Annotated in this window: 110 protein-coding genes, 1 tRNA gene and 7 pseudogenes (1 of these 118 only partly in view); 58 read left to right on the plus strand and 60 right to left on the minus strand. The window is 60.7% G+C overall.

Features of this window, described 5'->3' with window-relative positions:
* The 3 genes and pseudogenes from ACR3E4_RS00005 to prfA all read right to left on the minus strand — a co-directional run.
* Positions 1–109 (minus strand): annotated as a pseudogene (locus tag ACR3E4_RS00005) (DUF4167 domain-containing protein); the annotation flags it as partial.
* 243 nt (positions 110–352) lie between these two features.
* Positions 353–1,198: a peptide chain release factor N(5)-glutamine methyltransferase gene (gene prmC, locus ACR3E4_RS00010; RefSeq protein WP_480532012.1), complete on the minus strand. Its 846-nt coding sequence runs from the start codon at positions 1,196–1,198 to the stop codon at positions 353–355.
* A pseudogene (prfA, locus tag ACR3E4_RS00015) lies at positions 1,195–2,248 on the minus strand (peptide chain release factor 1). The gene prmC and the pseudogene prfA overlap by 4 nt, the downstream one beginning before the upstream one ends.
* 62 nt (positions 2,249–2,310) lie before the next feature.
* On the opposite strand from prfA, the gene ACR3E4_RS00020 reads away from it, so the two are divergent.
* Positions 2,311–2,613, plus strand: coding sequence for a hypothetical protein (locus ACR3E4_RS00020; protein ID WP_480532010.1), 303 nt, complete (start codon positions 2,311–2,313; stop codon positions 2,611–2,613).
* On the opposite strand, the gene ACR3E4_RS00025 is transcribed toward ACR3E4_RS00020, so the two are convergent.
* From ACR3E4_RS00025 to ACR3E4_RS00040, 4 genes and pseudogenes are all read right to left on the minus strand, one after another.
* The gene (locus ACR3E4_RS00025; RefSeq protein ID WP_480532008.1) at positions 2,539–2,940 is read right to left on the minus strand and encodes a DUF1499 domain-containing protein; all 402 of its coding nucleotides are present in this window, start codon (positions 2,938–2,940) and stop codon (positions 2,539–2,541) included. The genes ACR3E4_RS00020 and ACR3E4_RS00025 overlap by 75 nt on opposite strands.
* A gap of 55 nt (positions 2,941–2,995) precedes the next feature.
* Positions 2,996–3,943 (minus strand): agmatinase, encoded by a 948-nt coding sequence (gene speB, locus ACR3E4_RS00030; protein ID WP_480532006.1) that lies wholly within the window; start codon positions 3,941–3,943, stop codon positions 2,996–2,998.
* 59 nt (positions 3,944–4,002) lie between these two features.
* A pseudogene (speB, locus tag ACR3E4_RS00035) lies at positions 4,003–4,970 on the minus strand (agmatinase).
* Positions 4,971–4,982: 12 nt separating this feature from the next.
* On the minus strand, positions 4,983–6,146 hold the full coding sequence (locus ACR3E4_RS00040) for a M20 aminoacylase family protein (protein WP_480532002.1): 1,164 nt from the start codon (positions 6,144–6,146) through the stop codon (positions 4,983–4,985).
* Between the two features lie 65 nt (positions 6,147–6,211).
* Between ACR3E4_RS00040 and mazG the strand changes: the two genes are divergently transcribed.
* The 3 genes from mazG (at position 6,212) to ACR3E4_RS00055 (ending at position 8,517) form a co-directional block, all read left to right on the plus strand.
* A complete protein-coding gene (gene mazG, locus ACR3E4_RS00045; protein WP_480532352.1) occupies positions 6,212–7,069 on the plus strand; it encodes a nucleoside triphosphate pyrophosphohydrolase in 858 nt (285 codons plus the stop codon).
* A 63-nt stretch (positions 7,070–7,132) separates the two neighbouring features.
* Positions 7,133–8,071: a nucleoside hydrolase gene (locus tag ACR3E4_RS00050; protein WP_480532000.1), complete on the plus strand. Its 939-nt coding sequence runs from the start codon at positions 7,133–7,135 to the stop codon at positions 8,069–8,071.
* Complete coding sequence (locus ACR3E4_RS00055; protein WP_480531998.1) at positions 8,068–8,517, plus strand: GNAT family N-acetyltransferase; 450 nt, start codon at positions 8,068–8,070, stop codon at positions 8,515–8,517. Before ACR3E4_RS00050 ends, ACR3E4_RS00055 begins: the two co-directional genes overlap by 4 nt.
* On the opposite strand, the gene ACR3E4_RS00060 is transcribed toward ACR3E4_RS00055, so the two are convergent.
* Positions 8,514–8,684, minus strand: a complete 171-nt coding sequence (locus ACR3E4_RS00060; RefSeq protein ID WP_480567035.1) for a hypothetical protein — start codon at positions 8,682–8,684, stop codon at positions 8,514–8,516. The two genes, ACR3E4_RS00055 and ACR3E4_RS00060, sit on opposite strands and share 4 nt — an antisense overlap.
* A 98-nt stretch (positions 8,685–8,782) precedes the next feature.
* A complete protein-coding gene (locus ACR3E4_RS00065) occupies positions 8,783–9,100 on the minus strand; it encodes a hypothetical protein (RefSeq protein WP_480531994.1) in 318 nt (105 codons plus the stop codon).
* 190 nt (positions 9,101–9,290) lie between these two features.
* Here ACR3E4_RS00065 and ACR3E4_RS00070 point away from each other — a divergent pair, with 190 nt between their 5' ends.
* A complete protein-coding gene (locus ACR3E4_RS00070) occupies positions 9,291–9,569 on the plus strand; it encodes a hypothetical protein (protein ID WP_480531992.1) in 279 nt (92 codons plus the stop codon).
* Positions 9,570–9,619: 50 nt separating this feature from the next.
* Here ACR3E4_RS00070 and eno read toward each other — a convergent pair.
* The 4 genes and pseudogenes from eno to ACR3E4_RS00090 all read right to left on the minus strand — a co-directional run bounded on the left by eno (position 9,620) and on the right by ACR3E4_RS00090 (position 13,227).
* A pseudogene (eno, locus tag ACR3E4_RS00075) lies at positions 9,620–10,893 on the minus strand (phosphopyruvate hydratase).
* A 137-nt stretch (positions 10,894–11,030) separates the two neighbouring features.
* Positions 11,031–11,909 carry a DMT family transporter gene (locus tag ACR3E4_RS00080; RefSeq protein ID WP_480531988.1) on the minus strand — a complete coding sequence of 293 codons (879 nt, stop codon included), beginning with the start codon at positions 11,907–11,909 and terminating at the stop codon, positions 11,031–11,033.
* Between the two features lie 134 nt (positions 11,910–12,043).
* The gene (locus tag ACR3E4_RS00085) at positions 12,044–12,457 is read right to left on the minus strand and encodes a Fur family transcriptional regulator (RefSeq protein WP_480531986.1); all 414 of its coding nucleotides are present in this window, start codon (positions 12,455–12,457) and stop codon (positions 12,044–12,046) included.
* Positions 12,458–12,528: 71 nt separating this feature from the next.
* A complete protein-coding gene (locus ACR3E4_RS00090; RefSeq protein ID WP_480531984.1) occupies positions 12,529–13,227 on the minus strand; it encodes an endonuclease/exonuclease/phosphatase family protein in 699 nt (232 codons plus the stop codon).
* 188 nt (positions 13,228–13,415) lie between these two features.
* On the opposite strand from ACR3E4_RS00090, the gene ACR3E4_RS00095 reads away from it, so the two are divergent.
* Entirely contained in the window at positions 13,416–14,303 is an 888-nt protein-coding gene (locus tag ACR3E4_RS00095; protein ID WP_480531982.1) for a DMT family transporter, read from the plus strand.
* A gap of 9 nt (positions 14,304–14,312) precedes the next feature.
* Here ACR3E4_RS00095 and ACR3E4_RS00100 read toward each other — a convergent pair whose 3' ends face one another.
* Positions 14,313–15,731, minus strand: a complete 1,419-nt coding sequence (locus ACR3E4_RS00100) for a protein adenylyltransferase SelO (protein WP_480531980.1) — start codon at positions 15,729–15,731, stop codon at positions 14,313–14,315.
* 87 nt (positions 15,732–15,818) lie between these two features.
* On the opposite strand from ACR3E4_RS00100, the gene ACR3E4_RS00105 reads away from it, so the two are divergent.
* Positions 15,819–16,238 (plus strand): cupin domain-containing protein, encoded by a 420-nt coding sequence (locus tag ACR3E4_RS00105; RefSeq protein WP_480531978.1) that lies wholly within the window; start codon positions 15,819–15,821, stop codon positions 16,236–16,238.
* Positions 16,239–16,242: 4 nt separating this feature from the next.
* Complete coding sequence (locus ACR3E4_RS00110) at positions 16,243–17,133, plus strand: fatty acid desaturase (protein WP_480531976.1); 891 nt, start codon at positions 16,243–16,245, stop codon at positions 17,131–17,133.
* A gap of 63 nt (positions 17,134–17,196) precedes the next feature.
* On the opposite strand, the pseudogene ACR3E4_RS00115 reads toward ACR3E4_RS00110, so the two are convergent.
* Positions 17,197–18,274 (minus strand): annotated as a pseudogene (locus ACR3E4_RS00115) (anhydro-N-acetylmuramic acid kinase).
* 295 nt (positions 18,275–18,569) lie between these two features.
* On the opposite strand from ACR3E4_RS00115, the gene tyrS reads away from it, so the two are divergent.
* A complete protein-coding gene (gene tyrS, locus ACR3E4_RS00120; RefSeq protein WP_480531972.1) occupies positions 18,570–19,814 on the plus strand; it encodes a tyrosine--tRNA ligase in 1,245 nt (414 codons plus the stop codon).
* Positions 19,815–19,909: 95 nt separating this feature from the next.
* Here tyrS and ACR3E4_RS00125 read toward each other — a convergent pair whose 3' ends face one another.
* Complete coding sequence (locus ACR3E4_RS00125; protein ID WP_480531970.1) at positions 19,910–20,767, minus strand: hypothetical protein; 858 nt, start codon at positions 20,765–20,767, stop codon at positions 19,910–19,912.
* Positions 20,768–20,936: 169 nt separating this feature from the next.
* On the opposite strand from ACR3E4_RS00125, the gene ACR3E4_RS00130 reads away from it, so the two are divergent.
* Together ACR3E4_RS00130 and ACR3E4_RS00135 are read left to right on the plus strand one after the other, a co-directional pair.
* The gene (locus ACR3E4_RS00130) at positions 20,937–21,692 is read left to right on the plus strand and encodes a 3-hydroxyacyl-CoA dehydrogenase (protein ID WP_480531968.1); all 756 of its coding nucleotides are present in this window, start codon (positions 20,937–20,939) and stop codon (positions 21,690–21,692) included.
* Positions 21,693–21,702: 10 nt separating this feature from the next.
* Positions 21,703–22,260: a sugar O-acetyltransferase gene (locus ACR3E4_RS00135; RefSeq protein ID WP_480567036.1), complete on the plus strand. Its 558-nt coding sequence runs from the start codon at positions 21,703–21,705 to the stop codon at positions 22,258–22,260.
* A gap of 66 nt (positions 22,261–22,326) precedes the next feature.
* Here the strand turns inward: ACR3E4_RS00135 and ACR3E4_RS00140 are convergent, their stop codons facing one another.
* The 3 genes from ACR3E4_RS00140 to ACR3E4_RS00150 form a co-directional block, all read right to left on the minus strand.
* Positions 22,327–24,135 carry an ABC-F family ATP-binding cassette domain-containing protein gene (locus ACR3E4_RS00140; protein ID WP_480531964.1) on the minus strand — a complete coding sequence of 603 codons (1,809 nt, stop codon included), beginning with the start codon at positions 24,133–24,135 and terminating at the stop codon, positions 22,327–22,329.
* Between the two features lie 68 nt (positions 24,136–24,203).
* Positions 24,204–24,938, minus strand: a complete 735-nt coding sequence (locus ACR3E4_RS00145; RefSeq protein WP_480531962.1) for a GNAT family N-acetyltransferase — start codon at positions 24,936–24,938, stop codon at positions 24,204–24,206.
* 98 nt (positions 24,939–25,036) lie between these two features.
* Entirely contained in the window at positions 25,037–25,513 is a 477-nt protein-coding gene (locus ACR3E4_RS00150) for an outer membrane protein assembly factor BamE (protein WP_480531960.1), read from the minus strand.
* Positions 25,514–25,598: 85 nt separating this feature from the next.
* On the opposite strand from ACR3E4_RS00150, the gene ACR3E4_RS00155 reads away from it, so the two are divergent.
* The 8 genes and pseudogenes from ACR3E4_RS00155 (at position 25,599) to ACR3E4_RS00190 (ending at position 30,921) form a co-directional block, all read left to right on the plus strand.
* Positions 25,599–26,135, plus strand: a complete 537-nt coding sequence (locus ACR3E4_RS00155; RefSeq protein WP_480531958.1) for a YceD family protein — start codon at positions 25,599–25,601, stop codon at positions 26,133–26,135.
* 205 nt (positions 26,136–26,340) lie between these two features.
* Positions 26,341–26,547: a 50S ribosomal protein L32 gene (gene rpmF / locus ACR3E4_RS00160; protein WP_008756996.1), complete on the plus strand. Its 207-nt coding sequence runs from the start codon at positions 26,341–26,343 to the stop codon at positions 26,545–26,547.
* A gap of 24 nt (positions 26,548–26,571) precedes the next feature.
* A complete protein-coding gene (plsX, locus tag ACR3E4_RS00165; RefSeq protein ID WP_480531956.1) occupies positions 26,572–27,657 on the plus strand; it encodes a phosphate acyltransferase PlsX in 1,086 nt (361 codons plus the stop codon).
* A gap of 24 nt (positions 27,658–27,681) precedes the next feature.
* Positions 27,682–28,653: a beta-ketoacyl-ACP synthase III gene (locus ACR3E4_RS00170; protein WP_480531954.1), complete on the plus strand. Its 972-nt coding sequence runs from the start codon at positions 27,682–27,684 to the stop codon at positions 28,651–28,653.
* 96 nt (positions 28,654–28,749) lie between these two features.
* Positions 28,750–29,052 carry an integration host factor subunit alpha gene (ihfA, locus tag ACR3E4_RS00175; protein WP_008755922.1) on the plus strand — a complete coding sequence of 101 codons (303 nt, stop codon included), beginning with the start codon at positions 28,750–28,752 and terminating at the stop codon, positions 29,050–29,052.
* An 18-nt stretch (positions 29,053–29,070) separates the two neighbouring features.
* Positions 29,071–29,643: a MerR family transcriptional regulator gene (locus ACR3E4_RS00180; protein ID WP_480531952.1), complete on the plus strand. Its 573-nt coding sequence runs from the start codon at positions 29,071–29,073 to the stop codon at positions 29,641–29,643.
* Positions 29,644–29,704: 61 nt separating this feature from the next.
* Positions 29,705–29,781, plus strand: a tRNA-Pro gene (locus ACR3E4_RS00185).
* Positions 29,782–29,842: 61 nt separating this feature from the next.
* Positions 29,843–30,921, plus strand: a pseudogene (locus ACR3E4_RS00190) (2'-deoxycytidine 5'-triphosphate deaminase).
* A 3-nt stretch (positions 30,922–30,924) separates the two neighbouring features.
* Here the strand turns inward: ACR3E4_RS00190 and ACR3E4_RS00195 are convergent.
* The 6 genes and pseudogenes from ACR3E4_RS00195 to argS all read right to left on the minus strand — a co-directional run bounded on the left by ACR3E4_RS00195 (position 30,925) and on the right by argS (position 36,537).
* On the minus strand, positions 30,925–31,164 hold the full coding sequence (locus ACR3E4_RS00195; protein WP_480531948.1) for a hypothetical protein: 240 nt from the start codon (positions 31,162–31,164) through the stop codon (positions 30,925–30,927).
* 65 nt (positions 31,165–31,229) lie between these two features.
* Positions 31,230–31,879 (minus strand): annotated as a pseudogene (gene scpB / locus ACR3E4_RS00200) (SMC-Scp complex subunit ScpB).
* A complete protein-coding gene (locus tag ACR3E4_RS00205; RefSeq protein WP_480531944.1) occupies positions 31,872–32,666 on the minus strand; it encodes a segregation and condensation protein A in 795 nt (264 codons plus the stop codon). Before ACR3E4_RS00205 ends, scpB begins: the two are co-directional and overlap by 8 nt.
* Positions 32,656–33,663 carry a beta-N-acetylhexosaminidase gene (gene nagZ / locus ACR3E4_RS00210; protein WP_480531942.1) on the minus strand — a complete coding sequence of 336 codons (1,008 nt, stop codon included), beginning with the start codon at positions 33,661–33,663 and terminating at the stop codon, positions 32,656–32,658. The genes ACR3E4_RS00205 and nagZ overlap by 11 nt, the downstream gene beginning before the upstream one ends.
* Positions 33,660–34,703: an SPOR domain-containing protein gene (locus ACR3E4_RS00215; RefSeq protein WP_480531940.1), complete on the minus strand. Its 1,044-nt coding sequence runs from the start codon at positions 34,701–34,703 to the stop codon at positions 33,660–33,662. Before ACR3E4_RS00215 ends, nagZ begins: the two co-directional genes overlap by 4 nt.
* A gap of 88 nt (positions 34,704–34,791) precedes the next feature.
* The gene (gene argS / locus ACR3E4_RS00220) at positions 34,792–36,537 is read right to left on the minus strand and encodes an arginine--tRNA ligase (RefSeq protein WP_480531938.1); all 1,746 of its coding nucleotides are present in this window, start codon (positions 36,535–36,537) and stop codon (positions 34,792–34,794) included.
* 88 nt (positions 36,538–36,625) lie between these two features.
* Here argS and ACR3E4_RS00225 point away from each other — a divergent pair, with 88 nt between their 5' ends.
* Positions 36,626–37,222, plus strand: a complete 597-nt coding sequence (locus tag ACR3E4_RS00225) for a putative pterin-binding protein (RefSeq protein ID WP_480567037.1) — start codon at positions 36,626–36,628, stop codon at positions 37,220–37,222.
* Here the strand turns inward: ACR3E4_RS00225 and ACR3E4_RS00230 are convergent.
* Positions 37,204–38,361, minus strand: coding sequence for a deoxyguanosinetriphosphate triphosphohydrolase (locus ACR3E4_RS00230; protein ID WP_480531934.1), 1,158 nt, complete (start codon positions 38,359–38,361; stop codon positions 37,204–37,206). The genes ACR3E4_RS00225 and ACR3E4_RS00230 overlap by 19 nt on opposite strands.
* Positions 38,362–38,437: 76 nt before the next feature.
* Between ACR3E4_RS00230 and ACR3E4_RS00235 the strand changes: the two genes are divergently transcribed.
* Entirely contained in the window at positions 38,438–38,761 is a 324-nt protein-coding gene (locus ACR3E4_RS00235; RefSeq protein WP_480531932.1) for a HesB/IscA family protein, read from the plus strand.
* Positions 38,762–39,041: 280 nt separating this feature from the next.
* Complete coding sequence (gene xth / locus ACR3E4_RS00240; protein ID WP_480531930.1) at positions 39,042–39,821, plus strand: exodeoxyribonuclease III; 780 nt, start codon at positions 39,042–39,044, stop codon at positions 39,819–39,821.
* 4 nt (positions 39,822–39,825) lie between these two features.
* Here the strand turns inward: xth and ACR3E4_RS00245 are convergent, their stop codons facing one another.
* Together ACR3E4_RS00245 and dksA are read right to left on the minus strand one after the other, a co-directional pair.
* Positions 39,826–40,977, minus strand: coding sequence for an FAD-dependent oxidoreductase (locus ACR3E4_RS00245; protein ID WP_480531928.1), 1,152 nt, complete (start codon positions 40,975–40,977; stop codon positions 39,826–39,828).
* A 71-nt stretch (positions 40,978–41,048) separates the two neighbouring features.
* A complete protein-coding gene (gene dksA / locus ACR3E4_RS00250; RefSeq protein WP_170354457.1) occupies positions 41,049–41,471 on the minus strand; it encodes an RNA polymerase-binding protein DksA in 423 nt (140 codons plus the stop codon).
* Between the two features lie 366 nt (positions 41,472–41,837).
* Between dksA and ACR3E4_RS00255 the strand changes: the two genes are divergently transcribed.
* From ACR3E4_RS00255 to ACR3E4_RS00275, 5 genes are all read left to right on the plus strand, one after another.
* The gene (locus tag ACR3E4_RS00255) at positions 41,838–42,683 is read left to right on the plus strand and encodes an AAA family ATPase (protein WP_480531926.1); all 846 of its coding nucleotides are present in this window, start codon (positions 41,838–41,840) and stop codon (positions 42,681–42,683) included.
* A gap of 110 nt (positions 42,684–42,793) precedes the next feature.
* On the plus strand, positions 42,794–43,243 hold the full coding sequence (locus ACR3E4_RS00260; RefSeq protein ID WP_480531924.1) for an N-acetyltransferase family protein: 450 nt from the start codon (positions 42,794–42,796) through the stop codon (positions 43,241–43,243).
* Positions 43,240–44,604: a DUF2927 domain-containing protein gene (locus ACR3E4_RS00265; protein WP_480531922.1), complete on the plus strand. Its 1,365-nt coding sequence runs from the start codon at positions 43,240–43,242 to the stop codon at positions 44,602–44,604. Before ACR3E4_RS00260 ends, ACR3E4_RS00265 begins: the two co-directional genes overlap by 4 nt.
* Positions 44,605–44,610: 6 nt before the next feature.
* Positions 44,611–44,778 carry a hypothetical protein gene (locus ACR3E4_RS00270; RefSeq protein ID WP_480531920.1) on the plus strand — a complete coding sequence of 56 codons (168 nt, stop codon included), beginning with the start codon at positions 44,611–44,613 and terminating at the stop codon, positions 44,776–44,778.
* A gap of 4 nt (positions 44,779–44,782) precedes the next feature.
* Complete coding sequence (locus tag ACR3E4_RS00275; RefSeq protein WP_480531918.1) at positions 44,783–45,967, plus strand: vWA domain-containing protein; 1,185 nt, start codon at positions 44,783–44,785, stop codon at positions 45,965–45,967.
* A gap of 14 nt (positions 45,968–45,981) precedes the next feature.
* Here ACR3E4_RS00275 and ACR3E4_RS00280 read toward each other — a convergent pair whose 3' ends face one another.
* The gene (locus ACR3E4_RS00280) at positions 45,982–46,785 is read right to left on the minus strand and encodes a methyltransferase domain-containing protein (protein ID WP_480531916.1); all 804 of its coding nucleotides are present in this window, start codon (positions 46,783–46,785) and stop codon (positions 45,982–45,984) included.
* A gap of 150 nt (positions 46,786–46,935) precedes the next feature.
* On the opposite strand from ACR3E4_RS00280, the gene ACR3E4_RS00285 reads away from it, so the two are divergent.
* Complete coding sequence (locus ACR3E4_RS00285) at positions 46,936–47,625, plus strand: M48 family metallopeptidase (RefSeq protein ID WP_480531914.1); 690 nt, start codon at positions 46,936–46,938, stop codon at positions 47,623–47,625.
* 70 nt (positions 47,626–47,695) lie between these two features.
* Here ACR3E4_RS00285 and ACR3E4_RS00290 read toward each other — a convergent pair whose 3' ends face one another.
* Genes ACR3E4_RS00290 through ACR3E4_RS00310 form a run of 5 tightly spaced genes read right to left on the minus strand, consistent with a single transcriptional unit; the run spans position 47,696 to position 52,950 of the window.
* Positions 47,696–48,238 carry an RSP_2648 family PIN domain-containing protein gene (locus ACR3E4_RS00290; protein ID WP_480531912.1) on the minus strand — a complete coding sequence of 181 codons (543 nt, stop codon included), beginning with the start codon at positions 48,236–48,238 and terminating at the stop codon, positions 47,696–47,698.
* Positions 48,235–49,437 (minus strand): RSP_2647 family RNA methyltransferase, encoded by a 1,203-nt coding sequence (locus ACR3E4_RS00295; RefSeq protein WP_480531910.1) that lies wholly within the window; start codon positions 49,435–49,437, stop codon positions 48,235–48,237. The genes ACR3E4_RS00290 and ACR3E4_RS00295 overlap by 4 nt, the downstream gene beginning before the upstream one ends.
* A gap of 41 nt (positions 49,438–49,478) precedes the next feature.
* Positions 49,479–49,751 carry a hypothetical protein gene (locus ACR3E4_RS00300; RefSeq protein WP_480531908.1) on the minus strand — a complete coding sequence of 91 codons (273 nt, stop codon included), beginning with the start codon at positions 49,749–49,751 and terminating at the stop codon, positions 49,479–49,481.
* A gap of 2 nt (positions 49,752–49,753) precedes the next feature.
* Positions 49,754–52,525, minus strand: coding sequence for a [protein-PII] uridylyltransferase family protein (locus tag ACR3E4_RS00305; RefSeq protein ID WP_480531906.1), 2,772 nt, complete (start codon positions 52,523–52,525; stop codon positions 49,754–49,756).
* On the minus strand, positions 52,522–52,950 hold the full coding sequence (locus tag ACR3E4_RS00310; RefSeq protein ID WP_480531904.1) for a DUF4440 domain-containing protein: 429 nt from the start codon (positions 52,948–52,950) through the stop codon (positions 52,522–52,524). The genes ACR3E4_RS00305 and ACR3E4_RS00310 overlap by 4 nt, the downstream gene beginning before the upstream one ends.
* Positions 52,951–53,057: 107 nt before the next feature.
* Between ACR3E4_RS00310 and ACR3E4_RS00315 the strand changes: the two genes are divergently transcribed.
* The 4 genes from ACR3E4_RS00315 to ACR3E4_RS00330 all read left to right on the plus strand — a co-directional run bounded on the left by ACR3E4_RS00315 (position 53,058) and on the right by ACR3E4_RS00330 (position 55,273).
* On the plus strand, positions 53,058–53,483 hold the full coding sequence (locus tag ACR3E4_RS00315; protein WP_480531902.1) for a DUF2852 domain-containing protein: 426 nt from the start codon (positions 53,058–53,060) through the stop codon (positions 53,481–53,483).
* Between the two features lie 63 nt (positions 53,484–53,546).
* Positions 53,547–53,978: an RDD family protein gene (locus tag ACR3E4_RS00320; RefSeq protein ID WP_480531900.1), complete on the plus strand. Its 432-nt coding sequence runs from the start codon at positions 53,547–53,549 to the stop codon at positions 53,976–53,978.
* Positions 53,979–54,052: 74 nt separating this feature from the next.
* Positions 54,053–54,877, plus strand: coding sequence for an arginyltransferase (locus ACR3E4_RS00325; protein ID WP_480531898.1), 825 nt, complete (start codon positions 54,053–54,055; stop codon positions 54,875–54,877).
* 6 nt (positions 54,878–54,883) lie between these two features.
* Positions 54,884–55,273, plus strand: coding sequence for a VOC family protein (locus ACR3E4_RS00330; RefSeq protein ID WP_480531896.1), 390 nt, complete (start codon positions 54,884–54,886; stop codon positions 55,271–55,273).
* A 131-nt stretch (positions 55,274–55,404) separates the two neighbouring features.
* Here ACR3E4_RS00330 and ACR3E4_RS00335 read toward each other — a convergent pair whose 3' ends face one another.
* The 3 genes from ACR3E4_RS00335 to ACR3E4_RS00345 all read right to left on the minus strand — a co-directional run bounded on the left by ACR3E4_RS00335 (position 55,405) and on the right by ACR3E4_RS00345 (position 59,903).
* Positions 55,405–57,759 carry a TRAP transporter large permease gene (locus ACR3E4_RS00335; RefSeq protein ID WP_480531894.1) on the minus strand — a complete coding sequence of 785 codons (2,355 nt, stop codon included), beginning with the start codon at positions 57,757–57,759 and terminating at the stop codon, positions 55,405–55,407.
* 17 nt (positions 57,760–57,776) lie between these two features.
* Positions 57,777–58,703: a TRAP transporter small permease subunit gene (locus ACR3E4_RS00340; RefSeq protein WP_480531892.1), complete on the minus strand. Its 927-nt coding sequence runs from the start codon at positions 58,701–58,703 to the stop codon at positions 57,777–57,779.
* 117 nt (positions 58,704–58,820) lie between these two features.
* Positions 58,821–59,903 carry a TRAP transporter substrate-binding protein gene (locus ACR3E4_RS00345; protein ID WP_480531890.1) on the minus strand — a complete coding sequence of 361 codons (1,083 nt, stop codon included), beginning with the start codon at positions 59,901–59,903 and terminating at the stop codon, positions 58,821–58,823.
* 246 nt (positions 59,904–60,149) lie between these two features.
* Here ACR3E4_RS00345 and ACR3E4_RS00350 point away from each other — a divergent pair, with 246 nt between their 5' ends.
* Together ACR3E4_RS00350 and ACR3E4_RS00355 are read left to right on the plus strand one after the other, a co-directional pair.
* A complete protein-coding gene (locus ACR3E4_RS00350; RefSeq protein WP_480531888.1) occupies positions 60,150–61,583 on the plus strand; it encodes a cache domain-containing protein in 1,434 nt (477 codons plus the stop codon).
* Positions 61,583–62,230: a response regulator transcription factor gene (locus ACR3E4_RS00355; protein ID WP_480531886.1), complete on the plus strand. Its 648-nt coding sequence runs from the start codon at positions 61,583–61,585 to the stop codon at positions 62,228–62,230. The genes ACR3E4_RS00350 and ACR3E4_RS00355 overlap by 1 nt, the downstream gene beginning before the upstream one ends.
* 74 nt (positions 62,231–62,304) lie before the next feature.
* Here ACR3E4_RS00355 and ACR3E4_RS00360 read toward each other — a convergent pair whose 3' ends face one another.
* Together ACR3E4_RS00360 and ACR3E4_RS00365 are read right to left on the minus strand one after the other, a co-directional pair.
* Positions 62,305–62,691 carry a bleomycin resistance protein gene (locus ACR3E4_RS00360; RefSeq protein ID WP_480531884.1) on the minus strand — a complete coding sequence of 129 codons (387 nt, stop codon included), beginning with the start codon at positions 62,689–62,691 and terminating at the stop codon, positions 62,305–62,307.
* Positions 62,692–62,733: 42 nt separating this feature from the next.
* Positions 62,734–63,579: a HalD/BesD family halogenase gene (locus ACR3E4_RS00365; protein WP_480531882.1), complete on the minus strand. Its 846-nt coding sequence runs from the start codon at positions 63,577–63,579 to the stop codon at positions 62,734–62,736.
* A gap of 425 nt (positions 63,580–64,004) precedes the next feature.
* Here ACR3E4_RS00365 and ACR3E4_RS00370 point away from each other — a divergent pair, with 425 nt between their 5' ends.
* The 3 genes from ACR3E4_RS00370 (at position 64,005) to ACR3E4_RS00380 (ending at position 67,406) form a co-directional block, all read left to right on the plus strand.
* Complete coding sequence (locus ACR3E4_RS00370) at positions 64,005–65,756, plus strand: acetolactate synthase 3 large subunit (protein WP_480531880.1); 1,752 nt, start codon at positions 64,005–64,007, stop codon at positions 65,754–65,756.
* 67 nt (positions 65,757–65,823) lie between these two features.
* Positions 65,824–66,384, plus strand: coding sequence for an acetolactate synthase small subunit (ilvN, locus tag ACR3E4_RS00375; protein ID WP_480531878.1), 561 nt, complete (start codon positions 65,824–65,826; stop codon positions 66,382–66,384).
* Positions 66,385–66,719: 335 nt separating this feature from the next.
* A complete protein-coding gene (locus tag ACR3E4_RS00380; RefSeq protein WP_480532350.1) occupies positions 66,720–67,406 on the plus strand; it encodes a helix-turn-helix domain-containing protein in 687 nt (228 codons plus the stop codon).
* Between the two features lie 8 nt (positions 67,407–67,414).
* On the opposite strand, the gene ACR3E4_RS00385 is transcribed toward ACR3E4_RS00380, so the two are convergent.
* The 3 genes from ACR3E4_RS00385 to prfB all read right to left on the minus strand — a co-directional run bounded on the left by ACR3E4_RS00385 (position 67,415) and on the right by prfB (position 70,931).
* Entirely contained in the window at positions 67,415–68,200 is a 786-nt protein-coding gene (locus tag ACR3E4_RS00385) for a DUF2189 domain-containing protein (RefSeq protein WP_480531876.1), read from the minus strand.
* A gap of 27 nt (positions 68,201–68,227) precedes the next feature.
* A complete protein-coding gene (locus tag ACR3E4_RS00390; RefSeq protein ID WP_480531874.1) occupies positions 68,228–69,625 on the minus strand; it encodes an amidase in 1,398 nt (465 codons plus the stop codon).
* A 181-nt stretch (positions 69,626–69,806) separates the two neighbouring features.
* Positions 69,807–70,931, minus strand: a complete 1,125-nt coding sequence (prfB, locus tag ACR3E4_RS00395; protein ID WP_480531872.1) for a peptide chain release factor 2 — start codon at positions 70,929–70,931, stop codon at positions 69,807–69,809.
* 77 nt (positions 70,932–71,008) lie between these two features.
* Here prfB and ACR3E4_RS00400 point away from each other — a divergent pair, with 77 nt between their 5' ends.
* Positions 71,009–71,839, plus strand: a complete 831-nt coding sequence (locus tag ACR3E4_RS00400; protein WP_480531870.1) for an aminoglycoside phosphotransferase family protein — start codon at positions 71,009–71,011, stop codon at positions 71,837–71,839.
* Here the strand turns inward: ACR3E4_RS00400 and ACR3E4_RS00405 are convergent.
* The 3 genes from ACR3E4_RS00405 to ACR3E4_RS00415 all read right to left on the minus strand — a co-directional run bounded on the left by ACR3E4_RS00405 (position 71,833) and on the right by ACR3E4_RS00415 (position 76,868).
* On the minus strand, positions 71,833–74,322 hold the full coding sequence (locus tag ACR3E4_RS00405; protein WP_480531868.1) for a penicillin-binding protein 1A: 2,490 nt from the start codon (positions 74,320–74,322) through the stop codon (positions 71,833–71,835). The genes ACR3E4_RS00400 and ACR3E4_RS00405 overlap by 7 nt on opposite strands.
* A 95-nt stretch (positions 74,323–74,417) precedes the next feature.
* On the minus strand, positions 74,418–75,638 hold the full coding sequence (locus ACR3E4_RS00410; RefSeq protein WP_480531865.1) for an N-acetylmuramoyl-L-alanine amidase: 1,221 nt from the start codon (positions 75,636–75,638) through the stop codon (positions 74,418–74,420).
* Between the two features lie 66 nt (positions 75,639–75,704).
* Positions 75,705–76,868: a pyridoxal phosphate-dependent aminotransferase gene (locus ACR3E4_RS00415; RefSeq protein WP_480531863.1), complete on the minus strand. Its 1,164-nt coding sequence runs from the start codon at positions 76,866–76,868 to the stop codon at positions 75,705–75,707.
* On the opposite strand from ACR3E4_RS00415, the gene ACR3E4_RS00420 reads away from it, so the two are divergent.
* The 4 genes from ACR3E4_RS00420 to ACR3E4_RS00435 all read left to right on the plus strand — a co-directional run bounded on the left by ACR3E4_RS00420 (position 76,867) and on the right by ACR3E4_RS00435 (position 80,511).
* The gene (locus ACR3E4_RS00420) at positions 76,867–78,249 is read left to right on the plus strand and encodes a M48 family metalloprotease (RefSeq protein ID WP_480531861.1); all 1,383 of its coding nucleotides are present in this window, start codon (positions 76,867–76,869) and stop codon (positions 78,247–78,249) included. The two genes, ACR3E4_RS00415 and ACR3E4_RS00420, sit on opposite strands and share 2 nt — an antisense overlap.
* Positions 78,246–79,004, plus strand: a complete 759-nt coding sequence (locus ACR3E4_RS00425) for a DsbA family protein (RefSeq protein ID WP_480531859.1) — start codon at positions 78,246–78,248, stop codon at positions 79,002–79,004. The genes ACR3E4_RS00420 and ACR3E4_RS00425 overlap by 4 nt, the downstream gene beginning before the upstream one ends.
* A 253-nt stretch (positions 79,005–79,257) precedes the next feature.
* Entirely contained in the window at positions 79,258–79,812 is a 555-nt protein-coding gene (locus ACR3E4_RS00430; protein ID WP_480531857.1) for a CHAP domain-containing protein, read from the plus strand.
* 123 nt (positions 79,813–79,935) lie between these two features.
* On the plus strand, positions 79,936–80,511 hold the full coding sequence (locus ACR3E4_RS00435; protein ID WP_480531855.1) for a Rieske (2Fe-2S) protein: 576 nt from the start codon (positions 79,936–79,938) through the stop codon (positions 80,509–80,511).
* Between the two features lie 14 nt (positions 80,512–80,525).
* Here ACR3E4_RS00435 and ispG read toward each other — a convergent pair whose 3' ends face one another.
* From ispG to hemA, 3 genes are all read right to left on the minus strand, one after another.
* The gene (ispG, locus tag ACR3E4_RS00440) at positions 80,526–81,647 is read right to left on the minus strand and encodes a flavodoxin-dependent (E)-4-hydroxy-3-methylbut-2-enyl-diphosphate synthase (RefSeq protein ID WP_480531853.1); all 1,122 of its coding nucleotides are present in this window, start codon (positions 81,645–81,647) and stop codon (positions 80,526–80,528) included.
* A 70-nt stretch (positions 81,648–81,717) separates the two neighbouring features.
* Entirely contained in the window at positions 81,718–82,932 is a 1,215-nt protein-coding gene (locus ACR3E4_RS00445; protein WP_480531851.1) for a helix-turn-helix domain-containing protein, read from the minus strand.
* Between the two features lie 129 nt (positions 82,933–83,061).
* Positions 83,062–84,285 carry a 5-aminolevulinate synthase gene (hemA, locus tag ACR3E4_RS00450; protein WP_480531849.1) on the minus strand — a complete coding sequence of 408 codons (1,224 nt, stop codon included), beginning with the start codon at positions 84,283–84,285 and terminating at the stop codon, positions 83,062–83,064.
* Positions 84,286–84,586: 301 nt separating this feature from the next.
* Between hemA and ACR3E4_RS00455 the strand changes: the two genes are divergently transcribed.
* Positions 84,587–85,972 carry a M20/M25/M40 family metallo-hydrolase gene (locus tag ACR3E4_RS00455; protein WP_480531847.1) on the plus strand — a complete coding sequence of 462 codons (1,386 nt, stop codon included), beginning with the start codon at positions 84,587–84,589 and terminating at the stop codon, positions 85,970–85,972.
* A gap of 134 nt (positions 85,973–86,106) precedes the next feature.
* On the opposite strand, the gene lpdA is transcribed toward ACR3E4_RS00455, so the two are convergent.
* Entirely contained in the window at positions 86,107–87,501 is a 1,395-nt protein-coding gene (gene lpdA, locus ACR3E4_RS00460; RefSeq protein ID WP_480531845.1) for a dihydrolipoyl dehydrogenase, read from the minus strand.
* Between the two features lie 204 nt (positions 87,502–87,705).
* Between lpdA and ACR3E4_RS00465 the strand changes: the two genes are divergently transcribed.
* Positions 87,706–88,140 (plus strand): hypothetical protein, encoded by a 435-nt coding sequence (locus ACR3E4_RS00465; protein ID WP_480531843.1) that lies wholly within the window; start codon positions 87,706–87,708, stop codon positions 88,138–88,140.
* Here the strand turns inward: ACR3E4_RS00465 and ACR3E4_RS00470 are convergent.
* From ACR3E4_RS00470 to ACR3E4_RS00485, 4 genes are all read right to left on the minus strand, one after another.
* Positions 88,137–88,718, minus strand: a complete 582-nt coding sequence (locus ACR3E4_RS00470) for a DUF924 family protein (protein ID WP_480531841.1) — start codon at positions 88,716–88,718, stop codon at positions 88,137–88,139. The two genes, ACR3E4_RS00465 and ACR3E4_RS00470, sit on opposite strands and share 4 nt — an antisense overlap.
* 106 nt (positions 88,719–88,824) lie before the next feature.
* Positions 88,825–90,096 carry an MFS transporter gene (locus ACR3E4_RS00475; protein WP_480531839.1) on the minus strand — a complete coding sequence of 424 codons (1,272 nt, stop codon included), beginning with the start codon at positions 90,094–90,096 and terminating at the stop codon, positions 88,825–88,827.
* Positions 90,097–90,203: 107 nt separating this feature from the next.
* Complete coding sequence (gene queA / locus ACR3E4_RS00480) at positions 90,204–91,250, minus strand: tRNA preQ1(34) S-adenosylmethionine ribosyltransferase-isomerase QueA (protein WP_480531837.1); 1,047 nt, start codon at positions 91,248–91,250, stop codon at positions 90,204–90,206.
* 45 nt (positions 91,251–91,295) lie between these two features.
* Positions 91,296–94,679 carry a YhdP family protein gene (locus ACR3E4_RS00485; protein ID WP_480531835.1) on the minus strand — a complete coding sequence of 1,128 codons (3,384 nt, stop codon included), beginning with the start codon at positions 94,677–94,679 and terminating at the stop codon, positions 91,296–91,298.
* A 69-nt stretch (positions 94,680–94,748) separates the two neighbouring features.
* Here ACR3E4_RS00485 and ACR3E4_RS00490 point away from each other — a divergent pair, with 69 nt between their 5' ends.
* The 4 genes from ACR3E4_RS00490 to ACR3E4_RS00505 all read left to right on the plus strand — a co-directional run bounded on the left by ACR3E4_RS00490 (position 94,749) and on the right by ACR3E4_RS00505 (position 98,107).
* Positions 94,749–95,210 (plus strand): peroxiredoxin, encoded by a 462-nt coding sequence (locus tag ACR3E4_RS00490; RefSeq protein WP_480531833.1) that lies wholly within the window; start codon positions 94,749–94,751, stop codon positions 95,208–95,210.
* A gap of 42 nt (positions 95,211–95,252) precedes the next feature.
* Positions 95,253–96,113: a ferritin-like domain-containing protein gene (locus tag ACR3E4_RS00495; RefSeq protein WP_480531831.1), complete on the plus strand. Its 861-nt coding sequence runs from the start codon at positions 95,253–95,255 to the stop codon at positions 96,111–96,113.
* Between the two features lie 178 nt (positions 96,114–96,291).
* Positions 96,292–97,617 (plus strand): DUF5930 domain-containing protein, encoded by a 1,326-nt coding sequence (locus tag ACR3E4_RS00500; protein WP_480531829.1) that lies wholly within the window; start codon positions 96,292–96,294, stop codon positions 97,615–97,617.
* Entirely contained in the window at positions 97,607–98,107 is a 501-nt protein-coding gene (locus ACR3E4_RS00505; protein WP_480531827.1) for a bactofilin family protein, read from the plus strand. Before ACR3E4_RS00500 ends, ACR3E4_RS00505 begins: the two co-directional genes overlap by 11 nt.
* 119 nt (positions 98,108–98,226) lie before the next feature.
* Here ACR3E4_RS00505 and ACR3E4_RS00510 read toward each other — a convergent pair whose 3' ends face one another.
* A complete protein-coding gene (locus ACR3E4_RS00510) occupies positions 98,227–98,445 on the minus strand; it encodes a GDCCVxC domain-containing (seleno)protein (RefSeq protein ID WP_480531825.1) in 219 nt (72 codons plus the stop codon).
* 4 nt (positions 98,446–98,449) lie between these two features.
* Positions 98,450–98,773, minus strand: a complete 324-nt coding sequence (locus ACR3E4_RS00515; RefSeq protein WP_480531823.1) for a hypothetical protein — start codon at positions 98,771–98,773, stop codon at positions 98,450–98,452.
* Positions 98,774–98,862: 89 nt separating this feature from the next.
* On the opposite strand from ACR3E4_RS00515, the gene ACR3E4_RS00520 reads away from it, so the two are divergent.
* Positions 98,863–99,252 (plus strand): MerR family transcriptional regulator, encoded by a 390-nt coding sequence (locus ACR3E4_RS00520; protein WP_480531821.1) that lies wholly within the window; start codon positions 98,863–98,865, stop codon positions 99,250–99,252.
* 174 nt (positions 99,253–99,426) lie between these two features.
* Positions 99,427–100,116, plus strand: a complete 690-nt coding sequence (aqpZ, locus tag ACR3E4_RS00525) for an aquaporin Z (RefSeq protein WP_480531819.1) — start codon at positions 99,427–99,429, stop codon at positions 100,114–100,116.
* Positions 100,117–100,168: 52 nt separating this feature from the next.
* On the opposite strand, the gene ACR3E4_RS00530 is transcribed toward aqpZ, so the two are convergent.
* A complete protein-coding gene (locus tag ACR3E4_RS00530; protein ID WP_480531817.1) occupies positions 100,169–100,717 on the minus strand; it encodes a peptidylprolyl isomerase in 549 nt (182 codons plus the stop codon).
* Positions 100,710–101,216: a peptidylprolyl isomerase gene (locus ACR3E4_RS00535; RefSeq protein WP_480531815.1), complete on the minus strand. Its 507-nt coding sequence runs from the start codon at positions 101,214–101,216 to the stop codon at positions 100,710–100,712. The genes ACR3E4_RS00530 and ACR3E4_RS00535 overlap by 8 nt, the downstream gene beginning before the upstream one ends.
* Before the next feature lie 136 nt (positions 101,217–101,352).
* On the opposite strand from ACR3E4_RS00535, the gene ACR3E4_RS00540 reads away from it, so the two are divergent.
* The 7 genes from ACR3E4_RS00540 to ACR3E4_RS00570 all read left to right on the plus strand — a co-directional run bounded on the left by ACR3E4_RS00540 (position 101,353) and on the right by ACR3E4_RS00570 (position 107,465).
* Positions 101,353–102,543: a phosphoglycerate kinase gene (locus tag ACR3E4_RS00540; RefSeq protein ID WP_480531813.1), complete on the plus strand. Its 1,191-nt coding sequence runs from the start codon at positions 101,353–101,355 to the stop codon at positions 102,541–102,543.
* A gap of 130 nt (positions 102,544–102,673) precedes the next feature.
* Entirely contained in the window at positions 102,674–102,973 is a 300-nt protein-coding gene (locus ACR3E4_RS00545) for an FtsB family cell division protein (protein WP_480531811.1), read from the plus strand.
* A 159-nt stretch (positions 102,974–103,132) separates the two neighbouring features.
* The gene (gene pdhA, locus ACR3E4_RS00550) at positions 103,133–104,122 is read left to right on the plus strand and encodes a pyruvate dehydrogenase (acetyl-transferring) E1 component subunit alpha (RefSeq protein WP_480531809.1); all 990 of its coding nucleotides are present in this window, start codon (positions 103,133–103,135) and stop codon (positions 104,120–104,122) included.
* A gap of 15 nt (positions 104,123–104,137) precedes the next feature.
* Positions 104,138–105,511 carry a pyruvate dehydrogenase complex E1 component subunit beta gene (locus ACR3E4_RS00555; RefSeq protein WP_480531807.1) on the plus strand — a complete coding sequence of 458 codons (1,374 nt, stop codon included), beginning with the start codon at positions 104,138–104,140 and terminating at the stop codon, positions 105,509–105,511.
* Positions 105,511–105,771 (plus strand): hypothetical protein, encoded by a 261-nt coding sequence (locus ACR3E4_RS00560; RefSeq protein WP_480531805.1) that lies wholly within the window; start codon positions 105,511–105,513, stop codon positions 105,769–105,771. The genes ACR3E4_RS00555 and ACR3E4_RS00560 overlap by 1 nt, the downstream gene beginning before the upstream one ends.
* Position 105,772: 1 nt before the next feature.
* Positions 105,773–107,074 (plus strand): pyruvate dehydrogenase complex dihydrolipoamide acetyltransferase, encoded by a 1,302-nt coding sequence (locus ACR3E4_RS00565; RefSeq protein ID WP_480531803.1) that lies wholly within the window; start codon positions 105,773–105,775, stop codon positions 107,072–107,074.
* 148 nt (positions 107,075–107,222) lie between these two features.
* Entirely contained in the window at positions 107,223–107,465 is a 243-nt protein-coding gene (locus tag ACR3E4_RS00570; protein WP_480531801.1) for a hypothetical protein, read from the plus strand.
* A gap of 3 nt (positions 107,466–107,468) precedes the next feature.
* On the opposite strand, the gene cysE is transcribed toward ACR3E4_RS00570, so the two are convergent.
* Positions 107,469–108,278, minus strand: coding sequence for a serine O-acetyltransferase (gene cysE / locus ACR3E4_RS00575; RefSeq protein ID WP_480531799.1), 810 nt, complete (start codon positions 108,276–108,278; stop codon positions 107,469–107,471).
* An 84-nt stretch (positions 108,279–108,362) separates the two neighbouring features.
* Here cysE and ACR3E4_RS00580 point away from each other — a divergent pair, with 84 nt between their 5' ends.
* Positions 108,363–108,701: a TraR/DksA family transcriptional regulator gene (locus ACR3E4_RS00580; RefSeq protein WP_480531797.1), complete on the plus strand. Its 339-nt coding sequence runs from the start codon at positions 108,363–108,365 to the stop codon at positions 108,699–108,701.
* Here the strand turns inward: ACR3E4_RS00580 and ACR3E4_RS00585 are convergent.
* Positions 108,682–108,978, minus strand: a complete 297-nt coding sequence (locus ACR3E4_RS00585) for a DUF7742 family protein (protein ID WP_480531795.1) — start codon at positions 108,976–108,978, stop codon at positions 108,682–108,684. The two genes, ACR3E4_RS00580 and ACR3E4_RS00585, sit on opposite strands and share 20 nt — an antisense overlap.
* 7 nt (positions 108,979–108,985) lie before the next feature.
* On the minus strand, positions 108,986–110,391 hold the 3' portion of the coding sequence (locus ACR3E4_RS00590) for a baseplate multidomain protein megatron (RefSeq protein WP_480531793.1). 2,563 nt of this gene lie beyond the right edge of the window; the window shows 1,406 of its 3,969 coding nt (coding positions 2,564–3,969); its start codon lies beyond the right edge, outside the window; it ends in the stop codon at positions 108,986–108,988.

The raw sequence follows: 110,391 nt of genomic DNA on the forward strand, positions 1-110,391 counted from the left end.
GCACCTTGCCCTCGGGACCCGAGCTGTCAAAAACCCGGTTTACGACGTTGCCGCCGGAAGGACGATTGCGGTTGTTCTTGGCCCGCGAACGGGATTTGGAGGATCTCATCTTACTTCACGTCAGCCTTGTCAATTCTCTGTCGATCAACCCGTACCTTACGCTGCTCAGTGGCTTGTGCCGTAACGCGTCATCGACTTTTTGGGCTTGGCGGCGTCAGGGGCGCGCTGAAACAGCGTCAACCTCTCCGACTAATCCTGAGTAAACATGTCCTGCGCATTCAGACAAGGGCTTTGTCCGATATTTCGCAGCTTTTTTACATCAATCGGCGCATTTCAGCCTCAGATGCACTGCCTATTGCGGCATTCTGGCGCCGACGACACGATCCCGACCGTCCAGATCAGGGATTATGCGCGTTTCCACCAACCCTGCCGCATCGAACAAAGCCGCGACATAATTGCCCTGCGTCGGCCCGATCTCGACCAGCAACCGCCCGCCCGGCATCAGAAAATCCGGCGCCGAGGCAGCAATCCGGCGATACGCGCCCAACCCGTCCCCTTCATCGGTCAGGGCCATGCGCGGCTCATGCTCGCGCACCTCAGGCGACAGATCATCCATTTCCTCAACGGAAATATAGGGCGGATTTGAAACAATGAGGTCAAATTGCCCCTCAATGTTCTCAAACCAATCGGATTGCCGAATCTCCGCCCGCGCCTGCACCTGATGTTGCACCGCATTGGCGCTGGCCTGCAGGCAGGCAGATTCGCTCAGATCCACTCCCAGCCCCGAGGCGCTGCTGCGCTCGGCCAGCAATGTGATCAGGATACAGCCCGAGCCCACGCCCAGATCCAGCAGATGGTCAAACGGCTCGCTCAGCGCCGCTTCGATCAACGCCTCCGTCTCGGGACGCGGATCAAGCACATCGCGGCTGACCCGGAACCGGCGACCGTAGAATTCGCGCTCACCCAGCAGATGCGACACCGGTACCCGAATGGCCCGCAACGAGATCAGCTGATCATAGCGCTCCGCGATATCGACAGGCAGTTCTTCGGGCGCAATCAATGTCACCCGGCTGGCTTCGATCCGCGCCGCATGGGCCAGCAAAACCCGCGCATCCCGTGCCGGATCGGGCACGCCCGCCGCGCGCAAACGCGCCGTGGCGGCAACCATCGCCTGCGCCGCTGTCAGTGCCGCAATCATTGCGCCATCTCAGCCAGCAGCCGGGCCTGATCATCCGCGGTCAGCGCGTCGATCACCTCATCCAGGTCGCCCTGCATCACCTGATCCAGCTTATACAGCGTCAGGTTGATTCGGTGATCCGTCATGCGGCCCTGAGGGAAATTATAAGTCCTGATCCGCTCCGACCGGTCGCCCGACCCCACCTGACTGGCGCGATCGGCAGAGCGTTCACTGTCGATCCGCTGCCGTTCCAGATCATAAAGCCGCGTCTTCAGCACCTGCATCGCGATCTCGCGGTTGCGATGCTGGGATTTCTCGGAACTGGTCACCACGATGCCGCTGGGCAGGTGCGTGATCCGCACCGCCGAATCCGTCGTGTTGACGTGCTGCCCCCCTGCGCCCGAGCTGCGCATCGTATCGATCCGAATGTCGTTGGCGTCGATCTGAATGTCCACATCCTCAGCCTCGGGCAGCACCGCCACCGTCGCCGCCGAGGTATGAATCCGCCCACCGCTTTCGGTTTCGGGCACCCGCTGCACCCGATGCACGCCGGATCGTACTTCATCCGCGCAAAGACGTTGTCGCCCTTGATATGGGCCACCACCTCTTTGATCCCGCCCAGATCCGAGGCCTGTTCCTCGATGATCTCGAACTGCCAGCCCCGCGCCTCAGCGTATCGCTGATACATCCGCAGCAGGTCTCCGGCAAACAAAGCCGCCTCATCCCCGCCGGTGCCGGGCCTGATCTCCAGCATCGCCGGGCGCGCATCGGCGGCGTCCTTGGGCAACAGCGCCAGTTGCAACGCATGCTCGGCCTCGGGGATACGGGCCTGCAGGTCGGGGATTTCTCTTCGGCCAGCTCTTTCATGTCCGGATCGGCCAGCATCGCCTGCGCCTCGGTCAGATCAGCGGTCAGCTGCCGCCACGCCATGATCTGATCAACCACCGGCTTGAGGTCGGAATACTCTTTGGCCAAGGCCGCAATATCGCCTCCCGAGGCGCCATCGGCCATGGCCGCTTCGAGGTATTGGAATCGCTGGGTGATCTGTTCAAGGCGTTCTTCGGGGATCATCCGCGGGGTGTCTCTCATCCGTGGGCTTTGGTCAAGGCCCTGCCTTGTGCTAGGTTTAAGGTATGAGACGACTGATCCTGGCCCTAACCCTTTGTTCAAGCCCGGCAATGGCGGATTACACCGGCCCCGATGGCAAGGTCCGCGACTGCTATTGCACCGACAAATCCGGCACCCGCGTCGAGTTGGGACAGATGATCTGCCTGCAGGTCGATGGCCGCATGTTCATGGCCCAATGCCAGATGTCGCTGAACGTGCCCATGTGGCGCGAGGTTCAAGAAGGGTGCTTGTCGTCAGGGTTGCAGCAAAGCCAGCCAACCGGCGACCCGGTCCCGATTGACGCCAAAATCCTTTCGGCCAAATCTTGAACGCGCGTAAATGCGCAGCGTATCGCCGTCCTGCTGCACGGTCGTGTAGTCGGGAAAACCGAACACCATTGAACGGGTGACATAGGTTATCATTCCATCTTCGATAGAACCCGCCAGCACCGTGGTGCGCGGCGCCGTGCGGGCTATCTGATCGAGTTGCTCCATCCCCCTCGGAGCAGCCTCTACGATCCGGATTACGCCATTCCTAAGATCTCGGTCCACACCCTCGGGTGCTACATGCCAGCGCGTTGGGTCGGAGGGGGCCAGACGGATATAGGCCGCCATCGCAACGCCCAACGCAATCACCAGCCACAGCACCATTTTCATCGGCCCTCCGATCCCTTTGCATATAACCTATCCGCTCCGGGCGTCGCGCTCATCCCTATCGCGACGTCACGCCGGGCAGAATACACAGCATCTCGAACAGCAGATTCGCCGCCGTCAGCGCCGTGTTGCCAGACGGATCATAGGGCGGAGACACCTCGACCAGATCGCAGCCCACCACGTTCATGCCCGCCAGCGCATGGATCAGTTGCAGCGCCTGCGACGTGGTCAGTCCCGCAATCTCGGGCGTGCCGGTGCCGGGCGCATAAGCCGGGTCGAGGCTGTCGATGTCATAGGTGATGTATACGGGATGATCCTCGACCGTCTTGCGGATCAGCGAGCCGATCTCGGTCAGGTTCTGCTGCCACAGCTCCCACGCGGGATACTGGCGAAAGCCCCAGCCCTGCGCCTCGGCGAAGTCGCTGGCCGCATAGCCCGAGCCGCGAATGCCGATCTGGAAGGTCTTGTCAGGAACGATCAGCCCTTCCTCATAGGCGCGGCGGAAGACGGTGCCGTGGGTTTCCTTCTCGCCGAACATCTCGTCATTGACGTCAGCATGGGCATCTACATGGACCAAAGCCACCGGACCATGCCTGGCCGCCATTGCCCGAAGGATCGGCAGAGTGATCGAATGATCCCCACCCATCGCCACCGGGGTCACGCCCTGCGCCAGAATGCCATCATAACTGTCCTTGATGATCTTCAGACTGTCGGCCAGCGAGAAGGTGTTGATCGCCAGATCCCCGATATCTGCGATCTGCAGATGGTCGAACGGCGCTGCGCCATTGGCCATGTTATAGGGCCGGATCATCGCGCTTTCGCTGCGGATCTGCTTGGGGCCAAACCGCGTGCCCGACCGCCACGAGGTGCCGATATCCATCGGAACCCCCAAAACCGCCACATCCAGCCCTTCAAGCGAAGACGCCTGCGGCAGCCGCATGAACGTGTTCGGCCCCGAGAACCGCGCCAGATCGTTGCCGCCAATGGGTTGGTTGTATTGGGTCATGTGATGTCTCCGATCCGATCCCTGACCAAGCAGATACCGGGATTATGCCTAACCAAAGGTTAAGGCTTCACCAGCTTGTTCCACCCCAGCAAACAAATGATCTGCGTCGCTACATGCGCCCCCGCAATCGCCGTCGCGCCCGAGGTATCGTAGGGCGGAGACACCTCGACCACGTCACCGCCCTTGATATTGATCCCGGCAATGTCGCGCAGGATGATCTGCGCCTGGATCGAGGTCAGACCACCCCAGACCGGCGTCCCTGTACCGGGCGCAAAGGCCGGGTCCAGACCGTCGATATCAAAACTCAAGTAAACGGGGCTGTCGCCCAGAATGCCCTTGATCTTCTGCGCCACGGCGGCGGGGCCGGATCGTAGACCTCGCGCGCGTCGATGATGTTGACGCCCAATGTGTCCTCGTTGGTGGTGCGAATACCCACCTGAACCGAGCGTTTCGGATCGACCAGCCCCGATTTTACCGCCTTGTAGAACATCGTGCCATGGTCCACGCGGGACATGTCGTCATCGGCCCAGGTATCCGTATGCGCATCGAATTGCAGCAACGACATCGGCCCGTATTTCTCGGCATAGGCTTTCAGGATCGGAAAGCTGATATAGTGATCCCCGCCCAACGTGACCGAGGCCACATCCGCCGCCAGAATGGTTCGGATGTGATCGGTCAGTGTATCGGGAAAGGCCGGGATATTGGCATAGTCATAGGCCATATCCCCATAATCCACGATGGCCAGCTCGCTGAGCGCATCAAAAGGCCAGCCATAAGGCGCATCCGGCGATTGCAACGCACTCGCCTCACGGATGGCGCGCGGTCCCAGCCGGGTTCCGGGGCGGTTGGTCACCGCCTGATCGAAGGGCACGCCCGTCACCGCGATATCAACGCCCGCAAGGTCCTTGGTATAGAGCCGCCGCAGAAACGACGTGGCGCCGCCGAATGTGTTCTCATAGGACAGCCCCTTGAGATCGGGGTTGGTGAACGCCTCATCCACCTGGTTCTTTGCGTCTTCCAGTGCCATGTCTTTCCCCTGTCAGCGCAGCGGCTGCGCCGTTTCGACGAGACGCGCGAAAAAGGATGCGCCCACCGGGGCGATCTCGTCGTTAAAGTTGTATTTCGGATGGTGCAGCCCGGCGCCCTCGCCCTGTCCAAGGAACAGATAAGCACCCGGACGCGCCTGCAGCATGTACGAGAAATCCTCAGCCCCCATCTCGCGCCCCGCATTGGCCTTTACACGTTCCGCCCCCGACACATCCCGCGCCACTTCGGCCGCAAAGGCGGCCTTGTCGGCGTCATTGATGGTGGCAGGATAGCCCTCTTGATAGTCCAGCTTTGCCTCAACACCATATGATGCCGCCTGCCCCGCAACGATCTGCTCCATCCGCTCCATCACCATCTTCTGCACTGCCGGATCAAAGGTGCGGACAGTGCCGTTCAGATAAGCCGTATCGGGAATGACATTATTGACCGTCCCGGTGTGTATCTGCGTGACCGACACCACCAGATCATCCAGCGCATAGTGATTGCGGCTGACGATGGTCTGTATCGCCTGCGCCATTCCGCAGGCTGCCATGACAGGGTCCTTGGTCTCATGCGGCATGGCCCCGTGGCCGCCAACACCCTGAATGTGGATCTCGAACGTGTCCACTGCCGCCATCAGAGGCCCCGGCGTAGTCTCGAACACCCCCTCGGGCCGACCCGGCGTGTTATGGATGCCATAGACCTGAGAGATATCGAACCGATCCATGATGCCCTCGTCGACCATCACGCCCGCACCGCCGCCCTCTTCTTCAGCAGGCTGAAAGATCAGCGCCACCCGGCCCGCGAAATTTCGCGTCTCGGCCAGATAACGCGCCGCACCTAACAGCATCGTGGTGTGCCCGTCATGACCGCACGCATGCATCTTGCCGGGGTTCTGCGAGGCATACTCCACCCCCGTCTCCTCGGTGATCGGCAGCGCGTCCATGTCGGCGCGCAGGCCGATGGTCGGGCCGTCCCCCTGCCCGTTGATGATCGCCACCATACCGGTCTTGGCGATCCCCTCGTGCAGCTCGTCCACCCCGAATTCGCGTAGACGCTCGGCCACAAAAGCGGCGGTTTCATAGCATTCGAACTCAAGCTCGGGGATCGTGTGCAGGTGCTGGCGCCATGCGGCCATATCGGCGGCGTAATCGGCAATTCGGTTTACGACGGGCATCTGGGGTGGACTCTGATCGTGACTGCGGGATGGATGCATCTGACACCGGAACGAAAGGGTTCGCAATGGCCGAAAATCCTCTGATCCACGATACGGACGCGGGTATCGAACGCCTGCTAGAGATCATGCGCCGCCTGCGTGACCCGCAATCCGGCTGCCCGTGGGATATCGAACAGGATTTTTCGACGATTGCCCCCTATACGATCGAAGAGGCCTATGAGGTCGCCGATGCCATCGAAAGGCAGGCTTATGACGAGTTGAAGGGAGAGTTGGGCGACCTGCTGTTCCAATCCGTCTTTCACGCGCAAATGGCTGAAGAAGCAGGGCATTTCACCTTTCAGGACGTGGTGCGCACCATGTCCGACAAGATGGTCGACCGCCATCCGCATGTGTTCGGCGACGAATCCCGTGACAAGTCCGCTGAACAACAGACACGCGACTGGGAAACCATCAAGGCCGCCGAACGCGCAGGCAAGGAACAGAAAGGCGCGCTCGACGGTGTTGCGGCCAACCTGCCCGCCCTGCTGCGCGCCCACAAACTGCAGAAACGCGCCGCGCGCGTGGGCTTTGACTGGCCCGATGCCAGCCATGTCCTCGCCAAGATCACCGAAGAGGCTGCCGAACTGGAAGAAGCGCGCGACACTATGGATGCCGACGCACTTGAGGATGAATTCGGCGATCTGCTGTTCGTGATCGTCAACCTCGGCCGTCATCTGGGCATCGAGCCCGAGGCCGCTCTGCGCCGCACCAACGCCAAGTTCACCCGCCGTTTTGAGAAGGTCGAGGCACGCCTTGCCGAACGCGGAAAAACGCCCGCGCAAAGCGATCTGGCCGAGATGGATGCGCTGTGGGATGAGGTGAAAATCGAGGAACACCGCGCCAACGGCAAACTCCCGCCGGTAGATGCCCCGGCGGACGTGTAAATCTGGTAGACAAGTGCCGCGACACTTGCGAGTGTCCGACCTTCATGCCCCCCGGAGACCACCATGCCCCGCAAGATCATCATCGACACCGATCCCGGTCAGGACGACGCCGTTGCCATCCTGCTGGCACTTGCCAGCCCCGAAGAGATCGAGGTTCTGGGCATCACCGCTGTCGCCGGAAACGTGCCGCTGGAACTGACCGCCAAGAACGCCCGTATCGTCTGCGAACTGGCTGGTCACACGCATATTCCAGTCTATGCAGGCTGCGATCGTCCGCTGAACCGCGCGCTGGTGACCGCCGAACACGTGCATGGTAAAACCGGCCTCGACGGTCCCGACCTGCCCGATCCGCAAATGCCACTGGCCGACGGTCACGCGGTCGATTTCATCATCGACACCTTGCGCGCGCATGAGCCCGGCACCGTGACGCTATGCCCGCTGGGGCCGCTGACCAACATCGCGACCGCCTTCCGCAAGGCCCCCGATATCATCGACCGGGTGCAGGAAATCGTCCTGATGGGCGGGGCGTATTTCGAGGTCGGAAACATCACGCCAGCGGCGGAATTCAACATTTACGTCGACCCGGAAGCTGCTGATATCGTGTTTACTTCCGGCATTCATATCGTCGTTATGCCGCTGGACGTGACCCATGACGCGCTGGTTACCAAACAGCGCAACGACGCCTTCCGCGCGCTCAACAGCGAAGTCGGCCATGCGGTCGCCGAGATGACCGATTTCTTCGAACGTTTCGACATGGAAAAATACGGCTCGGAAGGCGCTCCGCTGCACGATCCCTGCGTCACCGCCTATCTGATCCGGCCCGAGCTGTTTAAGGGCCGACATATCAATGTCCAGATCGAAACCGGATCCGAGCTGACGCTTGGCATGACCGTCGCGGATTGGTGGCGCGTCACCAACCATGAACCCAACGCCATGTTCATGGGCGAGATCGACGCTGACGGTTTCTTCACCCTGCTCACAGAAAGACTGGCCCGCCTATGACCGCCGCACTCCGCCTCGCCCGCCCCGACGATCTGGATCGCCTGATGGCGCTGGTTGCGGCGTTTCATTCGGAATCCGGCATCGCGCAGGATGACGAGAAACGCCGCAACGCGCTGGCTCCCTTGCTGGACGGCATACCGCATGGGTGCGTGTATCTTGTCGGGCCGGGCCGGGCGCCACTGGGCTATGTCATTCTGACATTCGGCTGGTCGGTCGAGTTTGGCGGCATGGACGCCTTCGTCGATGAAATCTATATCCGCCCCGCCGTCCGCGGACGCGGCATCGCCACCGAAGTTCTGCACGATCTGCCCAAGGCACTGGCCGAGGCCGGGCTGACCGCGCTGCATCTCGAGGTCGACCGGACCAATGAGACCGCGCAGAAACTCTATCTGCGGTCAGGCTTCAGAGCGCGCGACCGCTATATGTTGATGAGCAAAACGCTCTAGCGCGATTCCCCCCGGAAGATCACCGCCGGATTGTACATCTGTTGCACCGGATCATCCTGCGAGACCTCCATCCCCGTGATCGGATAGGTTCCCGGCTCGGTACATGCCGCAAGAGCCCCTGCGCAAAGTATTGAAATTACAAGAAAGACCTTCGAAGCAGACATCATGTCCCCTTTCTGCAATACAGATAGGATACCGGAAGTCACGTTCCGGCAATAGGAACAAGTTCACACATATTGATTTTTATGTCGGCTTAGATCGCCCTTTACAGGCAGTTCTTCCGCTGCCCCCGCTCCAGTTTCTTGAACTGCTTTTGTACCCGCTTGGGCTGCGGCAACGCTTCCAACTGCTCGGTCACGTTCTCTCCGGTGAACCAGGATCGAAACATCAGCGCCTTGATATCATCGTCCAGAACCGTGTCGGCGACGTTATAGGTGCACAGGCATTCCTCCATCGTGATCTGTCCGCTGGGGTCGCCTTCCACCATCTTCTGGCACACCGCCTCGGGCGGAACCTGCGCCCAAGCAAGCTGAGGCAGGATGAAAAGCGCAGCCGCGCCGGCGATGTGTTTGAATGCAACCATAAGAAAACCCTCTCCCTAATGTCCGGCGCAGCATGGCACGCGACGCTTGAATCGAACTTAGCACATGGGCCGCCACCCTACAGGGTGAGAAGATTAAGACAATTCCACCGATTCTTTCCCCGTGACGCCTCGCAGCCCGGTCGAATACGAGCACGCGCACAGAACCAACGTTTATTACAGGGAACGCGATATGGAACAGATTATCGGCCAATTGATCGGCGGCGCATTGGGCGGCACAGGCGGCGGTAAGGCCGTCAAGGGCTCTGACATGGGCAGTATTGGCAACGCTCTGGCAGGTGCCGTGGGCGGTGTCGGCGGCGGTCAGCTGCTCAGCGGATTGCTGGGGGCCGGAGGGGCTGCCGGAGGTATGGATATCGGCGCATTGGCCGCGAACTTCGTCGGCGGTGGGGTCGCCGGCCTGGTGGTTCAGGTCGTTGTCGGCATGATCGTCAAGAAGATCAGAGGCTGATACCTTGCAATCACCAAAGCGAAACGGGGGCCAGGCGGCCCCCGTTTCTTTTATTTCAGGATCGACGCGCCTGCGAATTCCGCAACCTCGCCCAGCGATTCCTCGATCCGGATCAGCTGGTTATACTTGGCCAACCGGTCCGACCTCGCGAGGCTGCCGGTCTTGATCTGACCGCAATTGGTTGCCACGGCCAGATCGGCAATGGTGGCATCCTCGGTCTCGCCCGAACGGTGCGACATCACGTTGGTATAACGCGCCCGGTGCGCCATATCGACGGCACGCAGCGTTTCGGTCAACGAACCGATCTGGTTCACCTTCACCAGCATCGAGTTGGCGCAACCGCGCTCGATCCCTTCGGCCAGACGCGCGGGGTTGGTCACGAACAGGTCATCACCCACAAGCTGCACCTTGTCGCCAATGGCGTCGGTCAGCGCTTTCCAGCCGTCCCAGTCATCCTCGGACATGCCGTCCTCGATCGAAATGATCGGATAGTCATTGACCAGCGCCGCCAGATAAGCCGCATTTTCCTCGGACGACAGCGAGATGCCCTCACCCGCCAGAACGTATTTGCCGTCCTTGTAGTATTCGGTCGCCGCGCAATCCAACGCCAGGTGAATTTCCTCACCCGGTTTGTAGCCTGCCTTTTCGATGGATTTCAGGATGAAATCCAACGCCTCGCGGGTCGATGCGATATTCGGGGCAAAACCGCCCTCATCGCCCACACCGGTAGCCAGACCAGCAGCCGACAGCTCTTTCTTCAGCGTATGGAACACCTCGGAGCCCATGCGCACCGCCTCGCGGATATTCGCGGCCGAGGTCGGCATGATCATGAATTCCTGAATGTCGATCGGGTTGTCGGCGTGCTCACCGCCGTTGATGATGTTCATCATCGGCACCGGCAGAACCCGTGCCGAGGTGCCGCCAACATAGCGGTACAGTGGTTGCGTGGTGAAATCCGCCGCGCCTTTGCAGCGGCCAGCGACACGCCCAGAATGGCGTTCGCGCCCAGACGACCCTTGTTCTCGGTCCCGTCCAGCTCGATCATCGCCTGGTCGATGGCCACCTGCTCGGTCGCATCAAAGCCCACCAGTTCCTCGGCGATCTCACCGTTCACGGCGGCCACGGCCTCCAGTACGCCCTTGCCCATGTAGCGGGCCTTGTCACCGTCGCGCTTCTCAACCGCCTCATAGGCGCCGGTCGACGCACCCGAGGGCACAGCGGCGCGGCCCATGGTGCCGTCTTCCAGAATCACGTCCACCTCAACCGTCGGGTTGCCCCGGCTGTCCAGGATTTCGCGTGCGTGGATGTCGATGATGGTACTCATGAGGCCCGTCCCTGTGGCTGCAATCAGTTGCACGCCTCATAACAGCAACCGGCGAAAAGTAAACCGGTCACGTTAACGCTAACACGTATATTTTCCTGCCTTTAGGGCTAACAGTTCGCTGTTTGCGCCAACAGTAATCAGGCCGCGACCACCGCGCGCGCCAGACGGCGTTCGCGGATAAAGGTATACAGACCGGACCCGATGATCAGCGTTGCCCCCGCCATGGTCACCGCATCGGGGCGTTCCCCGAACATCAGCATCCCGGCAAGGATCGAAAAGACCAGTCGCGTATAACGGAACGGCATCAGGGCCGACGCTTCGCCCACCCGCATTGCCGTGACGATACCGTAATAGCCCAGCACGCCAAAGCCGATGGCCCCCAGATAGGGGCCGATTTGGCCTGCCTGCACAGGCACATAGCTGTGCGTGGACACCGCCATCATCACCACGCCGGTCAGCGCGATCGAGATATAGGCCTGCATCGCCACCACGGACGAAGCCACCCGCACATCCAACTTGCGAGTGATCAGGTCCCGCGCCGCAATGGCGAACACAGTGGCCACCACCAACAGCGTTTCCGGCTGGAACCCATCCAGCCCGGGGCGAATGATCAACAGCACCCCGGCAAAGCCCACGCCGACCGCGCTCCACCGCCGCCAGCCGACCTTTTCGCCCAGAAACAGCGCCGCCCCCATGGTCACCGCCAGCGGCATGGCCTGAAACACGGCGGCCACTGTGGACAGGTCGATCAGCGACAGCGCAGTCACGAAAAACAGCGCACCGACCGCCTCGGTTCCTGCGCGCAGCAGCGGCAGCAGAGACCAGGCGGCAGGATCGAAGATACGCTTGCGCGTGACAACCGACATCCCGGCAAAGGCAAGGCCGCAAAAGACACCCAGAAACAGCATGATCTGACCGGTCGGTACGCTGACCGACAGGTATTTGATGAACATATCCTCAAGTGCAAATGCCGCCATCGAACCGACAAGCAGCAGAATGCCGTTTACGTTATTCATGCGCGTTTCCGTTGAACCGGGCCCAAAAAGGGGGACCTGACTGCACAAGAACCGCAAGCGGCGGCGCTTGGCAAGACGGAACCCGCCGCCTTTGATGAATTAACGTGCGGCGATCAATCGCGTTTGGTGATGGATCAGTCCTTGTCCAGCGGCACGCCGTACAGCTCCAGCCGGTGGCCTTTCAGCCGGTATCCCAGCTTGGCGGCGATCTTTTCCTGCAGCGCCTCGATCTCGGGATCGACGAATTCGATCACCTCGCCCGACTGCATGTCGATCAGGTGATCATGGTGGTCGCGCTCGGCATCCTCATAGCGCGCGCGCCCGTCGCCGAATTCCAGCCGCTCCAGTATCCCGGCCTCTTCAAACAGCTTTACCGTGCGATAGACCGTGGCAATGGAGATACCCGCATCTTCGGCCGAGGCGCGCGCATACAGCTCCTCGACATCCGGGTGATCCTCGCTCTGCTGCAACACCTGCGCGATGGTCCGGCGCTGGCCGGTCATGCGCAGGCCCTTGGCCTCGCAACGGGCGATAATCGTATCGGACATGGTGACCCCCGGAATTGTTCGGACTTCTGTCTTAATATGTCCGCGCGCGCTGCGCCACCGACGATTTTACCTCAGGCCGCGCGGCGCAGATCGGCCCAGACTGGCAAATGATCCGAGGCGATATGCGCAGGCCGTATGTCATGAACCCCGTGCAAAGTGGCCTCAAGCCCCTGGCCCAGCGCGATTCTGTCCAATGCGCCCAGCGGTTGCGCGGCGGGGTAACTGGGAAGCGGCGGCAGAAACCGCATGTCCGGGGCCAGATGATCCAGCACCGGCTGACGCGACCATTCGTTAAAATCCCCGGCCCAGACCGTGGGCATCTGCTCCAGATCAGAATCACATCGGCGGATATGGGTGATCTGCTGCCGGCGCGACGCTGGAAACAATCCCAGATGCATCCCCATCACGCGCAGCGGGCCGATCTGCGTGTCGAACTCGACCCGCACGGCCCCGCGCGGCTCCAGCCCCGGCAGATCATGATGCCCGCTCTGGCGTACCTGAATGGCCTTCCCGCGCCAGATCACCGCGTTGCCATGCCAGCCCAGACTGCCCGCCCCGCCCAGATCGACGATCTGCCACCCGGCCTCGTCCAGCATGAAATGCGGCAGGGCGGCGGGGCGCGGCGGCAGGCGTTTGTCGGCCTCCTGCAGCACCACGATATCGGCCTGCATGCTGTCGATGACCTGCATGATCCGCTGCGGCTGCCGACGGAAATCAAGCCCCACGCATTTCTGGATGTTATAGCTGGCAAGGCGCAGGGTCTGGGTCATGAGCTTCCGAAATCCATTTGCGCCTTAGATTGCCATGAAACCCGGCAATCGCAAGCTGATGCTGCCGAAAACTGCCAGACGTTTCCCGCATTCGCACATCCCCGTCGCCAATTTGCGCAAAAAGCTTGCACTCACCGCATACCGCTTTAATCCCTGATCGGCACGCGTAACAAAGGATCCGACCCCTCATGGTCTCTACCGAAGCCCCCGGGCACACCACGACCAAGGCAAGCATCGTCCTCGTGGTCGGAGGCATGATGTGGGGCCTCTACTGGATTCCCGTGCGGTTCTTTCTGGACATTGGCCTGACCGGTCCGTGGCCGGGGATCGCGATGTACAGCGTTGCCCTGCTGTGCCTTGTTCCCCTGATCTGGCGTGAACGTCATCAGCTGGCCCTGCAATGGCGCGGCTTGCTGCTCAGCGGTATGTTCACCGGCGCGGCGTTCAGCCTCTATTCAATCAGCCTTGTCTATACCGACGTCGTGCGTTCGATCCTGCTGTTCTATCTGACACCGATCTGGGGCACGCTGCTGGGCCTGCTCTTTCTCGGAGAACGCCTCAGCTGGCAGCGTTTCTCGGGACTTGTCTGCGGCATGGCAGGCTTGTTCATCGTTCTGGGTGATGGCGGCTTCATACCCTGGCCAAGCAATGTCGGTGACTGGCTGTCCCTAGCTTCGGGGATTTGCTGGGCGCTGGGGACGCTGGGCCTCTACCGGGCCACACAGGTCTCGATTTTCGGGCAGATCTTCGCCTTTATTCTGGGCGCCATAATCCTGTCCCTGTTCAGCCTGCTGTTTCTGCAAGCCCCGGTCCTGCCTGCCATCGCACCAGAGGACATGATCTGGGTCCTGCAACTGGTCCTGCTGTCCGCGTTCTACACTCTGCCGATGATCTTTATGACGATCTGGCCCGCGACCAAACTCTCTCCCGGTCGCGTCGGGTTGTTGCTGATGAGCGAGGTCGTCGTCGGCCTCGCATCCGCAGCCGCATTCTCGGGCGAGCCGTTCGGCCTGCGCGAATTGCTGGGTGCCGTGCTGATCGTCAGCGCCGCGGTGCTCGAGATCGTGCGAAAATAGCTTTCAGACTCACGTCCCGCAGAACGTCGCCTGCACCACCTCATCTTCAGCAGGCGGGTGCGTCAGATCCTTGGCCTCCGGCTGATCCTCATAGGGCCGCGACAGCGCATCATTCAGCCGCTGGAACGGGGCATAATCCCCCTGCACCGCCGCCTGAATCATCTGCTCGACCCGGTGATTGCGCGGGATAAAGGCCGGGTTGGCCTGCGCCATCACCTGTTGCGGCCCCTTCTCGTGCGTCAAACGCGCCTGCCAGCCCTCTGCCCATTCATCAAACGCCGCCGGGTCGGTAAACTGATCCCGCGCGTTCTGACCGCCCAGCGCCCGGAACGTATTGGTGAAGTCGGCCCTGTTCTGCGCCATCCGCGTCAACAGGTCCGAGATCATCTCAAGGTCCCCATCCTCTGCCCGGGTCAGCCCGATCTTGGCCCGGAACCGCCGCAGCCATTCCGCCTGCATCAGATCGGGCATGGCATGGACGATCTCGGTCGCTTCCTCAACGGCGGCCTCTTTATCCTCATACTGCTGGATCAGAGCCGTCGCCAACTGCGCCAGATTCCACACCGCTATGTCCGGCTGGTTGGAATAGGCATACCGCCCCATCCGATCAATCGAACTGTAAACCGTGTTCGGATGATAGCTGTCCATGAAGGCGCAAGGCCCATAATCGATGGTCTCTCCCGCGATCGAGCAATTATCCGTGTTCATCACCCCGTGAATGAAGCCAACGCTCATCCACTGCGCAATCAACCGCGCCTGCGCATCCCGCACGGCGCGCAACAGGCCCATGGGGCCGTCGGCGTCAGGATAGTGCCGCGCTATCGCATACTCCGTCAGCCGCTTCAGGCTGTCCAACTGTCCGCGCGCAGCAAAAACCTGAAACGTCCCCACCCGCAGATGGCTCTGCGCCACGCGGGTCAGCACCGCTCCGGGCATCGGCCCTTCGCGCAGCACGATCTCTCCGGTCTCGACCGCCGCCAGGGCTCGCGTGGTCGGAATACCCAGCGCCTGCATCGCCTCAGACACAACATACTCCCGCAGTACCGGCCCCAGCCACGCCCGCCCATCACCCTGCCGCGAAAACGGCGTAGGACCAGACCCTTTCAACTGAATGTCGCGGCGGATACCATCCGATCCCACCGTCTCCCCCAGCAGCACGGCGCGCCCATCCCCCAGTTGGGGATTATAGGTGCCAAACTGATGCCCGGAATAAAGCTGAGCCAGCGGCTGTGCCCCGTCCGGCACCGTGTTGCCCGCAAAGGCCTCGGCCATCTCCGTCACCTCGCCGGGGGTAATCCTCAGCAGCTGCGCCAGATCGGCGTTGAAGGCGACCAGACGCGGCGCGCGCACCGGAACCGGCGCTTGCCGCGCATAGAACGTATCGGGCAGGCGGGCATAGCTGTTGTCGAAGGGGATCGTCAGAGTCATAGGGCAAACATATGGCCTGAGGGCACAATTGCCATAGCGGATTGCGCCCGCCCGTGCATAATCAGGCCGAACCCTCGAAGGACCGCCATGACCGCGCAAGACATCATCGATCACCTGGGCCTGCAACCCCACCCCGAGGGCGGCTGGTTCCGCGAGACCTGGCGCGCCGAAAATCAGGGCCGTGCTACCGGCACCTGCATCTATTTTCTGCTGGCCGAGGGAGAAAGCAGCCACTGGCACCGCGTCGACGCGACCGAAATCTGGCTCTACCACGCAGGCGCACCGCTGATCCTGTCGATCAGTGCCACCGATGACGGCCCCGCTACCGAGCATCTCCTGACCTCGGACCTGACCGAAGGCGCGCCACAACGGATCGTGCCGGAAAACCACTGGCAGGCTGCCCGCAGCACCGGCGACTACACGCTGGTCAGTTGCACCGTCTCCCCGGGGTTCGAGTTCGACGGCTTCACTCTCGCCGCCCCCGATTTCGACATTCCCAAAGCCTGACCGGATGGACCACCGCAGCCTCATAGCAACCCTGCCACCCGAGGTGAAAACCCAACTGCAACAACGCGCCAACGGCGCAGGCCTGATCCACCTCACCCTTTATCTTGCGGCCCTCGGCCTCACCTCAACCGGAATCCTGCTGCAAATCCCACTCTGGCCGCTCCTGCTTCTGCCTCTGGGCATTCTGCTGGTCTTCCTCTTCACCCTCAGCCACGAATGCACCCACAAGACACCGTTCCGTACGGGCTGGATCAATGACGCGGTCGGTCACGCCATCTCAATCCCCATCGCGCTGCCGTTCACGTGGTTTCGCTATTTCCACCTGGCCCACCACAAATGGACCAACCATCCCGAAAAAGACCCGGAACTCGCGGGCAAACCCCGCCCGGACAACTGGCCCGGCCTGCTGCTCTACCTCAGCGGAGCCCCCTACTGGTCCGGTATGGCAAACACACTGATCCAAAATGCCCGTGGCCAGATCGACGCCCCCTACCTGCCGCCCCGCCAACATCGCGCCATCAAAACCGAGGCGCGCCTGCTTCTCACCCTCTATGCACTCGCCGCGCTCAGCCTTTTCTTCACGCCAGTGTTGTTCTGGCTCTGGCTCCTTCCCGTCCTGATCGGGCAGCCATTCTTACGTCTCTACCTGCTCGCCGAACACGGCCTATGCCCTCCGGTGGCGAATATGCTGGAAAACTCCCGCACCACCTTCACCAACCGCCTGATCCGCTTTCTGGCCTGGAACATGCCTTATCACGCGGAACACCACGCCTTTCCAAACGTGCCCTTCCACCAACTGCCAGCCTTCCACGACTGGACCCAGGCCCACCTGAAATCCACCTCGAACGGCTACGCAGAGTTCACGAATACCTATACCCAAACCCTCAGGCGCTAGGTCCACTCTTCATCTGGCCAAAAATATCCCGGGGGAGTCGCGCAGCGACGGGGGCAGAGCCCCCTATCCGCTCACCACAGCGCCCCGCGCCGGAGAGGACACAACCCCGCCCCCCACCAGCGCGCTTACCCCGGTTGTTCCGGGGCACGAGGTCGGCATCCCCCGCGCCACCCGCACGGCGAGATAAGCAAAGGCCTGCGCCTCCAGCATGTCACCATCCAGACCCACCGCCTCAACTGGTTCGACCGGACAATCGAGCGCGACCCGCAGCATCTCCATCAGCACCGGATTGCGCCGCCCCCCGCCAGTGACCAACATCCGCGCGGGCGGTCTGGGACAATGCTCCATCCCCTGCACCACTCCGGCCGCACATGCCCGTCAGCGTCGCCACCGCATCCGCGTCGCTCAGCTCCTGCACCAGCCCGATCATCTCGGCGAAATCGTTGCGGTCCAGCGATTTCGGCGGCATCCGGTTGAAAAACGGCTCGGCCAGAAACAGCTCCAGCGCGCCGGTTTCCACCGCCCCCCCGCGCGCCAAGGCACCGTCCCGATCCATCGGCAGCCCCAGCCGCGCCTGCATCAGATCATCCACCGGCGCATTGGCGGGCCCGGTATCAAAAGCCAACAATGCCCCCGGCGCCTCCGGCCCGTCGAAAGACGGGTCCACATAGGTCAGGTTTCCCACTCCGCCGAGATTCAGAAAACACAAGGGTTCCGTGGCACCGATCCACTTGGCGCAGGCAAAATGAAAGAACGGTGCCAGCGGCGCGCCTTCGCCGCCCAAAGCCACATCATCGCTGCGGAAATCCCAGACCACCGGCAGGCCCAAAGCCTGCGACAGACCCACACCATCGCCCACCTGCAAGGTTCCGCGCCCGCGCGGCTCATGCGCCAGGGTCTGACCGTGAAAGCCGATCAGCTCCGCATCCTCGAACTCGGCCAAGGCCTCGGCATGGGCAAAGGTGACCAGTTCCCCGGCCGCCTCGACCTCGGGACCATGCCACTGGCCCAGCGCAGCGCGCAAGGTGGCGCGCTCTTCCTCGGAATAGGCCCGATACCGGCTATCGCCAAATCCGAAAATCCGCTGCCCGTCGGTCTCGACCACCGCGGCATCCACCCCATCCAGCGAGGTCCCCGACATCGCCCCCAGCGCCCGGATCGGCCCTGTTTTCCCGTTGCTCCGGCTCACGCGTTTCTCCTGCTCATTCCCGCCCGCCTTTGGCCTGACCCTCGAAGGGCTACTCAACCTGACGATGCACTGGCCTCAACCTGCCCGCATATCACTGAGGCTGACAAGATGCCTTTCCCCAGATCCTGCATTTTTCATCGGCCAGAGCGTCTTTCGGGGCACCCCATCTTTCCTGAAAACGCATCTTTTCCTTGCCCGTCCCGCCGCCTATACAGTGCCCCGCAACAGTAACCCAAAGGGCACGGATATGACCTACCACCCCAAATCGGATTTCATCGCCACGATGATCGAGCGCGGCTTTCTCGCCGACTGCACCGATTATCAGGGCCTTGACGACGCGCTGATCTCCGGGGTGCAAACGGCTTATATCGGCTATGACGCCACCGCGCAGTCGCTGCATGTGGGTCACCTGATGAACATCATGGTGCTGCGCTGGCTGCAAAAGACCGGGCACAAACCGATCACCCTGATGGGCGGCGGCACCACCAAGGTGGGCGACCCCTCGTTCCGGTCTGACGAACGCCCGCTGCTGGGCCCCGAACAGATCGACGCCAACATCGCGGGTATGAAGCAGGTCTTCGCCAAATACCTGTCCTATGACGACAGCGACACCGGTGCGCTGATGCTGAACAATGCCGAATGGCTGGACAGCCTGAACTACCTCGATTTCCTGCGCGATATCGGGCGGCATTTCTCGGTCAACCGGATGCTGTCATTCGAATCCGTCAAATCGCGTCTGGACCGTGAACAAAGCCTCAGCTTCCTTGAATTCAACTACATGATCCTGCAGGCCTATGACTTCCTCGAACTGAACCGCCGCTATGGCTGCGTGCTGCAGATGGGCGGCTCGGATCAGTGGGGCAACATCGTCAACGGCATCGACCTGACCCGCCGCGTGCTGGACAACGAAATCTTCGGCCTGACCACACCGCTGCTGACCACCAGCGATGGCCGCAAGATGGGCAAGTCGCAGGGCGGCGCGGTCTGGCTGAACGGAGACATGCTGTCGCCTTATGAGTTCTGGCAGTTCTGGCGCAACACCACTGACGCCGATGTGGGCCGGTTCCTGAAAATCTTCACCGAACTGCCGTTGGATGAGTGCGACCGCATGGGCGCTCTGGCCGGGTCCGAGATCAACGAAGCCAAAATCCGCCTCGCCAACGAGGTCACCACCCTGTTGCACGGCGCCGAAGCGGCAGCCACTGCCGAAGCCACAGCCCGAGAAGTGTTCGAAAAAGGCGGCGTGGGCGGAGACCTCCCGACGCTGACGCTGACCGGTGCGGAACTTCCGGTGTCCATCGTGCAGCTGATGGTCAAATCCGGCCTCGCCAAATCCGGCAAAGAGGCCAAGCGCCTGATCGCCGAGAACGGTGCCAAGCTGGATGACGCGCCGCTGACCGATACCGGGCTTATGATCGACGCAGGCGCTCTGGCCTCTCCGATCAAGCTGAGCGCGGGGAAAAAGCGGCACGCGCTGGTGCAGCTGGGCTAGGACCCACCGCGGACAGAGACATGAAAAAACGGCCACCTCGCTGAGGTGGCCGTTTCCAATTGTACCCGGCTGATCATGTCGCCAGAGCATCAGGCTTACTTGCCTTTACCCTTGCCCTTGCCGGAGCCTTTACCCCCGCCAGAGCCTTTGCCTTTACCAGAGCCTTTACCCTTGCCACCAGATTTGGAGCTCGATCTGGCGGCGTCAGCTCTGGCTCTGGCAGCATCGGCCTTGGACCGGGCATTCTCCCGTGCCGCATCTGCTCTGTCTCTGGCCTTCTCGGCTCTGGCCTGACCATCTGCCTTGGCGCCTTTTCCGCCGTCAGGCTTTCCGCCTTTTTTACCGTCCGGTTTTCTACCTTTCTTGCCATCAGGCTTGCCATCCGGCTTACCGTCGGGTTTTTCATCGGGTTTGCCACCGTCAGGCGCGCCGCCATCACCGGGATCGCCGGGATCTCCACCATCGGGCGCGTCGCCTCCGCCGGGTCCACCGGGGTCGCCACCATCTGCCGCGCCGCCACCCGGGGCACCGGGATCACCGGGATCACCGCCATCAGGTGCGCCACCACCGCCGTCACCACCTAAATCACCCCCGCCGCCGGGGCTGTCTGGCCCATTCGGGTCCGAATCGCGATCCTCGCCGCGCGGTGTCGCAGCGGCAATGCTCGCGGTCGGCAGATCCGTTAGCAGCCCCGCCAATCCCGGACATTGCGCGCCGGTCACGCTCAGAATCGTGTCGAAATCCGACCGCCTTTGAAGCCGTTGCAGAAAACTCGGGGTCACCTGCGCGCAATCGCACAGCCCCGCATAATCTCCTGCATTCGCCAAAGCCCGTGCCGTGCGCCCGTCACAAACCTCGGGTGCGGCAGCCACGCTGCCCGCCATCATCACCCCCAGAACAGGGGCCGCAACCATCACGCCAAGTGAGCGCTTCGCATTCGTTAACAAAACCATATCGGTACCTCCTGACGATCAAACACGTCATTCGAACGGATTGTTCATTCACGAAACGGCGACACATCCGTGAACGCTCAATTCGAACCTTCGCACACTCAAAACAGTGGACATACCGCACCCCTTACAGTTATTGAACAAACGTTCATATCTTATAGAGGAACCGGCCATGCAGCTTTCCACCACCGCAGCAGTCATAACCGGCGGCGCATCGGGTCTGGGCGAGGCCACCGCCCGCCACTTTGCCGAACAGGGCGCGCAGGTCACCATCCTTGATCGCGACACCGAACGTGGCCCGCAAGTCGCGGCCGAGATCGGCGGGCATTTCGTGCAGACCGACGTGACGGACGAATCCTCGGTCGCTGCGGCCATAGCCCATGCGATGGACAAGATGGGCAAGATCACCGCCGCCGTGAACTGCGCCGGGATCGCCATCGGCGCCAAGACGGTGGGCAAAGACGGTCCCCACCCGCTGGACGCGTTCCAACGCACTATCGACATCAATCTGGTCGGCAGCTTCAACGTCTCGCGCCTCGCCGCAGCCGAAATGGCCAAGAACGACCCCGAGCCCGACGGGGCGCGCGGCGTGATCATCAACACCGCCTCGATCGCCGCCTTTGACGGGCAAAAAGGCCAGGCGGCCTATGCGGCCTCCAAGGGTGGCGTGGTCGGGATGACCCTGCCGATGGCGCGCGATCTGGCCTCCTCCGGCATTCGCGTGATGGCCATCGCGCCGGGTATCTTCATGACGCCGATGCTGGCGGGTCTGCCGGATGAGGTGCAGCAGCAACTCGCCGCCGACGTCCCCAACCCGCCCCGCCTGGGTGACCCGCGCGAATACGGGCGGCTGGCCGGGTTCATCGTCGAGATGGGCTATCTGAACGGTGAGGTCATCCGCATCGACGGCGCCCTGCGGATGCGCTAACCCTGAGGGCATGAGCGAGCGGCAGAAAATGGTAGCGGGTGAATGGTACACCTGCCTCGACCCCGAACTGGAGCAGATGCGCCAGACCGCCCGCCGCGCCGTTCATGCCCACAACACCCGCCCACCGGATGAGCGCGGTGCCATGGCAGAAGAACTGACCGCACTGTTTGGTAAGGTTGGACGGGACTGCTTTATCGAAGCCCCCTTCCACTGCGCCTATGGCATCAACCTGTCACTGGGCGACCGGGTCTATTTCAACGCTGGCTGCGCAATTCTGGACACCGCCCCCGTGCGGATCGGCACCAGAACCTTGCTGGGTCCCAAGGTCCAGATTTACTGCGCCGAACATGCCAAGGATCCGACCCGGCGCGCGCAGGGTCTTGAGATCGCCCATCCGGTGACCATCGGCGATAACGTCTGGATCGGGGGTGGAGCCATCATCCTGCCCGGCGTCACGATCGGCGACCGCGCCATCATCGGTGCGGGCAGTGTCGTGACCAAATCCGTGGCGCCAGATGAAACGGTTGTGGGCAACCCGGCCCGCCCGATCACGGGTAGTGACGGTTAACAAATCACTTATGGAAAAAGTTGTACAACACGGACAAACCACAGGTTTCAGGATGTACAACACAGACTATCCGGCCTCGGCCTTCTCCTCCAGCAGTAGCCACTCTTCCTCGGCCGCCGACAGCTTTTCCTGCCGCTCGACCAGAGCCTCGGTTGCCTTCTGGAACTTTACCGGCTCACGCGTGAACAGCTGGGGGTCCGACATCAGCTCTTCAAGCTTGGCAATTTCGGCCTCAAGCCGCGCGATCTCAGCCGGCAACTTCTCAAGCCGGTGTTTTTCCGAGAAGGATAGCCCCGTTTTCGGCTTCGCCTCCTGCTTCACCTTCGACTTTGTAGTCTTTGTTTTTTCTTCTTTTTTCTCGAGTACGTCACCGCGCTGCGCAATATAGTCGGACCAGCCACCGGCATAGACGGTTGCCCGCCCGTTGCCTTCCATGGCGATTGTCGTCGTGGCAACACGGTCAAGAAAATCCCGGTCGTGGCTGACAAGCAATACGGTGCCGTCATAGTCGTCCAGCAGTTCCTGAAGCAGGTCCAGAGTCTCAACATCCAGATCGTTTGTCGGTTCGTCCAGCACCAGCAGGTTCGACGATTTCGCCATCAATTTGGCCAGCAACAAACGCGCTTTTTCCCCACCAGACAAGGACTTAACAGCCGCTCTTGCCTGCGCATCGTCGAACAGAAACTCTTTCAGATAGCCCACCACATGCTTGGGTTGGCCACCCACCATCACCTGATCGGCCTTGCCGGAAACCCTCATCTCGGGGTCGCCGGTCAGGCTGTCCCACAAGCTCATCTCGGGGTCGAGCTGCGCGCGGGTCTGGTCGAACACCGCGATCTCAAGATTTGTACCCAGAGAGATGCTGCCCTCATCCGGATCAACCTGACCCAGCAGCATTTTCAGCAGCGTCGTCTTGCCCACACCATTGGGTCCGACAAAGGCAACACGATCCCCACGCTGCACCAGCAGGTCGAAATTCCGCACGATCTGCTGCGTGTCAAAAGCCTTGGCCACGCCCTTGGCTTCGATCACCTTTCGGCCTGATTTTTGTCCGGATTCCAACGTCATAGCCGCCGAACCCTGACGCTTGATCTGCGCCGCTTTCTCGGCCCGCAACGCCTGCAGGGCACGCACCCGGCCCTGATTGCGCTTACGTCGGGCGCTGATGCCCTCAACGGCCCAACGCGCCTCGGACTTGATCAGCCGGTTCAACTTGTGGCGCTGCTGGTCCTCTTCTTCCCAGACCTTGTCGCGCCAGCCCTCGAAGGCCGCAAAGCCCTGCTCCTGCCGCCGCACAACGCCGCGATCAATCCACAAAGTCGCCCGCGTCAGTGCCCGCAAAAAGGCCCGGTCATGCGAGATCAGAACATAGGCCGCCCGCGTCGCGCCCAACTCACGTTCGAGCCATGCAATCGCCTCGATGTCCAGGTGGTTGGTCGGCTCGTCCAGCAGCATAAGATCGGGTGCCTCGGCCATCAGCTTGGCCAGCGCCGCCCGCCGACGCTCACCGCCCGAGGCCGTCTCGACCGCGCGTTCGGGGTCGAACTTCAGCCCCTCACCGGCGCGTTCCACTTTGTACAGCTCACCGGGTTCCAGCCCGCTGGAGGCATAGTCGCCCAGCGTCGCGAACCCATCCATCCCCGGGTCCTGCTCCATATAACCCACTGATTTTCCAGGTGGGATCACGATATCCCCCTGATCGGCCTCAACCAGCCCGGCCATCACTTTCATGAGGGTCGATTTCCCCGACCCGTTCCGCCCCACCAGCGCCACGCGGTCGCCGGGTTGAACCACCAAATCAAGCTCGGAAAACACCGGATCGCCCCCGAAAGTCAGGGATATGCCGGACATCTGCAACAAAGGAATTCTCGCCATGCCCGCCAGCTAAACCGGCCAGAGCAACGCGTCAACGCCCCTGCTTCACCTTTTCATAAATACTCATATCACCCGGCAACCGCCCGCAGCAGACGTTTGCGGGCCGGGGGAATCGCGCCAATCTCGAGCCCGGTAAAGACGTGCAGCGTATTCATGTGCCTGTCGACAACCGCATGATCGCTGACCCAACCGCCCATCATCAGATAGGTCCGCAGCAAAGGCGGCATCCGCAGCATCGCCTGTTTCACATTCGGCCGCCTGCGCAGGCGTGCGGCAAAACGGAACACATCCGGCGCCTTCACCCGGGGCAACCATCGCTTGGGTGCCAGATGGCGATGCTTAAGCATGGCAAACGCATCCAGATACTCGGCTGTTTCAATCCCCGCGAAAGAGGAACAGCCAAACAGCATCTCAATCCCGTTTTGATCCACATAGGCCGTCATCGCGCCCCATGCGACGCGCAGGATATCGGGATCGGTCCAATCGGGGTGGATGCAAAACCGGCCCATCTCGGTCATGGGGCCGGAAAATCCGTTCAGCGCGGACAGATCATAATACTGCGCCGAATAGCTGCGCCCTATCTCAGAGCCATCCTGCATCGTCAGCATCCGGAAACAGCAGACCAATTGGCCGCCTGCCCGCATATCCTCGATCAGGACATGCGCGCATTGGGTATCAAAGCCGTCGCAATCCGCCCCCGACGTTCTGAACGCCAGCGTCCGCAACGCCTGAGCTGCCGCCACGTCCTGCGTGGTCTGCGCCAGCCGGGCACGATAGCGGCCCTTGTTCAACATCTCAGCCATGGGCGCACCCTCCGCGGTTGCTGACCGGTTCGCTTCTGTCTGGTCCCTGGCACAGTATGTGTGACTGTCCCATGAACCATGCAAGAGCCCGGAACGGCTTAGTTGTTGACTCCCGGGATGTTGGCTGGGTTGAAGTTGCCGATATTGCCAAGCAGCTGACGCAGGAAGCCCTTATCCTGGATATTCGAGTCGGTCACGCGACGGTCCAGAACAATGACATAACCATCTTCCAGGCCGAACCGCTCGATATTCCGCACCACGCCGCGCTGGTCAAAACTGATGGCCACCAACTCGCGCGAGACGACTTCGGGCCGCTTGGGGCCAAAAGTACGAACGCGCGAGGCGACGTAGTAATAGCCCGAATCCCGTACAACACCTGACGAACTGGGCGCACCAATCGTTTCTTCCACACTTTCGCGGGTATCTACGCCAACCTTGATCTTGGCCAGATCTTCTGGCGGCGGCACATAGCCGTGATTCTTGAAGATCGGCGAACATGCGCCTGCGATTGCCAGACAAGCTGCAAAGACAAGCGTTCTCGACGCTGGTTTCAACCTGTTCACACCGTTCAACATGCGCACCCTCTTGCCTTGGCCCCTTGCGAGCCCTATCCGATTACATCAAACCGCAGCCCCGGTTCAACACAGGAAAACCTCACGAATGAGCAACCAGACATCTTTGCGCGTCGCCGACCTGCCGCAAAACGCTCCGACATCGTTTGAACTGCGCCCGACCGGCGAGGCGCTTGAGGCGATCAAACAGGAACTCGGCCTGCTGGGGCTGCGCAAGCTCAGCTTTGCAGGACAGCTGCACGTGCAGGGCAAGCGTGACTGGGCTCTATCCGGCAAACTTGGTGCGACAGTGATCCAACCCTGCGTCGTTACGCTGGACCCGGTGACCACGCGCATTGATGTCCCGGTGAATCGCGTCTTTCTGGCCGATTGGAGCGATCCGGACGAGCCCGAGTTCGAAATCCCCGAAGATGACGAAATCGAACCATTGGGTGCCGAGATCGACCCGGCGCTGGTCATGGTCGAGGCGCTGGCGCTGGCCCTGCCCCAATACCCGCGCAAGGATGGGGCCGAACTGGGTCAGGCGGACTATACCGAGCCGGGCAAACAGGCGCTGACCGATGAGGATGTGAAACCCTTCGCCGGGCTGGCCGGGCTGCGCGATGCGCTGAAAAAAGACGAGTGACAGAGGGATGAATTCCTGTCATAGCAGGCGGTCAGAAAAATCGCTTGAACATGACGAGAATCGCAGTATTTTCGCGCGCTCATTGGATTTTGGGTTGGACATTGCGGGGCAAGCCCCTTAAACGCGCGTCAAACCACGAGAAAACAAAGAACGTAACCCGGCTGGCGGCGAATCTGCTGGCCCTTATCAGACAAAGGTTGAGACCATGGCCGTCCAACAGAACAAAGTTTCCAAGTCGCGCCGCAACAATCGCCGCGCACATGACGCTCTGGTTGCTGCAAACCCGAACGAATGCCCGAACTGCGGAGAGCTGAAGCGCCCGCACCACGTCTGCGCGTCCTGCGGCCACTATGATGACCGTGAAGTCGTCGCTCAGGCCGACGAAATCGACCTGGACGAAGACGCAGCCTAAACCTGATTGGACGCAGGCCAAGGCATGACGGATCAGCCTACGCAGACCGGACGGATCATCATCTCGGTTGACGCTATGGGCGGAGATTCGGGGCCCGCCGTCGTTGTGGCGGGCATTGCCCAATCTGCGAACAAGAACCCCGATATCGGGTTCATCCTGCACGGGCAGGAACAGGAGCTGCGCAAGCTGGTTGCCAAACGGCGTGTCCTTGACGGGCGCGTCGTTTTTCGTGATTGCCCCGATGTGGTCACGATGGAGGACAAGCCCAGCCAGGTTGTCCGCAGCGGCAAGAACACCTCGATGTGGTCCGCGCTGGAGGCGGTGCGTCAGGGCGAAGCCCATGGCGCGGTTTCCTGCGGCAACACGGGTGCGTTGATGGCGATGTCGATGCTGCGGCTGCGCAAGCTGCCCGGCGTCAACCGCCCCGCCATCGCGATTCTGTGGCCTTCGCGCAATCCGCACGGATTCAACGTGATGCTGGACGTAGGTGCGGATGTACGCGCCGACGCCAAGGATCTGCTGCAATATGCGCTGATGGGCGCCTCGTATGCGCGCAACGGCATGGCGCTGAGCCGCCCCCGGATCGGATTGCTGAATGTCGGCACCGAAGAGCACAAGGGCCGCGCCGAGTTGAAAGAAGCACATGCGATGATCTCGGATTTTGCCGATCAGGCGAATTTCGAGTTCGTGGGCTTTGTCGAAGGCAGCGATATCCCCGGCGACAAGGCCGATGTGATCGTGACCGACGGGTTCACAGGCAATGTCGCGATCAAGACCGGTGAAGGCACCGCCAACCTGATTGGTGACTTGCTGCGCGAGGCGTTCAAATACTCGCCATTGTCGCGACTGGCCTCAATATTGGCGATCACCTCGTTGAACCGACTGAAAAAGCGGATCGATCCGCGCCGCGTCAACGGGGGCGTCTTTCTGGGTCTGAACGGAACCGTGGTGAAATCCCATGGCGGAGCGGACGCCACCGGCGTTTCCGCCGCGATCAAGCTGGCCTTCACGCTGGCTGAATCCGGTTTTGCGGAAAAACTGGCAGCACGGGTTGCATCAACTGCCGCACTTGCACAAGATGCGGCGCATTCCGTGACTCAATCGGAATAATAACAAAAAAGGCAGTACCCCAGCATGGCAGGCCGCTCAGTTGTTGTAGGTGTCGGGCATTATTTACCGGAACGCGTTGTGCCAAACGCCGAGTTTGAACAAACGCTGGACACGACGGATGAATGGATTCGCACCCGTTCGGGGATCGAGCGGCGGCATTTCGCTGCCGAGGATGAGACCACATCAGATCTGGCCACAAAAGCGGCTGAGGCTGCCCTGGCCGACGCGGGTCTGACGGCAGACGATATCGACGCGATTGTTCTGGCGACCTCGACCGCGGATCTGACCTTCCCTTCGGCGGCAACCATGGTGCAGGCCCGGTTGGGCATGACCAAAGGCTTTGCCTTTGACGTGCAGGCCGTCTGCGCCGGGTTCGTCTTTGCGCTCAGCAACGCCAACGCGCTGATCGTATCGGGTCAGGCCAAGCGCGTGCTGGTGATCGGGGCCGAGACATTCTCGCGAATCATGGACTGGACCGACCGGTCGACCTGCGTTCTGTTCGGCGACGGTGCCGGCGCTCTGGTGCTGGAACAGCAGGAAGGACAAGGCACGTCCGACGATCGCGGCATTCTCGCGACCGACCTGAATTCGGATGGGCGTTACAAGGACCTGCTCTATGTCGATGGCGGGGTTTCGACCCAATCGACCGGTCATCTGCGGATGCAGGGCAATCAGGTATTCCGCCACGCGGTCGAGAAACTGGCCAAAACCGCCGAGGTTGCGCTGGAGCGTGCGGGTCTGAACAGCGATGATGTCGACTGGATCGTGCCGCATCAGGCCAATATCCGCATCATTCAGGGCACCGCCAAGAAAATGGGCCTGCCGATGGAGCGGGTGGTCGTGACCGTACAGGATCACGGCAACACCTCGGCAGCATCCATCCCGCTGGCCCTTTCGGTTGGCAAGCAGCAGGGGCAGATCAAGCAAGGCGATCTGATCGTGACCGAAGCCATCGGCGGCGGGTTGGCCTGGGGCGCGGTTGCATTGCGCTGGTAACCGGCGCAATCCGGCTTACAAAGCCGCTCGCAATTCATTGATATTGACAGCGAATTTCGCATCGCCATATGCTCTACCATCAACAGGGGAAATAGCATGGGCGATAAAACACTGACCCGAATGGATCTTAGCGAGGCCGTCTTCCGCGAGGTTGGCCTGTCACGCAATGAAAGCGCGCAACTGGTCGAAAGCGTACTGAACCACATGTCCGACGCGCTGGTGCGTGGCGAACAGGTGAAGATTTCGTCTTTCGGTACCTTCAGCGTTCGGGACAAAACCGCCCGCATCGGACGCAACCCCAAAACCGGCGAAGAGGTTCCGATTCAGCCCCGCCGCGTACTGACCTTCCGCCCATCGCATCTGATGAAGGATCGCGTTGCCGCAGGAAACCGTAAATAAGTTCAGGACATCTGTGTTATGAGTAAGTCCCCCGACGCATTTCGCACGATCAGTGAGGTTGCGGATTGGCTCGGAGTTCAGGCTCATGTGCTGCGCTTCTGGGAAAGCAAGTTCACGCAGGTCAAACCGGTCAAACGGGCCGGAGGGCGGCGGTATTACCGCCCCAATGACATGCGCCTGCTGGGTGGTATCAAGAAACTGCTGCACGAGGATGGCATCACCATCAAGGGTGTCCAGCGTATCCTGCGCGAGCAGGGCGTCGCGCATGTGGCGTCTTTGTCCCCGGCGCTGGATGACGCCGAACCCGAATCCGCCGCTGACAGCACGGTTGTCCCCTTCACCGCGAAACCGGCCGAGCCCGCAGATCAGATCGACATGGATCTGGGCGAGCCGGTTCAGCCCGCCAAGCCCGAGGCTGTGGAACAACCACCGCAGCCGGACGCGCTTGATGAGGCTCCGCTGATGGGTGGAATCGCCTCGCTGGCGTGGAATCGGGCCGAGTATGACGACGAGTTGCTGCATCAGATCGCACCGATCGCCAAAGACCTGCGCAAGTGGCTGGATCGTGTCGAACACCGCACGGCGGGATAGCAAAAAAGGCGATGATTTCCTCTTGCCCCCGCCGGGAAAGTCTTTATGAACACCTCAACGTCGGGCTATGGCGCAGCCTGGTAGCGCGTCCGTCTGGGGGACGGAAGGTCGCAGGTTCGAGTCCTGCTAGCCCGACCAAATCACACCGACGTTTATGGCACATAGGCCAGATCCCGCTCTGGCAGCAGAGGGGATCGAGATGACAGGTGTATGCCCGAACCAGCAGCTTGAAGCGATGATCGCACGCGGCGAAATCACCGCAAGCCCGGAGGTCATTCCGGCGCAGGTACAGCCCGCCAGTCTTGATCTGCGTTTGGGTACAGTGGCTTACCGGGTGCGTGCCTCGTTTCTGGCAGGCGAAGGACGCTCGGTCGCGGACCGATTGACCGAGTTCGAGATGCACCGCATCGACATCACCGACGGGGCCGTTCTGGAAAAAGGCTGCGTCTATCTGGTGCCGCTGATGGAATCGCTCGCCCTGCCCGATGATGTCAGTGCGGTGGCCAACGCCAAAAGCTCCACCGGGCGGCTGGACCTGCTGACCCGTACCATCACCGATGGCGGTACCGAATTTGACCGGGTCCCCGCAGGCTATACCGGCCCGCTTTTTGCTGAAATCTGCCCGCGGTCCTTCTCGGTTCTGGTCCGGCCCGGAATGCGGTTGAACCAGATCCGGTTCCGCAAGGGGCAGGCGGTGCTGAGCGACGCGGAGCTGACCACCCTGCATGCGCAGACACCGCTGGTTGACGGACCCGCCGTCATTCAGGACGGTTTGGGCTTTTCGGTCGATCTGCAGCTGCCCGATACCGATCTGGTGGGCTATCGCGCCAAGCCCCATACTGGGGTGATCGATCTGGACCGGATCGGCGAATATGACCCGCAGGAATATTGGGAAGAGGTGCGCACAAAGGACGGGCGCATCATCCTTGATCCCGGCGCATTCTACATCCTCGTCAGCCGCGAAGCGGTGCATATCCCGCCGATGTATGCCGCCGAAATGGCCCCCTATCTAGCCATGGTAGGTGAGTTCCGCGTGCATTACGCAGGCTTCTTCGATCCCGGCTTCGGCCATGCCGAGGCGGGCGGCGCGGATCGCGTGGCGTTCTGGAAGTGCGCTGCCACGAGGCGCCCTTCGTGCTGGAGCATGGACAGATTGTCGGACGGCTGGTTTATGAGAAAATGGCCGAGATGCCGACGCAGCTATATGGTGCGGGCATTGCCTCGAACTATCAGGGTCAGGGGCTGAAACTGTCCAAACATTTCAAGCCCGTAAGCTGAGTTTCAGAACTTGATGAAACGCCGCATCTGGCGTGTGACCTGCTTCATCTGATTGGCGCTCTGCTTCTGGCGCGCGGTGGTGTCACGCATCTGGCGGTCAGCTTCGGGGCTGTTTGGTGTCTGGGTCTCCCCCGGCTTGCGGCCTACCCGGCTTGCCAGATCGACCCCCTTGTCGATCCCATGGTTCACAAGCCGGCGCGTCACCTGACGTATGATCATGTCGATGATCCGATTGGCATTCATTGGCTCAACTCCGTTTCCTGCGCCCTACAATAGTGCCGTTCTGCGGCAACAAAAGGGCTGTTCGATCACTCTTCCTCGAACAACTCGGTCTGATCCTCATCCGCGTCTTCTTCCTGCCCCTCGCCCAACGGCACTGCGCCCGGAGGTGGGCGGTTTTCCAGCAACCCGGCTGCGCGAAGCTCTTTCAGACCCGGCAGATCGCGGGCATTTTCTAATCCGAAATGGTCCAGAAACTCGGGCGTCACAACAAATGTCACCGGTCGGCCCGGCGTCATGCGGCGGCGGCCCAGCCTGATCCACTCCATCTCGAGCAGCTGATCGATAGTGCCGCGCGACACGGAAACGCCGCGGATCTCTTCGATCTCGGCCCGGGTACAGGGCTGGTGATAGGCGACGATGGCCAGCGTCTCAATGGCGGCGCGGCTCAGCTTGCGGGTCTCGACGGTTTCCTTTTGCATCAGGAACCCAAGATCGGGGCGGTGCGAATGGCCCAGGCCTCACCCACACGGACCACGCGCACACCGCGCCCTTCATAACGCTTCTGCAGCGATTCGACCGCCTGTGCCGCATTGCTGCCATGGGGCATCCGGGCCTCTAAATCGGCGATGGTCACGGGCTGCGCGCTGGCGAACAGCACCGCCTCGACCATACGTTCCTGTTCCGCCAACGGGGGCGCTTCGAACAGGGTGCCGGTTTCTTCGGGGGCGTCAGTCACGGGTTTCGGTCCTCTTGCGCAGATGGATCGGGGCGAAAGTTTCGCTCTGCTTGATCTCCATATGTCCTTCTTTCACCAGTTCCAGCGAGGCCGCAAAGGTCGCCGCCGTGGCCGAGCGCCGCCGTACCGGGTCAGCATCCCAGCCGTCGGGCAGATAGGTCTCCATATCCGTCCATGTCCCCGCGAAACCGATCAGCGGACGCATCCGTTCCAGCGCTTGCTCCATCGTGAAGACGGCGTCGCGGTCCATGACGAAGGGGCGGAATTCATCGCGGGTGCGAATGCGGGCATAGCCCTGCATCAGGTCCAGCAGCGTGGCGGAATAGGTCACGGTGCGAATGCGGGTGACATCCTCGCCCTGCCCGCGTTTGAAGAAGTCGCGCCCCAACTGGTCACGTGCCATCAGCCGTGCGGCGGCGTCGCGCATGGCCTGCAGACGCTCAAGCTGGAACGCCAGATGCGCGGCCAGTTCCTCGCCCGAGGGTCCTTCGTCATCGGGGTCAGGCGGCAGCAGCAGGCGGGATTTGAGAAAGGCCAGCCACGCCGCCATCACCAGATAATCCGCAGCCAGTTCAATCCGCAGCTGCCGCGCCTTTTCGACAAAGGTCAGATATTGCTGCGCCAGCGCCAGGACCGAGATTTTACGTAGGTCCACCTTTTGCGTGCGAGACAGGGTCAGCAGCACGTCCAGCGGGCCTTCGAACCCGTCGACGTCAACGATCAGCGCTTCGGCCGCAAGCCGATCGGCAACCGAGACCGGGTCTTCGCTAAAAAGGTTATCCTGCATACACCTGCCCGCCCATTAGGGCAGATAGTTCCGCTTCGGCGGCTTGGATGTCAAGTTCCGCCGGGGGTTTGCGCATGGCCAGCGCGCGATCTGCGCGGGACTGTGCCGCCTGCGTCATCTGGCCTGCGGTTTCCAGCACGGCGCGACGCTCGTCAAAGCTGCCATTGCAATGCAAGACGACATCGCAGCCCGCCTGCAGCGCTTGCCGCGAGCGTTCGGGCACAGTGCCGCTGAGCGCTTTCATGGTGATGTCATCGGTCATGATCAGCCCTTCAAAGCCGATCACATCGCGGATCACCTGCATCATCGGGGCGGAAATTGTGGCCGGGGTCGCGTCGATCTGTTCAAACACCAGATGGGCCGTCATTCCCATCGGCAGATCGTTCAGCGACCGGAATGGCGCAAAGTCCGTCCGGGTCAACTCGTCCAGAGGCAGCTCGACGCGCGGCAGGTCAAAATGGGTGTCCAGCGTCGCGCGGCCGTGGCCCGGCATGTGTTTCATCACCGGCAGGACGCCCCCATCCAGATGCGCCTGCGCCACGGCGCGCCCGATCTTACCGATCGTAACCGCATCATCGCCATAACAGCGGTTGCGCAGAAAGGCGTGGGTATCAGGCCGCGCCACATCCACCATCGGGGCGCAGTTGCTGTCGATGCCCAGCTCGAACAGCTCATGCGCAATCAGGCGATAGCGCAAGTACATAGCACGTTCGGCCAGATCGCCAGCTTTGGCGGTGTGATCCAGCGGAGGCAGCCATTCGCGCGCAATCGGGGCACGCAGACGCTGCACGCGCCCACCCTCCTGATCGACCGTGATGGGGCAATTGCGGCCCACCGCTTCGCGGAAATCGTCGCACAGGGCGCGTACCTGATCGGCGCTTTCGATATTGCGGGCAAACAGAATGAACCCGAACGGGTTCATCTCTTTGAACAAGGCTCTCTCATCCGGCGTCAGGCGCAGCCCTTCGGCATCGGAGATGACGGCGCCAAAGCTCACCGGACGGCGACCGGGATGCAATCGGCCCCCTGCGCCACCAGCGCGGCGCAGAACTGACGCGAGTCGCTCAGATCATCGAACCCCATGACGCGCAGCCGATAGAAGGTGCGACCGCCGCTTGAGGTTTTTTGGATAACGCGCTGTTTTCCGTTCATATATTCGCCAAACCGGCTATTCAAACGCGCCCATTCCGCTTGCGCCACATCGTTGCTTTCATAGGCCCCGAGCTGCGCCAGCCGCGTACCCTTGGTCAGGGTATCCGGATCAACATCCAGACCTACGGCGGCCTTCACGGCGGCATTGATCGCCGCCTCGGTGGCGCTGTTCGACGAAATCGAGCTGCGGGTTGCACGGGCCGGACGCACCAGCGGGCGCAGCGATCGGCGCACACCCGGCAAGGCCGCAATCTTCGGGTCGGGCAATTGAGCGGCCAGATCGGCGGGATCAATCGCAGGCTCATCCTCGGGCGTGACCAATGAGGCCAATTGAACGCCCTGCTCTTGCACCTGTTCGGTCTGGGTATCGGCGGCGAGGCCTTCGACCAGCGCGTTCACGACAGCCTGATCGGTGGTGGGTTCTTCGATCACCTGCACGGCATTGGTGGCCTCAAGCGCGGCCATGGGGGTGTCTTCATCGGTCAGCGACACAGGGCGCGGGGCCAGGATCAGCCGATCCGCCGGGGGTGCGGCGGTTCCGACAGCGGCCACAGTGTTCACTGCAAGGCCCTGATGATCCGCAGGTGTACCGCCCGGATTTTCAGGCTGGATGCGCATCGGCCCTTCGGCGGCGCGCACAACCGGCACTCCGCTGACGTCACGCATCACCAGCTTGTACCCCCAGACGCCGACGCCCGCGACCAGCGCCAGCGACGCGACCGCCCCCAGAACGTTGACAATACGGCCAAACCCGGCGCCCGCGCGCGGAACCGGTTCATAGTCGTACATCTCATCTGAATAGTCATACGCATTCTCAGGATGCGCTTGATTCGAGTAATCCATCTGCTCGGGGCTTGCCTGCCCCGAGTAATCGTAACGTGCCATATCCGCCTCACCGCCCGTTTCGCGCCTTAAAAAGATGGCGCGCGGGTCATTTCTTGCCTACCTCGTACCGGCGGTTCGGGCGATTTTGTTACCGCATCTCCTGCGCCGGGGTAACGCCAAGAATACCCAAGCCCGCTGAAATCACAACAGAAACAGCGCGGGCCAATGCGATTTTCGACTGGCTTGTGGCAACATCGCCATCCTGGATGAAACGCAACTGGGTTTCATCGTTGCCCTTATTCCACAATGCGTGGAAATCTCCTGCAAGTTCATACAGATAGAAGGCAACGCGATGCGGTTCGTTGGTACGCGCTGCAATCTCGACCAGACGCGGCCATTCGGCCAGTTTCTTGGCCACGGCCAGTTCCGAGGCGTGGTCATTCTTGCTCAGATCAGCCCCGCTCAGCGCCGCATCGTCTGCCGCAATCCCGGCCTCGGCGGCGCGTCGCAGCACGCTCATCACGCGGGCATGGGCGTATTGCACGTAGAACACCGGGTTCTCGCGGCTCTGCTCCAGCACCTTGTCGAAATCGAAGTCCAGCGGCGCATCGTTCTTACGGGTCAGCATCACGAAACGGGTTACATCAGGGCCAACCTGATCGACCACATCGCGCAGGGTGACAAAATTCCCGGCCCGCTTGGACATCTTGAACGGCTCACCATTCTTCCACAGCTTCACCAGTTGCGTCAGCTTGATATCCAGCGGCACCTTGCCGTCGGACAGCGCCGATACAGCCGCCTTCATCCGTTTGACATAGCCGCCATGGTCCGCGCCGAACACGTCGATCAGCGCGTCAAAGCCACGGGTCACCTTGTCATAGTGGTAAGCGATATCGGGGGCGAAATAGGTCCAGCTGCCGTCCGACTTCTTGACCGGACGGTCCACATCATCACCATGCTCGGTCGATTTGAACAGGGTCTGCTCGCGCGGTTCCCAATCCTCGGGCTTCTTGCCTTTCGGAGGTTCAAGAACGCCTTCATAGATCAGGCCCTTGTCGGTCAGCGACTGCAGCGCCGCCTCAATCCGACCGGTGCCATAGAGAGATTTCTCGGAGAAGAACACGTCCATCTCGACGCCCAGCGCCTTCAGGTCAGCGCGGATCAGGTCCATCATCGCGTCGGTCGAGAATTCCCGAAGCTCTTCCAGCCAATCGCTTTCCGGCTTGTCGATCAGGCTGTCGCCGTATTTCTCTTTCAGCGCCTCGCCAATCGGGATCAGATAGTCGCCGGGATACAGCCCCTCGGCAATCTCGGGGCTCAGCCCGTTGGCTTCGCGGTAACGCTCGTAGGCCGACCGCGCCAGAACATCCACCTGCGCGCCGCCATCGTTGATGTAATACTCGCGGGTCACGTCATGGCCGGAATAGGCCAGCAGACTGGCCAAAGCGTCGCCGAAGACGGCCCCCCGCGTATGACCCACATGCAGCGGGCCAGTGGGGTTGGCCGAAACATACTCGACATTCACTTTCAGCCCCTGTCCCATGGTCGAGCGGCCATAGTCGGTGCCCTGCTCCAACACCGCCGCCAGAACGCCCTGCCAGACAGACGGAGCCAGACGCAGGTTCAGGAACCCTGGCCCCGCGACCTCGGCACTGGTGATCCGGTCGTCCGCAGCCAACTTTCCGGCCAGCACATCGGCAATATCGCGCGGCTTCATCTTCGCCGGTTTCGCCAGCACCATCGCCGCATTGGTCGCCATGTCGCCATGCGCCGTATCGCGCGGCGGTTCGACCGCCACGTTGTCAAAGCTCAACCCCTCGGGCAGCGCGCCTTCGGACTGCATCTGCGCCAGCGCGTCCAGTACCAGAGAGCGGATCTCGGAAAACAGGTTCATTTCGGATGTCCTTTTGCTTGCCGGGCGGTTTAACACGCATCACGGCAAGGTCAATGGACGCCTATAGTTTGCGCTTGGCTTGGCGCATATGCCGGGTAATCTCGGAACCGCCCCCACCAACACCGGAGATCACATGCGCCGTATCCTGCCCCTTGCCCTGCTTCTGTCCACCGCCCTGCCCGCCTGGGCCGAACTGCCCACCCCCGAAGGTCACGTCATCCTGACCCTGGGCGGCGCCGTCACCCAGACCAACCTTCCCGCGCGCGCCGAGAATGACGGCGGCCTGTTGGGTTACCTCGAAGTCACACATTCCGGTGCCGCAGGTTTCGATGCGACCATGCTGGACGGGCTGGAGCAGGTCGAGATCACCATCCCCTACGGCCCGTCCGAGAACCAGCGCGACTATGTTTTCTCGGGACCGCTGCTGTCCGAGGTGATGCAGATGGCCGGGGCCGAAGGCAAATCTGCGCTGCCCATGGCATTGGACGGCTATCAGGCGGAAATCCCATGGCAGAGCATCAACGCACATCAACCCATCGTGGCCACCCATGCGGATGGCGTGCCCATGGGCATTGGTGGCTATGGCCCCACAATGATCGTCTTCCCGCCAACCGATGATGCCGAACTGGCCCAGACGCAGGCCAGCCAGCAGGTCTGGGCCATCGCCTATATCGCGATCGAGTGATCCCCGGTCAGCCGGGCATGATCCTGCAGCGCAAACCTGTCGGTCATGCCCGCAATATAATCCGAGACGATCCGGGCCAGCGCCGTCTCGTCCGCCGCCGCCTCGATATCGCTGTGCCAATGACCGGGCATTTGTTTCGGGTCGTTCAGGTAGATGGGAAACAGCTCCTCAACCACTTTGCTGACCTTGGCACGCACCTGCATCACGCTGGGTGCGCGGTACATGCGCGAAAACAGGAACGCCCGGATCTGCTTGAGTTGCGCCCATAGGTCATCCGAAAATTGAATGACCGGGTAACCCAGATACCTGATCTCCTCGACCGACTGCGCGCCAGAGGCGGCGATCAGCCCGCGCGACGTGTCGATCACGTCCGAGACCATCACGCCAAACACCCGCCTAAGCGCCTCATGTCGGCGGCGATAGGTGTCCAACCCTGGATACTTGGCATCCACCTCGGCAAAACAGGCGTCAATGATCGGAAGTTGCTGAATATCGGCGTCACTGAACAAACCGGCGCGCAACCCATCGAACAGGTCGTGATTGTTGTACGCAATGTCATCCGAAAGCGCGGCCACCTGTGCCTCGGCGCTCGCATGGGTATGAAGTTCCAGATCAAAGCCCTGATTGCACTCGGCCAAAGCCCAGGGCAAATCACCAATGACGGGGCCGTTGTGTTTGGCAATCCCTTCCAGACATTCCCAGGTCAGGTTACAGCCGTCGAACTCGGCATAGTGGCGTTCCAGTTTGGTAACGATGCGAATGGCCTGCGCGTTATGATCAAACCCGCCATATGGCTGCATCAAAGCGTGCAGCGCATCCTCGCCCGTATGCCCAAACGGCGTGTGCCCCAGATCATGCGCCAGTGCCACCGCCTCAGTCAGTTCCGGATTCAGTCCCAGCGCGCCGGCAATGGTCCGCGCCACCTGCGCGACTTCGATGGAATGCGTCAGACGGGTGCGGTAGCTGTCGCCCTCATGCTCAACAAACACCTGTGTCTTATGTTTGAGCCGCCGAAACGCGCTGGCGTGAATGATCCGGTCGCGATCACGCTGAAAGCATGACCGGAAGCTGCTTTCTTCCTCTGGTACAAGCCGCCCCCTTGCGCGGCCTGGATCCGAGGCAAAACCCGCTCTGTTCAAAGGTCTTGTCCTTGTCGCCTGTCTTCAGGTTTCATATATTGTACAGCGCTGAGGAAATAAACCTTTGGAGACCGGCATGAATCTGCCCCCAAAAGTCACAGATCGCGCCTTTGACCGGCTGGCCGAGATCGGCGCAGCGGATCAGGGCCAGGCCCTGCGCGTCGCGGTAGAAGGCGGGGGATGTTCCGGTTTTCAATATGAAATCGCGCTGGACGAACCGAAAGAGGATGACCTTGTGCTGGAAGGCAAGGGCCAGAAGGTCATCGTTGACGCGATATCGCTGCCGTTTCTTGAAAATGCCGTGATCGACTTCACTCAGGAACTGATCGGCGCGAGGTTTGTGATCGAGAATCCGAACGCCACCTCCTCCTGCGGCTGCGGTACGTCGTTTTCGATGTAACCACCGGTGGGGGCATTGCCCCCACACCCCCAGGATATTTTTAGCCAGATGAAGAGGGATCCGCTCTCTGACCAGCAAAGATCAGAGAGCTTCATCTGGCGCGGTCATCGGCGTCCCCGTCTGTACCGCCAGATCATTCTTCATACTTCTGGTTAAGGATCCGTTACTTCATCTGGCTAAATATATACCGGAGCGCGAGGCAGAGCCTCGCCCCCGCTCTCGACTTGCCGTTGGGCCCGTTCTGCGCGATAGGTTGCCATAAGGCTTCGGAGGATCGCGCATGAAAATCGCCACATTCAACATCAATGGCATCAAAGCGCGGGCCGAAGCTCTGCCTCGCTGGCTGGATGAGGCGCAACCGGATGTTGTGCTTTTGCAAGAGATCAAGTCGGTGGACGAAAACTTCCCACGCGAGATGTTCGAAGAGCGTGGATATAATGTCGAAACCCACGGGCAAAAGAGCTTTAACGGCGTTGCGATCCTGTCAAAACTGCCGCTCGAGGATGTGACGCGGGGATTGCCTGGCGACGATTCAGACGAACAGGCGCGTTGGATCGAAGCGACTGTCGTGGGCAAGCAGGCATTGCGGATTTGCGGGCTGTATCTGCCAAACGGGAACCCGGTGCCAGGTCCGAAATATGATTATAAGCTTGCCTGGATGGAGCGGCTTTTCGATCGGGCGCGCGACCTACTTGCCGCTGAGGAACCGGCGCTGATGGCCGGAGACTACAACATCATTCCGCAGCCAGAAGATGCGAAACGGCCTGAGGCCTGGCGTGAGGATGCCCTGTTTCGCCCCGAAAGTCGTGCCGCATTCCGGAAGATTCTGAACCTGGGATTCACCGAAGCTTTCCGCGCCCGCACGCAGGGCCCCGGCCATTACTCTTTCTGGGACTATCAGGCTGGTGCGTGGAACCGCAATGACGGTATCCGGATCGACCATTTTCTGCTGACCCCGCAGGCCGCTGATCTGATGCGAAACTGTCAGATCGATGCCGAGGTGCGGGGGCACGAGAAACCGTCTGATCACGTACCGGTCTGGGTGGATCTGGACCTTTGACCGATCACGCGGTCGCGTCGTAGTCGTAAATCCAGTCATAGCGGCGCGACAATCGCGATCCGATCACCGACAGGGCCGCTTGTGCCGCCAGACGCATGGGACCACGCAGATGGAAATTGCGCGCGTTCGCATTCGCGGCGGCAACCACCCGTCGGGCGCGCGGACGGCGCAATGCTTCGTAAGCGGTTAGCGCTTGCGCCACACCGGATTGACCCTCGAAGGCACGGATCAGGCCCCATGCATCTTCCAGCGCCAGGCAGGCCCCCTGCGCCATGAATGGCAGCGTTGGGTGGGCGGCATCACCCAGAAGGGCCAGCCGACCATTCTGCCAGCATTCCGCCACCGGGCGCAGGAACAGAGCCCAAAGATGGACCTCCTCCACCTGAGACAACAAATCGCCAACCGGTCCTCCGAAATCGGCAAACCGACTGCGCAGGTCGTCCGGATCACCCTGACGGCGCCAGCCTTCCTCGCGCCAGTCCGAACGCTCTTCTATGGCAACGATATTCATCAGGCTTTGATCGCGCAAAGGATAGCTGACCACGTGACGGCCCGGTCCCATCGTCAATGAGGCACGCGCGGCCTCGGCCCGCTCGGACCAGGGGACGGTCGCGCGCCATGCGATCTGATGGGTGAACTCCGGCGTTTCCTGCCCGTTCAGAAGCGGGCGGATCAGGCTGCGGCCCCCATCGGCGGCAATCGTACATTCGGCGCGCAGCCTCTCACCAGAGGCCAGAATGACTTCGGCCTCGCCCGGGTGCTTGCATACCTCGACAACGCGCGCATCCAACCGGATGTCGACCCCTGCCCGTTCTGCCGCGTTGTGCAGGAGATCCAACAAATCGGCGCGGTGATAATAATAGGTCGGCCCAGCTGTTGGCCCGGCAACGCGGCTGATGACGCGCCCTTTGCGAAAATCCCTCAGGACAGTTCCGGCCGAACGCAATCCGGCCTCGGATTCATCACCGACCACCCCCAGAGCCCGCAAAACCACCATGCCATTGGCACTGATCTGCAACCCTGCCCCGACCTCGGTCAGCGCCGGAGCCTGTTCCAACACCGTCACCCGCGCCCCGCGCTGCCGCAGCGCCAGTGCTGCGGCCAGACCGCCGATCCCGCCGCCAATGACACAGAATTTCAGACCGTTGAGATTCATGCCCCCGCCATAACGAAAAAACGCCGGAGTGGAAGACCCCGGCGTTTATTATGTCTTTGGAACTCCAGCGATCAATCGTCGCGGTGAACCTTTTCGCGGCGCTCGTGACGCTCTTGCGCTTCCAGCGTCATGGTCGCGATCGGACGCGCATCCAGACGTTTCAGCGAAATCGGGTCACCGGTCTTTTCGCAATACCCGTATTCTCCTTCATCGATCCGACGCAGGGCCGAGTCGATCTTGGCGACCAGCTTGCGCTGACGATCCCGTGTGCGCAGTTCCAGCGCACGGTCGGTTTCCTCGCTTGCGCGGTCGGCGACATCGGGAATGTTTCGGGTGTTGTCCTGCAGCCCTTCGATGGTGTCGCGGCTGCCTGCGAGTAATTCTGTTTTCCAATCCAGCAGCTTGCGGCGAAAATACTCAAGCTGTCGATCATTCATAAAAGGTTCATCTTCAGCCGGGCGGTAATCCTCCGGCAGAAAAACTTCCTGTTTCATTGTTGCTCCCTCGGTATGGCCTGAAACGTCGGTAGCGGTAGTTTCACCTGACATTTGGCACCCCCTTCTGCGCAGCGTTTATCCGACAGGCGCGGGATTGTCACTACACAAACGTAGGACCGGCACGCCCTGCAGCGCGATTGTCTAAATGTGAGACTTGTAACAAGAAATCGGTGTTTTTTGGTGAAAATACGCGGTCATTTTTGCGGCAAGGTGCAACCAAAGGCAAAGCAAGATCACAACGAATCGCGCAAAAAGGTTGGAGACATTGCAAATTTCCACCCGACCGACGCAGCGGCCCGGCTTGTCAAAAACTCTGCCGCTCTGTAACCCGGGCTGCATATCGCTTCACTACATGAGAGTCTCATGACCGCACGTTTCCAAGGCACCGCCGAATATGTCGCCACCGACGATCTGACCATTGCCGTGAACGCTGCGGTGACGCTGGAACGCCCGCTGCTGGTCAAGGGTGAGCCCGGCACCGGCAAGACCGAGTTGGCCAAGCAGGTGGCCGGTGCGCTGGGGCTGACGATGATCGAGTGGAACGTGAAATCCACCACCCGCGCGCAGCAGGGTCTGTATGAATACGATGCGGTCAGCCGCCTGCGCGACAGCCAGTTGGGCGAAGAACGTGTGCATGACGTGTCGAACTATATCCGCAAGGGCAAGCTGTGGCAGGCTTTCGAGGCGGATGAGAAGGTCGTGCTGCTGATCGACGAGATCGACAAGGCCGATATCGAATTTCCAAATGACCTCCTGCAGGAACTCGATAAGATGGAGTTTCATGTCTACGAAACCGGCGAGACGATCCGGGCTAAGCACCGCCCCATAGTGATCATCACCTCGAACAACGAAAAAGAACTGCCCGACGCCTTTCTGCGCCGCTGTTTCTTCCACTATATCCGCTTTCCGGACGAAGCCACGATGCGCCGCATAGTCGAGGTGCATCACCCCGGCATCAAGGATGCGCTGCTGACCACCGCGCTGACCCAGTTCTATGAAATCCGCGAAACGCAAGGGTTGAAGAAAAAGCCCTCGACTTCGGAGGTACTGGACTGGCTCAAGCTGCTGCTGGCCGAGGACCTGACGGCAGAGGACCTCAAACGTGATGGTGCCAACGCCCTGCCCAAACTGCATGGCGCGCTGTTGAAGAACGAACAGGACGTGCATTTGTTTGAACGCCTTGCCTTCATGGCGCGCGGCAAGCGCTGAGGACTTGAACATCCGGTGATCGCGGCTTGCCTTCCGCGGGGCCGGATGTCAGCATTGCAGCAACCGAAGCCCGACCACCAAACGGGCCCCGCAGAGCAGGAAACCCGAACATGTCGACCGCCCTTACCATCCGCCCTTTGCGCCCTGACGACCGGGCGGCATGGGCCGAGATGTGGCACGACTATCTGGCGTTTTATGAATCCGAGGTTTCGGACGAGGTGTATGACACCACCTTCGCCCGCCTCTTAGGCGATGATCCGCAAGACTTTTCCTGCTTTGTGGCCGAGCGGGATGGGGAATTGATCGGGCTGACCCATTACCTGTTTCACCGCCATGCCTGGAAGGTCGAACGGGTCTGCTATCTGCAGGACCTTTATGCCCGCCCCGCGGCACGCGGCACAGGCGTCGGACGCGCACTAATTCAAGCCGTTTATGACGAGGCCGACCGGCAACAAGCCCCGAACGTTTATTGGCTGACGCAGGAGTTCAATCACACCGCACGCCAGCTTTATGACCGCATCGGCAAGTTAACGCCGTTTCTGAAGTATCAGCGCCCATGATGCGTCTGGGTACAGCCCTGTTGCTGGCGACGTTGTCGGCCTGCACCTCGGTCGAACGGATCGAGCTGCCGACGCGCATCAAAGTGATCGAAGAGTCGCTGCCTCCTACCAAAAATTTTGGTACCACCCGCGCCAGCACCCCTGCCCGATCCAACACCAACATCGCGGCAGATTTCCTGTCGCTGCATTTCGCGCTGGAAAGCGGCGCGGAACTGCCGGTGTTCACCCGGTTCGAAGATCCGATCACGGTGAAGCTGACCGGGACAGCCCCTCCTTCGATGCAGACCGATCTCAGCCGCCTGCTGACCCGGTTGCAGCGCGAGGCACGGATCGACATCCGCCAGATTCCCGACGGTCAGGCGAATATCACCATCGAGGCCGTCAGCCAGAAACAGATTCAGCGCATCCTGCCGCAAGCAGCCTGTTTCGTGGTGCCCAATGCCTCGAGCCTTGAGGAATATCGCCGCGACCGCCGCAAGAGCAAAAGCAACTGGACCGAACTGCGCAGCCGCGAACGGATCGGCATTTTCATCCCCTATGATGCCAGCCCGCAGGAAGTACGCGATTGTCTGCACGAAGAACTGGCGCAGGCGCTGGGGCCGCTCAATGACCTCTACCACCTGCCGGATTCCGTCTTCAACGATGACAATTTTCACACCATCCTGACCGGTTTCGACATGCTGATCCTGCGTACCGCCTATGCGCACGAACTGCATAGCGGCATGACCCGTGACCAGGTGGCTGCGGTGCTGCCCGACGTGCTCAGCCACCTGAACCCGCGCGGCGACCGGATCGCCCCGCAACCGGTGGCCGAGACGCCGCGTGCCTGGATCAACGCGGTGCAAAAGGCGCTGGGATCAGGGTCAAGCTCGGCCAAACGGGTCAGGGCCGCGGAAGAGGCCGCCCGGATCGGCAAACAGCAGGGCTGGACCGATCACCGCCGCGCCTATCCGCACTATCTGCTGGGGCGCATGGGGCAGTTCGACGATCCCGATGCGGCGCAAGTGCAATACGCAACGGCCCTGAGATATCTCGACGCCACGCCGGGCACCGAGGTTCAGCGCGCCCACGTCACCGCGCAGACCGCCGCCTTTGCGCTGGCACAAGGTCAGGGCGCAGATGCGTTACCCGATCTGGACAACGCCATCGAGGTCATGACTCAGGCCGAAAACGCGGCCCTGCTGGCCACCCTGCTGCTGCTGAAATCCGAGGCGCTGCGGCAATCCGGACAAACCGAACAGGCCCGCACGGTCAGGCTGGACAGTATCGGATGGGCGCGCTACGGCTTCGGCTCGGAATTGGTGGTACGCTCAGTGACAGAGGATTTTGCACAGGCGACCGCCGCGAACACAGGTGGATAACGGCAGATGGTAGTGGTTCTGGGCATGGCAATTCTGGGCGCGATTCTGGGTGCCTTGGCAGCACGCAAGCGCAACGGCAGCGGCATGGATATGGCCCAATACGCTGCCGGTTATGGCATCGCCTTTGCATTGGTGGGCCTGATCATCTCGCTGGTTCTGGTTCGTATGGTCTGACCCCATGTTCCTGCCCTTCTTCGAAAACCTCCGTAAAGCAGGCATTCCCGTATCATTGCGCGAATACCTGACCTTTCTCGAGGGCATGAAGAAAGGGCTGGCGACCTACGATGTCGAGGCGTTCTACTATCTCGCCCGTGTGTCGATGGTGAAAGACGAGCGCAACATCGACAAGTTCGACCGCGCCTTCGCGGCCAGTTTCGAGGGGCTGAACGAGATCAGCTTTGATCAGGTGCTGGAGGCGGTGGACATCCCCGCCGAATGGCTGGCGAAGATGGCCGAAAAGCACCTGAGCGCCGAAGAAAAGGCCGAGATCGAGGCACTTGGCGGTTTCGACAAGCTGATGGAAACGCTGCGCGAGCGCCTGAAAGACCAGCAAGGCCGCCATCAGGGTGGCAACAAGTGGATCGGCACCGCTGGAACCTCGCCCTTCGGGGCTTATGGCTATAACCCCGAAGGGGTGCGCATCGGTCAGAAGGAAAGCCGCCATCAGCGCGCAGTCAAAGTCTGGGACAAGCGCGAATTTCGCAATTTCGACGACACGGTGGAACTGGGCACCCGCAACATCAAGGTCGCCCTGAAACGCCTGCGCCGCTGGGCGCGCGAAGGCGCCGCCGAGGAGCTGGATCTGGACGGCACCATCCGCGCCACGGCCGAGCATGGCTATCTGGACGTCCAGACCCGCCCCGAGCGGCACAATGCGGTCAAGGTACTGCTGTTTCTGGACGTGGGCGGCTCGATGGACCCGCATATCAAGGTGGTCGAAGAGCTGTTTTCAGCCGCCCGGACCGAGTTCAAGCATCTGGAATATTACTATTTCCACAACTGCCTTTATGAAGGCGTTTGGCGCGACAACCGCCGCCGCTGGGACCAGCAGACCCCGACTCACGAAGTGCTGCGCACCTACGGGTCGGACTACAAGTGTATATTTGTCGGCGACGCTTCGATGAGCCCCTACGAGATCGCCTATCCCGGCGGCGCCAATGAGCATTGGAACCCCGAGGCCGGACAGATCTGGCTGCAGCGCGCGCGCGAGCAATGGGCCTCGAACCTCTGGATCAATCCGGTGCCCGAAAAATACTGGGAATACACCCATTCGATCGGCATGATTCAGGAGATTTTCGAGGACCGCATGGTGCCGATGACACTGGCCGGGCTGGAACAGGGCATGCGGGAACTGACGCGATAACGCCCTGCCCGTGATTAGGGCTTATAGGCAATCTGGCTGACATAAGACATGAAGCCGAAGAAAGTGTTCTTGTCCACCCGATCGCGCGCCTCGCGTTTCAGCGCAGCTGCGGTCTCGGACCCCAATATCCCTTCTTCGACCATGCGGTCTGCACCCCGGTCGATGACGGTCAGGAAATAGGTGGCGTTGCCCTCGGCGACGTAACTGTGCCCCTTCCGTGCCCCAAGACTGAACCCGAACCCATCCAGCAGTCCCGAGATCTGACGCATGATCCACAGGTTGGTCACGTTCTGGTTGATCATGAAGCGGACAAGCTGATCCAGCGGATCATAATCGGCGATCTGCGCCGTTGCTGTGTCGTAGTCCCCGTCGCAAATCGCCAGAACACCGCCCGGTTTCAGCAGCCGGTAGGCTTCGGCAAGAACCTTCTGCGGCTGGGGCACGTGGCACAGCAAAGTGTGCATCAGGATCATGTCGAATGCCTCATCTGGGAAGCCGGTGCCCTTGGCATCGCCGATTTCGAAACTGAGTTGCGGATTGTCGGAAAATCGTTCCGTCGCCCGCGCGACCATGACCGGGGACGGCTCAATCCCGATGGCCGAAGACGCCCCGGCTAATGTGAGCAGGTCTTCGGTCACGTGACCGGTTCCCGAGCCCATCTCAAGCGCCCTGGCCCCAGCCGGAAGGTCGATATCTGCAAGATATGCCTGCCTGATGGCCTTTTGCGCCGGTTCGAGACAGCGCGCCTCCATCGCGTCGGCGATGCGTTCCTGAATGTCATTCTGTTGCGCGGCAAGATCGGAATAGGGATCGGACAAAGGACAACTCCTGATCAAATGTCCCTATCATACCTTATTTGCGGGAATTACTCACCTGCCGCCCCTACGGGCCGAGCACTGCCCGAGCCCATCAGACTGAATACGCAGAATTGTGTTGCTCTGTCAGGATTGCAAACCCATATCTAACACATGCTTCGCCTGACCCCGATCCTGCTGGCCATTGCCTATGCCGTCGTGATGTACCGGATTTCCGTCTGGCGTACTCATCGTGAGCTGGATGCGAAATCCACTGAACTGGCGGATCCGGCGCTGAAACGTATGACCGACCGGTTGGCGGCGGCGCTGGAGATTGATCGGGTGCCTGTCTACATCTATGAGATCGACCCCGTGAACGGGCTGGCCGCGCCGGATGGACGGATATTTATCACGCGCGGGTTCTATCGCAAATTCCGCAACGGAGAGGTCTCGGCCGAAGAAATGGCCAGCGTGATTGCGCATGAACTGGGCCATGTGGCACTGGGGCATGCGCGACGCAGGATGATCGATTTTTCCGGCCAGAATGCGCTGCGGGCGGCGTTGATGATGCTGCTGAACCGGTTCATTCCCTTCATCGGTGCGTGGATTGCCAATATGCTGACACATCTTCTCGCCTCACGGCTGTCGCGCGGGGATGAGTATGAGGCGGATGAATATGCCGCCGCCCTGCTGACCAAGGCGGGGATTGGCATCGGGCCGCAGAAATCGCTGTTTCACAAGCTTGAGGAATTGACCCAACAGCGCGCCGGGGTGGTTCCGGCATGGCTGATGAGCCATCCCAAGACGGATGAGCGGATTGCGGCGCTGGAGGTGCTTGAGCAGCGTTGGGACGCGGGTGGTTAGGTTCGGATGCGAGGGGCCAGCCCCTCGCGCTCCCCGGGATATTTTAGGCCAGATGAAGCTGGTATCTTGATCAGGTTGTGAGGGCTTTGCCAAGTCGCGGCAGACGTGCTTTTTTCATCAACGGGCGCAGGGTCCATTGATCGCCTGAGAGGCGATTGGCTTGCGCCAAAACCGCTGCGGCAATGTTTGCGATGCCATCCGGGTCTATCAGCCAGAATCTGTGAAGCAGCCCGTCGGGGTCATGGCGGGTGAGGCCTTCTTCGGCCAGAAGGTGTTTGGGAAAATCTTTTGCGTTCACGGTGACAATGACATCGGCGGAACTGGCCACGGCTGTTGCGAGAACATGGATGTCTGCGGCGTCCGGTAGCCAGAGGCGTCGTTCCAGCCCCGGCGGCGATGGATGCTCGGCCTTGGGCCAACTGGCTTGTGTCAGCGCGATTTCAGCGCGGGCTTGCGCCTCGCCCTCGGGGCCGAGTTTGCGGGCGGCGCGGGCCCATTCCTCAAGGATGCGGGCGGACCAGATCGGTTGGAAATGGCCAAGTTTGGCGGCCCCCAGCAGCATTTCCCGCATCACTGTGGGATAGATCACGCAGGTGTCGAGAACCGCTTTCATAGGCGATAGAACACGGCCTTGAGGTAGCCGCTTTCGGCCAGTTGCGGCAGTTGCGGATGGTCCGGGCCGGCGAACCCGGTATGGATCAGTTGTGCCTGCCGCCCTGCCCGGCCAATGCCGCGCGAGGAGGCATCGCGGAACCGGCCCAGATCAGCGGCGTGCGAGCAGGAACACAGGCCCAGATAGCCACCCGGTTTCACCAGAGGTGCGGCAAGGCGCGCGATCCGTTCATAGGCGCGCAGACCGGCATCAAGGGCCTGTTTCGAGGGCGCAAAGGCCGGGGGGTCGCAGATGACCACATCGAACATCGCGCCTTCCTCGCCCAATTGTGTCAGCACATCGAATGCGTCGCCCTGGCGGGTTGCAAAACGGTTGCTGAAACCTGCTGCCTCGGCCCCCTGCTCGGCCAGCGTCAGCGCGGCGGCAGAACCGTCGACGGCAAGTGCTTGCGCGGCACCACCGGCCAGCATGGCCAGACCGAAACCGCCAACATGGCTGAACACGTCCAACACCTGCGCTTGGGGATGTACCAGACGGGCCGCAAAGGCGTGGTTGGGGCGTTGGTCGTAGAACAGGCCGGTTTTCTGCCCGCCGGTCAGGTCGGCCATATAGGTCGCACCGTTCATCGGAACCGCAACCGGGGCTTCGGGAACCGTTCCGCGCAGGGTCTGGTTGATGTCGTCGAGTCCTTCCAACCCCCGGGTGCGACCGGAGGCGTTTTTCAGAACCGTGGTCACGCCGGTCACTGAGATCAGAGCATCCGTCAGAGCCTCAATATGCGCTTCGGCCCATGCGGCGTTGGGCTGGATGACGCAGGCGTCTGCGAACCGGTCGATGATTACGCCAGGGAAACCATCAGCCTCGGCATGGATCAGACGGTAATAGGGTGCATCGAACAGGCGTTCGCGCATCTCCAAGGCGCGGTGCAGGCGGGCCTCGAACCAGTCAGTGTCAAGCTGGGCGTCGGTGTCGCGATCCAGCACCCGGCACATGATTTTCGACTCTGGATTGACCGCGACCAGCGCAATCGGCTGCCGCTTGTCGTCTTCGAGCACCGCCAGGGCTCCGGCAGCGATCTTGCGGGTGCGTCGGTCGGTGACGATGTCATTGGCGTAGACCCATGGGAAACCATGGCGCAGCCCGCGCGCGTTGGCTTTGGGTTTCAGGCGAATACGGGGGCGGTCGGATGAGGCGGTCATGGCGCTCTCATAGCTGTGAACCGATTGAGGGGAAAGACCCGTTAGCGGTTCCGGTTGCGCCAGCCGCCGCGCCGTCTGGGGGCTTGCGCCGATTGCAGCCCTTCGGCCAGCACCTGCGTCATCGGATGATCACCCGCCTGCGCGGCATAAAGCGTGTGCAGCGCGGTCAGCGCCTCTTTCTGATCCCGGTCCTCGGGCAGGCTGAGCGCCCAGTCAAGAAAGATGCTGCGGCATTCGGGCAAGGTGATGCCGTCGATGCGATAGGCCTCGCGGATCAGGCCCTTGTGGTCGTTCGGATCGTCACTGCGCGGCATGTTTACCCTCCTAGAACCACGTCGCCGATCAAAACGGCGGCGGTGTCGTAACTGTCCTGCAACGCGGCCTGCAGATCTTCGACCTGATCGAACCCGGTGGCCCGGCAGAGGAACGCCGTGCCACCCTCACCGATCTTGTCCGCCTCGATGGCTTTACCCGACAGAAGCCGTGCTGCGCATTGCACTGACCAGCATAGGTCGTAACACTCCTTCAGCGTTTGCGCCTGCGCGACCTCCAACAGCCCGGCAGCGACCGCGCCATCCAGACCGGATTGCACATCGCGCTGCACGATACCTGAAAGCACGGCACCAGTCTGAGACAGCAGTTCGATATCCATCATCCGTCCGGCACCGTTCTTGGCGTCCCAAACGCCTGCCGGAGCCTTTGCGGCGGCCAGACGGGCGCGCATTTCAGCGACCTCGGTCAGAACCTTGGTACGGTCGCGGGGGCGCGAGAGGAACTCGGCACGGAAGCTTTCGATATCCGCTGCCAGCCCGGCATCCCCGGCCACCACATGCGCGCGCGTCAGGGCAAGGTGTTCCCACACCCAGGCCTCGTTCTGCTGATAGTTGGTGAAACTGCTCCAACTGGTGGCGACAGGCCCCTGATTGCCCGAGGGGCGCAGGCGCATGTCCACCTCATAAAGCCTCCCCTGCGACATCGGCGCTGACAGTGCAGTGATCAGGGCCTGCGTGAACCGCGCGTAATAGGTGCGCGTGGCCAGCGGGCGCGGACCCTCTGACATCTCCTGATCCTGCGGGTCGTAGATGACGATCATATCCAGATCGGATTGCGAATTGATCCGCCCTGCTCCAAGCGAGCCCATGCCCAGCACCGCCGCCCCACGCCCCGGCGCAGGCCCGTGTTTCCTGGCGAATTGGGTTTCGACACAGGGCAGAACCGACGCGATTATGGCCTGCGCCAGTTCCGCATATTGCTGCCCGGCCTGCGCCCCGTCGATGAGCCCGCGCAGATGGTGGACGCCGATGCGGAAATGCCATTCCTTGCACCAGCGCCGGGCGAGGTCGAGCTGAGTTTCATAGTCATCTTCTGCAGACAAAGCCTGCGTCAGATCCTCCCGCAACGCTGCCTGACCCGGCCATTCGCTGAAAAAGCTGCCGCCGATCACCGCGTCGAACACGGCGGCATTGCGCGACAGATGCGTTGCCAACGCGTGAGAGGTTCCGACGATATCAACCAGCAGATCGATCAGCTGGGGGTTCGCCTCGAACAGTGAAAACAGCTGCACCCCGGCGGGCAGCCCGGCCAGAAAGCCATCAAGCGCCATCAGGGCCTCGTCGGGTTTCGCGGTCTTCGCAAGGCGTGACAAAAGCTCGGGCCGCAGACGTTCGAAAATGCGCGCACCGCGCTGCGAGCGCAGCGCCGGATAGGTGGTCCAGCGGGCCAGTACCCCCTTGTCGAATTCAACCTCTTGCGTGGCTGCAGGGCGCGGGCTGGCACCGGGGGCAAAGAAGCCTTCGGTCAGTTCGTGCACCTCGGTCAGGCGGCGGGTCAGATCGGCCCGCAACTCGGTGCTGCTGAGGCCCATCAGGCAGGCGACCCTCTCAATCCCGTCTTCGGATTGCGGCACCTTGTGGGTCTGGGCGTCATGCACCATCTGGATGCGATGCTCGACCTCGCGATGGGCGCGATAATGATCGGTCAGCTTTTCGGCGACCTCTTCGGGCACCCAACCCTTGGCGGCCAGCGCCGCCAGCCCCGGCACCGTGCCGCGCACGCGCAGATCCGGGTCGCGCCCCCCGGCGATCAACTGACGCGTCTGAGTGAAAAACTCGATCTCTCTGATACCGCCCTGCCCCAGCTTCATGTCATGACCGGGGATCGACAGGCTTCCACCCGTCCCTTTGTTCTCGCGAATGCGCAGGCGCATGTCATGGGCGTCCTGAATGGCGGCGAAATCCAGATGCCGCCGCCAGACGAACGGGCGCAGCGCCTCGAGAAAGCGTTCGCCCGCCGCGATGTCCCCGGCGCAGGCGCGCGCTTTGATATAGGCCGCGCGTTCCCACGTCCGGCCGACGCTTTCATAATATCGTTCAGCCGGTTCCATCGCCAGACAAACCGGCGTAACGGCCGGGTCGGGTCGCAGGCGCAGATCGGTGCGGAAGACATAGCCGTCTGCCGTCTTGTCACTCAGCGTGGCGCAGAAATTCCGTGTGGCCCGGACCATGCCTTGCCGGGCCTCCTGGAAGTCATCCGGGTCAAAGCGTGTTTCGTCAAACAACACGATCAAGTCGATATCCGAGCTATAGTTCAGCTCATACGCACCCATCTTGCCCATCGCCAGAATGACCATCCCGGCAGCGGTTTCGACATCCTCTTCGCTCATACCGGGCAACTTGCCCCGGCGGATCAGAGCGGCTATTTCGGCCTTGGCGGCCACGTCCGCCGCCAGCGCACCGAAATCAGTCAGGGCCCCTGTCACCTTCTCCAGTGGCCACGCCCCGGCCAGATCGGCCAGAGCCGTCAGAAGCGCCATCTGCCGCTTGGCCCGCCGCAGACCGGGTTTCAACTGGTCGGCGGGCACCGCCCGCGCAGCAGTCATCACATCCGCCAAAGCCTGATCCGGATTCTGCAACGCCTTGGGCAGCCAATCCCGTTCCTGATCAATCAGCCCTTTCAGATAGGGGCTCGACCCGGCTGTACCTGCGATCAACTCACCCTGCTCGGCGGTCAGATCCGGCAGCGCAGCACGAGTTTCCGCGCCGAGAGAGGCGTCAAAAGCCCGCGGAGTTCTATTGATGGCAAGGCTCATATGCGCTCCAACGGCGTATCCTGGCTGAAACTGTTGATCCAGACATCATGCCGCCGCTCCCAAAGCGAGGAAATCAGCATCGCCTCCGACCCTGTGGCATCCGGGCGCGCATAGTCCGCACGATAGGTCAACAGCACGATGTCCGATGTCAGAACCCGCAGCTTAGCCTCGGACAACTCATACGTGGCCATCGTCGGTGCATCGGCAAACTGCCCCACATGATCATCCCGATTGGCGAAACCGCTCGGATAGACCCCCAGAAAATCCGGGCTCAGCAGTGCCCGGTCGGCCTGCGCATTGCCGTCCACCAATGCCGTCCAGACCTGTTTTTCCAGCGAAAGCATCTGATCAAGCGTCGGGGCGGGTTTGTTTTCAATATCTTGCATGAGCAGAAATTGCGCCTGTTCCGCCATGGCGTCAACCATCGAAAATCCGACATGTAAATCTTTTTCACATTACCCCTTGTATCACCCCCTAACCCCTCCCATCTAGGAAATGTGAAGAACATTTACATCCTGAGTGGAGAACCCAAATGACCGCATTGTCCGAACACGCCGTTCCTGCAAACCCCGGCTGGCTGCACCGCGCCGAAGCCTGGCTTGACAGCAAGGGCAAAGGGGCCTGGATCGCCGCAATGGTCCTTGGCTTTATCTTCTTCTGGCCCATCGGCCTGGCCTTTCTGGCCTACATGATCTGGAGCAAACGCATGTTCAGCAAATCCTGCAGCCGCCGTTCGTCGTGGAACAGCCACATGAGCGCTATGAAACCCTCGGGCAACAGCGCCTTTGACGCCTACAAGGCCGACACTTTGGCACGCCTGGAACGTGAACAGAAGGATTTCGAATCCTTCCTGCGCCGCCTGCGCGACGCCAAGGACAAGGCCGAGTTCGATCAGTTCATGGACGAACGCGCCCGCGACAATCGCGATGATGCGGAAAATGGCGAACAACCTGCCTGATCCTGCCTTGCCCTGTCCCGCATCTCGGGACAGGGTGCCTTTGCCTAACAACCGGACCCACATATGACCCACCTGCCCGATCCCGACAGCCAGCCGGAGTTTTACCAATCCGTGGCCACCAAGCGCTTTTTCGCATGGCTGTTTGACATCGCTTTCATCTCGTTGCTGTGCACTGTGGCGGTTCTGTTTACCGCCTTTCTGGGGCTGTTTTTCATCGCCCTGATTTATGCCGTCGTCAGCTTCGTCTACCGCGTGGTCACCATCGCAAATGGCTCTGCCACCCTGGGCATGCGCTTCATGGGGATCGAGTTGCGCGACGCCTTCGGCGCGCGCATGGACACCGGCAAGGCCGTCGCGCATACGGCAGGCTATTTCGTCAGCATGGCAATCCCCGTGCTGCAGATCATCTCGGTCATCATGATGATGACAAGCGCGCGAAATCAGGGCCTGACGGATGTCTTCCTTGGCACAGTCATGATCAATCAGCGCGCCTGAAAACAACTCTGTGAGTCTCTTGGCGGCGCCGGTAACCGTTGCTATCATCCGTCCCGAAGAAACGCGGGACCTACATGCGACACACGCTGCCAATCGCGCCACAGTTCTATGTGACCGCCCCCCAGCCCTGCCCTTATCTTGAGGGCAGGATGGAACGCAAACTGTTCACCGCCCTTCAGGGGGAAGGCGCGGACCAGCTGAACAATTGCCTGTCGCAGCAGGGGTTTAGGCGATCGCAGAATGTGCTCTACCGCCCCTCCTGCACCGATTGTTCCGCTTGTCTGTCGGCCCGGATCGACGTCTCGGCCTTCCGTCCCAGCAAAAGCCAGAAACGCGCGGGCAAGCGAAATGGCTTTCTTAAGCGGCGCGCCACCTCGCCCTGGGCCACGGATGAACAGTTCGAGCTGTTCCGTCGCTATCTCGATGCCCGCCACGCCGATGGCGGCATGGCCGATATGGATGTGTTCGAATTCGCCGCCATGATCGAGGAAACCCCGATCCGCAGCCGCGTCGTTGAATATGCCGACCCTGAAACCGACGAATTGATCGCGGTCAGCCTGACCGACGTGCTCGAAGACGGGCTGAGCATGGTCTACTCGTTCTACGATCCTAAGTTCCAGCAGAACTCGCTGGGCACCTATATGATCCTCGATCATATCGAGATCGCACGCGAAGCCGGGCTGCCCTATATCTACCTGGGCTACTGGGTGCCCGGCAGCCCCAAGATGGGATACAAAGCCAAATTCGCAGGGCTGCAGGTCTATTCACGGGGCGAATGGCAGCTGATCGAAAACCCCGAAGAATACGCGCAGGCCTCGCATCACCCCCTGTCCTCAGCCCCGATTGCCGAGCAGGTGGCGAATATCCAATTGCCCGACCGGCGCCCGACCAAAGGCTGATCCGTCATGCGGCAGAGCCTTCATGCGGTTACCCTGGTGGTTCCGGATTACGACGCGGCGATTGCGTTCTACACGGGCGTTCTGAAATTCACGCTGACGCAGGATATCGACCTGGGCGAGGACAAGCGCTGGGTCCGCGTCACCCCTCCGGGGTCGGTCGGGGCATCATTGTTGCTGGCAAAAGCGGATGGCGGGGAACAGGCCGCCGCAATCGGCAACCAGACCGGAGGCCGCGTCGGCTTTTTTCTGGAAACCGATGATTTCCACCGTGACCACAGCGCCATGCTCGAGGCCGGTGTCGGGTTCGAGGAAGCCCCGCGCCATGAACCCTACGGCATCGTCGCAGTCTGGCGCGACCCGTTCGGAAATCGCTGGGACCTGATCCAATTCTCCTGATCCGCCTCTTCATTTGGCCAAATATATCTCGGGGCTGAATTGGCCGCAGGCCAAGAAGGGGCTGGCCCCTTTCCCCAAAAACAAAGCAAAGGGGGCCACCGGCCCCCTTTTCCATTTGGTTACAACCCGGATCAGTTCGGGATCAGATCAGGTACGATCGTCACGATCGCAGGGAAGAACCACAGGATACCGATCCCCACCACCTGAATAATCACGAACGGGACGATACCGCGATAGATGTGGCCCGTCGTCACCTCTTTCGGCGCAACGCCCCGCAGATAGAACAGCGCAAACCCGAAGGGCGGCGTCAGGAACGAGGTCTGCAGGTTCACCGCCACCATGATCGTCACCCATTTCGGATCGAACGAGCCGCCATAGATAACCGGCCCGACGATGGGGATCACGATGTAGATGATTTCAAGGAAATCCAGCACAAAGCCCAGAATGAACAGAACCAGCATCACGATCAGGAAGACGGTGAACTCGTTGTCGAAGCTCTTCAGGAATTGCTGAATATAGTGCTCACCGCCAAACGAAATCACCACCAGGTTCAGCAATTGCGAGCCGATCAGGATGGTGAAAACCATCGAGGTCACCTTGGCCGTCTCGCGCACCACCGGCGTCAGCACACCGCTTGCAAACAGTACCCAGCAGCCGAACAACAGACCGAACAGTGCGTACAAGTAGGCCGAATAGGCGATGATAAAGGCGATCCAGCTTTCGACCGAGACATTGCCCTGATTGATGCGCAGATCGAAATTCACGCCCATCAGCAGCGCGATGATCACCGCAAAGGTCGACCAGATGATCACTTTGCCCGACCGGCCCTGATCCTGCAGCTTGCGATAGGCCGCCAGCATGATGGCCCCGCCTGCCCCCAGCGCCGCTGCGGGCGTCGGGTTGGTGACACCGCCAAGGATCGACCCCAGCACCGCGATGATCAGAACCAGCGGTGGGAAAACCACGCGGATCAGATCATTGGTGGCACAGCGCGCGGCAGCCTCCTTGCAGCCATACATGGCGATTGCAAAGGGTATAGCCAACAGCACAAACGTCGCCCCGGACGAGGTCGTGGGCGCAATCAGCAGCACATCGACCAGCAGCATCAGCAACAGACCGATGGCACCAACGATCAAAGGCTGCGGCGACCGCGACGGCGCAATCCCGCGCCCCATCACCAGCGTCAGGCCCAACAGCACCACCATCACGGCAACGCCGTTTCCAATCGGCGCAGCGGCGGCAATCTTGGCCTGTTGCGCTGCGGCCAGTTCCTCTTCGCTCAGGCGCTGTGCCTCAGACGCGCCACCGGCGGCGTCAATCGCCTCCTGTTCGGCCACGGCCTGATCCCAGGCGGATTGACCATGCAGCTCGATCATCGAGGCCTGACATTCCGCCGACACGTTGGTCCGCAACGATGCGCCCTGCCCGATATCCGAGAAGGCCGAGACCGAGACGTTCTGGCTGCCGATCACACCCGCGCTGCCCAGCAGAATTGCCCCGACGATCAAAGCGACCGGAGCGCCCAGCAACCAGGTCAGGCCTTCAGAACGTGTGATGGTCTCACCCGAACCCCCCGACATTTCAACCGCAGGAGCCTTGTGCGGGTTCAGCAGCGCATAGCCAAAGGCATAAAGTGCGTAAAGCAGCGCCAGCATGATGCCGGGCAACAGTGCCGCCTGAAACAGTGTGCCCACGGACACCACCGCAGGCTCACCCAGATAGGTTAGCGCATCGGTACATCCCGCCTCGACCGCGCGGGTTTCCTGCGCGGTGGAATAGAGATCACCCGCCAGTGTGCCCAGCAAAACGATCACGATGGATGGCGGAATGATCTGCCCCAGCGTCCCGGACGCCGCGATCACACCGGTCGCCAATTCCGGCGAATAGTTATTGCGCAACATGGTCGGCAGGGCCAGCAGGCCCATGGTCACCACGGTCGCGCCCACGATGCCGGTCGACGCGGCCAGGAATGCCCCCACAACCACAATCGACACGGCCAGACCACCGGGGAGCGGGCCAAAGACGCGCGCCATCGTGGTCAGCAGGTCGTTTGCGATTTTCGAGCGCTCCAGCGTGATGCCCATCAGGACAAACATCAACACCGCCAGCAGGGTCTCAATGGATTGCCCCGCCAGAACGCGTTCGTTCATGCGGTTCACGATGAACGAAACGTTCCGGTCCAGCGCGGTTTCCCAGCCCTGCACAAAGACCGGCTCGGCGATCCTTGGCAAATCCGGGTATCGGAACACGGATATGACATCCGGTTTCACCCCGGAATTCACCAGATCCCGATACGCAGTCGACCCGGTATCGATTGCCTGATGAATCAACAGCCCGGCGCTGTCCAGCGCGGCGATGATTCCGAAGGAAATCACCCCGGCCCCACCGATGGCAAAGGCCACCGGGAAGCCCGAAAGAATGCCTCCGAAAAGGCAGCAGAATACAATAATGAGGCCTATCTCGACGCCATCAAGTCCGAATAGCATTGTCTGGTTCTCCGTCCCTAATGCGCGCCTTCGTAGGCTTCTTCACCCTCGCCAAGACTGTCCTTGTCGAGGTATTTTCCAGTGCTTTCCGGCCCTTCCACATATTCCAGATACGAGCGATACAGGAACGCGATCGCATGCAGAAACACCATGGCCGCAAAGGCCACCAGCAAAATCTTGAACAGAAAGTATGCGTTGAAGCCGTTGGGGCTGAACCCGATGGTCTCTACGTTCCAGCGCAGCGCGCGGGACTTGGCCAGCAACCTGTCCAACGTATCACTGGCTGACGGTTTCGGCACGATCAGGTGCCGCCACATGAAATACCAGCCATACATCCAAGTCAGCACCGCCATCGGCATCATAAACAAAACCGCGCCGCACATATCAACGACGCGCTTGGCGCGATGGCTGATGCCTGCATAGATCAGGTCGACCCGCACGTGACCGCCCTGCACGAATGTGTAGGTGCAGCAAAGGCAGACAACCATGGCGTTATAGAGTTTAAGTTCTTCGGCGAACCAACTGATATCCATCTGAAAAGGGATACCCAGGCCAAAGGACATATCAGGGCGGGTAAAGACCCGTTGCATAAATACGATAACGATCTGCTGGATCACCATCAGCAGACCCGCCCAGGCAAAGAAACGGCCCGTTGTGTTGGCGAAACCTTCCAACACGCGCACCATTCCCCACATGAAGTTCCGGTAATAAACCCCTATCGCGGTCAGCACCAGAAACAGAGTGAAGATCACAAAGAAGAACTCGACCGAACCGCCGTAATAGACAAAGCGCATGATCGCCTCTTTGTCCGACCAGTTCAGCCAGAGCTGCGGATGCGTGATGGCGTATCCGAAATTATAGAAAGCTTCGGCAATGTTCTGAATGAACCAGATCAGTCCATTCCACAGGGCGCCGAAGAACGAGATACCGTTTTCGTCCTGCATGTTGTCCCCAGGTCGTATCGGTTGCACGTTTGGTTATGGCGGCATGTCCTGGCCGCTTATGTGCAACGGGAAAGGCTCCCCCGCTGGACGGGGGAACCGATTGCATTGAGCGGATTGTTAGCCGCGCACGCGGTCACGCTGCGAGGTGTAGACACCCGACGACAGGTTGTTCCATGCCGAAGACTCGGCCATCGACGCCATTGCGCTGTCATGAATGCGCTTGAACAGCTCGTCGCCCATGTTCTCGTCCAGAACTTCCTGGCTGGCTGCACCGAACGCGTCCCAAACGCTGTCCGGGAATTCCATGACCTTGACGCCACCAGCCTGCAGACGAGCCAGAGCGGCACCGTTGTTGGCCAGGAATTGCGCCAGGTTCCACTGGTGACATTCGGCTGCTGCGATCTCGATGATCTTCTGCTGCGCGGCGGACAGGCTGTCATAAACCTCGCGGTTGGTGGCCAGCGACAGACCCGCGCCCGGCTCGTGGAAGCCTGCGGTGTAATAGGTCTTGGTGATTTCCTGGAAGCCCGCTTTTTCGTCAGCCCAGGGGCCGATCCACTCGGTTCCGTCAATCGCGCCGGACGATAGCGCCTGATACACTTCCGAGCCCGGAATGTTCTGAACCGATGCACCCAGTTTGCCCAGCGCCTTACCGCCCAGACCCGGCATACGGAATTTCAGACCGTTAAAGTCTTCGGGGCTGTTGATCTCTTTCGAGTACCAGCCACCCGCCTGCGCGCCGGTGTTGCCCGCCAGGAAGGACTTCAGGCCGAAGATTTCGCCCAGTTCATCATGCAGCTCCATGCCGCCGGCATGGTAGTACCAGTTCACCAGTTCCTGCGCGGTCATGCCGAACGGAACAGCTGTGAAGAAGGCATAGCCCGGATGCTGGCCCACAAAGTAGTAGTCTGCTGCGTGGTACATATCAGCCTGACCGGACGACACCGCGTCAAACACTTCGAACGCGCCAACCAGTTCACCGGCGGCTTTGATTTCGACGTTCAGGTTGCCGTCCGACATGGTGGTGATGCTGTCGGCGCAACGCTGCGCACTGTCGAAAACGCCCGCAAGGCCACGGCCCCACGAAGTCACCATGGTCAGCGTGCGCTTGCCCTGCGCATAGGCGGGCGCGGCCAGCGTGGTGGCTGCCGCGGCCGAGCCGCCCAGTGCCGATGTTTTCAGAAACTTACGACGATCCATATGAGTGATCCTCCCCTACATATTCAGTCCCCGGGTGATCCCGGGTTGATCGTTTCCAATGTGCGCCAGCCTAATTCCACCCACATGAATGTGAATACCTACTACTACGTAGCCGCGCCGGTTTTTCCGCGCCCTGACACAGATTTCAGGCTGATTCCCCCTGCTCAGCCTCAAATTGCCTTGGCCGCGACCGCAGATCGCCCAATCTTTTTGCAATTTCGCGGCAGCTTGCGTATCGATTCGAGCATGAGGGGATTCCGAAATCTGATCTCGCTGACCTATGGGCAGAAACTGTCGCTGGTCGCCGCGATTCCGCTGCTTGCGGCGGTGGCCGCGATTGCTCTGGTGGTCGCCTACGAATCCCGCGCAACCGCCGAGCGTGAGATTCAGGCCCTCGAGCGCCGTCTGATCGAAGCCAAGAAAGACGAGCTGCGCAATTACGTTACGCAGGCGCGCAATGGGTTTGCCTATATCTACGGCCGCGCTGCGCCTGATGATGAGGTGGCCAAGAATCTGGTCACACAAATCCTTTCAGCCATGATTTACGGCAAGGACGGGTTCTTTTTCGTCTACGATTATGACGGCAACAATCTGGTCAGCCCGCGCCAAACTCAGTTCATCAACCGCAACTGGGCCGATCTGACCGACAGCGACGGTACTCCGATTGTAAATGAATTCATCAGCCTCGCCCGTCAGGGCGCAGGTTGGCACAGCTTCATGTGGCAAAAGCCCTCGACCGGGGAAGAAGCGCAGATGATCGCCTATGTCGTCGGCCTGCAGGACTGGCGCTGGGTGGTGGGCACCGGTGTGTTTATCGACGACATCGTCGCCACGGTCGCCAATGCGCGCGCCGAGGTCGAGGCGCGCGTGCAGCGCACCTTCCTCTATATCGGTGCCATCGTTCTGGCCGCCGTGCTGATCGTGTTCGCATCCGGTATGTTGCTGAATTTCCGGGAACGTCGTCTGGCGGACGCCAAACTCAAGGAACTGACGCAAAGGGTTCTGGACACTCAGGAAGAAGAACGTGGACGCGTCGCCCGCGAGTTGCATGATGGCATCAGCCAAATTCTGGTCGGCGTCCGCTATGCGCTGGACAATGCCCGCCGACGGCTGAGCCGCGGGGATGATGCGGCGGCACAGGAACCGCTGCAAAAAGGGATCGACAATCTGGCCACCGCCATAACCGAGGTCCGCCGCATCAGCCGCGACCTGCGCCCCGGCGTGCTGGACGATCTGGGTCTTGGGCCCGCCCTGAAGGCGCTGACCGACGATTTCCGCGAGCGTACCGGGATCGACACGGAATTCTCGACCGTGGTGTTCCGCAACCGGCTGGATCAGGACAGCAAGATTGCCCTCTACCGGATCGCGCAAGAGGCTTTGACGAATATCGAACGCCACGCGGGCGCCACCTGTGTTACGATTGATCTGCGGGGCCACAAGAAGGGGGCCACGATGCGGATCACCGACAATGGCCACGGGTTGCGCAACGAGCCGGGCCAGATCAGCGCCGGGATCGGGTTGCGCAACATGCAAGAGCGGATCGAACAGCTTGACGGCTCGCTGCGCATCCTCTCTTCGCGCAGCGGACGCAGCGGCACAGTGATTGAAGTCAGCCTGCCGCTCAGCCATATGTTGCCGCCGCAGGAAGACGCTACGCCAAAACGAAAGGCCGGTTTCTGATGTCCGACGCAATCATCCGGGTTCTCATTGTCGACGACCATCCCATGGTCGCCGAAGGCATTCAGTCGCTGCTGGAAAGTTATGACGAAATCGATGTGGTCGGCACGCTCTCAAACGGGCAAGAGGCCGTCGAACAGGCCACACAGCTGCAACCGGACGTGATCCTGATGGACCTCAACATGCCCGGCCTCAGCGGGCTGAGCGCCACCGAGATCATTCTGGAACGCCTGCCGGGCACCCGCATCTTGATCCTGTCGATGCATGACAGTCCTGAATACATCTCGACCGCGCTCAGCCACGGGGCCAAAGGCTATATTCTGAAAGACGTGCCCACCGAAGAGATCAAACAGGCCATCGATGCGGTAATGCGCGGCGAGCGTTATCTCTGCACCGGTGCCAGCGGATCACTGGAACCCAAAGACGGCAATACGCGCGAGGCGCTCACCGGCCGCGAGCAGACCATCCTGCTGGAACTGGCGCAGGGCAAATCCAACAAAGAGGTGGCGTTGGCACTGGATATCTCGGTGCGCACGGTCGAGACCCACCGCAAGAATATCAAACGCAAGCTGGGCATCTCCTCAACCGCCGGCCTGACCCGTTACGCGCTGGAACACGGCGTTCTGCAGGGCACCAGCCCCGGGTTCTGACCGCAGCGCGGCACGCGCTGCCCGGCCCAACCGGAGAAGATGCGCCAAAGGCGCATTGACGACGGGCGGGAGACCTACCCGCTGCTACGCACACTGATATCCTCGCCGAAGAACACCAGCGTCCCGTCTTCGTCGAGCACATGAAATTCGCGCTGCTGATATGGCTGATCGAAGGGCGGTCGCACGCGCCCCTCGGGCAGGTCCTCAAGACCGGGGCGCAGACTTTCGAACAAGGCGTCGATCCCCTTCACATCGATGTAAAAAGACTGATCATCGCCCAAGGCTCGCCCGTCCGAACGCGGCGGACATTCCAGCAGGCGGATCGCCACCGGATCACGGCGCAGAAAGGCGTAATTATCCTGCCGGAACGTACAGGCGAAACCAAGTCGCCGCGTATAGAAATCAATCTGTGCATCCAATGACGAACACAGAACAAATGGGGTCAGCTGTAATATCTGCATCCATTGGCCCTCTTTTTCCGTTGGGCCACAGACTAACATGTTTCAGTCGATCAGTTGATCGCCACGCAATCCTTCGCGCTCATGATGATGCGGCAGTACCCGGCCATAAAGCTGACGCGTGCGCTCAACCCCGCCACACATGCCCTCGGTTTCGACAAACGAAAAGATCCCGACGTAACGCGGACGCGGCCCCTTGACCGGTGCGACCCGATGCAGGGAATACCGTCCGCGAAAGATCTGCAGGTCTCCGGGCTGCAGTTCCAAGTTACGCACCCGCCCCATGTTTCCGTCCAAAACCGCAGCAACGCCCGAGAAATTCTCGTCTTCCGAACTGCGCAGGTTGGGCGCATACTGGAACGCCCCGCCCTCTTCCCCGTTCTGTATCGCCAGCGTGACGGTGTAATTGTTGGTGTCGAAATGCCACGGAAAACCCTGCCCTTCCTCGACCACGTTCACGATTACATCGGCCAGCGGATCATCGTATCGGAAAAACCGATCCTCAGGTTCGTTCAACGCATCGCGGATAAAGGGCATGAACCCCTCAAACTCGTAAATCCGCCGCAAGGGGCCGTCTTTGGTGAAATTATCAGCCGGTACAAAGGCGTTCGACCGGTCATAGAAACGGCGCAGCGGATGCCCGATGCCAAAACGCGGATCGTCCTGGGTGAAATAGGCGTTGGTCCGGTTGAACGACCGATGCGCCTGCGGGGCCGTGGCCTCGGCTTCGCGCACCAGATGCTTAAGACCGGCCTCGTGCACAAAACCGGGCAACACTGCGCACCCGTCCTGATCCAGCTCGCGCCTCAGATCCTCGATCATCCGATCATACGCCCGCGACCCTGGGCAGTCGATCGGATATCGCCCGAGATCCACCAGATCCTGCAGCATCGCTGACCTCCTTCATATTGTGCGGTTACAGACAAGCGTGGCGCAGAGAGGCCGACCGATCATGCCCGTTTCGGACATTGTGCTGCCGCTTTCAGACCTTTGAATCTGCGACCAAACCGGCATAGAACCCCGAATATTCGCGGAAATTCCCCACATGCGGCAAAATGCGCAACAATATGTCGCAAAATACCGCCGCTGAGATAGAAAATTGGTGCAATTGCCTGTTGACGCCCCTTTCCCCCACCCATAATGTCCCTGCACGCAAAGAAGGAGCCTCTGGCGATGAAAGCGCTAGTCGTAATCGTAGGAACCACGCGCATGGGCCGGTAACGGTAAACCATAATCGAACCCATGCGCCTCCGAAAAATCTCGGGGGCTTTTTTTATGCAAGATGCAAGACACATGTCGCGAACGGAGCAAAGCAGATGACACGTGAGATGACCGGCGCAAAAATGGTGGTTCAGGCCCTCAAGGATCAGGGCGTGGACACGGTATTCGGATACCCCGGCGGCGCCGTCCTGCCGATCTATGATGAGATCTTTCTGCAAAACGACGTCCGTCACATTTTGGTGCGCCACGAACAGGGCGCGATCCATGCGGCCGAAGGCTATGCGCGCTCAACCGGTAAACCCGGCGTTGCGCTGGTGACCTCGGGCCCCGGTGCCACCAACGCAGTGACCGGCCTGACAGACGCGTTGCTCGACTCGATCCCGCTGGTGGTGCTGACCGGTCAGGTGCCCACCTTCATGATCGGCTCAGACGCGTTTCAAGAGGCCGACACCGTTGGCATCACCCGCCCCTGCACCAAGCATAACTGGCTGGTTAAGGACACGGATTCACTGGCCGGAACCCTGCACGAGGCGTTTCACGTCGCCACCTCGGGCCGCCCCGGTCCGGTGCTGATCGATATTCCCAAGGATGTGCAGTTCGCCACAGGCGAATACCATGCGCCAAAGCCGTCGACCTCGCACTACCAGCCGGTGCTGAAGGGCGATCTGGAAGAGATCACCGAACTGGTTGCCGCAATGGAAACCGCCAAAAAGCCGGTCTTCTACACCGGTGGCGGCGTCATCAACTCTGGCCCCGCAGCCAGCCAATTGCTGCGCGAACTGGTGGACGCCACCGGTTTTCCCATCACCTCGACCCTGATGGGACTGGGCGCCTATCCGGCCTCGGGTGAAAACTGGCTGGGGATGCTGGGGATGCACGGTCTTTATGAGGCCAATCTGGCGATGCATGACTGCGATCTGATGATCAATGTCGGCGCGCGTTTCGACGACCGGATCACCGGGCGCATCGACGCGTTCTCGCCCAACTCGAAGAAAGCACATATCGATATCGATCCGTCCTCGGTCAACAAGGTGATCCGCGTCGATATCCCGATTGTGGGTGATGTGGCCCATGTGCTGGAAGACATCCTGAAAGTGTGGAAATCGCGCGGGCGCAAGACCGATGCGGCCAATGTCAAACAATGGCAGGCGCAGATCGCCGACTGGCGCAAGATCAATTGCCTGGCCTATACCAACAGCGAAAAGTCGATCAAACCGCAATACGCGCTGCAACGTCTTGAAGAGCTGACGAAAAAGCACGACCGCTATATCACTACCGAGGTTGGACAGCACCAGATGTGGGCGGCCCAGTATCTTGGCTTTGAGGACCCCAACCGCTGGATGACCTCGGGCGGTCTGGGTACCATGGGCTACGGCTTCCCTGCCTCAATCGGTGTGCAAATGGCACATCCCGACGCGCTGGTGATCAATGTCGCCGGTGAGGCATCCTGGCTGATGAACATGCAGGAAATGGGCACCGCCGCGCAGTACCGCCTGCCGGTGAAACAGTTTATCCTGAACAACGAACGCCTCGGCATGGTCCGCCAGTGGCAGGAATTGCTGCATGGCGAGCGCTACTCGCACTCCTGGTCCGAGGCGCTGCCCGATTTTGTCAAACTCGCCGAGGCGTTTGGTGCCAAGGGTATCCTGTGCTCTGATCCCGCCGATCTGGACGACGCGATCATGGAGATGATCAACTATGACGGCCCGGTGATCTTCGACTGTCTGGTTGAAAAGCACGAAAACTGCTTCCCGATGATCCCGTCGGGCAAGGCGCATAACGAGATGCTGCTGGGCGAAGCCGAGACGCAGGGTGTGATCGACTCCAAAGGTTCGGTTCTGGTTTAACCAATTTCGACGGATTTTGTCGGGCGCCCCGGTGCCCGGCCATCGCAAGATGATGAAAGGGACATAAATGTCTGCCCTACAAATCAAAAAAGGCGCGACGCGCCACTCCGCCTACAACCTACGCCCGACTTTCTCGGACGTGCAGGAACAACACACCATCGCCGTTCTGGTCGAGAACGAACCCGGCGTTCTGGCCCGTGTGATTGGCCTGTTTTCCGGCCGGGGTTACAACATCGAAAGTCTCACCGTCGCCGAGGTGGATCACACCGGGCACCTCAGCCGCATCACTATCGTGACCACCGGCACGCCGCAGGTAATCGAACAGATCAAGGCGCAGCTGGGCCGGATCGTCTCGGTCCGGGACGTGCATGACCTGACGGTCGAGGGCGCGTCGGTCGAGCGTGAACTGGCGATCATCAAAGTTGTCGGCGCAGGCGACAAGCGGGTCGAGGCGCTGCGCCTTGCCGATATCTTCCGCGCCAATGTGGTCGACAGCACGCTGAATTCGTTCATTTTCGAAATCACCGGCGCACCGGATAAGATCGACGCCTTCGCCGATCTGATGCGTCCGTTGGGCCTTGCCGAAATCGCCCGTACCGGTGTTGCCGCATTGCTGCGCGGCGACTGAGTCAACGGCGAGAATCCCGCCCGGAATTCTTGCCGGGCCACCATAAGATGAATGAACCGTGCGCAACACAGCGCGCGGTTTTTTGTCTTGGTCTAATTGCGTAACAACGCGAAAAAGATCATGCAAATTAGCCAAAAGACTATTGATTTTGACATATACACCGCTAGCGTATAACGGGTAGCGGGGTGCCAGACGGCCTCCGTTGGGGTCTTCTTTACGATTTCTGACTATCGTTCGGCTTTTGCGCCGATGCGATCATGTTTTCCTGAAAATACCAGCAGAATCCTGGGACAAACGTGACCGACACCATCCGCAGCCCGGCCGAATTGCGCAGTATGTTTGGCGAAAATCTCAGATTGCTTGCGCGCCGCTATCCGTCGGTCTCGGAACTGTGCCGGCAATTGGGCATCAACCGCACGCAATTCAACCGGTACCTCGGCGGCGAGAGCTTTCCGCGCCCCGATGTGCTGGATCGGATCTGTCGGTTCTTCTGTGTCGATGCGCGCATCCTGCTGGAACCTCTGGACGAGATCCAACCCGCTATCGAACATCCCGCTGCCGAGACCATCGACCGCTTCCTTGGCGCCGGGATCGGCACGCGGTTCGGTCCGGGCTTTTATCACGCGATCGAGACCGACCCCAACGGCAACGACAATGCGCACCACCAGCTTCTGCATGTGCGCCGCATCGGTCATTGCGTCCTGATGCGCGGCTATGAACCCCGGTCCGTCAGGCCCGATGACCCTGCCCCCGCGCGTGAATTGCAGGGGATCGTTTCCCATGCGGGCACGCAGATTTATGCGCTCATATCCCGTCAAGGGGGCCAAGATTGCCGTATGATGATCCTGTCACAGATCCCCTCGGAGCCTGAAACACGCTGGACGGGTTATGTGCTGCGTTTGCCGAACCAGATGGGCCCGGGCCCTGATTTCAAAAGGCTGGAGCTTTACCATCTGGTATACGATTTTGGTGCTGCATTGCGGCTTGGACGCAATGCCCCGCAAGCCCCCTCAAGCCGGTAAAACCACCGTCAGCTGGTGGCTTCAGCCTCGGTGCTTTCGGTAATCTGCCGGTACAGATGCCAGCTCGCATGTCCAAGTAGAGGCAGAACCAGCAACAGGCCCAGAAACCACGGGATCATTGCCAGAAACGTGACGATAGCGATAAAGGCACCCCAGCCCAGCATCACGCCTTTGTTGGCAGAAACATAGCCAAAGCTGGAAATCATGGCGGTCACGAAATCCAGTTCCCGATCCAGCAGCATCGGGATCGACAGCACCGTGATCATGAACAGCACGATTGCGAAAATCGCGCCAACCACCGTCCCGATTGTCAGCATGGACAGGCCGTTGAGCGTCAGAAACACCTCGAATGACGAAGAAATATTGGTCATGGTCGACAGCCCCATGAACAGGGCAAAGATCATGTGACCCAGAAAAAACCAGAACAGGAACATCACCACGATGATTGCGCAGATCGACGGCAACTGCCTGCGGCTTTGCTGCACGACAACCCCGAATATGGTGCTGAAATCCAGTGGCTCGCCCTGCTCCAACCGGTGCGAAACCTCATAAAGCCCAACGGCGGCAAATGGCCCGATCAGGGGAAACCCGATCGCCGCCAGCACCAGCCAGAACGAGGTGCCCGTCTGCAGCGTGACCCAGGCCATCCCCCATCCTGCCAGCACATAAAACCCGGCGAACAAAAGGCCGAAGACCGGCGCGCGGCGGAAATCCTGCCAGCCCCGGCGCAGCGCCTCTTTCAGCATGGCCGTATCGACCGGTTTCATCGTCGGAACGCCAAAAGGTTTTTCCATGCTCTGTCTCTCCTCCCCAAGGCCGATTTAGGCGGCCGGTCTTTTCTGCGGCCATTGCGTGGCGCTGTGATACGATGCTCCGATTGCCAATATCCGGGCGTCCGAGCCACGCGGCCCGAACAGCTGCACGCCCATCGGCAATCCCTGCGCCCCGAACCCGGCGGGCAGCGCCAGACAAGGCAGGCCCAGCAGGCTGACCGGCGTGACCACCTGCATCCAGCGATGATAGGTGTCCATCCCCTGCCCTGCGACCTCGGTCGGATAGGGCCGGTTCAGATCAAAGGGCCAGACCTGAGCCGAGGGCAGAACCAGCGCATCATAGTCTTCAAACAGAGCCGCCGAGCGCCGAAACCACTCGGACCGTGTGAGACTGGCATGATGCACCTCCATCGCACTCAGCGCCAATCCCCGCTCCAACTCCCATTGCGCACTGTCCTTGAGCGCGCCTTTCCGATCCGACAAAGGCTCCAACCCGGCGGCGACACTCCAGGAGCGCAGGGTAATCCAACTGTCCCAAATCCGCTCGGCCTCGAACGGAGGCGCCACAGGCTCAACTCGCGCCCCAAGCGCGGTAAAGACATCCAGGGCCGCCTCACACAGCTCAGATATCCCGGCCTCATAAGGAAACGCACCGCCCCAATCGCCCAGCCACCCGATCCGCATGCCCTTCAGATCAGTCGCGGAAACAGGTGAGACATCGGAGCTGTCCACGCTCAGCGGCATCCGCGGATCAGAGCCCGAGATCACGTCCAGCAATACCCCGATATCCTCCGGACTGCACGCCATGGGGCCAAGAGTTGATAACTGATGCAGAAAACTGTCGCCCACCGGCTCCGACGGCACCCGCCCCCAACTGGGCCTGAACCCATAGACGTTGTTCCACGCAGCCGGGTTGCGCAGGCTGCCCATCATGTCCGACCCGTCGGCCAGCGCCACCATGCCCGTGGCCAACGCCACCGCTGCCCCGCCCGACGATCCGCCGCAGGACCGTGCGGGATCATAAGGGTTGCGCGTCGCGCCATAGACCGGGTTGAACGTGTGTGAGCCCAACCCGAATTCCGGCGAGTTGGTCTTGCCGATCAGAATCGCCCCCGCCGCCCGCATCCGGGCCGCTATCAGATCGTCAGAAGATGGCACATGGTCCTTGAACAGCGGCGAGCCCTGCGTCGATGCCATCCCCGCCACGTTCACCAGATCCTTCACCGCAATCGGCAAACCGTGCAACGGCCCCCGGATCGGGCCGTCATCCAGCGCCTGCGCTTCTGCCATCAACGCGTCACCATCCCGCAGCGCAACGATCGCATTCACGCGGTCATTGACCTCACCGATCCGATCCAGCGTCGCCTGCATGACCTCACTTGCAGAGACCGAACGCCGCGCAAGGGCACCCAAAAGGTCTGTGGCAGAGGTTTGGCTCAGGTTCATCGGCGGGGCTCGCATCAGGCTTTCGCCGCTCAGCCTAGCCAAGCCGCCACGCCATTTAAACCCACTGTTTCAATGTATCTTTTCCCGACCAGACGCGCGCACGGGATCCCGCTTCATCTGGCCCAAAATATCCCGGGGGAGTCGCGGCCTGCCGCGATGGGGGCAGCGCCCCCTGCCCGACCTATTCGCCCTGCGCCTCGGATCGGCTTTTGCCCGCCACATTCAACGCCAGCGTAGCCGCCATGAACCCGTCCAGATCGCCGTCCAGTACCCCTTTGGTGTCCGAAGTCTCGTGGTTCGTCCGCAAGTCCTTCACCATCTGATATGGCTGCAACACGTAAGACCGGATCTGGTTGCCCCAGCCCGCATCGCCCTTGGCCTCATGCGCTGCGTTGATATCGGCGTTACGGCGGTCCAGTTCCTGCTGATAGAGGCGCGATTTCAGCGCTTTCATGGCAATGTCACGGTTCTGGTGCTGCGATTTTTCGGATGATGTCACAACAATCCCGGTCGGGATATGCGTGATCCGCACCGCCGAGTCGGTGGTGTTCACGTGCTGACCGCCCGCGCCCGACGAGCGATAGGTATCGATACGGATATCCGAGGGGTTCACCTCGATCTCGATATTGTCGTCCACAACCGGATAGACCCAGACCGAACTGAACGAGGTATGCCGCTTGGCCGCCGAGTCATAGGGCGAAATCCGCACCAGACGATGCACGCCGCTTTCCGATTTCAGCCAGCCATAAGCATTGTGCCCGGAAATCTTGTAGGCAGCGGATTTGATCCCCGCCTCTTCCCCCGCCGTCTCGGACTGCAGCTCGACCGTATAGCCCTTCTTCTCGGCCCAGCGCACATACATCCGCGCCAGCATCGAGGCCCAGTCGCAGCTCTCGGTCCCGCCTGCACCCGAGTTGATCTCAAGGAAGGTGTCATTGCTGTCGGCCTCGCCATCCAGCAGCGCCTCAAGTTCTTTCTTGGCGGCTTTGCCGTGCAGCGCCTTGATGGCGGCTTCGGCATCCTGCACGACCTCGGCGTCCTCTTCCATCTCGCCCAGTTCGATCAGCTCGATATTGTCGCTGAGATCGGTCTTGATGGATTCGTAGGTTTCGATGGCATCGACCAGCATCTGCCGCTCGCGCATCAGCTTCTGCGCGTTCTCGGGGTTGTCCCACAGGTTGGGGTCCTCGACGCGGGCGTTGAACTCCTCCAATCGATGCGGCGCCGTCTCATAGTCCATGCGCTGCGCCAGCAGCTCCAGCGACTTTTCGATTTCCGCCACGATGTTCTGGGTTTCGGCGCGCATGGTCTTGTCCCAACTTGCTCAATCAGGCCTGCGTGATAGCAAGAGCTTGGGGCCACCACAAGACGGGCGGGATCGGAATGCAAAACGCAGTGGAAAAGATTGCCCGGATGTGGGGGCTGAACATCCTGTCGCGTATTGCCGAGACCGGTCATGCGCAGGTTTGGAAGGTCAAAACGGCCCATGGTCCCGTTGTGCTGAAACTCTATCACAAGGTGGATCGAGGGAACGAAGCTGCAGGGACAATCCTTATGAAGCTCTGGCAGGATCGCGGCGCGGTGCAGGTTCTGGCAGAGACAGAAAATGCCGTGCTGATGGAGTGGTTGGAGGGGCCATCTCTGGGCGATCTGGCCCGGGCGGGTGAAACCGATACGGCCCTGACCATGCTGGCTGAAACCGCAGCCCGCCTGCATCAGACACCGCAAGTAGAGGCCGCGGGCCTGAAACCACTGCATGCGGTCTTTGAACCCATATATTCTTGCAGATTTTCACCCGATTGCCCCGCGCCCTTCCGGCATGACATGATCCGCGCAATCGATCTGGCGCGCGCATTACTGCACAGCCAGCCTGCCACGATCCCGCTGCACGGTGATCTGCATCCCGACAATGTCATTCTGACAGATCACGGCCCTCGGGTTTTCGATGCCAAAGGGTATCTGGGTGATCCGGCGTTCGAGCTTGCCAACGCCCTGCGTCACCCCAAAGGCATGGCCGAACTGGTACGGCAACGCAGCCATATCGAACGATGCCTGCCCCTCTACGCCAATGCGATGAATGTCAGCGCCCATCGGCTGGCTCAATGGGTCGCCGCAAAGTGCGCGCTATCGATTTTCTGGCGCTCCAATGGGCAGGTTGAGATCGACCCGGAGGCCGATCTGCTTCACCAGTTTCTTGAGATCGCGGATCAATAAAGCCCGCCGCCCTGCAGGTCGCCCTGGCTGGCATTGGGGCCAACGGTGATCGTGTTTCCGGTCGAGGTGGTCACCTGACGTCCGCCGCGCGTGACTTCTTCGAACAACGGCAACTCGGATCCAACCGCGAAGCCACCGTCATAGATACGGTCGATAAAGCCATCGACGCCATCGCGGAAGTATTCGGCAACCACATAGTCGCCCGACGCATCCGCAGGCAAACGCGCACCGCTGAAGCGGTCGATCTTGATGAACTGCCCACCGGGAGGCACTTCGAACGGACCGCCACCGTATTTCTCGACCGCTTTTTCCATGAAGCTTTGGAAGACCGGACCGCACAAGGTGCCGCCATAGGCCCCCCGCCCCATCGGGCGCGGGCGGTCGTAACCAATATAGCAACCCGCCACGATATTCGAGGTGAAACCGATGAACCACGCATCTTTGGATTCGTTGGTTGTGCCGGTCTTGCCCGCTGTCGGCACCGGCAGATTGACGACGCTGGATGCGGTTCCCCGATCCACCACGCCCTTCATCATCGAGGTCAGCTGATAAGCGGTGATCGCGTCCATCACCTGGCTGCGATCGGTGATGATCTGCGGCGCTTCATCTGGCTCCAGCCAGTTTGAGTTGCAATCCAGACATTGCCGGTCGTCATGCCGGTAAATCGTTTTGCCGTACCGGTCCTGAATACGGTCGACCAGAGTCGGCTCAACCCGTTCACCGCCATTGGCGAACATCGCATAGGCGGCGACCATCTTGTAGAGCGTGGTTTCTTCGGCCCCCAGAGAGTTGGCCAGAAACGCCCCCATCCGGTCATAGACGCCGAACCGTTCGGCATACCCGGCCACGACAGGCATCGTGACCTCTTGCGCCAGACGGATGGTCATCAGGTTCCGCGACTGTTCGATCCCGGTACGCAGCGGTGTCGGGCCATAGAACTTGTTCGACGAGTTCTTGGGCCGCCACAGGCCCTGCGGCGTGTTCACCTCGATCGGCGCGTCCACAACGATTGTGGCGGGGCTGTATCCGCTATCCAGCGCGGCGGCGTAGACGAAAGGTTTAAAGGATGAGCCCGGCTGACGCTGCGCCTGCGTGGCGCGGTTGAACACGGTGTCCTGATACGAGAACCCGCCCTGCATCGCCAGAACACGGCCCGAATTCACGTCCATAGCGACAAAGCCGCCCTGTACTTCGGGGACCTGACGGGCAGACCACTGGCCTTCTTCTCCGGCCATCACCAGAATGACGTCACCGCGTTTGAAATTGTCCTGGAAATTGCCCTGCATCCACTGGATGTCAGACCGCGGAACAATTCCATCCGCCGGACCATCCTCGATACCAACTGTCATGGACTGGTCAGCCACGTTCAGCACGACGGCGGGATACCATTGCGTCGGCAATACCACGTCGCGCGGGATTTCCATGATCGCCAGCGCCTCGCGCCACAGGGTTTCGTCGGCCAGCTTTTCCTCGGGGATCACGTCACCCGTACCACGCCAGCGCCCGCGCGAGCGGTCGTATTTCTGCAAAGCCGTGCGCAAGGCTTTGGCCGCCTCGACTTGCATCTCTTCATCGACCGAGGCGCGAACGGTAAATCCGCCGGTAAAGAACTCACCCTCACCGAAATCCTCGCTCAGCTGACGGCGAATCTCGTCGGTGAAATAGTCGCGCGGCGGCAGCGCGGTGCGGAAGCTTTCGAAATCGCCATTCTGGACTGATCGCAGCGGCATCTCGACCTCGGTCTCATAGGTGGCCTGATCGATATAGCCGTTCTGCTGCATCTCGCGCAGCACATAGTTGCGGCGGTCCAGCAGACGCTCTTTCTGCCGCACCGGATGATAATCCGACGGTGCCTTGGGCATCGCAGCCAGTGTCGCCGCTTCGTGCGGTGCCAGTTCCTGCAAGGTCTTGTTGAAATAGGTCTGCGCCGCAGCGGTCACACCATAGGAGTTCTGGCCCAGAAAGATCTCGTTCATATACAGTTCGAGAATCTGTTCCTTGTCCAGGGTATCCTCAAGCCGTGTGGCGAGGATGATTTCCTTGATCTTGCGTTCGGCCCGGCGGTCGCCGGACAGCAGGAAGTTTTTCATCACCTGCTGCGTGATGGTCGACGCACCGCGAACAGTAGCGCCTTTGGTGCGCACCGCCTCGACCCCGGCGGCAACAATGCCGCGCGGGTCATAGCCCTGATGGGTATAGAAATTCTTGTCTTCCGCCGAGATGAACGCCTGTTTCACCAAATCAGGGATTTCCTCGGACGGGGTGAACAGGCGGCGTTCCTGCGCGAATTCGTCGATCAATTGGCCTTCGCCCGAATAAATCCGGCTGATCGTCGGCGGCTTGTACTGCGCCAGCGATTCATGGCTGGGCAGATCGCGCCCATACATCCAGAACACCGCGCCGACGACCAGCGCGGCCATGAAAATACCCAAAGTCACGAGGCTGAAGATCGCCCCGAAAAACGAAAGAATGAACCGGATCACGTTACTGCCTTTTACTCGCGGTGCCGCCTATATAGGGACCCGCCCGCCCCGGGTCAAAACACGAAACCCTACAATGGCCATTTTGCGCCGCCGCGTCATTGCCCGATCAGCGCACGTTTCACCAGATCATCCTGCCGCCAGGCCTGCAGCCCCTGCACGATGCCATGCGCCATCAAGGCGCGCCATTGCGGATTTTGGATGTTCTTCAGGTCGCGCGGGCTGGACAGAAACCCAAGCTCGACCAGAACCGAAGGAATATCGGCAGCCTTGAGCACCGAAAAAGACGCGGTTCGCAACGGGCGGCTGTTCATCGGCCCGCCCTGCTGCGCCATCCCATCGGCCAGCGCCCGCGCCAGAGCATCCGTGCGCGGTTTGGTCTCCTGACGCGCCATGTCCAACAGCACATCGGCCACCTGATCGTCCGACCCGCTCAGGTCGATCCCGGCAATCAGATCTCCCCGGCTATGGCGCTCGGCCAGTTTCTGGCTGGCCACATCCGATGCCTCATCAGTGAGCGTATAGACCGCCGCCCCATGCGCCTGCCCTTCGGATAGCGAATCCGCGTGGAGCGAGATGAACACATCGGCCCCGGCCCGGTGCGCCAGCGCAATGCGGCGTTCAAGACTGACAAAATGGTCGTCCACCCGGGTCATCACCACCTCGAACCCGCCTGCGCGCAGCAGCATCTCGCGCAGCTCGCGCGCGAAAGTCATCATCAGGGTCTTTTCATCGGTGCCGTCGACCTCGGCCCCCGGATCAATGCCGCCATGGCCGGGATCCAGCATCACGCGAACACTTTGACCATCACGCGGCTTTGTCGCCTTGGGCAGCTCTATCGGTTCGGGCAAATCCCATCCCGGCTGACGCGGCGCCCCTGCGCTGGCAGCGAAGCTGTCGAAATCGGTGCCCACCAGATGCAGCGAGAGATGCGCGGTGCCCGTCGCCTCGTCCACGCGCAGATCGGCTGTTTCAATCGCCAAAGGTGCGCCCAGTTCCAGCACCATCCGCGACCAGCCGGGCACATAGGCCCCGTATTGAACGCCGCTGATACGGATGGTCTGGACAAAGCTCTGACGGTCCATCCCGGTCCAGTCGACCTCCTGAAAGTCCAGCACCATCCGGTAGGGATCGCGCAGGGTGAAGACGCGATAGGGTACGCCCTGACTGAGGCTCAGTTCCAGCTTCACACCCGACCGGCCTTCATCGCTGATCCGGCTTTGATCCGGCAGCACCCGGGCAAGCGCGTTGAAGTCCTGCGCGAACGCAGCACCGGTCAGCGCCCAGATCAGGGCGAGTGCGTAGAAAATCCTGCTCATGGCCTCAAGTTATCCCGAGATCGTTTGGCGCCGAGCCTATCGCATCCCCCGGCCTTTGTGAACGCCTTAGACCGGCGCAGCGATTGCGTCGCGTTCCGTCATGAAGCGCTGCAAACGATCCAGCCCCTCCTGAATGTCAGCCGTTGCTCGCGCATAGGAAAACCGCAGCGTGGTGTGACCGCGCACAGGGTCGAAATCCAGCCCCGGCGTGACGGACACCCCGGCCTTGTCCAGAATCTCGGCCGCAAAAGCGCGGCTGTCATCGGTCAGATCCGAGACATCGGCATAGACATAAAACGCCCCGTCCGGCGGCGCGATGTTGGTGAACCCGGCCTTGGGCAGCCCCTCCAGCATCAGCGCACGATTGCGGCGATAGACATCCAGATTGGCCTGCAGTTCCTCTTCGCAATCCATCGCCGCCAGCGCGGCCACCTGACTGGCATGCGGCGCGCAGATGAACATGTTCTGCGCGATGCGCTCCACCACCCGCACCTGATCTTCCGGCACCACCATCCAACCAACCCGCCAGCCGGTCATCGAGAAATACTTGGAAAACGAGTTGATCACATAGCACTCATCCGTCAGTTCCAGCGCGGTGACGGCCTTGGCCTCGTATTCCAGACCGTGATAGATTTCATCGCTGATGAACGAGGCGCCCTGCCCCTGCGCCGCCTCAATCAACGCGCCCATGGCGGCGTGATCCAGCATCGTGCCGGTGGGATTGGCTGGCGAGGCAACCATCAGTCCCTGCAGATCCATCTGCGGAAAATCCGCAGGCACCGGCTGCAACCGGTTCTCGGGCGCGGTGGGCAGATCGACCGGCACCAGTCCCAGCGCTTTCAGGATTTGCCGATACGAGGGATAGCCGGGTGCGCCGATGCCCACGCGGTCGCCACTGTCGAACAGGGCCGTAAAAGTCAGCAGGAAGCCCCCCGAAGAACCGGGCGTGATCACCACCCGCTCGGGGTTCAGATCGACATTGTACCACTCACCATAAAGCAGCGCGATACGCTGGCGTAATGCAGGCAGCCCCAATGCCACCGTATAGCCCAGCGGCCCTTGCTCCATGGCTTTGGCCAGTGCTGCGGTGGCGCCCTTCGGGGCACCGGTGCCGGGCTGGCCGACCTCCATATGGATGATGTGGCGTCCGGCCTCTTCGGCTTTGCGCGCGGCCTCCATCACGTCCATCACAATAAACGGATCGACCCCGGACCGGGTTGAGTTTCTCATGCCCATCTCCCATGTTGCAGCCATGGCTTTTGAACGCGTATCCCGGCTGGCGTCAATCCCGGCCCTGATGCTGGCTGCGCTGGTGTGGCTGGCGGCGACCGCGCAAAGCCAGGCGCAAAGCCTGATCCGCGATCCCGACATCGAACATGGCCTGCGCGAACTGGCCTTTCCGATCCTGCGCGCCGCCGGCTTGAACACCAATCGCGTCCGGATATTGGTGGTCAATGACAGCACGTTCAATGCCTTCGTCATCGACTACAACACCATCTATGTGAACTACGGCCTGATCCTGTCCGTCGACACGCCCGAGATGCTGCAGGCCGTGATCGCGCATGAAGCCGCCCATATCGCAAACGGCCACCTCGCCCGTCGGGCCGAGAACCTGCGCGCCGCACAGCGCAACGCCCAGTTCGGCACCGCGCTGGCCCTGATCGTCGCTGCTGCTGGCGGCGGCGAGGCGGCGGCCGGGGTCGCCGCAGGCACATCCTCGTCTGCGCTGCGCAGCTTTCTGGGCCATACCCGCGCCGAAGAGGCCTCGGCCGATCGCAGCGCGGCCAGCTATCTGAGGTGGTCGGGCATCTCTCCGCGCGGGATGGTCAACCTGCACCGCAAGTTTGCCGGTCAGGAACTGCTGAGCGAGGTCAATCAGGACCCCTATATGCGCTCGCACCCCACCAGCCGGGAACGTCTGCGCGCGGCTGAGCACTTTCTGGAACAGTTCAGCGAAGAGGCACCGCAGAACGCCAATGCCGACTATTGGTTAGCCCGGGTCAAGGGTAAGCTGTCGGCCTGGCTGCGCGCACCTAGCTGGACCCTGCGTCGCGCGTCCGAGGAAACCGATCCCGATATCCGCCTGATGCGCGAGGCTTCGGCCCATCATCAGAACCGCGACCTGACCCGGGCACGCGCCGCCATCGACAAAGCCCTTGAATTCCGGCCCGATGACCCATTTTTCTATGAGCTGAAAGGCCAGATCCTTCTGGAACATCGCCGGGTGAAAGAAGCGGTTGCAGCCTACGGGTCAGCTGTTGATATGGCCCCGAACGACTCGCTGATCCTGGCCGGGTACGGGCGCGCCCTTCTGGCGGATGGTCAAACGAAGAACGCCTTGCAAGCGCTTGAAAAAGCACGCGCAAGGGACTACCGAAACGCCCGGCTGATGCAGGATCTGGGCGCGGCATACGCAAAGGTGGGCAACACCGGGATGGCGTCGGTGGTGACTGCAGAACGATATGCCTTGCATGGTCGGCTGGACGATGCAGGCATCCACGCAAAACGCGCCATCGGGCGACTGCCCGAAGGGTCTCCGGGATGGCAACGGGCACAGGACGTGCTGATTGCCTCGGAACGGGCGAAGAAAAAGAAAAGGAAACGGAAATGATCCTCAGACACACTGCACCCGCCCTTCTGGGGCTTTCCATGCTTGCCGCTCCCGCGCAGGCGCTGGACCTGAACGCCATGAGCGAAGCGGAAAAGGCCGAGTTCGGCGCGCAGGTCCGTGAATACCTGCTGGATAACCCGGAAGTGATCCTCGAAGCGATCAACATTCTGGAAGAACGCAACGCCGCCGCCGAAGCCGCCGCCGACAAGGATCTGGTCGCGGCCAATACGGATGAGCTGTTCAACGACGGCTACAGCTGGGTCGGCGGTAACCCGGACGGAGACATCACGCTGGTCGAGTTTATGGACTACCGCTGCGGCTATTGCCGCCGCGCCGTGCCCGAAGTGGCCAGCCTGTTGGCCGCAGATGGCAATATCCGTCTGGTGATCAAGGAACTGCCGATTCTGGGCGACGCCTCGGTCGTATCCTCGCGGTTCGCCATTGCGACGAAACAAGTGGCCGGCGACGATGCCTACAAGCAGGTGCATGACGCCCTGCTGGCGTTCAGCGGCGAGCCGTCCGAAGTTACCTTGCGCCGGATTTCAGATGGTCTGGGTCTGGACAGCGACGCCATTGTCGCGGCGATGGACAGCGATGAGGTGACGGCCGAAATCGCCCAGACCCGCCAGCTGGCGCAGAAGATGCGGATTTCGGGTACGCCATCCTTTGTGCTGGGCACCGAGATGCTGCGTGGCTTCCTGCCTGCCGATCAGATGCTGCAGATCGCGAACGGTGTGCGCGCGGAACAAGGGTAAGCGCGCGGACAGATAGGCCTCAAGTCATATCTTATGGGATCGAGGGCGGCTTTGGACTCACAAAGCCGCTCTCGGTCTCGGACCCGCAGTAAGATATCTAATAAAGGAAGCGCGCAGGCCTTCCCGCGCGACTATTTGGCCACAACAGGCATTTGGAACTGGCAAAATCTTGCCTGCGAACAGCAGGCCTCTTTCCATACGCCACAAGATCGCACTAAAACTCGGGCACCACTCAAACCGGCACCGAAGTTTCTTGCAAAACAGCATTCGCAAAACGAATACGATTTGGCCACGCCTGCCTGCCCGCGCCGCGATTGCGCTGGGGCTGTTTGCTCTTGTCTCTGCCTGCGCTCAGAACCCAAATGAGGTGGATCTCGATCCCGAACGTCAGGCCATGGCGCTGCAAGAGGTCTCAAAAAAGCAGGCCCGGGGGCAAAGAGTGTGGTGTGTACCCTATGCACGAAACCTCAGCGGCATCGAAATTCGCGGCAATGCCAAAGACTGGTGGGGCAAGGCTCACAACCTCTTTCAACGGGGCAATGAACCGGTTGTCGGTTCGGTGATGTCGTTTCGGGCAACCAGAGGAATGCCTTTGGGCCACGTGGCGGTCGTGTCAGATATCGTCACCGACCGCGAAGTCATCGTGAACCACGCCAACTGGCACCGCAACAAAGTGTCGTTGAAAATGGGCGTCAAGGACGTATCCAAAAACAACGATTGGACGCTGGTCCGGGTCGAAACCCGACCGGGGCAATACGGCAGCAACTATCCGGTGAACGGATTCATATATCCGAAATTCGGCGAGTAACCCACATTACCTTTCCCTTCGGAGACAATTAATAGATCAATATACGCTTCCACCCGTGTAGGCGTATTGATAACCATTCAACCAATACGCGATTGAGTAGACCAAGTTTAAAGTAAACACCCAATGAAGAAAAAGGGCTCTTTCCTCTACTACTTAACCGCAGGTTGGGCATTGTTGACCGTTGCCATTGGTTTTCACTTTTTGTTTTCAAGCATGGAACCTACAGCCGATGTCAAATCTGGATATCAATCCAGACTGCATAATGTCCCTATAGAAAGCTGGGAGCCCGGCGATTTCAAAACACTGACCATCTTGGGCAAGCCAGTTGTCATTTGGCGCCGTAGCCCCGCTGAAATGGCTACCGCGATGTCGCAGGCCGATCCAAACATCGCTCTGGAGGATTGGGCTGAGGCTCTGAACAATGGATCGCTTGCCCGTGCGCTTGATCCTGAGGATTTCGCCCGTGTCGAATGGTTCATCGGTAGCCCTGTAAGCCCAGCGAGCTTTGGATGCATCGTTCTCACTCAGGCCGGTAACTACGACGGCTTCTTCGATCCGTGCCAAGGTGCGCATTTTGATATGTGGGGCCGCGCCAGACAAGGTCCAACCCCAGAAAATCTTACAGTACACCCGATTGATTTTACCGGAGACCGGCAGTCTCTGGTCATTGATGTCTCGAGACTGCCATCCCTGAGATAAATGCCTAATGCCTTCTACTCAGCCGCCTCAGCCGCCGCGTCCAGTTCCGCCGCTTTCTTCTCGACCTCTTCCACGATGTGGTCGATCATCTGATCGTTCGACATCTTGTGGCTGGCCTTGCCCGCCAGATAGACCATGCCGGACCCCGCCCCGCCGCCGGTAAAACCGACATCGGTCATCAGCGCCTCGCCCGGGCCGTTCACCACGCAGCCGATGATCGACAGGCTCATGGGTGTCTTGATGTGTTCCAGCCGAAGCTCCAGCGCCTCAACGGTTTTGATCACGTCAAACCCCTGACGCGCGCAGGACGGGCAGGAGATGATGTTGACGCCGCGATGGCGCAGGCCAAGCGATTTCAGGATCTCATAGCCGACCTTCACCTCTTCCACCGGGTCGGCGGACAGGCTGACGCGGATGGTGTCACCGATGCCCATCCACAGCAGGTTGCCCAGACCGATGGCCGATTTGATGGTGCCGCTGACCAGACCTCCGGCCTCGGTGATGCCCAGATGGATGGGGGCGTCCGTAGCCTCGGCAATGCCCTGGTAGGCGGCTGCCGAGAGGAACACGTCGCTGGCCTTCACGCTGATCTTGAAGTTGTGAAAATCGTTATCCTCAAGAATACGGATATGCTCCAGCCCGCTTTCGACCATCGCCTCGGGACACGGCTCGCCATATTTCTCGAGCAGATGTTTTTCCAGCGAGCCCGCGTTCACCCCGATCCGGATCGAACAATCATGATCACGCGCGGCCTTGATGACCTCTTTCACCCGCTTCTCATCGCCAATGTTGCCGGGATTGATGCGCAGACAGGCCGCACCGGCCTCGGCGGATTCGATGCCCCGGCGATAGTGGAAATGGATGTCGGCCACAATCGGCACGGGGCTTTCGCGCACGATCTCTTTCAACGCTTTTGACGAAGCCTCATCCGGGACCGAGACCCGCACGATATCCGCCCCCGCCTCTGCCGCCGCCTGCACCTGCGCGACGGTCGCCGCGACATCCGTGGTCAGCGTATTGGTCATGGTCTGAACGGCAATGGGCGCGTCGCCACCTACGGGCACGTTGCCGACCATGATCTGACGGGACTTGCGGCGATAGATATTGCGCCACGGGCGCACGTGATTGAGGGACATGAGGATCGGTCCGGATCAGCCTGAGTTGGCCCTTAGATAGTTCGCCAACCCATCAGGAGCAATGCCAAGATCACTCGGCGGGCGCTTCTGCCGCCTCGGTCTGCAGTTCGGCCACCAATTGCTTGAGCGCGCTGTTCTGCTCGGCTTCAAGATCGGCCACAGTGTACTGTTCGGCCACCGCGCCCTTGGACAGCACGACACCCTTGGCCACCGTTCCCGGCGCGCCGACAGGGCCGTAGTGTTCACCATTCATCGAGAAATAGACAGACCCCGAGGCCCCGGCACGCAATAGCGGCGGCTCTTCGGTCAGCGGTACTTCGAAGGTGCTACCCTGTTCAACCGTGCCCAGCGTGCCTTCAAAGATGATGCTACCATCGGCAGCGGTCACCCGCATCCAGGCCGGGTCAACGGCAACAATCCTGAGCGCGGTATCCACCTGCTCGACCACCTGTGGCAGCGCCGGGCGTTCAACCGTATGCACTTCGGTCACCTGAATTTGCGGCGGTTCCGGCGCGCTGAAGGTACCGACGGTACGCGGATCAAGCGTTGAAATCGGTGCATCGCGCGCCACAAGAACCGGTACATCCAATGCCTGCGGGCGGTACAGACGATCCAGCGCCTCAGAACTCGGGGTGTCGAGACCGGCCAATTCGACCTCATCCGACCGGGCCTGGGCCGCATCAAGCGGATCGAGGTCGGTCAGGACAACGGGAGCCTGTTCGACCGGGCTGACCTGAACCTGCTGGATACGGTTCAGAACCGACCAGCCGCCGTAACCGATACCGCCAATAACGGCCAGCAGAACCAGCGTCGAGCCAATGGCGCGCGGTTCGATACGGCTGACAACGGATTCGTGGCCGGGAATATAGGGAGTGCTGGGTGATACGAACGGATCGCGCCCCATCGGCCCGCGCGCAGGCAAACCGCCTTGCGCCTTCTTCACAACAGACGCCTCGGCCGACATCCCGTGCGCGACTTCAAAGCCGCTTTCCCTGCAGAAGGTCTGGAACGTCTCGTCCGGGTTCATACCCAGATAGCGCGCGTAAGAACGAACATACCCGGCGATGAAGCCGGGCGTGTCAAAAGCCTCAGGATCGGCGTTTTCGATTGCAGCGATGTAGTTGGCCTTGATCCGCAGTTCACGCTGCACATCCAGAAGAGACTTGCCCATCGTCGCGCGTTCACCGCGCATGACATCGCCAAGCCGTACCTCATAGTCATCAAACCCTTTGGGTCTGACATCCATGTCCTCTTCGGAATTGCGCTGTGATCTGCGCCCAATCATTCCTGCTGCCCCATCTTTGCCTGTCGCGTGTTACGCGCAAACAGCGAATCGACCCTATACGATTCGTCCGTTACTTTTGTTAGCGTAAGCTTAACACGCAGCAAACTCGTTGCACACTTTGGTGTGAGGTTATCCCGCAAGTTCGGCGCGATTTAGCGCACAATGTGACCAAAGTTGGTCCATCGCCTGTACCAGACGGTTCATTTCGTCAGGTCCATGCACCGGAGACGGGGTAAACCGCAACCGTTCAGTGCCGCGCGGAACGGTCGGGAAATTGATCGGCTGCACATAGATGCCATAATCATCCAGCAGCATATCGCTCAACTTCTTGGTGTGGACGGGATTGCCGACGATCACCGGAACAATGTGGCTGCCGTGATCGATCAGCGGCATGCCCAGCCCCTTCAGCCGCAGCTTTAGGATCTTCGCCTGGGTCTGATGCTGTTCGCGCAGCTCGGGCGCAGTTTTCAGATAAGCCACCGAGGCCGCCGCCCCTGCCGCAACCGCAGGTGGCAGCGATGTGGTAAAGATGAAGCCCGGAGCATAAGACCGGATCGCGTCGCACATCTTGGCGCTGGCGGCGATATATCCGCCCATGACGCCATAGGCCTTGGCCAGCGTTCCGTTGATGATGTCGATGCGGTGGGCCAGATTGTCCCGCTCGGTCACACCGCCGCCGCGGGCGCCGTACATGCCAACCGCGTGGACCTCGTCGATATAGGTCAGCGCGCCGAATTCATCGGCCAGATCGCAGATCTCTTCGACCGGGCCGAAATCACCGTCCATCGAATAAACCGATTCAAACGCGATCAGTTTGGGAGCCGCCGGATCATCCGCCGCCATCAGCTCGCGCAGATGCGCAACGTCGTTGTGACGGAAGATGCGCTTGGCACCACCATTTCGGCGCACACCTTCGATCATCGAGGCATGGTTCAACGCATCGGAATAGATGATCAGACCGGGGAACAGCTTGGGCAGGGTCGAAAGCGTCGCGTCATTGGCGATATAGGCGCTGGTGAACAGCAGCGCGGCTTCCTTGCCGTGCAGATCGGCCAGCTCTGATTCAAGCCGCTTGTGATATACGGTCGTACCCGAAATATTGCGCGTGCCGCCCGAACCCGCACCGGCGGCGTCCACCGCTTCGTGCATGGCCTCAAGGACGACCGGATGCTGGCCCATACCCAGATAGTCATTGCCGCACCATACGGTGATATCCTGCTGCGATCCGTCCGGGCAGGTCCGCACCGCATGCGGGAAATGCCCGTTACGACGTTCGATGTCGATAAAGGTCCGGTAACGTCCTTCGTCATGCAGCCTGGCAATCGCTGAATCGAGCTGAGCAGTATAGTCCAACGGACCCTCCTTGGATGCCCGGTTATCATAGCGCCGGACGCGTTTTTCCGCCATATCACAGTCGAACCGGAAACATGGCGCTGTGTTCTTCTGTCCGGCCTGCCTACAGCCGAACCGGTGAACCCAACTTTGATTTGCATCAAATAGCGCCTAACGCCTGAACCGACAAGCAAAGTTACGGCCAGAAAACGCGAGGAAACGACGCAGGTCTTGACCCCAGCCCAAACCGCGAAACAGACTGGACGGCCTCGCCCATGCTGCTAGGCTCTGCCCAAATCCAGAACCTTCCCAGGAGAACCCCATGTCGCTTGACGCTGTACTGAGCCGGATCGACACCGATCTGACCACTTCTATCGACCGCCTGATGGAGTTTCTGCGCATCCCGTCGATCTCGACCGACCCGGCCTTCAAAGAGCATGTCGACAAAGCCGCCGACTGGCTTGTCGCCGATCTGCAAAGCATCGGAATCGCGGCAGAAAAACGGGAAACCACCGGCCACCCCATGGTCGTTGGCCATGTGGGCGAGGGCAGCGACGGCGCGCATGTCTTGTTCTATGGCCACTACGACGTGCAGCCCGTCGATCCGCTGGAGCTGTGGAACCGCGACCCGTTTGATCCCGCGCTGGAAGACACCGAACACGGGCAAGTGATCCGCGGGCGCGGCTCTTCTGATGACAAAGGCCAATTGATGACCTTCGTCGAAGCCTGTCGCGCCTGGAAGGCCGTCCATGGCACCCTGCCCTGCCGCATCACATTCTTCTTTGAGGGCGAAGAGGAATCAGGCTCGCCTTCACTGGTGCCGTTCCTCGAGGCGAACAAAGCCGAGCTGCAGGCCGATCTGGCGCTGGTCTGCGACACCTCGATGGTCTCACGCGGCGTGCCCTCGATCGCGTCGCAACTGCGCGGGATGTTGAAGGATGAATTTACCATCATCGGCCCCCGCATCGACCTGCACTCGGGCCATTATGGCGGGCCGGGCCTGAACCCGTTGCGGGAACTGTCGCGTCTTGTGGCGTCCTTTTATGACGAGGAAACCGGGCGCGTTGCCGTTGACGGTTTCTATGAGGGCGTTCACGAGGTGCCCGCCGACCAGCTGCGCCAGTGGCAAAACTGCGGATTCGATGAGGCGGAATATCTGAACTCGGTCGGCTATTCCCAGCCCCACGGTGAAAAGGCCTATTCCACGCTGGAACAACAATGGGCGCGCCCAACGCTCGAGGTCAACGGGCTTTGGGGTGGCTACAACGGCGCTGGGTCCAAAACCGTGATCCCTTCTGAGGCACATTGCAAGATCACCTGCCGTCTTGTGGGCGACATGGACCCTGACGCACTGCGCAGCAAGATCCGCAAACATGTCGAAGACCGCCTCTCCCCCGACGCCAAAGTCGTCTGGGACAACGATCTTGAGGGGTCACCGGCTTCGGTCATGAACCTCGACCGTCCGGAATTCGAAGCGGCACGCGGCGCGCTTTCGGACGAGTGGAACCGTGAGGCCGTGTTCACCGGCATGGGCGGCTCGATCCCGGTCGTTGGCTATTTCGACACCGTGCTTGGATTGGATTCGATGCTGGTCGGGTATGCCAATGACGACGACGCCATCCATTCGCCGAACGAGAAATACGACGTCAAAAGCTTCCACAAGGGCATCCGCTCGTGGGCCCGCATTCTGGATGCACTGAATAAATAGGAGTTTTCAGCGAGGCTCTGCCTCGCGCTCCGTGATATTTTCAGCCAGATGAAGTACGGATCCCCTGCTTCATCTGGCCATAAATATCCCGGGGGAGTCGCGGCATGCCGCGGCGGGGGCAGAGCCCCCTTCCCTTACATATGGATCACACGGCCATACGCATCCAGAACGCTTTCATGCATCATCTCTGACAGCGTCGGGTGCGGGAAGACAGTGTTCATCAGGTCTTCTTCAGTGGTCTCCAACTGCCGACCCACCACATAGCCCTGAATCATCTCGGTTACTTCAGCGCCGATCATATGCGCACCCAGCAACTCGCCCGTCTTGGCGTCAAAGATGGTTTTGATCAGCCCTTCAGGCTCGCCCAGGGCGATGGCTTTGCCGTTCCCAATGAACGGGAAGCGTCCGACCTTGATGTCATAGCCAAGCTCTTTCGCCTTGGCCTCGGTGTACCCCACCGATGCAACCTGCGGCTGGCAATAGGTGCAGCCCGCGATGCTTTCGGGCTTGACCGGATGCGCGTGTTTGCCTGCGATCAGTTCGGCGACCATCACACCTTCATGGCTGGCCTTATGCGCCAGCCAGGGCGCGCCGGCTATGTCACCGATGGCGTAGAGCCCGTCGACTCCGGTGCGGCAGAATTCATCGGTGATCACATGGGTGCGGTCGATCTTCACGCCCAGAGCTTCGAGCCCCAGGTTTTCAACGTTCCCCACGATACCGACGGCAGAGATCACCGTGTCGAAATCCTGTTTCTCGACCTTGCCCTTCACCTCGATATGCGCGGTCACCTTGCCCTTGGCGCGGTCAAGCTGCTTGACCAACGCCTTTTCCATGATCTTCATGCCCTGCTTGGTAAAGGCCTTCTTGGCGAAGGCGCTGATCTCGGCATCTTCCACCGGCAACACTCGGTCCATCACCTCGACCACAGTCGTATCCGCGCCCAGCGTGTTGTAGAAGCTGGCGAATTCGATACCAATCGCGCCCGAGCCGATGACCAGCAGTTTCTTGGGCATCCGGGGCGGCTGCAGCGCGTGTTTGTAGGTCCAGACCAGATCACCATCCGCCTCGAGCCCCGGCAGTTCGCGGGCGCGGGCGCCGGTGGCCAGCACAATGTTCTTGGCCGTCAGTTCTTCGGTACCCTTGTCGGTCGTGACGCTGACCTTGCCCTTGGCCGGGATCGTCGCCTCACCCATCACCACGGTAACTTTGTTCTTTTTCAGCAGATGCCCGATGCCGCCCGACAGCTGAGCCGCCACCCCGCGCGAGCGCTTGACCACCGCGTCCAGATCATAGCCCACCTTGTCGGCCTTGAGGCCGAAATCCTTGGCACGTTCCATCAGGTGGAACACTTCCGACGACCGCAACAACGCCTTGGTCGGGATGCAGCCCCAGTTCAGACAGATGCCACCCAGATGCTCGCGTTCGACCACGGCTGTTTTCAGCCCTAGTTGAGCTGCACGAATAGCAGCAACATAGCCCCCGGGGCCTGCCCCGATTACGATCAGATCATAAGATTGTGCAGCCATGTGTCCCTCTCGGCGCAGGTCGGTTTCAAATTTAGTTTACCATTAAACTATTTTCCGAAGCACATCAACATCCTCGCCCGCGACATATATGACGCGGGGTCAGATCGCCAATTTTGCGCTGATTTCAGCCTATACCCGCGTCAATCCAAAGGCTAGAACCGAACCCGACCGTTTCCATTTATGTGAATTACAGAGAGATCTATCATGGCAAAAACCCTCAAAGATCTGGCACTTGCCCTTTTGAACGCGACCCTGATCCTGTTGGCCCTGTGCCTGTTTCTGGGCTGGAAACTGGCTCAATCGGTCGACACCATCCGCACCGACTTTGCCGAGAACCTGCAGGTTGTGCCCTCGCTTCGCGATCAGGCGCAAGGCATACGCGGAGAGCTTGCCGCGCTGCGCGGGGATCTGGTGGCGATACGGGAAGAAGGGGGAACGCTCGATTCAGCGACGGCGCAACAATTGAACGCCGCTTTGCAGCGCCTTAGCACTTTGGAGGAGGGTCTGAAAACCACACAGGCCCGCCTTGCGGGCCTGGCAGAGCAGCCTGAAGACCTGATAGATCACGCCATCACAACGGCAGCAGATCGCGCGACCAACAGTCTGCTGGCAATCAGAGGATGCATGCCCGCGACTTAGGTCGCGGCGGCCTGCAACTCTCGCACGGTGGTGCCGTAGCCGCCATTGCTGACATATGCCGCTTCGTGTTCAGTTGTGCTGCGTTCCAGTGCATCGTTGCGGTACGGGAAACGACCGAACTTGCGGATCACCTCACGGTGCGCCCGCGCATGCAACAAATTGCTTTCGCCACCCTGCGGCATCCGCTCGTGCATGAGACGCACACAGCGTTCCTGATCACACAGGTTTTCCGAATGCATCATCGGCAGATAGAAAAACTGTCGCGCCGGCTCATCGATCTTCATATCCCAACCCTTGTCGACCGCGCATTTTGCAGCCGCAAGCGCCGCACGATCCGATGAGAACGCCTTGGCGCTGCCACGGAACATGTTGCGAGGGAATTGATCCATAAGGATAATATAAGCCAGTGAACCGCTGGGATAGGTCAGCCAGAGCGAAAACTTCCCTTCGCACGCGACCTCCCAGGTTGACAGGAATTTGTCACGAATCCGCGCATCCAGCGCTTCATCCTGCAGGTACCACCCTTTTGGGCCGACCTCATCTAACCAAAAACTCAATACTTCTTCAGGAGCCTTCATTGCCCTTAACTCCGTAAATGCCCCCCCAGGGACGTGAACTCATTAAAATCACTTTTACAGTTTTGTGACAGTAACATATTGCAACACAAAAGTCACAAATCCGGCGTCAGGCGGGTTCCTGCGTATCCTGATCTTCCTGCGCCGCTTCGATGGCAACTTCCTGCGCGACTTCAAACGCAACCGGCGACGCGGTTGGATAGACAGGCGACATTGATCCGGTCTCTTCCACGGGCACTGCGGCACGCTGCGTTGTCCGGTACAGGGCATAGGCCGCCAGGATCAGCATCAGCGTTGCGATGAACAGGAAAAAGCCTTGCGGGCCAAAGACGGCCGGTCCCATCAGCCAGCCGGTGATCAGCGGCCCGGCAATCGCGCCCAGCCCGTTGATAAAGACCATTCCGCCCGATGCTGCGGGCATATCTTCCGGCTCCAGATAATCGTTGGCATGGGCGATCAGCAAGGAATAGAGCGGGTTCGACATCCCACCGATCATGAAGGCCGAAACCAGCAGCACCGGAAAAGTGATACCAAAGATCATCCCGACCACAGAACCCAGCCCTCCGATTGCTGACACCATCAGAATCAGCAGACGCCGGTCCATCCGGTCCGACATCCAGCCCAACGGGAATTGCAGCACCAAAGCCCCGATATAGAATGTGGCGACAAATGTCGAAATCTGCACAAGCGTCAATCCAGCCTGCGCCCCGTAGACGGCGGCCATACCGAATTGGGCCGAGAAAATCCCACCCAGCAGGAACATGCCCACACATCCCAGCGGAGAGGTGTCCATCAGCTGACGTAGTGTCATCGGCTTGGCAGTGTCGAAGGCCGGTGTCGGCGAAATCGACAACAGAATGGGTGCAAACGAGACCGAAACCAGAATCGAGGCGATCACGAAGGTCTCGTAACCAGCCGGATCACCGACCAGCAGCAGCGCCTGGGCACTGACGATACCGATCATTTGTACGATCATATAGAGCGACAGCGCCTGTCCGCGATTCTCGTTGCTGGCCGCGTTGTTCAGCCAGCTTTCCGCAGTCACATACACGCCGGAAAAACAGAAACCGATGATGACGCGGCCAATGAACCATGCGATCGGATCGCTCAGCATCGGGTACATGATCATCACGGCTGAAATGAATGATGCCAGCGCAGCGAAGACCCGCACGTGGCCCACCCGCCGGATCATCTCGGGCGCCAGACGCGAACCGCCGAGGAAGCCAAGGAAATAGGCCGACATTACGAACGACATCTGCAGGGTCGAGAAGCCCTCGATCTCGCCGCGCACACCCAGCAGGGTCCCCTGCAGGCCGTTGCCAACCATCAGCAAACCCATTCCAAGAAGAAGCGCCCAAGCGCTGGAGAGAACCTGAAGCATGCTGCCTATCCAAATGCCAAAGTGTATTCAGTTCGCTTTGCGCCCAAATACCTGTTGCATCGCGTTTGTCTACGACATTGTGAGGCCGCTAAGCGAAAATCCCTGCATCAGGGCATCAACAGTGACGCATCGCCATACGAGAAAAACCGATAATCGTTCGAGATGGCATGGTCGTAGATCGCCCGTACCCGATCCTGCCCCATCAGGGCCGACACCAGCATCAGCAACGTGGATTTCGGCAGGTGGAAATTGGTCATCAGCGCGTCGGTGGCGTGGAACTGGAAGCCCGGATATATGAAAATATCGGTCTCGCCTTCCCATGGCGCAATCTCTCCGCCGCGTGCGGCGCTTTCGATCAGACGCAGCGCGGTGGTGCCCACCGGAATGACCCGCCCGCCCGCCGCTTTGGTCGCGGCGATCTCGGTTGCGGCCTGTGCGCTGACCCGACCCCATTCGGCGTGCATCTTGTGAGTTGTGACATCCTCGACCTTCACCGGCAGAAACGTGCCCGCGCCGACATGCAGGGTGACATGGGTGAACTCAACCCCGCGCGCCTTCAGCGCCTGCAGCAGCGGTTCATCGAAATGCAAAGACGCCGTGGGCGCCGCAACCGCGCCGGAATGGCGGGCCCAGACGGTCTGGTAATCGGTCTTGTCCTGCTCATCCGCGGCGCGCTTGGCGGCGATGTAGGGCGGCAGCGGCATCGCGCCTGCCTGCTCCAGCGCCCGGTCGAAATCCTCACCTGTCAGATTGAATCGCAAATAGGCCTGCCCGTCGGCGACCCGGTCCAGTGTGGCGCTAAGATCGTCTGAGAAGATGATCTCTTCCCCAGGCTTGACCTTCTTCAGGGGTTTGATCAGCGCGGTCCAGCTGCCATCGGCCTGCGGCTCCAGCAAAGTCGCCTCAATCGCGGCCGAAACCGGGCCCTGCGCGCTGTTGCGGTGACGCCGCCCGCCAAGGCGCGCCGGGATGACGCGGGTGTCGTTCAACACCAGACGGTCGCCCGGCTGCAGCAGATCGGGCAGGTCGAACACATTCCGGTCGCTGATCGCATCACCCTGCGCATGCAACAGCCGCGCGGACGAGCGCGGGCTGGCGGGCCGCGTGGCAATCAGGTGTTCGGGCAGGTGAAAGTCGAAATCACTGAGCTTCATGGCCGCGCCAATACATCGCCGCAACAGATTCGGCCACCGCCCGGATCAGCGATCTTCGCCACGTGATTGGGAAGCGGGATGCGGTTGTTCGGATCGGTCCGGCGTGGCGTTCGGACCATCCGAGACGGTTGGCGCCGGTTGCCGCATCAGATTGCGCAGGAACAGCGGCGCCAGACCCGACAGTGGATTGACAGAAACCTTCGGAGCGGTCAGCGGCCCGGTCAGCGTGTAGTTGAAGGCAAAAACGCCCTCGCCCTTCCGGGTCAGAACACTGCCGATCGCGTTCAATAGATAGATCGGAGAGATTGCCCCGCGCAGGTTCAGCGTCCCCGCAACGGTATTGACCGTACCATCAAAAGACAGACCCATCGACGGGCCAACAGCGCTGCCGCTTAACACCTTCACTTCGGTCGGGGTCAGGCGCATTTTGCTTTCGATGGCCGAAAAGAAGATGCCCTGCCCGGCCATTTCATCCAGCAGCCCCACCAGGCTGATCGCGTTCAGAAGCGCTGCCATGGCTGGGGCATCCTTGATCCGCGTGCTCTCGATCCGCAGGTCCACATCATAGTTGCCAGGCTCGGCAATCGGGTCGAGCTGCAATTGCAGTTTGCCGCCGCGCGCCTGCGTGATAATGCCCGCAGACCGCATCACCGCGCCCGCGTCTTCCGAGGTCAGACTGACCGCACTGCGCCCGCCCCGCGGGGCAACCTGCCCCCGGATCGGTGCGCCGCCATTAACCTGCGCCGAAAACGCCCCAGTCAGCCCGCCAGTGGTCTGGAATGCGCCAGACAGCCCGGTCAGCGCCACCGTCTCGGTCACCTGCAACCTGTCCAGCGTGACATCCATCTTTGGTCCGGGTCCTGAAGCCCCACCTTCGCCGCCGCCTTCGCCCAGGGTAGATTTCCCCAGATCCAGCACGCCGCCCAGAACGCGGATATCGGGCAGCGCCGCACCACGCCCGATCAGCTCGGCCGGGACGGCCAACCAATCGCCCAGTTCAAACGAACTGAACCGGACCCGGTCGAAATCACCGTCATGGAAAGAGATCGTGGCCGAGGCTCGTAGGCCCGAAGTATCAATCCTCAGCGCATCGACGCTCAACTGTGACCCCAGTGTCGCTTCGGCAGTGAGTGTCCCGCTGGCGGACGCCGTCTTGCGCCAACCCAATTCAGGGATCGCAAGCGTGACGCCGACCAGATCGGATTGCGCCGTCAGTTTCAGCGGCGCGCCCGCACCAATGCCCAGCGTGAAATCCGCCACACCAGCTTCGCCCAGCATACCGTTTGGCAGACCGGCGTTGAGCTGGTTCATCAGACGCGGCGAAAGCTCGATCTGCCCGGTCAGCGTGCTGCGTTCGGGCTCAGACCCTCCGATTGGCTGTTGCCATTTCGCGGTAACGGGCACGATGCCGAACAGCCCTTCTCCGTCGATTGAGACCTGCGTCTGATCACCGGTCAGGCGCAATTGGTCGGCGCTGATCTCGAAACCCGGCACCAGCTTGTCACTGTCGATATCCGCCAGCGTTCCGTTGAAATGGAATTGCGTGTCTTCCAGCCTCAGCCCCTTGATCAGCGGCAGCGACAGGGTTCCGGCAAGACGCACCTGGCCCTCGGCCAAATCGACAGGAAGGTTTGCTTTGCTCAGCAGCGATAACGGTGGGCGATCCAGCAGAGACATGGCCGCCGTGACGCTGCCACGCGCCTGCACCCGCGCGATACCCGGCGTCCGTTTCTTGATCCCCGTGTCCGGGATAATGAACGACGTGCCCGAGGCATCCACCCGCCCGCCTTCATCGGCGACCACCACCCCTTTTTGCGCAGTCACCGTAAAGCGCCGGTTCAACAAGCTGGCCTGCCCCTGCGCCTCCTGCACCGGAGGCAGCGTTTTGACGAATCGCAAACTTGTATTGTCGAACTCAAAATCGGCGTAGATGTCGGGCTTTTCACCGGGCCGCAGACGCAAGGCGAAGTCCAGATCGGACATTTCGCCATAGTGCAGGTTTTCTGTGACCCAACGGCGGGGCTTGGGGGCCAGCCGCTCGGGCCAATAATTCAACAGCTGATCAGAGTTCATCTGGTCGATCTGGGCGTCGATCTGGGCCTCCCACCCCTCGGACAATCCAGCCAGTGCGCCGCTCAGGCGCAGCCGATGGGCGCCGTCCTCGACCGTCATCTGCCCCACCCGCATCCGGAACGGCGCCAGCTTCATCTGGAAGTCCACGTCGGCCCGGGTCAGGTTCAGCGTTTCGGGAAACAGGTTGGCCGGGTTGACCTCAATCCCGTTCAGGCGGAACTGACCAGCCATACTTTCAAGTCGCCCGGCCTCTACCCCTTCAAGGAACGCCTTGCCCTCGGCATGGACCTCACCCCAGGCGGAGTGGATCGAAATCTCGTTGAAATCTAGCACTTCCTGCTTTGGGTCATAGGTGAAATAGGTACGCGCCGACTCGAACCGGACCGGGACGGTTTCAGGTGTCGGCTGCACCGCGCCTTCGCCAAGATTCAACGTGGCAAAGACCGGACCCAGCGCACCATCCGCATCCACACTGCCGCGCAATGCGCCCGAGATCGGCGTGCGCAGCACCTGCATCCAGGCCAGCGCGGGGCTGTGCCCGGCAATATCTTCGGACGGCAGATCGGTGATCGAGACACCAAATTGCGCCGCAGCACTGTCGAGTGAACTGGTATAATTCGCCTCGATCCCGCTGACATAATCACGCCCGGCCAGAACCGAGAAACCGGTGGCCAGCCGCACCTCGCGCGCGCTGCGGGTGGCTTGAATATGGCCACCATCCAGCACCCAGGACCGGCCCAGCCGCAGATCACGGTAGTCCAGAGTAATCGAATCCAGCCGAACAGATGTCAGCGCCGACAGCGCAGGCGAGCGAAAGACCTCATCCGAGGCTTCGATCAATTGTGCAAGATTGCGTGCCTGACCGACCGGAGCGCTTCCGGTCCCCACCGTCAGCGACAATGCACCATCCTGGCCGCGCGTCAGCGCGATCTGCGCCCCTTGCAGGATGATCCGCTTGGGCCGTACATGGCCGCGCAACAGAGGCCGCATTGCAAGGCTTGCCCGCAGGTCTGTCACCTCGGCAATCTGTTGTCCGGCGGCATCGCTGATGCGCACGTCGGTCAACCGCAGCCGCGGGCGCCAGCCTTCATGGATGATGAAGCTGACATCGCCGAACCGGATCTGCACCCCGCCCAGCGCCTGATCCAGCCGCGCCTCGACCCGGTCGCGCAGCCAGGCCGGGGCATGCAGCCGCTGACCGACCACCATGAAGCCGGTCACCAGAGCCAGAAACACCAGAACAAAGACACCGCGCATCGCCCATAGGCCAGCCGTCCGCCGACGCGACCGACGGCGCGGCTTTTTGCCGGCCTCCGTCTCATCCTGCTGATCTTGCTGAACCAATTTGCGTTCCACGCCTTTCAACCTGCTCGCGGTGCCCTATGATATGAGCCAACCGTTAATATTCTCAGCCGGAGTTCTCATATGCCCGACGTTTCAGACATCGCCCCGGATTTCACTCTGCCTCGTGACGGCGGCGGCGAGGTGTCCCTGTCGGAACAACGCGGCCGCGCCGTCGTTCTGTTTTTCTACCCCCGCGATGATACGCCGGGCTGCACCAAGGAATCCATCGGTTTCTCGGAACAGCTTCAGGCGTTTAGTGATGCTGGCGCTAACGTTTTTGGCATCTCGCGTGATACCGTCGCCAAGCACGACAAGTTTGTCGCCAAGCACGGGCTGACCACGCCGCTTCTGTCCGATGACGGCCAGACCGTGTGCGAGGATTATGGCGTCTGGGTCGAAAAGAACATGTACGGGCGCAAGTCGATGGGCATCGAACGCTCGACCTTTCTGATCGACGCCCAGGGCAAGATCGCCCACGTCTGGCGCAAGGTGAAGGTGCCCGGCCATGTCGAAGAGGTGCTTGAGGCGGCGCGCGCGCTCTGACCCTCTCGACCCGCGCGGGCATTGGGGCTATGACCCGCGCCGATGCAGCGTAAGGGGGCGACCGTGGCGAAAACTCTGACTCAGATGGCGACCGAGGTTCTGACCACGGCAGACGGGCGCGCAAAAACCGCCCTGTCCAAACGCCACGCTGCCGCATGGTTCGCCGCCCGCAAAGGCGAAGCGCCGGAAATCGAGATCGGCACCGCCGAGCCGCCCTTGTCCCCTGCGCGCCCCGACAAGCCTGAACTGCTGTCCCCGCGCGATGTCCCGCGCCGCAGGCCCGGGTCCGAGGCGGGGCGCATCGCACTGCTGCATGCCGTGGCTCATATCGAACTGAACGCGGTGGACCTGCACTGGGACATCATCGCCCGCTTTGGCCATGTTCCCATGCCCATCGGCTTTTACGACGATTGGGTGAAATGCGCCGAAGAGGAATCGCGCCATTTCGAGATGGTCTGCGATTGCCTGCAACAGATGAACAGCTTTTACGGCGCCCTGCCCGCCCATGCCGGAATGTGGCGTGCCGCCGAAGATACCGCGCAAGACCTGATGGGCCGTCTGGCCGTGGTACCCATGGTGCTTGAAGCACGTGGGCTGGATGTGACCCCGGGCATGATCGACATCTTCCGCAAGGCCAGGGCTGACGACGCCGTTGCCGCGCTGGAAGTGATCTATGCCGAGGAAGTCGGTCATGTCGCCTACGGCTCGAAATGGTTCCATTTCCTGTGCGGGCGCGAGAATGCGGACCCAAAGGATGTGTTCCACACACTGGTGCGGCGCTATTTCCACGGGGTACTCAAACCGCCCTTCGATGAAGAGAAGCGCGCCGAGGCCGGGTTGCCGCCAGATTTCTACTGGCCGCTTACCGAAGACCTGCCACCACCCGGGGTTGTATCAGACTGATAGCAAACGCCCACTATCGGCAACTTCCCGCCGATAACTTGCGGGAAAACTCCGCTGTTGCTGACTGACTGGTTAACAAACTTGCCCGATTGTTCCGACCGCTTTATGCAGTCGCCTCAAGGAGCGGCTACTCACTCACGACCGGCTCCGGGATATGGGGACAATTGAGGTAGGACGCGTGCGGACACGTCTGGCAATCAAACTACACTCACTGCTCGAGCGGCACTTTCCTGAGCGCCGGGTATTTCTGAAATCCGACAACGACACCCGATTCATTCGGCTGAGTTCTGAGACCCAGATCGCGGCTGTTGCGGGGGTATCTGTCATGGTCGCCTGGACCGCGATTGCCACGTCGATCCTGCTGATGGACAGCATCGGGTCAGGCAATTTCCGCGAACAGGCCAAGCGGGATCAGGCGACGTATCAGGAACGTCTGAACATCCTGTCCACGGAACGGGATGCCCGCGCCGCCGAAGCGCTGGAAGCGCACGACCGGTTCAACGCGGCGCTCGAACAGATCTCGGCCATGCAGTCCGAGCTGCTGAAATCGGAAAACCGCCGCCACGAGCTGGAAACCGGCATTGAGGTCATCCAGACCACTCTGCGCGCCACGATGAAACAGCGTGAAGACGCCCGCACCGAGCTGGCCGAGCTGCAGCAAAGCACCGACGGGGATGCCGCTTACATGATGGCCTCGGCCAACCCGGCGCAGATGGCGTTCATGACCGATGCGCTGGCCCGTACTGCGGCACAGCGCGACCAGATCGCCGCCGACGCCAAAGGTGCGCTGGATCAGAAGGACGAGCTGGAGCTTGAAATCCGCCTGATGCAGGAACGCAGCGACGAGATTTTCCGCCAGTTGGAAGAGGCCATGCTGATTTCGGTCGAGCCGCTGGACAAGATGTTCCGCAGCGCAGGCATGCCCACAGATCGCATCATCGAAGAGGTCCGGCGCGGATATAGCGGTATGGGCGGTCCGCTGACCCCTTTATCCCTGAGCACACGCGGTGAGGAACTGACCCCCGACCAGATCCGCGCCAATATCCTGCTGGAACAGATGGACCAGCTGAACCTCTATCGCATCGCTGCCGAAAAGGCCCCCTTCGCCAGCCCGGTGCGTGCAGCGGTTCGCTTCACCAGCGGCTACGGCACCCGACGCGATCCCAAAACTGGTGGTCGGCGTATGCACAACGGTGCGGATTTCGCCGGTGCAACGGGCACCGATATCTTTGCCACAGCGGACGGCGTGGTCACCCATGCAGGCTGGCAATCTGGCTTCGGACGGCTGGTCAAAATCAGCCACGCATTCGGCATTGAGACACTTTACGCTCATAACAGCAATCTTCGCGTTAAGGTTGGCCAAAGGGTCTCGCGCGGGGATCATATTGCTGATATGGGTAGCACCGGACGATCGACCGGCACGCATCTGCACTATGAGGTGCGCGTGAACGGAAAACCCATGAACCCAATGACTTACATCAAGGCTGCGAGAAATGTTTTCTAAGAGCAAAATCAACGAACCCGGGTCGAAAGAAACCGAGGCAGCAAAACCGGCCGCTCCGGCCACTCCGGCGACTCCCGCACCGGCCGAGACCAAGGCCAGCACGCCGCCCAAGCCCAAGCCGCCCGCATCGGTGCTGTCCTCGGACCTGCACATCACCGGCAACATCAAGACCTCGGGTGATATCCAGGTCGAAGGCACCATCGAAGGCGATATCCGCGCCCACCTGCTGACCATCGGCGAGACCGCGACCATCAAGGGTGAAGTCACCGCAGATGACGTTGTGGTCAACGGCCGTATCGTTGGCCGCGTACGTGGCCTGAAGGTGCGCCTGACCTCGACCGCGCGGGTCGAAGGCGACATCATCCACAAGACCATCGCGATCGAAAGCGGCGCGCATTTCGAAGGTTCGGTCCAGCGTCAGGATGACCCGCTGAACCCGGGCCGCAGCGCCAAATCGGGTGCCAACCCGGCAGCGGAAGTGAAGCAGTAAGCCTCAGCCGACCAACTGACGAATTCAAAAAGCGCCGCAGGATCACCTGCGGCGCTTTTTGATTTTAGGATGTGTGTGCAAGTCCGGTTATACCTTCAATGCGGACACCGCGGACTTTGTCATCCGCAGCAACTATTGCCATTCTGGATCGGTGGGCATGGCACCGTGGCATAGGAGCAGTAGACACAACAGTCCCCTTCCAACGGCTTCAAGACCGCTGCGCAAGACTTGCATTCATAGAACCACTGGCAAGCATCCCTCGGCATTATTTCGGTTTCGCTGTGACCGCATTTTGGGCACGTCAGGGTGCTTTCAAGCACTACAGTTTGCTCTGTCATTGTCTCACATCTGCATTATCAGGTAGTCGTTGATCCGGGCCTCGTTAAAGACGACGACCCAAGCTAACACGGTGATTGCGGTCGTCCCCGAAAGCCACCATTTCAACTTTGTTAGGGAACCGCGCTGATAAGATACAAGCCACGATATAGCGACAAGCGCCGTCGAAATCGCCAATACGTAGTAGCTTGCCGCCGCGATCTTTCCGAAAATGGCCAGCCAACTGCCTCCTAGTCCCAGCAACATCATTGTCATGGGCAATACACAGCAAGTCGCAACGCCGAGTGCTGACAGTGATCCCAGATAACTAACGCTAAGGTACTTCTGCATTTCTTTCTCTTGACCAGTTGGAGTTGTCGAAGTGTCGGCCTCTTGTATAACTTCTGTAGTCGCTACAGGATCAAGACGGGAAAACTCATATGTTTGCGATTGGGGAAGCGTCCCGGCAAAGCGGTGTCGGCATTGAAACGATCCGCTACTACGAACGCGAAGGGATCGTGCCCAAACCAGAACGGGCACCTAATAACCGGCGGATGTACTCCGCGCACGATGTTGGAAGGCTTCGTTTCCTGAAAAAATGCCGTGATTTGGGCTTTCCACTAGCCGATACAAGGACGCTTCTCAGCCTGTCCGAAGGCGACGGAGAAGATTGCCGATCCGTAAAAGAGCTGGCTGAGATTCATATCTTCAATGTGCGTGAAAAGATAAACGAGCTGAAGCGATTGGAAGCGGCGCTGAACGAACTCACAGCCAACTGCGACAGCGGGAATGTCTCTTGCCCCATGCTCTCAAAACTGCGTACCGACTAGTGAAACTTTGGGCTCAGAGCAGTCGTTCTCAATCAATTGGACACAGGACGAGGCGTATCCCTACCTATGGCTACAATCTTGCACATCCTCGAGGAATATTCCCCACGATCCACAGTTTCACAAAAATCGTTTTTTGAATTAACCTTAAAGCCATTGATTTCAGGAGGGCTTTTCATGTCATCAAAACTCATGGCCGAATTCTTCGGCACATTCTGGCTGGTACTGGGTGGCTGCGGCAGCGCGGTGTTGGCGGCGGGTGTGGCCGATGTGGGCATCGGCTGGCTGGGCGTTTCGTTTGCCTTTGGTCTGACGGTGCTGACCATGGCCTATGCGGTCGGGCATATCTCGGGCGGGCATTTCAATCCGGCGGTCAGCCTTGGTCTGATGATCGGCGGGCGGTTCGACGCCAAGGATCTGATCCCCTATTGGATCGCTCAGGTGATCGGAGCGATTGCGGCGGCGGCGGTGCTGTACCTGATCGTCAGCGGCGCGCCGGGGTTTGAAGGCGTCGGGGGGTTTGCCTCAAACGGGTATGGCGAGGCGTCACCCGAAGGCTATTCGATGATGTCGGCCTTGGTGATCGAAATCGTCATGACCGCATTCTTCATCGTGATCATTCTCGGCGCGACATCCAGCGGCGCGCCTGCCGGGTTCGCCCCGATTGCGATTGGATTGGGGCTGACGCTGATCCACCTGATCTCGATTCCGGTGACCAACACCTCGGTGAACCCTGCCCGGTCAACCGGCGTGGCGTTGTTTGCCGATGGTCCGGCACTGTCGCAGCTTTGGCTGTTCTGGGTGGCACCTTTGATCGGCGGCGCGATTGGCGCGCTGATCTGGCGGGCGATGTCGGACGACGATTGACCCAGCCGCATCAAGACCCCCCGGCCCGCAGAAGCGCGCCGGGGGTTTTCTTTTATTCGGTCACAGTGACCTTTTTCATCGCATCCGGTTGGCCGATGACTGCGCCATTGGGGCCATCGCCCCGCTTGATCGCATCGACCACGTCCATTCCGTCTGTCACCTGACCAACAACGGTGTACTGACCATTCAGGAACGGGCCGGGCTCGAACATAATGAAGAACTGCGAGTTCGCGCTGTCTGGATCCTGCGCCCGCGCCATGCCGACAACACCCCGGTCATAGTTGAAATCCGAGAACTCGGCAGGCAAATCAGGGCGATCCGATCCGCCCGTGCCCGCACGGCGCATGTCGCCTCCGATACGGCCAAACTCAACATCGCCGGTTTGTGCCATGAACCCATCGATTACGCGGTGGAACACCACCCCGTCATACTGACCGGCAGCGGCCAGAGCGGTGATCTGCTCGACATGTTTGGGCGCAAGGTCTTCGAACAGATCGACGGTGAAGGTGCCATTGGCCCCCTCGCCCTCGATTTCGATTTCCAAACCCGTAGCCAGCGCCGGGCTGGCCAGCAGAGCAAAAACAGCGGCCAGCTTATGCATCGGCGGCCACCTTGACGCTGATCATGCGGTCGGGGCTTGCGGGCGGCTCGCCACGTACGATGGCATCCACATGCTCCATTCCGTCGATGACACGGCCATAGACGGTGTACTGACCGTTCAGGAAATGGTTGTCCTTGAAGTTGATGAAGAACTGCGAGTTGGCCGAATCCGGGTTCGCTGAACGCGCCGCACCCAGCGTGCCGCGATCATGGGGCAGCTTCGAGAATTCCGCCGGAACATTCGGCAGTGACGAGCCACCGGTGCCCGCCATACGCAGGTTGAACCCGTCTTCCATGTCGCCATGCTGCACGTCGCCGGTTTGCGCCATGAACCCGTCGATCACACGGTGGAAAGCGACGTTGTCATATTCACCACCACGGGCCAGCTCTTTCATGCGGGCCGAGTGCTGCGGGGCCACGTCGGGCAGCAGTTCGATGACAACATTGCCGCCTTTCAGCTCGATGATGATCGTGTTTTCGGGGTCTTTGATCTCGGCCATCTGGCCCTCCTGTCTTTGAAACTTGCGCAAATACCTAAGACGCGGGCGCGCGAATGCCAAGTGACGCATTGACCTGAAGGCAAAATGCAGGAAAAGAACCGCCTGAAACTGGATGCAATGGGCAAGGATAAGCACGATGGGCTGGAAATCTCTGGACGATATGGATCTGAACGGCAAACGGGTTCTGGTACGCGTGGATATCAATGTCCCCGTCGCGGACGGCGTCGTGACGGATGACACCCGCATCCAGCGGATCGTGCCGACCGTGCGCGACATTCTGGGTGCAGGTGGCAAGCCGATCCTGCTGGCGCATTTTGGCCGCCCCAAGGGCGAGCGCGTTGCCGAAATGTCGCTGAAACAGCTGGTCGCCGCGCTCGAGGCCGCCTTCGGCACGCCGGTGCGTTTCGCCGATGACTGCGTCGGACCCGAGGCGGAAGCCGCTGCCGCGTCGCTGAACGATGGCGAGGTTTTGCTGCTGGAAAACACCCGCTTCCATGCCGATGAGACGAAAAACAGCGTGACCCTTGCCGAAGGCATGGCCAAACTGGGAGACATCTACTGCAACGACGCATTCTCGGCCGCGCACCGTGCCCACAGCTCGACCGAAGCCCTAGCCCGTCTGCTGCCCGCCTGTGCCGGACGCCTGATGCAGCAGGAACTGAGCGCGCTTGAGGCCGCCCTGGGCGCACCCAAGCGGCCCGTCACCGCAGTTGTTGGCGGCGCAAAAGTGTCGACCAAGCTGGACCTATTGGGCAACCTGATCGAGAAGGTTGACTATCTGGTCATCGGCGGCGGCATGGCCAATACCTTCCTGGTGGCCAAAGGGATCGACGTGGGCAAATCGCTGGCCGAACACGCCATGACCGACACCGCCGCAGAAATCCTCGGCAAGGCGGAAACCGCAGGCTGCACCATCGTCCTGCCGCGCGACGTCGTCGTGGCCGAAGCGTTCGAGGCCAACGCCCCGCATCAGGTTCTGCCCGCCGATCAGTGCCCGTCCGATGCCATGATTCTGGATGCCGGTCCCGAAAGTGTCGCCGCCGTGTCCGAGGTTCTGGAAAAGAGCCAGACCCTGATCTGGAACGGCCCGCTGGGCGCGTTCGAGCTGACCCCGTTCGACGCCGCCACCAACGCCGCCGCGCTGAAAGCCGCCGCGCTGACCCGCGATGGCAAACTGACCTCGGTCGCAGGCGGTGGCGATACGGTTGCTGCGCTGAACGCCTCCGGTGCCGCGGCTGATTTCTCGTACATCTCGACCGCTGGCGGTGCCTTCCTGGAATGGATGGAGGGCAAGACCCTGCCGGGCGTCGCCGCATTGGATCAGTAAGCGTCCAAACCTCAGGCCCCAGCTTTTTGTTCACAGGGGATTCACAAGCCGAATCACCTGTGACATAGTGCGTTCAGACATCCGCAAAGGATGCGTTTCTGAGGCAGTTTTTATTACGGCGGTTAACACAGTGACCCGTTCTCATCGGCCCCGTCTGGGGGCTTTCATCTTCTTCTCGATCGCCTTCATGCTGGGCGTCTATTTCACCTTTGCCGCCGTGCAGGGGGATTACGGCCTGTTCCGCCGCATCGAAATTGCCGCCGAACGCGATGTCCTGTCCCGCGATCTGACGCAACTGAACGCCGAGATCGACCGGATGGAGAACCTGACCCGCCGCCTGTCCGACACCTATCTCGATCTCGATCTTCTGGATCAGCAGGCCCGCTCGGTCCTCGGCATGATCCGGGCAGACGAGATAGTCATCCAATAAGCCATAAACACTTCCCCCGGCCGCCAGAACACTGACCGGATATGGCCGCAAATCGCGCGTCCTGCCCCCGCGTCATTTTTGTTCTCGCCAGATGAAGTGAAATGCCTTATTAGATAGTTTAACGCTAAACTATCTGTCCGAAAGGGGGAGATCGCCACGATGGCCGCGCGAAAAACCACAAAGAAACCAAATGTTTCTGCGGAAGAACTCACCACCTATTACCGAGAGATGTTGTTGATCCGCCGATTCGAGGAAAAGGCGGGCCAGCTCTATGGCATGGGTCTGATCGGCGGCTTTTGCCACCTTTATATCGGCCAGGAAGCGGTCGTTGTCGGCCTCGAGGCTGCTGCCAAGGAAGGCGACAAGCGGATCACTTCGTATCGCGACCACGGCCATATGCTGGCCTGCGGCATGGATCCGGGCGGCGTGATGGCCGAACTGACCGGGCGCGAGGGCGGCTTGTCCAAGGGCAAGGGCGGCTCGATGCACATGTTCTCGAAAGAGAAGCATTTCTATGGCGGCCATGGCATCGTCGGTGCGCAGGTGCCGCTGGGTGCGGGTCTGGCCTTTGCCGACAAGTACAAGGAAAACGGCGGCGTCACCTTCACCTATTTCGGTGATGGCGCGGCTAACCAGGGCCAGGTCTACGAGACCTTCAACATGGCCGCCCTGTGGGGTTTGCCGGTCGTGTTCGTGATTGAGAACAACCAGTATGCCATGGGCACCGCTCAGGCGCGCTCGACCTCTTCACCCGACATCTATGTGCGCGGTGAAGCCTTCGGCATCCCCGGTGAAATCGTCAATGGCATGGATGTATTGGCGGTCAAGGAAGCCGGAGAGAAGGCCGTGGCGCACTGCCGCGCGGGCAAGGGGCCGTATATTCTTGAGGTCAAGACCTACCGCTATCGCGGCCACTCGATGTCCGACCCGGCCAAGTACCGCACCCGTGAAGAAGTTCAGAAGGTCCGTGAACAAAGCGACCCGATCGAACATGTGCGCGAGCTGCTGCTGTCCGGCAAACACGCGACCGAGGATGACCTGAAGGCGATCGACAAAGAGATCAAAGAGATCGTCAATCAGGCCGCCGAATTCTCGAAAGAAAGCCCCGAGCCGTCGCTGGACGAGCTCTGGACCGATATCTACGCCTGAGAGGACGATTAAGACATGGCAACCGAAATTCTCATGCCCGCCCTTTCGCCGACAATGGAAGAGGGCACGCTGGCCAAATGGCTGGTCAAGGAAGGCGACACCGTATCCTCGGGCGATATCATGGCCGAGATCGAAACCGACAAGGCCACGATGGAGTTCGAAGCCGTCGATGAAGGCATCGTTGGCAAGATCCTGATCGGCGAGGGGACCGAAGGGGTCAAAGTGAACACCCCCATCGCGATCCTGGTTGAAGAAGGCGAAGACGCTTCCGCCCTGCCCGAGGCTGCGCCCGCAGCCGCAGCGGTGACCGAGGCCGCCCCTGCGGCGGTTGAGGCTCCCGCTCCTGCCGCAGCAGCCCCTGCCGCGCCGGTGGTGGACCTGTTGCCGGATTGGCCCGCTGACGCAGAGATGGCGCAGCAAACCGTCCGCGAATCCCTGCGCGACGCCATGGCCGAGGAAATGCGCAGCGACGAAGACGTCTATCTGATGGGCGAAGAGGTCGCGGAATATCAAGGTGCCTACAAAGTCTCTCAGGGCCTGCTGGATGAATTCGGCGGCAAGCGCGTGATCGACACGCCGATTACCGAGCACGGTTTTGCCGGTATCGCGGTCGGGTCGGCCTTTGGTGGCCTGAAACCGATTGTCGAATTCATGACCTTCAACTTTGCCATGCAGGCGATTGACCACATCATCAACTCGGCTGCCAAGACGCTCTATATGTCCGGCGGTCAGATGGGTTGTCCCATCGTGTTCCGTGGCCCCAACGGTGCCGCCGCCCGCGTGGCCGCGCAGCACTCTCAGGACTACGCCGCATGGTACATGCAGATCCCCGGCCTCAAGGTGGTCATGCCCTATTCGGCAGCCGACGCCAAAGGTCTGCTGAAATCGGCCATTCGTGATCCCAACCCGGTGATCTTCCTGGAAAACGAAATCCTCTATGGTCGTTCGTTCGACGTACCGCAGGTGGATGACCTGACCATCCCGCTGGGCAAGGCGCGCATCTGGCGCGAAGGCTCGGACGTGACCATCGTCAGCTTCGGCATCGGCATGCAATACGCACTGGAAGCCGCGGACAAACTGGCCGAGGACGGCATCAGCGCCGAAGTGATCGACCTGCGCACCATCCGCCCGATGGACACCGGCGCGATCATCAACTCGGTGATGAAAACCAACCGTCTGGTGACCGTGGAAGAGGGCTGGCCGCAAGGCTCGGTCGGCAGCTACATCTCGTCCGTGGTGATGCAGGAAGCGTTCGATTATCTCGACGCTCCGGTCATCACGCTCACTGGCAAAGATGTTCCGATGCCGTATGCGGCGAACCTGGAAAAGCTGGCTTTGATCACCACCGATGAAGTGATCGCGGCTGTGAAACAGGTGACCTACCAGTAATGGAGATCAGGGGCCGCGATCCAGCAACCGAATGCTACCGTGTCGAGATCACTCTCGATGACCGGACCGTCGGGGCACTTGTGCCTGAACGGCTGGCGGCAGACATGCGGTTGATCGGCGCGCGCCCCTCTCACCAGACTGCTTATGTCTGGATGGCTGAGAACAAAGATAAAATCGAGGCTGCGATTGCGAAGCTCGCGCGCGGCACTGGGCGTCCGAGGGCGCCCTTTGACCAAATTACTCTGATTGAGGAGCGCTGAAATGCCCACCGAAATCCTGATGCCCGCCCTGTCCCCGACGATGGAGGAAGGCACCCTTGCCAAATGGCTGGTCAAGGAAGGCGATACCGTCTCTTCCGGCGATCTTCTGGCGGAAATCGAAACTGACAAGGCCACGATGGAGTTCGAGGCCGTCGACGAAGGCACCATCGGTAAAATCCTGATCCCCGAGGGCTCCGAAGGCGTCAAGGTCAACACCGCCATCGCGGTTCTGCTGGAAGATGGCGAAAGCGCCGATGATATCGCGGCCACACCGGCCAAAGCCCCCGAGGCGGCCCCGGCCGCTGCGGGCAACGAGGCTGCCGCATCTGCGGCACCCGAGGCGCCCACCCCTGCCCCTGCGGCACCTACCAAGGCGGATGGCGGTCGTATCTTCGCGTCGCCTCTGGCCCGTCGGATCGCCGCGCAGAAAGGTCTGGATCTAGCGCAAATCACCGGTTCCGGCCCGCATGGCCGTATCGTCAAGGCCGATGTGGAAGGCGCAACGGCCGCTCCGGCAGCCGCAGCTCCGGCCCCGGTTGCCGCAGCCGCCTCGCCCGCTCCGGCTCCGGCTGGCCCATCGGCGAATATGGTCGCGCGCATGTATGAAGGCCGCGACTATGAGGAGATCCAGCTTGACGGCATGCGCAAAACCATCGCCGCGCGCCTGTCCGAAGCCAAACAGACCATCCCGCATTTCTACCTGCGCCGGGACATCAAGTTGGACGCGCTGCTGAAATTCCGCAGCCAGTTGAACAAGCAGCTGGAAGCGCGCGGCGTCAAGCTCAGCGTCAACGATTTCATCATCAAGGCCGTCGCCAACGCGCTGCAACAGGTCCCCGAATGCAACGCCGTCTGGGCGGGCGACCGGGTGCTACAACTGAAACCTTCGGATGTAGCGGTTGCGGTTGCCATCGAGGGCGGGTTGTTCACCCCGGTCCTGCAGGATGCCGACACCAAATCTCTGTCGGCGCTGTCGACCGAGATGAAGGACCTCGCCACCCGCGCCCGCGAGCGCAAGCTGGCGCCGCATGAATATCAGGGCGGCACCTTTGCGGTCTCGAACCTCGGCATGTTCGGCATCGACAATTTCGATGCCATCGTGAACCCGCCACATGCCGGTATTCTGGCTGTCGGCACTGGCGCGAAGAAACCGGTTGTCGGAGAAGACGGAGAGCTGGCCGTCGCCACCGTGATGTCCGTCACCATGTCGGTCGATCACCGCGTCATCGACGGCGCGCTTGGGGCGCAACTGCTACAGGCCATCGTGGACAATCTGGAAAACCCGATGGTCATGCTGGCCTGAACAATTCACCTCCGCCGGGGTCTAAACCCCGGCGGGGCCTCTCTCGATCACCTCCGTGATGTGAGCGCGCGTGATCGCCCAAGCGGTTGCTCAACCCCGCTCGCTTCCCCACCTTTGTGCAGACGGTTTCGCAAACCAAAGGTGGACCATGCGCTTTTCTGATCTGATCAAAACCCTGCTGCTGGTTGTCGTTACAGCAACCGCATTGCCTGCGGCTGCAATCGCAAAGCCCAACAGCTATCCGGGTGAGAACTCAAATTTCAAATCCACCGATCCGACCGTGATCGCGCAACAACAGGCCGAACGCGAACGACGCATCCAGCTGCGAAAACAAAAACGGGAAGAGCGGAGGCGCGAGCGGCAGAACCGGAGGAACAACCGCTCGAACTGATCCTTACTGGTCTTTCCCCAGCATGTGGTCCATCGAGATCGAAGGCTGATCACAGCCAGCCTCGCCCACGATTTTTGCCGGGATACCCGCCACGGTCTTGCAGGCTGGTACAGGTTGCAGAACCACCGACCCGGCGGCGATCCGGCTGCAATGGCCGACCTTAATATTGCCCAGCACCTTGGCCCCGGCGCCGATCAGAACACCGTCGCCGATTGTCGGATGGCGCTGTTCCTCTTCCTTGCCGGTCCCGCCCAGCGTGACCGAATGCAGCATCGATACATTGTCGCCAACGATGGCTGTCTCTCCGATCACGATGGAATGGGCATGGTCGATCATGATCCCCTTGCCCATCTTCGCCGCCGGATGAATATCGATCCCGAAAATCTCGGACGAGCGCATCTGGAAGAAATAGGCCAGATCATGCCGCCCCTTGCGCCACAGCCAATGGGCCACGCGATAGGCCTGCATGGCCTGATACCCTTTGAAGTACAGGATGGGCTGCAACAGACGGTGGCAGGCCGGGTCACGTTCGTACACCGCCATCAGGTCGGCGCGCGCAGCTTCGATTAGCGAGTTGTCGTCGTCATAGGCCTCGTCCACGATCTCACGCAGGACCATCATCGACATTTCATTCGAACACAGCTTGGCCGAGATGCGATAGGACAACGCCCGCTCAAGGCTGCGGTGATGCAACACACAGGCATGCACCAGCCCACCCATCAGCGGCTCTTGCTGGACGGCCGCCTGGGCCTCGGATGTGATGCGATCCCAGACCGGGTCGACAGGTGTCACTTGGCTGCGCGTTTCAAACATGGCTTTGATCCTTTGCTCCGCCTAGAATGCCATCTAGTGGCAAAATCGCCAAACGCAAACCCTTGATGCGCCTCGCAACAAAAAATGAATGCCGTCGATCTGAAACATTTCAAAGAGTTGATCCATCAGCGCCTGAACGCACTGCGGGCGCAATCGGCCTCGGGCCAGCAAGCGCAGGCCGTGGTTGAACTTGATCAACAGGCGGTCGGGCGGCTCAGCCGGATGGATGCGCTGCAGAATCAGGCCATGGCCAAGGCGCAGCAGGTGCGCAGGGACACCGAAACCCTGCGCCTGAGGGCCGCATTGGACCGAATAGAAGATGACGAATATGGCTATTGCGAAGATTGCGGTGACGAGATCGCCCAAGGTCGGCTGCAGCTCGATCTGGCCGCCACCAAATGCGTCAGCTGCGCCTCGGGCTAGTGTGGAACCGGATCAGGGCGCTCAGAACCAGCTCAAAACACTGACAATATTGCAGGTCGTCGAATCCCGGCTCATCCGCCAATTCCCGGCTGCGCGCCACAGTCATCAGCGCGCCATTTCCGTAAACCGGATGCAGTTCCCCGGTCGCTTTGACATGCTGATCGGCCAGTTCAGCCTCGGCGATCATCCGGATGCACAGGCGGCGACGCGCCGCCTGAGGCGCGGCCAACAAAGCCCGCGCCGCCGCGCTGATATCTCCGTGCAGGACGGGACGCACCGCGGCCTCAGCCGACCAACAGCCGGGCCACTGCACCGGGGCCATAGCTGGCTGAGACCTGAGCCACCGCAATCTCATAGACGCCGCTCAGGCCATCTTCGGCCTTCATGGCGTCCGTGTATTGCCAGCCTGGCGTGGTTGTGAGCGCCTCGCGCAGAACCGCACCGCCTGAAAGAACACGGATCAGATAGGATTCGCTTTCTTCGCCCAGCGGAACTTCAAGCCCGTCCCAGCTGTCGCCGTCAATGCGCGTGCGACGTACCCAGGTGAAGTTGTCTGCCGCAGGGGTTGATGACAGACGCAGATGCACGGGCGCATAGGGGCGCATCCCGTTGCCGTCAAACACCTCAACCAGATGTACATAAGCCGGGTCCTCGTAACTGCGCGTCGCCGGACCGATGCGATAGTGCTTTGCCACCCGCCGTTCAGTGCGCAGTAGGCCCAGTTGATAGACCCGCTGATCCAGCAGGACAAAGGTTGACCCCTCGGGCCAGACCTCGGGCATCAGCGCATCGGTGCCCAATTGTCCGCGCAAACGGCCTGACAGGTGATAAACACCCGTCTCCTGCAAGCTGGCTTCCGAGAACTGGAACAGCTCCCAATTGCCCGGCGTGCCATCGCCGATCGCCGCCAGATTGACCCCGCTCAGCAAGGCCGACCGGGGGCGCGATTCCAGCAACCCGTCGATCAGGTTCACCCGCAGCGCTGGCCCTTCATCCCAGATCCCGGCACGGGCGCGCCGCAGTGGGGTCTCGGTGAACCCGATCACCGCCTGCCCGGCAATGAGTTGCTGCAGGCTGTAATCTTCGTCCTGCGCCGCCGAATAAACCGCAACGCTGCCGGGCCAGGGATCAGCCGATGCGGCCAGATAGGGTGCATGCGGCACCTCTGATCCGGTGATCAGCGGCAGATCCATGAAAACCGGCAATACCGGAACCGGGGCGGTGTAAGGCTTTGCCATCACCTCGTCATCCTGCACATCCGCACGCGCGTATACGCCCGGCTCGATCCGCACCGCATCGGCCAGCTGCATCTCGGCCTGTTCCAGCCGGTCGATACGATAGAGCGCACCCGCCCCCTGCCCGGCCCCGGGCAAACGCACCACGTCACCGGCACCCACTTGCAACAGGGACGGCGGCAAAGCAAATCTCGCCGTCTCGCGTGAGATACGCGCCTCGCTCAGCCACCGCTCGACCGTTTGCCGCCCTTCGGCGCGGGTCATCGACAGTGGCATCTCGTTCACCGCAACCGCATGAGTGCTGTCATCCGGCAACACCGCTTCTTCGGCGACCACATCATGATTGGCGTCCGACTGGACAAAGCGCAGACGCACGCGGCCCGTCATCTCGGCCTCGGCCTCACGACGGTATTCAACCGATCCGTCGATATCCGAACTGATGGCGATCTGATCCG

The organism is Ruegeria sp. AP11, from assembly GCF_056535865.1.

What these genes read in the sequence shown, in the direction of transcription:
- prmC (WP_480532012.1), bottom strand. Translation starts at nt 1,198, where the DNA reads ATGATTGCGGCACTGACAGCGGCGCAGGCGATGGTTGCCGCCACGGCG.
- ACR3E4_RS00020 (WP_480532010.1), top strand. Translation starts at nt 2,311, where the DNA reads ATGAGACGACTGATCCTGGCCCTAACCCTTTGTTCAAGCCCGGCAATG.
- ACR3E4_RS00025 (WP_480532008.1), bottom strand. Translation starts at nt 2,940, where the DNA reads ATGAAAATGGTGCTGTGGCTGGTGATTGCGTTGGGCGTTGCGATGGCG.
- speB (WP_480532006.1), bottom strand. Translation starts at nt 3,943, where the DNA reads ATGACCCAATACAACCAACCCATTGGCGGCAACGATCTGGCGCGGTTC.
- ACR3E4_RS00040 (WP_480532002.1), bottom strand. Translation starts at nt 6,146, where the DNA reads ATGCCCGTCGTAAACCGAATTGCCGATTACGCCGCCGATATGGCCGCA.
- mazG (WP_480532352.1), top strand. Translation starts at nt 6,212, where the DNA reads ATGGCCGAAAATCCTCTGATCCACGATACGGACGCGGGTATCGAACGC.
- ACR3E4_RS00050 (WP_480532000.1), top strand. Translation starts at nt 7,133, where the DNA reads ATGCCCCGCAAGATCATCATCGACACCGATCCCGGTCAGGACGACGCC.
- ACR3E4_RS00055 (WP_480531998.1), top strand. Translation starts at nt 8,068, where the DNA reads ATGACCGCCGCACTCCGCCTCGCCCGCCCCGACGATCTGGATCGCCTG.
- ACR3E4_RS00060 (WP_480567035.1), bottom strand. Translation starts at nt 8,684, where the DNA reads ATGATGTCTGCTTCGAAGGTCTTTCTTGTAATTTCAATACTTTGCGCA.
- ACR3E4_RS00065 (WP_480531994.1), bottom strand. Translation starts at nt 9,100, where the DNA reads ATGGTTGCATTCAAACACATCGCCGGCGCGGCTGCGCTTTTCATCCTG.
- ACR3E4_RS00070 (WP_480531992.1), top strand. Translation starts at nt 9,291, where the DNA reads ATGGAACAGATTATCGGCCAATTGATCGGCGGCGCATTGGGCGGCACA.
- ACR3E4_RS00080 (WP_480531988.1), bottom strand. Translation starts at nt 11,909, where the DNA reads ATGAATAACGTAAACGGCATTCTGCTGCTTGTCGGTTCGATGGCGGCA.
- ACR3E4_RS00085 (WP_480531986.1), bottom strand. Translation starts at nt 12,457, where the DNA reads ATGTCCGATACGATTATCGCCCGTTGCGAGGCCAAGGGCCTGCGCATG.
- ACR3E4_RS00090 (WP_480531984.1), bottom strand. Translation starts at nt 13,227, where the DNA reads ATGACCCAGACCCTGCGCCTTGCCAGCTATAACATCCAGAAATGCGTG.
- ACR3E4_RS00095 (WP_480531982.1), top strand. Translation starts at nt 13,416, where the DNA reads ATGGTCTCTACCGAAGCCCCCGGGCACACCACGACCAAGGCAAGCATC.
- ACR3E4_RS00100 (WP_480531980.1), bottom strand. Translation starts at nt 15,731, where the DNA reads ATGACTCTGACGATCCCCTTCGACAACAGCTATGCCCGCCTGCCCGAT.
- ACR3E4_RS00105 (WP_480531978.1), top strand. Translation starts at nt 15,819, where the DNA reads ATGACCGCGCAAGACATCATCGATCACCTGGGCCTGCAACCCCACCCC.
- ACR3E4_RS00110 (WP_480531976.1), top strand. Translation starts at nt 16,243, where the DNA reads ATGGACCACCGCAGCCTCATAGCAACCCTGCCACCCGAGGTGAAAACC.
- tyrS (WP_480531972.1), top strand. Translation starts at nt 18,570, where the DNA reads ATGACCTACCACCCCAAATCGGATTTCATCGCCACGATGATCGAGCGC.
- ACR3E4_RS00125 (WP_480531970.1), bottom strand. Translation starts at nt 20,767, where the DNA reads ATGGTTTTGTTAACGAATGCGAAGCGCTCACTTGGCGTGATGGTTGCG.
- ACR3E4_RS00130 (WP_480531968.1), top strand. Translation starts at nt 20,937, where the DNA reads ATGCAGCTTTCCACCACCGCAGCAGTCATAACCGGCGGCGCATCGGGT.
- ACR3E4_RS00135 (WP_480567036.1), top strand. Translation starts at nt 21,703, where the DNA reads ATGAGCGAGCGGCAGAAAATGGTAGCGGGTGAATGGTACACCTGCCTC.
- ACR3E4_RS00140 (WP_480531964.1), bottom strand. Translation starts at nt 24,135, where the DNA reads ATGGCGAGAATTCCTTTGTTGCAGATGTCCGGCATATCCCTGACTTTC.
- ACR3E4_RS00145 (WP_480531962.1), bottom strand. Translation starts at nt 24,938, where the DNA reads ATGGCTGAGATGTTGAACAAGGGCCGCTATCGTGCCCGGCTGGCGCAG.
- ACR3E4_RS00150 (WP_480531960.1), bottom strand. Translation starts at nt 25,513, where the DNA reads ATGTTGAACGGTGTGAACAGGTTGAAACCAGCGTCGAGAACGCTTGTC.
- ACR3E4_RS00155 (WP_480531958.1), top strand. Translation starts at nt 25,599, where the DNA reads ATGAGCAACCAGACATCTTTGCGCGTCGCCGACCTGCCGCAAAACGCT.
- rpmF (WP_008756996.1), top strand. Translation starts at nt 26,341, where the DNA reads ATGGCCGTCCAACAGAACAAAGTTTCCAAGTCGCGCCGCAACAATCGC.
- plsX (WP_480531956.1), top strand. Translation starts at nt 26,572, where the DNA reads ATGACGGATCAGCCTACGCAGACCGGACGGATCATCATCTCGGTTGAC.
- ACR3E4_RS00170 (WP_480531954.1), top strand. Translation starts at nt 27,682, where the DNA reads ATGGCAGGCCGCTCAGTTGTTGTAGGTGTCGGGCATTATTTACCGGAA.
- ihfA (WP_008755922.1), top strand. Translation starts at nt 28,750, where the DNA reads ATGGGCGATAAAACACTGACCCGAATGGATCTTAGCGAGGCCGTCTTC.
- ACR3E4_RS00180 (WP_480531952.1), top strand. Translation starts at nt 29,071, where the DNA reads ATGAGTAAGTCCCCCGACGCATTTCGCACGATCAGTGAGGTTGCGGAT.
- ACR3E4_RS00195 (WP_480531948.1), bottom strand. Translation starts at nt 31,164, where the DNA reads ATGAATGCCAATCGGATCATCGACATGATCATACGTCAGGTGACGCGC.
- ACR3E4_RS00205 (WP_480531944.1), bottom strand. Translation starts at nt 32,666, where the DNA reads ATGCAGGATAACCTTTTTAGCGAAGACCCGGTCTCGGTTGCCGATCGG.
- ACR3E4_RS00215 (WP_480531940.1), bottom strand. Translation starts at nt 34,703, where the DNA reads ATGGCACGTTACGATTACTCGGGGCAGGCAAGCCCCGAGCAGATGGAT.
- argS (WP_480531938.1), bottom strand. Translation starts at nt 36,537, where the DNA reads ATGAACCTGTTTTCCGAGATCCGCTCTCTGGTACTGGACGCGCTGGCG.
- ACR3E4_RS00225 (WP_480567037.1), top strand. Translation starts at nt 36,626, where the DNA reads ATGCCGGGTAATCTCGGAACCGCCCCCACCAACACCGGAGATCACATG.
- ACR3E4_RS00235 (WP_480531932.1), top strand. Translation starts at nt 38,438, where the DNA reads ATGAATCTGCCCCCAAAAGTCACAGATCGCGCCTTTGACCGGCTGGCC.
- xth (WP_480531930.1), top strand. Translation starts at nt 39,042, where the DNA reads ATGAAAATCGCCACATTCAACATCAATGGCATCAAAGCGCGGGCCGAA.
- ACR3E4_RS00245 (WP_480531928.1), bottom strand. Translation starts at nt 40,977, where the DNA reads ATGAATCTCAACGGTCTGAAATTCTGTGTCATTGGCGGCGGGATCGGC.
- dksA (WP_170354457.1), bottom strand. Translation starts at nt 41,471, where the DNA reads ATGAAACAGGAAGTTTTTCTGCCGGAGGATTACCGCCCGGCTGAAGAT.
- ACR3E4_RS00255 (WP_480531926.1), top strand. Translation starts at nt 41,838, where the DNA reads ATGACCGCACGTTTCCAAGGCACCGCCGAATATGTCGCCACCGACGAT.
- ACR3E4_RS00260 (WP_480531924.1), top strand. Translation starts at nt 42,794, where the DNA reads ATGTCGACCGCCCTTACCATCCGCCCTTTGCGCCCTGACGACCGGGCG.
- ACR3E4_RS00265 (WP_480531922.1), top strand. Translation starts at nt 43,240, where the DNA reads ATGATGCGTCTGGGTACAGCCCTGTTGCTGGCGACGTTGTCGGCCTGC.
- ACR3E4_RS00270 (WP_480531920.1), top strand. Translation starts at nt 44,611, where the DNA reads ATGGTAGTGGTTCTGGGCATGGCAATTCTGGGCGCGATTCTGGGTGCC.
- ACR3E4_RS00275 (WP_480531918.1), top strand. Translation starts at nt 44,783, where the DNA reads ATGTTCCTGCCCTTCTTCGAAAACCTCCGTAAAGCAGGCATTCCCGTA.
- ACR3E4_RS00285 (WP_480531914.1), top strand. Translation starts at nt 46,936, where the DNA reads ATGCTTCGCCTGACCCCGATCCTGCTGGCCATTGCCTATGCCGTCGTG.
- ACR3E4_RS00290 (WP_480531912.1), bottom strand. Translation starts at nt 48,238, where the DNA reads ATGAAAGCGGTTCTCGACACCTGCGTGATCTATCCCACAGTGATGCGG.
- ACR3E4_RS00295 (WP_480531910.1), bottom strand. Translation starts at nt 49,437, where the DNA reads ATGACCGCCTCATCCGACCGCCCCCGTATTCGCCTGAAACCCAAAGCC.
- ACR3E4_RS00300 (WP_480531908.1), bottom strand. Translation starts at nt 49,751, where the DNA reads ATGCCGCGCAGTGACGATCCGAACGACCACAAGGGCCTGATCCGCGAG.
- ACR3E4_RS00305 (WP_480531906.1), bottom strand. Translation starts at nt 52,525, where the DNA reads ATGAGCCTTGCCATCAATAGAACTCCGCGGGCTTTTGACGCCTCTCTC.
- ACR3E4_RS00310 (WP_480531904.1), bottom strand. Translation starts at nt 52,950, where the DNA reads ATGGTTGACGCCATGGCGGAACAGGCGCAATTTCTGCTCATGCAAGAT.
- ACR3E4_RS00315 (WP_480531902.1), top strand. Translation starts at nt 53,058, where the DNA reads ATGACCGCATTGTCCGAACACGCCGTTCCTGCAAACCCCGGCTGGCTG.
- ACR3E4_RS00320 (WP_480531900.1), top strand. Translation starts at nt 53,547, where the DNA reads ATGACCCACCTGCCCGATCCCGACAGCCAGCCGGAGTTTTACCAATCC.
- ACR3E4_RS00325 (WP_480531898.1), top strand. Translation starts at nt 54,053, where the DNA reads ATGCGACACACGCTGCCAATCGCGCCACAGTTCTATGTGACCGCCCCC.
- ACR3E4_RS00330 (WP_480531896.1), top strand. Translation starts at nt 54,884, where the DNA reads ATGCGGCAGAGCCTTCATGCGGTTACCCTGGTGGTTCCGGATTACGAC.
- ACR3E4_RS00335 (WP_480531894.1), bottom strand. Translation starts at nt 57,759, where the DNA reads ATGCTATTCGGACTTGATGGCGTCGAGATAGGCCTCATTATTGTATTC.
- ACR3E4_RS00340 (WP_480531892.1), bottom strand. Translation starts at nt 58,703, where the DNA reads ATGCAGGACGAAAACGGTATCTCGTTCTTCGGCGCCCTGTGGAATGGA.
- ACR3E4_RS00345 (WP_480531890.1), bottom strand. Translation starts at nt 59,903, where the DNA reads ATGGATCGTCGTAAGTTTCTGAAAACATCGGCACTGGGCGGCTCGGCC.
- ACR3E4_RS00350 (WP_480531888.1), top strand. Translation starts at nt 60,150, where the DNA reads ATGAGGGGATTCCGAAATCTGATCTCGCTGACCTATGGGCAGAAACTG.
- ACR3E4_RS00355 (WP_480531886.1), top strand. Translation starts at nt 61,583, where the DNA reads ATGTCCGACGCAATCATCCGGGTTCTCATTGTCGACGACCATCCCATG.
- ACR3E4_RS00360 (WP_480531884.1), bottom strand. Translation starts at nt 62,691, where the DNA reads ATGCAGATATTACAGCTGACCCCATTTGTTCTGTGTTCGTCATTGGAT.
- ACR3E4_RS00365 (WP_480531882.1), bottom strand. Translation starts at nt 63,579, where the DNA reads ATGCTGCAGGATCTGGTGGATCTCGGGCGATATCCGATCGACTGCCCA.
- ACR3E4_RS00370 (WP_480531880.1), top strand. Translation starts at nt 64,005, where the DNA reads ATGACACGTGAGATGACCGGCGCAAAAATGGTGGTTCAGGCCCTCAAG.
- ilvN (WP_480531878.1), top strand. Translation starts at nt 65,824, where the DNA reads ATGTCTGCCCTACAAATCAAAAAAGGCGCGACGCGCCACTCCGCCTAC.
- ACR3E4_RS00380 (WP_480532350.1), top strand. Translation starts at nt 66,720, where the DNA reads ATGTTTGGCGAAAATCTCAGATTGCTTGCGCGCCGCTATCCGTCGGTC.
- ACR3E4_RS00385 (WP_480531876.1), bottom strand. Translation starts at nt 68,200, where the DNA reads ATGGAAAAACCTTTTGGCGTTCCGACGATGAAACCGGTCGATACGGCC.
- ACR3E4_RS00390 (WP_480531874.1), bottom strand. Translation starts at nt 69,625, where the DNA reads ATGAACCTGAGCCAAACCTCTGCCACAGACCTTTTGGGTGCCCTTGCG.
- prfB (WP_480531872.1), bottom strand. Translation starts at nt 70,931, where the DNA reads ATGCGCGCCGAAACCCAGAACATCGTGGCGGAAATCGAAAAGTCGCTG.
- ACR3E4_RS00400 (WP_480531870.1), top strand. Translation starts at nt 71,009, where the DNA reads ATGCAAAACGCAGTGGAAAAGATTGCCCGGATGTGGGGGCTGAACATC.
- ACR3E4_RS00410 (WP_480531865.1), bottom strand. Translation starts at nt 75,638, where the DNA reads ATGAGCAGGATTTTCTACGCACTCGCCCTGATCTGGGCGCTGACCGGT.
- ACR3E4_RS00420 (WP_480531861.1), top strand. Translation starts at nt 76,867, where the DNA reads ATGCCCATCTCCCATGTTGCAGCCATGGCTTTTGAACGCGTATCCCGG.
- ACR3E4_RS00415 (WP_480531863.1), bottom strand. Translation starts at nt 76,868, where the DNA reads ATGAGAAACTCAACCCGGTCCGGGGTCGATCCGTTTATTGTGATGGAC.
- ACR3E4_RS00425 (WP_480531859.1), top strand. Translation starts at nt 78,246, where the DNA reads ATGATCCTCAGACACACTGCACCCGCCCTTCTGGGGCTTTCCATGCTT.
- ACR3E4_RS00435 (WP_480531855.1), top strand. Translation starts at nt 79,936, where the DNA reads ATGAAGAAAAAGGGCTCTTTCCTCTACTACTTAACCGCAGGTTGGGCA.
- ispG (WP_480531853.1), bottom strand. Translation starts at nt 81,647, where the DNA reads ATGTCCCTCAATCACGTGCGCCCGTGGCGCAATATCTATCGCCGCAAG.
- ACR3E4_RS00445 (WP_480531851.1), bottom strand. Translation starts at nt 82,932, where the DNA reads ATGATTGGGCGCAGATCACAGCGCAATTCCGAAGAGGACATGGATGTC.
- ACR3E4_RS00455 (WP_480531847.1), top strand. Translation starts at nt 84,587, where the DNA reads ATGTCGCTTGACGCTGTACTGAGCCGGATCGACACCGATCTGACCACT.
- lpdA (WP_480531845.1), bottom strand. Translation starts at nt 87,501, where the DNA reads ATGGCTGCACAATCTTATGATCTGATCGTAATCGGGGCAGGCCCCGGG.
- ACR3E4_RS00465 (WP_480531843.1), top strand. Translation starts at nt 87,706, where the DNA reads ATGGCAAAAACCCTCAAAGATCTGGCACTTGCCCTTTTGAACGCGACC.
- ACR3E4_RS00470 (WP_480531841.1), bottom strand. Translation starts at nt 88,718, where the DNA reads ATGAAGGCTCCTGAAGAAGTATTGAGTTTTTGGTTAGATGAGGTCGGC.
- ACR3E4_RS00475 (WP_480531839.1), bottom strand. Translation starts at nt 90,096, where the DNA reads ATGCTTCAGGTTCTCTCCAGCGCTTGGGCGCTTCTTCTTGGAATGGGT.
- queA (WP_480531837.1), bottom strand. Translation starts at nt 91,250, where the DNA reads ATGAAGCTCAGTGATTTCGACTTTCACCTGCCCGAACACCTGATTGCC.
- ACR3E4_RS00490 (WP_480531833.1), top strand. Translation starts at nt 94,749, where the DNA reads ATGCCCGACGTTTCAGACATCGCCCCGGATTTCACTCTGCCTCGTGAC.
- ACR3E4_RS00495 (WP_480531831.1), top strand. Translation starts at nt 95,253, where the DNA reads ATGCAGCGTAAGGGGGCGACCGTGGCGAAAACTCTGACTCAGATGGCG.
- ACR3E4_RS00505 (WP_480531827.1), top strand. Translation starts at nt 97,607, where the DNA reads ATGTTTTCTAAGAGCAAAATCAACGAACCCGGGTCGAAAGAAACCGAG.
- ACR3E4_RS00510 (WP_480531825.1), bottom strand. Translation starts at nt 98,445, where the DNA reads ATGACAGAGCAAACTGTAGTGCTTGAAAGCACCCTGACGTGCCCAAAA.
- ACR3E4_RS00515 (WP_480531823.1), bottom strand. Translation starts at nt 98,773, where the DNA reads ATGCAGAAGTACCTTAGCGTTAGTTATCTGGGATCACTGTCAGCACTC.
- ACR3E4_RS00520 (WP_480531821.1), top strand. Translation starts at nt 98,863, where the DNA reads ATGTTTGCGATTGGGGAAGCGTCCCGGCAAAGCGGTGTCGGCATTGAA.
- aqpZ (WP_480531819.1), top strand. Translation starts at nt 99,427, where the DNA reads ATGTCATCAAAACTCATGGCCGAATTCTTCGGCACATTCTGGCTGGTA.
- ACR3E4_RS00530 (WP_480531817.1), bottom strand. Translation starts at nt 100,717, where the DNA reads ATGCATAAGCTGGCCGCTGTTTTTGCTCTGCTGGCCAGCCCGGCGCTG.
- ACR3E4_RS00535 (WP_480531815.1), bottom strand. Translation starts at nt 101,216, where the DNA reads ATGGCCGAGATCAAAGACCCCGAAAACACGATCATCATCGAGCTGAAA.
- ACR3E4_RS00540 (WP_480531813.1), top strand. Translation starts at nt 101,353, where the DNA reads ATGGGCTGGAAATCTCTGGACGATATGGATCTGAACGGCAAACGGGTT.
- pdhA (WP_480531809.1), top strand. Translation starts at nt 103,133, where the DNA reads ATGGCCGCGCGAAAAACCACAAAGAAACCAAATGTTTCTGCGGAAGAA.
- ACR3E4_RS00555 (WP_480531807.1), top strand. Translation starts at nt 104,138, where the DNA reads ATGGCAACCGAAATTCTCATGCCCGCCCTTTCGCCGACAATGGAAGAG.
- ACR3E4_RS00560 (WP_480531805.1), top strand. Translation starts at nt 105,511, where the DNA reads ATGGAGATCAGGGGCCGCGATCCAGCAACCGAATGCTACCGTGTCGAG.
- ACR3E4_RS00565 (WP_480531803.1), top strand. Translation starts at nt 105,773, where the DNA reads ATGCCCACCGAAATCCTGATGCCCGCCCTGTCCCCGACGATGGAGGAA.
- ACR3E4_RS00570 (WP_480531801.1), top strand. Translation starts at nt 107,223, where the DNA reads ATGCGCTTTTCTGATCTGATCAAAACCCTGCTGCTGGTTGTCGTTACA.
- cysE (WP_480531799.1), bottom strand. Translation starts at nt 108,278, where the DNA reads ATGTTTGAAACGCGCAGCCAAGTGACACCTGTCGACCCGGTCTGGGAT.
- ACR3E4_RS00580 (WP_480531797.1), top strand. Translation starts at nt 108,363, where the DNA reads ATGAATGCCGTCGATCTGAAACATTTCAAAGAGTTGATCCATCAGCGC.